Source organism: Vibrio paucivorans (assembly GCF_054053395.1).
In genome coordinates, this window is sequence record NZ_CM133230.1 from 115,343 (window position 1) to 230,685 (window position 115,343).

Here is a 115,343-nt window from a genome sequence, read left to right on the forward strand (position 1 = left end):
CAGGGCGTGGGTCACGGCCCGGTTTATCAAGTTCTTTAATGATGTCAGTGACGGTTGGAACACCAAAGCTTTCATTGGTGTAATCCACAGCATGCAGGCCGCGTAAGAATTCAGAGTTTCCAATCAGTGCTTTGATGTCTTTGCTGTTTTTCTCGGCGATGGCTTTCACTACTGGATAGGCTTCTGGGTGAACAGAAGAAGCATCCAGTGGATTTTTACCATCCATAATACGTAGGAAACCAGCACACTGTTCAAAGGCTTTTGGCCCAAGGCGAGCCACTTTTTTTAGTGCTGTACGGGCTTCAAATCGGCCATTATCGTTACGATACTCGACAATGTTCTGAGCCATAGTTGTGCTTAAACCTGCAACACGAGTGAGCAACGCTGCTGAGGCAGTATTCACATCCACACCTACTGCGTTTACACAGTCTTCAACCACCGCGTCCAGACGTTTGGCTAGCATCGCTTGGCTGACATCGTGTTGGTATTGACCCACACCGATCGATTTTGGATCGATTTTCACTAATTCAGCCAATGGGTCTTGCAGACGACGAGCAATCGACACGGCACCGCGCAGCGACACATCCATATTCGGGAATTCTTTCGCCGCCAATTCAGAGGCCGAGTACACCGACGCACCCGCTTCACTGACCATGATCTTTTGTACTTTGAGGTTGCCGCGCTTGATTAAATCGGCCACAAACGTATCGGTTTCTCGTGAGGCTGTACCGTTACCGATTGCAATCAGATCGACATTAAACTGGCGCACCAGTTGGTCAACCACTTGCATCGACTTATCGTATTGTTTCTGTGGTGGATGAGGATAGATGGTATCCGTTGCCAGCACTTTACCGGTTGAGTCCACGACAGCAATTTTAGAACCAGTACGTAGGCCTGGATCTAAGCCGAGTGTTGCGCGAGGGCCGGCTGGTGCAGCCATCAGTAAGTCTTTTAAATTGGTGGCGAACACTTCAATCGCTTCGATCTCAGCTCGCTCTTTCATTGCACCCATTAGCTCTGTTTCCATGTGCATGGAAACTTTAATACGCCATGCCCAGCTGATGACTTGTTTGCGCCATGCATCGGCTGGTGCACTACTGAGGTTAATACCGTAGTGGTCGGAGATAATGGTTTCACAGTAAGACTGACGCACACTTTCTTCCTGCTCTGGGTCAGCATTCATCGCTAAGGTTAGGAAGCCTTCATTGCGGCCACGCAACATAGCCAGTGCTCGGTGGGACGGCACTTTGCTGAGTGCTTCATTGTGCTCAAAGTAATCTTTGAATTTCTCGCCTTCGGTTTGCTTACCGTCGACAACACGTGCGACTAGCTCCGCATTGCGATTCAGGTGAGCACGGATTTTTTCTAGCAGATTCGCATCTTCAGCGATACGCTCCATGATGATCGCGCGAGCACCATCAAGTGCTGCTTTGGTGTCCGCAATGCCTTTATCGCTGCTGATGTATTGGTTTGCTTCTGCTTCTGGCTCGGTTTGCGGTTCATTCCATAGTTTATCAGCCAAAGGTTCTAAACCTGCTTCAATCGCGATTTGCCCTTTCGTACGACGTTTAGGCTTATACGGAAGATAAAGGTCTTCTAAGCGCGTTTTGCTGTCTGCTTGGTTGATTTCGCTTTCCAGTTCAGCGGTTAGTTTGCCTTGTTCGCCGATGGACTTGAGAATGGTTTGGCGACGTTCGTCGAGTTCTCTTAGGTAGGAGAGTCGTGAGTCTAGATTACGTAGCTGAGTATCGTCTAAACCACCAGTGACTTCTTTACGGTAGCGAGCAATAAATGGGACGGTGTTTCCGTCATCGATAAGGGTGACAGCAGCAGTAACTTGTTCAGTCTTAACATTCAGTTCCTGAGCAATCAGGCGACAGATAGCTTGGCTCATCCGTGTTTTCTCTTTATTTGTTTGATTGTAGGGAGATTCCCGTAAAGCGGACTTATGACGCTGTAGTGTTTGTATATATTGGGATTAAGGCGTTATTTTCCAATCTTTTTGCTACTCAGGTGTCAATTTTGCAGACAAAGTAAAAGATGAATGTGTACTTTGGTTAAAGTTATGTCAAAACTGTAACTAGTGTCAGAACTTATTGTTTTTTTTATGGACTGAAAGACGGTAAGGTTTACCGGAAGAATAAAACGGATGCATAGAATGAAAAAAATATCCTTGGCGTTAGCCATCTTGAGTACCTCCTTGTTTTCTCACTCGTCTTTGGCTGTTGAAATTCCTTTTACTACGCAGAGCCCAGCGTATGAGCTAGACGATAAATTGGTACTTGGCCGTCTTGAGAATGTGTACTTGCACGATGCGGAGGCGTTAAAAGGCGTTCCGTTTGTGGGCAAAATCGATACCGGTGCTGATAGCACTTCTATGCATGCGGAAAATATCCATGTTTCCAGTACCAATCCAGACTATAAAGACCTGAAAGATCACGACTTAATGGCTGCGATGGTGAAAGAAGTCGAGAAAAATAAAGAGCTCGACTATTTTGATTGGGACGGGGCCACGTTTGCACCCTTCAAAGCGACTGTCACCTTTACCGTTCAACACCCATATAGTGGTGAGCCTGTAGTGATCAAAGAACCACTGGAAAGGGTTGCGATGATCCGTAGCCGTACCAGCAGCACGCCACTGTTGCGCCCAACTGTGAAGATACCAATGAGCATCGCGGGGCTCCAAGTGAAAACCGATGTTAACCTAACCGATCGCAGCAATTTCTCGACGCCTGTGCTGATTGGTAAAACATTTTTGGCCGACAATGCGTGGGTGTTTGCGGGCTATGACTACTTGCAAGAGCAGCCAAAAGCCAAAGTGGTGGGTAAAAAAGAAACCGTCAGCATCAATGATATCCCGCTTAACGTCAGCTTCTCTTTGAAGAACAGCTACAGCATCTTGCACGCGAAGAATATCGATGTAGATACTAAGCGTGATGAAGTGAAGTTCGACATGGTTGGTAGTGACGGCAAGCAGAAAGAGATGACTTTGCCACTTGTACGCATGCTAAAAGTAAGTGGTCACAAACGCCCGTTGGTATATGTGCCAGTGCAGCTGGACAGTAAAACGACACAATATTGGTTGGTGTACCTAAAAGATCGTTCGGGTAGCAGTTCTCAGCTGCGTGTTGGTACCAACACAATCAGCGAGTCGTTCATGATCGACACTGGTGCTGAAAATCTTTTGGGTAAAGGTGCCAAGAGCTTCCTAAGTGTGGCCAAGTCGAACCAACCTTTAGTGGTCTCCCCACAAGAGAGCCTATCGCTGGATGGCTTTAAGTTAGATGCAGAACCATCATTTGCCGTCAAAACTCCACTACTCAAGGTGGCAAGCTTTGAGGTGACTGATAAGGGTAAAGATGAGTTCGTTGAGTACTTTTTGAGAAACTCGGACGGCGAACAGCAAAAAATTACTAAGAAGATTCAGAAAAACCTACGGGTAGGCGACACGGTTCGACCTGTGGTGCTAGGTCAGTTTGCTCTTGAAGGCGAAGTGCGTGAACAGGAATTTGCTATTGATGTGCTAGATAGCGATGAAAAACGTCCTTACTTCGTATTGGGGCAAAAAATGGTCAAAGATGGCGTCTTTGTAAATACTCGCGCTGATCACCTGCTGCAAGCTGATCCACTATTTAAAGCGGGTCATATCGAAATCGCTCAAGTCGAAGGTATGCGTTTCCCTGCGAAATTGGATACGGGTGCTGACGTAAGTTCAATGAATGCGGTCAACATCAAGCGTTTCAAGAAAGATGGCCAAGATATGGTGACATTTACGTATCAAAACAGCCAAGGTGACAAACAAGAGTTCACCAAGCCTGTGATCGATGTAATGCGCATTAAAGCGAAGAAAGGTGAAAAACCGAATATCCGCCCAGTGGTAGAAATGACGGTTAAGCTCGGAGATTTAGAGCGTCGCGTCAAAGTGAACCTTCAGGATCGTTCTCGCTTTGAATACAGCATGATTTTGGGTAAGAACTTCTTAAAACACGGTGCTGTCGTGAGTAGCGATGAAAACTACTTGTTAGGCAAAGACTAACAGCCGTAACACATTTAAAAATCCCCGCCTTAGCGGGGATTTTTTTATTGATAGCGAACTGAGTTAATAAACCACTCTTTTTCGCCTTCCGGTGTGCGCACCACAAACTCATCATCGACTTCTTTTTTCAATAGCGCCCGGGCCATTGGTGAATCGATCGAAATATAGCCCTTGGCATCACCATAAATTTCGTCTGGGCCCACGATACGAAATTGCATGATATCGCCGGCGTCATTTTCGATTTCTACCCAAGCACCGAAAAATACTTTCCCTTCTTGCTGTGGTGAGTAATCGACGACTTTCACCTGTTCCAAGCGCTTGCGCAGATAGCGGACACGGCGGTCGATTTCACGCAGCCTTTTTTTGTTGTACTGGTATTAGTTCTACTCTAAAGAACATACTAATAGCTGCAATTCTACTTCTAAACATCTGATATTAATCTGGCCTCTTCTATTAGTTGAGTCATTTGAAATAGTGAGAACCATCAACTATATACTAAGTAGTATGTTAAGAACTCCTTAGTATTTGAGGTTGTCTATGAAGTATGAAAAGCGATGGACGGGTTGGAGAGAGTTTCTAGAGAATACTCGCCGATTCTCCGATATTGATGATTGGGAATGTAAGAATAAACAGCAGTTTAAGCATTTACCTATAAGTATGACTGCCTATTACGACAAGAGTTGGTCTGGATGGCATGACTACTTAGAACAAGCGAAGAAATGAGCTTCGTTATAAAGCGTGGAGTGAGCTACATAGCTAGTACAGGCCGGCCTTCGTTTCGCTTTCCAGCGCTTTTTACTGAAAATGGTTTGCTGATTTCTCACTTGAGATTTTTGCATGAGAATCGCTATAAATCTCAGTCGTGGCTGGAGCGTAATACCTTCGCTGTAGAGCTTCTTTTGAAGTTTATAGAGCGCCAAGTATCCAACTTTTCATCGGCTACAGATTTACTCAGAGCCTTTGTTGAAGCATTACAGTTCGGAACTATTCAAGATGGGCAAGATGACTCTGGTTTGTTCTGGAACCCTCGAAGCAATGAAGACGTTAATGTTCTTCTTCGTCATATTACTCATTACTGCGACTACCTAGATACTATTCATGGTACTGATTTACCAAAGCTAAATCCTTTGAGAAAAGCCACTCACGCAGAAGAGCGCTTGCAATGGTGTGCTTACTATAGAAGACACCGGCGTTGTTTTCTTAATCACTTGACGAAACCATCAGTACAGCAGTTCTCATTAGTTAGAAAAATTCACGGGCCTGAGAGGCATTTTGTTGATATCGAAGCCGTCTACCGATTTCCAGAGGAGCGAATTGAAGACTTACTTATGCACGGGCTTGTTTCTGCCTCAGGGGAGCAGGATTATGGTAGTCAGTTAATCGTAATGTTGATGCATTTCGGTGGGTTAAGACTGTCAGAGTGCTTCCATATATATACCGATGATATATCGATAGATCCACAATCAGGTTCAGCTTTTATATCGGTTTTCCATCCTAGTGATGGAAAGTCTCCAGATGAACGTTTCAGTAAACGAAATGAATACCTGGTTAATAAATACCGTCTGATTCCACGGAACGAGTATTCGAGAAGCCATAGGCTCTACGCTGGCTGGAAAGGACCTTTGCTAACAAATCGCAATCTGTCCTTTGACGTCATGTTTTATCCGGCAAATAAAGCTGTTGAGTTTACTCTGTTACTACACAAATATCTTTCAGTCAGGCCCACCTCAGAATTTCCTTTCTTATTTGTTAACTCAAAGGGTAATCCTGAGAGTAAAAAGAACTTTCTTCAAAAATATAATAGAGCCATTAAACGAATTGGGCTAGAGCCCCACAAATCGCTAGGGACAACCCCACATGCTCATCGCCATTCCTACGGCTATAGATTAAGCCAAGAGGGTTTTTCTCAATTGGAAATTCAAAAAACGATGCACCATAAAAGTCCTGATAGTTGTTTGGTGTATTTAAAACCTTTGAATGAAGAAGTTCGATTAACTCTGAGGGAGCGACTGAATGAAGGGTAATAAATATGGAACGTTACAGGAGGCTTCGTTAGCAGCTAAATCCTTAGGCTTCAAATCCGCTAATCAGTATCAATATTCCTATAAGCAAGATCCTATGCTTCCCGCATCACCACAAATAACCTATAGAAAAGATTGGGATGGCTGGGGTAAGTTTTTGGGAGTTCCCGAGAGGGCTAGACACTACCCATCTATGTCTGAAGCAATGAAGGCGGTTGCACAGCTGGATATGTCGACACGTGGAGAGTACTACTTGCGCTACAAGGAAGATGTTCGCCTACCATCAAACCCAAATAGAACCTACAGTTCAGAGTGGAAAAACTGGTCACATTTTCTGGGTAAAGAACAAAAGGTTCTTTATTCTAGCTTACACAAGGCTCAAGAGAGTGCCCGAAAACTAAGAATCTTATTTGTTAGTGAATATCAACATCGTTACAAAGAAGATCCAAAGTTACCTGCAAATCCTGACAAGGTATATGCGAGTGATTGGATTAGTTGGCCCAACTTTCTTAGAGGTGAGGATGGTGAGATCTATAGCCAAATCAGGTATGCCTCTTCAGCAGCACAAAGGTTAGGAATCAAAAACAAATCTGATTATCGACTGCGCTATGTTCAGGACTCAAAGTTACCCCCTAATCCAGATAAGTATTATTCCACGGAATGGATGTCTTGGGAGCAATTTCTAAGCAAATATAAGAAAAAGTATTACGAGACTATCGAAAAGGCGTCTATGGCTGCGATAAAGCTTGGTATTAAAAGCATGGTAGAGTACAGGGCGCGCTATAGAGAAGACCAGTCATTACCCCCTAAGCCCCACGTTTTTTACTCCGAAAGCTGGACTAGTTGGCAAACGTTCCTCGGTCAGCCAATAAAGAAAAATTATAGTACTCTCAAGCAGGCTCGTCGTTCTGTATTAGAATTAGGCATCAAGTCGTCTAATGAATATCGATTCCGTTATAGAGAAGACCATTTATTGCCATCAAAACCTGAAAGAATATATGCCCATGAATGGCGAGGGTGGTGCTGGTTCCTTGGAAAACAAGTAAAGGACCTCTATCCAACATTAAGTGAAGCAATCAAGGCAGTAAAAGTACTTGGGATCAACTCATTTAATGAATATCAAGAGCGTTACCCAGAGGATAATAAACTTCCCACAAACCCTCATCGTTTTTACAAAGATGAGTGGATCAATTGGCCCAGTTTTTTTTCTAGAACTGAAAGGGCATTCTATTCAAACATAGACGCTGCACGTGCTTCAGTACAGGCATTAGGTATCACCACCGTAGTTGAGTATCGAGTTAGATATAAAGAAGACCCTTGTCTGCCGGCGATTCCGGATAGAACTTATGCAGCAGACTGGCGTGGTTGGTGGGACTACCTTCAACCGAAAAAAATTCGAGATCTAAAGTCATTTAAAGCATGGTGTCGTACGCTGAAAATAAAAAATTCTCTCGAATATAAAAAAGCGAGGAAAGTACACAGCAACCTACCCTCGAAGCCAGAAAAAACGATTCATGATTGGACAGATTGGTTTGATGCTTTGGATATCCCACGACCATATTCTTATAAGGAACTAGAAGCTTTAGTTAGAAAAAATGGCATCACTACTTTATCTGAGTACCGAGAATTCAGAACTTCATCCCAAGACCCTAGAGTGCCCGTCAAGCCAGAAGAGCAATACAAAGGAAAAGGTTGGACTAACACCTATGACTTTTGGGGAATTCCTCGCCCCTATCAAGTTAAATACTTTACTGATGAATGGTCATTGTGGGCGGAAAAGATAAAAGAGTTTCTCAAGTCTGCACGTGGTGGAGATACCAAAGCGAAAGACTTATGTGAATTTGTTCGTAAATACATTGAGCCGAATTCCTTCGAAACATGCCCTTTGGAGTTTCTAACACGCGGTTCGACAAACATTCAACCAATGCTCAATCTATTTGAACAAGTACCGTTGACACGCAGGAAAAAATGGGTCTTCTCAATCAATGAGTTCTTAGACTGGGTTATATCAAATTATCTGATTTTGGAAGACACTGAGACCGGAGAGGTTACTCACATTAAAGGGGCCAAAAATCCTTTTAGCCACATTAACTTTAATGGAGAGGTTGCACAAAATGTTGTCAATGAAACAAGTAAGATGGCCTTACCTTATCAATATGTAAAAGCGGGGCGTGAGTGGATATTTCCATTAGACTCGATAGAGAAAAAACTAAGCTATCGAGATTTGACTCATTTACATCAGTTTTCATCAGATTGGGTTCAGATAACCGACAGCTCTCTCCTAGATAAGAATGACCCTGACTGTGTATTTAAAGTTGAAAATGGAAAAACCTACCTATGGTTCCCCACATACTGGACTTATACATATTCATTGATGCAACTCCCTGCACGAGGTATACAGATCGTCTACTGTGACTCTGGTGAGGCTGACAAAGAACTCTCCGACTTCAAGAACGGTAAAGTCGTTTGGAAGAAAAATAGGACCAAATTGGCAGGCTTGACCAATAGGCAAAGTATGGTGAGTAAATCCGGTCAAGGAGAATTTGGAGTTCATTACACCTCTAACAAGACCAAATTTGATGGCTCAGGTTATACCATTCCTTTTATGCCGGTAGAACTGGCATATTGGTTGATAAAACTCAGAAAATGGCAACAAAAGTACAATCCGATTGAGGAACCGACGAAGTGGTTGGATTGTGAGCGTACCAACTTGAATGAGGTTCAGCTTAAGCAAAAAGGTGTTAATTGCTTTTTATTTAGGGAGTTTAAAGATATAGAGCCTGGATACTTCAGCGGACGCCTGGCAGATAGATTGGCTGCTGCACTGTTTTTCAGTGCCAAAAACGACGTCACTACGGCCACCTACCGTGGATTAAAATACAACGAGGTCATCAAAGAGCTAAAGAGTAGCGAAATAATACCGCTTTCTCACTTCAAATCTCCTTACACTCCCCACTCAATGCGGGTGAGCTTGATCAATGCATATGCCTATGAGTTTGGAATTCCTTTAGAAGTCATAATGAAGCTAGTCGGTCACTCCAGCATCCTCATGTCTATTTACTATATCAAGAGTGATAAAACAGGCGCTAACTTACGAGAGAAAATGGAGTTAGGAGAAAAAGAGGCGATGAACAAAGCAACACAAACGCTCAAATCGTTTGTGGAACAGCAGAGAATTGAAGAGGTTAAATCACAGCTAGTAGGGACATCTGTGGACCGAATCAATATACTCAGCAATGATAGACCTGCCTCCAGTTATCTATGGAAAGACTTTGGTATCTGCCCTGTTGGAGGTGCTTTTTGTTCAGAAGGTGGCTGCCCAGTAGCCACAAAAGCCAACATATATCACCCAGTACCAGCAGGTTATTTGGGGGAACAGAACTGTTTTCAGTGTCGATTCTTTATTACCGGCCCAGCTTTTTTGGTTGGACTTGCCGCCATGTTCAATGAAATAAGCCTCGCCGTAAACACGCAATCTATACGTTACACTTCGCTTGGGCAGAAGCTTGATGATATTGCAGAGAAGATAGATGTCATTGATCACCAACTTTACAAAATAAAAGCGGATTGCTTAGAGAAGTCGGCTTTAGAGTCTGATAGGCGTGAGTTAGTTGGAGAGCGTATGCATTTGAACTCGGAAATTGAAACACGAGCGAAGAAGCTAGATTTGTACCTCTCAGACATGAACGCGATTCACCGACATATTCATAATTGTCAAACTCTTATGCGTAACCCTAAAGAAAATACGGAGAATCACTATCAACTTATTGTTCCACATGAATTCACATTAGGTGTAGAGCTAGATGAAGTAAGCAATTTCCACCAACTATCAGAAGTGTGCTCGAACGCTGAGCTGTATCACAGTTGTAGTGATGATTTAGCAGTTACCAGACGCTCCCAAATGATAGACAAAATGATGGTCGAAAACGGTATTCAGCCGCAACTCTTCTTACTATCAGAAGAAGAACAGCTTGCAGTGGGCAATCAGTTAACAGAGCTAATGCTAACACGTTTGAAAGGCTGGGATAACGTCGATCGTCTCATGGATGGTAGCTTGACCCTAAAGGACTTATCGATAGATAACCAGTTCGACGAAAAGACGATTCGTGAATTGTTTGAGAAGTCGAAACCACTAAAAAGGATCGGTTAGCATGTCAGAAATTACTCCTGAGCAAGTATTGAGTCAGCTAAAAAAGAAAGCATCGTCTCGGGTACAGAACTCATTGGAGGCAGTGTTTACCATATGCAAGGAACAACAAGAGCGCGGATTGAACGACTTTAGTTACTCAACGATAGCTCGCCTCGGAAAAGGGCGAGGTGTTCCAGCTGCACAAAGCATCCGAAACAAAACGGGTGAATCGTACCGAACCTTAATAGCTAGCTTCAACTCTGCAACAAAAGACCAACTTAGGCCGGTACGAAATACCTCAAAAGGTAAGATGCACGCTTGGATAGATGAACTAGAAGATCCAGTAGTTAAACTTCAAGCTAATATTCTCTATGCTCAGAAAAAGGAGGCGGAACGACTACTCAATGAAGTAGTGCCTATTAATCAGGTGATTGAAGTGTTCGATAACGTCGATGTCTCTGTGGCGTCGATTAAACTCACTGAGCTCGAGCGCAGCGCATTGGAGTACCTAATTTCTAGTGAGTTTTTACGCAGACACCAATTGGAGCTTGGAAAAAATGGCAGTATAGTCTCGAGTGATACTCAAAAGTCTTTTTTTCCTGTTGCAACTTTAGACGCAATTAAAAAGGCGCTCCAAAACTTATAGATAACTTGGATTGTAGAAGTGAAAACAAAACTAATCACCAGAGAAGGTTATAACAAACTCAAAGCCGAGCATGACCATTTGTGGAATGAAAAGCGCCCAGAAATTACCAAAATCGTCACATGGGCAGCTAGTCTTGGCGATCGTTCAGAAAATGCTGATTACACCTTCAACAAGCGTTTACTTCGTCAAATAGACCGTCGTGTGCGCTTCCTTCGCAAGTTTCTCCCTGAAGTGGCCATCGTAGATTACTCGCCTCAACAAGAAGGAAAGGTCTTTTTCGGTGCTTGGGTTGAGATTGAGAATGAAGCTGGTGATGTGAAAACATTCAGAATTGTCGGTCCTGAAGAAATCTATGGAGACGCAAAAGACTACATCTCAATTGATTCACCAATGGCGAGAGCATTGTTGAAGAAGGAAGTGGATGACGAAGTCACGGTTCGCACACCTGAAGGTGACAAAGAATGGTTCGTTAATTCGATTAGCTACAACAAACCCTAATTATCTTCGGAACCGCTCAACGTACTGATAAGCTCTTGCCTCTCCTCTTCGCTCAATCTCGCAATCAAGCAAGCTAACTTGGCAGAGCTTTCTTCCTCACAAAAGAAATAGTTCAAAGGAACTCCTAGCTCCTCAGCAATGAGCTTTAGAGTCTGTATATCAGGAGCGTGTTTGCCTTTCTCATACTGATTCATTCTGGCACTCGCCGACCCTTCATCCATACCTATTTGCACCCCCAAGGCTTTCTGGGAGAGTTTGGCTTTTTTGCGTGCTTCTTTAAGTCGCGACGGGACTGGGCTAGTAAATGACATTTTCGGTTCATGTGTGAAAACCTACAGTAACTAAGATTTTCTTAGTTTTGTCGATTTCTGTATACTAAGCAATCCTTAGTTTTTAGTTCTGCATGAGTTGTAAATGAAACGTTCGACGAAAATCAGTGCGATTATGCACAAGTTATTGATTGAAAAAGGTATGGATGGTTTTTCGGTTATTGAACTACGCGACGCCTCTCTTTCTATGAGTGATCTTATGAAGGAGCCTGATGAGGCAAGAAAAAGACTCTACAGACAGATCCTTCGTTTTGTGAGAAACGGTTGGCTTCAAAGTGAAGGAGAAGGGCGCGATAAAAGATACTTTCAAACGGGGCTGTTTCGCTCTCTGAATGTGAAGCCCAAAGTAGGAAGAGAGAATGTAACCTCTCAAGTGAAAGCCTCTCCAGATTACTCGGTATTGCGCCATGAGCGAAACCAGTACAAAGCTGAGTTAGAGATTGTTCTGGGTGAGATCGACGAATATCAATCACTCAATCGTCGCTTCCCTGAGCTAGAACAGAGGCTCAACCCTATGTTGCAACAAGCGAGAGATCGCTCGGCACATCTATTTGGTAAAGTGAACGTACTCACCAACGTGATTAACTCCATCTCTTCGGATGTCACCGAATGTTGAGAACATGGCAACAAGAGTGCTCTGAAAGAGCGATACAAAACTACAAGAACGGGCAGCACCACTTTTTTTGCCAAGCTACTCCAGGGGCAGGGAAAACAGTATTGGCAGCAACTATTGCTTCCAGGTTGCTGAAGGATGACATGGTTGACCTTGTTTTGTGTTTTTCACCGTCGTTAACAGTATCAGATGGGATAAAAAGAACCTTTTCAGAGGCTCTCAATTGCACTTTTAATGGTGGTTTAGGCTCGATTGGACAGTCGCTAACTTACCAATCCATTCAGTTTCTCAGCGAAGAGTTTTGGCAGACACTGAGTAGTTATCGAGTGTTTGTTGTATTCGACGAGATACATCATTGCTCTGGTTCTGAACTTGAAAATGCGAACGTTTGGGGCCAGCAAGTACTTACGAAGATTCAAGGGCTCGCGACCTACACACTTGCTATGTCAGGGACTCCGTGGCGTTCAGATTCTCTACCCATAGTTATGTCCGAATATAGTGACCCCGAGGGTAAGCTTTTGGTTGATTACCAATACACTTTGAGGCAAGCGATCGTAGACAAGGTTTGTCGAGTTCCAAGGTTGGTTTTAATTGATAGTGAGCACCTTTCCGTGAGTAACGAAGATAAAGTGGAGTCGTTTTCTTCGATCTTAGAAATGCTCAAGCAGACCAAAACCTCATATCAAAGTGTTATACATAACCAAGATGCGATGGAGTATTTACTTGGGCTCGGCTGTAAGAAGCTTGCGGAAATTCGAACTCAATCACCCAATGCTGGAGGGTTAGTTGTAGCCTCTTCTGTTCAGCACGCTCAAACAATCCAAAAGATACTCTCTCAAAAGTACTCTCAATCTGTATCAATCGTTACTTATCGCCATGAAGACCCGTTAGCTGAAATAGAACGTTATCGTCAAAGCGAGGCTCAATGGATTGTTAGCGTTGGAATGATTAGCGAAGGCACGGATATTCCGCGCCTTCAGGTTTGCTGTCATATGAGCTCAGTCAAAACAGAATTGTATTTTAGACAAGTGCTTGGACGCATCCTTAGGGTAAATAGCACTATAAACCAACAAGCGTGGCTATACACTTTTGCAGAGCAAAGTTTGATTCAATTTTCTGAGCGGATTGAGCAAGATATTCCCGACTCTTGTATGTTTGCGAAAATAGAGAGCTTGATAGAGTTTGAGTCAGAATCTCAACATTCTGGCCTAACTGGTCATGGTCTCTTAGAAGAGCGAGAAGAAGTAAAATCAACGTTAGTTTGGAGTAGCGTTATCAGCACCGAACTTAACCCAGTAGGACCTCTTAGTGCACTCGATGAACTTAGATTGGGAGCTTTTAAGCAGCGCGTAATCTCAGCCTTTCTCGCCACTTCGTAGATTAAAAATGATCTATGCACTCTAGTTCAAGGGTCTGTTGCAAAGTTTGAGGATTTTGCCACGCTAATCAAAAACACCTAACGGATAAGCTGAATGTCAAATTTCAAAGGCCGCCATTTCACTCGTGATATCATTCTTTGGGCAGTGCGATGGTACTGCAAATACGGTATCAGCTACCGAGAGCTGGCTGAAATGTTGTCCGAGCGAGGTGTTTTCGTCAATCACACCACACTGTATCGCTGGATACAGCGCTATGCCCCAGAAATTGAAAGACGGTTGCGCTGGTGCTGGAAGCCAAGTTTGAGTACCAGCTGGCAGGTTGATGAGACCTATGTACGTGTAGGCGGCGCCTGGATGTACTTATATCGCGCCATCACCAAAGAAGCTCACACTGTCGATTTTTATCTCTCCCGCACTCGTAATCAAAAGGCAGCGAAGTGCTTTCTGGGCAAGGCCTTACGCAGTATCAAACCTCATAACCACCCGAAAACAATCAATACCGATAAAGACAGATCGTATGCACCGGCGTTAGCTGCCTTAAAGAAAATGGGAGTATGTGACGACGATACTGTCCAAAGGCAGGTCAAATATCTGAACAATCGCATAGAGTCGGATCATGGCAAGCTGAAACGACTTATCAACCCTGTTCGAGGGTTTCAATCCCTAAAAACAGCGTTTGCTACAATCCGGGGTTTTGAGGTGATGCGAATGTTCCGAAAGGGACAGTTTGATATGTGGTTATATGGGCGAGGCCCTTTGGCCGAAGTGCGTCTAATTGAAGAAGCTTTCACTGCTTAAGTCACTAGGAGACTGAAAAGTCAGACCTCCCGTAAACTTTGCAACAGACCCCATTTTTGCCCCCAAAGCTTGTTACGTTCGCATTGATGTCTATGGATATAGTCCATTGTTCTAGCCCTGTTCATAGGTACAGGGACAGTAAAAATTGAATACATAAACATTTAAGTAACTAGCAGTCGTATAAATAGAATCTATTTGTGTGTAGTCACTAAAGAAAATGACTATATTTCATTGAGTTAAACCTGCTCGTCTCATATCTTCTTTAGTGTAAAGTAACTGTACGGTATGAGGCAGAGGATCTCGGAGTCGCATAGGTAGCGTTATGTTCTAAGGAGTAAAAATGGGTTGGTTAGAAGATATTGGTAAATCATTACCAATAGAAAAAATTTATGATGACTTAGCTAGCGGAGCAGTAAGTGAAGTCGGTGATTTGGCTAAAAATACGGTAAAAGCAGCGAGATGTGTTCTTGCTCCTATTGATTACTTGGCAACTCAACAAGACCGTTTTCAACGTTATTTGCAACGTGTAAACGATAAGGTTCCGGAAGAACAGCAAGTTAATGCTCATCCACAGATTGCAGGTCCTGTCATGGGTAACCTCAAATACGTTGAGGAGGAGAGTGTTATTACGGAAATGTTTCTGAATCTTTTGGCTCGTGCTATCGACCAAGAGCGAGTAAACGAAGCACATCCAGCATTTGCCAATATCATCAGCCAGCTGTCACCAGATGAGGCTAAAATGTTGTATTACTTCGAAAGAAAGGAGTATGTGTTAAAACAAAGCTCTACGTTTTATCCTAGCTCTAATACCTTCGGTCCCAGAAATACTACTAGCAACGAGTTTCCTGTAGAACGTTTAATGTACCCTCAAAATTATTTTATGTACTTGGACCATTTACATAGCCTGAATCTTGCTGGAATGTGGCAGCGTGGTAACCAACAACCCACGTACTCAGGAGGGCAACAAAATGGTGTTGTGATTACTAGTGCTACTCAGCTGACTCCATTTGGTGAACTGTTCATTAAAGCCTGTATTCCTGAAGATATTGAAATTTACGAGAAATAAATAGTACGAACATAACAAACGTATAAGGTTTAAGATACTTTTTCTATTCTGAACAAAACGTTTTAGGGCAATACGCCTAAAACGTTTTGTCCAAAACCTTCATAGTTGGCACTTCGTAACTCAGAAGTGCCCCAAAAACATTTAGATTAAATACTCTACACAATTGAGAGGACGTGCGTTTACCCTACTAAAACTTATTCGATTGAGTTGATAACTGTTCATTCTCGTCATTAGGCGACATCTTGCAGCCTAACTTTCCGTCGTGTGCCATAACTTACTGATTATAAGTTGAGTCAATATGAAGATGTTGATTTTACCGAAAGATGAAAGACGACAATTTGTCGTCTAATAAGCGCTATCCCTCTCAATATATGGATTGAATTGTATATCGATACTTATCGGTATGATATTGTTATCTTTTTTATGTTTAAGGTACGAGAAATGGCATCAATGAATCGAAGTGAACGAGCTAAACATTACTTAGAGCGACTACTAACAGCACGAAATGTAGCTGTAGAGTTAGAGCTAATTGTTAATGAAATCAATAACTTGATTTACACGGAAAGCCGAGAGCCACTAAGTAAAGAAGATAAGCTTCTAATTATTGAGGAATTAGAACGTTTAGTCCGAGATTCACCATATCGTATAGATGAAAATACAGGGGTCGAACATTTTCAAAAAAGCACAACGGCGTCTGATAATAGCGACATACTAGATGTAATTAGTGCTATGAAGAAAAAGGTGGGTAAATGAATTTAGAATTTTCTGATTTTGTATCTGTTGTAAGTCTTTTGGTATCTATTGCCGCAGTTTTTTTTGCAAAAAAATCTAGCAAAGCAGCGCATGATATTGCTGAAAAAAACTTAAATCTTCAACATGGTATGGTTGAGTTGGAGATGAGGCAGGCGATTGAAAATGCAAAGTCTAAGGTCAATGAAATATCTGTCGTAATGGCTCCACTTGTTGCTAAAGAAGAAAAATCGAAGCTGAACGAAGAAGATGAGGGAACTCTTAAAATTTACCGAAAGAACTTAGATGCTGCTGTTCAAACACTGATGAATACTTACGATGATGCATGCTCAAAGTACATTGATGGAAAAGTCGATAAAGTTCGTTTCAAAAAAAATTACAAGTATGAAATACGTAACCTTTTAGAAAACAAAGACTTAAAAGAACATTTCGATCCTCTAACTTCAAGGTACAAACCTATTCTGAATGTATATACCGAATGGGAAAGTATGGAGTAAATAGGTATAACAAGCATCGAAGGTTTCAAGATACTTTTTCTAATCCAATTTTGGCACGTTAGAATTCATACTCTAACGTGCTTTTGTCCAATAGTACGTTACGCAGTTGGTCTAATCACTGTGATCACCAAGCGATTCTGTCACATCTTGGCAGTTGTGAATTGTGTTTTTATTGAAGTAAGAATAGTACATAGAAATAGTACTCATACTATTTCTAAATATTTATTTTATCAGTGCTTTAGTAACATTTAGTATGATTTTCATACTTCTAACCCCCAATCCGCATTCTCACTTCGGTCTCCAAGGCTGGCTGCCCAAGTGACTTTCTTGGTGACTTCCGGACGCTCTTCGCGCCAAAGAAAGTCCAATTCCTTCTTTAGTTTTTCATAACCTTCACGAGTAATTAGGTTTGTTTTCATATTCTTGACGTTATTCGATTGAATCTACTGCATACATTAGCTAAAAAGGTAATAAACGTTAACAATTCTTTGCGCCACTTTGCTTAGAACAGTGTTACATTTTGCGTGACCTAATTTTCTTTGGGTACAAGCTTATTAAATAGGTGGAACCATTACATGCAAGAAAACTACAAAATATTAGTGGTAGACGACGATGCACGTCTACGTGCGTTACTAGAGCGTTACTTATCAGAGCAAGGATTCCAAGTACGCAGTGTCGCTAACAGTGAGCAGATGGACCGCCTGTTAACACGTGAAAACTTTCACCTTATGGTGTTGGATTTGATGTTGCCTGGTGAAGATGGCTTGTCTATCTGTCGCCGCCTGCGTAACGCTAACAATATGCTGCCAATCCTTATGCTGACAGCCAAGGGCGATGAGATCGACCGTATTGTTGGCCTAGAAGTGGGTGCAGATGATTACCTACCAAAACCATTTAATCCACGTGAATTGCTTGCTCGTATTAAAGCGGTATTGCGTCGTCAAACGATTGAAGCCCCGGGAGCGCCAAGCTCTGAAGAATCAGTGGTTGAGTTTGGCGAGTTCCGCTTGAACTTAGGTACGCGTGAAATGTTCCGCGGTGATGAACCAATGCCACTGACTTCAGGTGAATTTGCGGTTCTGAAGTCTTTGGTGACCAATGCGCGTGAGCCGATGTCTCGCGATAAACTGATGAACATGGCTCGCGGACGCGAATACTCGGCTATGGAGCGTTCGATAGACGTTCAAATCTCGCGTTTGCGCCGAATGCTAGAGGTCGACCCAAGTAAACCTCGATACATCCAAACGGTTTGGGGGCTAGGCTACGTCTTTGTCCCAGACGGTAAAGAAGTTTAAGCTTTACTCTAAGCTCTCACATTGCTTCAATGTGGGAGCTTTTTTTACGATACTCCCTCCACCTCGTTAGGTCATTGCCATTCGTTAGGTTATTTCTATGCGCATTCGCAGTTCGTTTACTCAATCGATTCTAATATTTTTTACTTTGCTGATCGCCAGCCAAGTGTACTCATATTATGCGGTGTTTAATTACGCTCTGATGCCTAGCTTACAGCAGTTTAATCGCATCCTAGGTCATGAGATCAATCTGATGTTGGATGATTCTGTTGAGTTCCAAGAAGAGCTCGAGCTTGATGCGCCATCGCGTCGCAGAGTGCTAGAACAGCTTGGCGTGACCATCCACTCAGAAAGCAGCGAGATTGCCGATGAGTATTATCATGCGGTGACCATCGACCTGATGAGTGAAGAGATGACTCAAGAGTTAGGTGCACCAACCGATGTGAGGATGATGCTAGGCAGTGAAAGTTACATTCTTTGGATAAAAACAGAATCTCTACCTGGTTCGCTGATACGTATTCCACTCTCTGAGCTGCAAGAAGAAGACTTCGCCCCTCTGTTTCGTAATAGCTTGATTATGGCGCTATTGATTGTTGCAGGTGGTTGGCTATTCATTCGTTTGCAAAACAGACCTCTGATTGCGCTAGAGAAAGCCGCGAAAGGGGTAGGACGTGGTGAAATTCCCCCACCTTTGCCTGAAAAAGGGGCATCAGAAATTCGCTCCGTGACTCGTGCATTTAACCAGATGTCGAAAGGCATTCAGGAGCTCGAAGAAGACCGAGCATTGCTGATGGCTGGGATTAGCCACGATTTACGAACACCGCTGACCCGAATTCGTTTGGCTACAGAAATGATGTCTCCTGAAGACAGCTATTTAGCCGAGGGGATCATCAGTGATACTGAAGAGTGTAACGAAATCATCAGCCAGTTTATGGACTACCTAAAACCAGTCAATACACAGTCGTTTGAAGCGGTCGACCTCAACGATATTGCTAAAGATGTTGCCACGTCGGAAGGCGGTTACGAGATCCAAATTGAGACGGATCTGCAAGATAACATGAAGCCTGCTTTTGGTACGCCAATAGCGCTCAAGCGTGCCGTCAGCAACCTAGTGGTGAATGCAGTGCGTTATGGTGGTGGCTGGATTAAGATTTCGACAGGAACGACGGCTGACAATAAGTTGGCCTGGATTTGTGTGGAAGATAACGGCCCCGGTATCGAGCAAAGCCAAATTGCCAAACTGTTTGAACCCTTTACTCGTGGAGATACAGCGCGCGGAAGCGAAGGTACAGGGCTCGGACTCGCGATTGTGAAACGTATCGTCAGTCAGCACCATGGCTCGGTGGTGGTGAATAATCGCAGTGAAGGCGGTCTGAAGGCGCAGATAAGCTTCCCAACCAAATAATCTATGTAAAAAAGGGGCTCAATTGAGCCCCCTTTTTTTAAGGTTAAATACTAACCTACGCTTTGGAGTAGACATCTCTATCACCCAGCCAGCGGTCGATAATGGCAACGGCGTTTTGCGGATAGTTGTCGTGGATGTAGCGCGCAATACGCTGAACTTCTGGGATTAACCTTTGGTCACGCACCAAATCGGCAATCTTGAAATCCGCCAATCCAGTCTGTTTTGTGCCTAGTAACTCTCCGGGTCCTCTAATCTCTAGGTCTTTCTGTGCAATCACAAAACCATCATTGCTTTCGCGCAGAACGCTTAATCGCTTCTGTGCAGTCTTAGACAGAGGGGAGTGGTACAGCAGCACACAATGACTTGCGACACTGCCTCGGCCAACACGGCCTCGCAGCTGGTGGAGTTGAGCTAGCCCTAATCGTTCTGGGTTTTCGATGATCATTAAGCTTGAATTAGGTACATCAACGCCAACTTCAATCACTGTTGTCGCCACAAGTAAGTGCAGTTTGTTGTCTTTGAAGTCCTGCATGACTGCCTGTTTCTCAGCCGGTTTCATTCGGCCATGAACCAAACCGATTTTGACATCGGGTAGTGTGCGTTGCAGCTCTTCTGCTGTGTCGGCAGCGGCTTGTGCTTCAAGTACTTCTGATTCATCGATCAGTGTGCAGACCCAATAGGCTTGCTTTCCTTCGTTGAGGCAGGCATTACGCACTCGCTCGACAATATCATCCCGTTTAGTGTCGGGAATAGCGACCGTTTGGATAGGGGTTCTACCGGGTGGAAGTTCATCTATGATGGAGGTTTCTAAATCAGCATAAGCCGTCATCGCGAGTGTGCGTGGAATTGGGGTCGCGGTCATGATCAGCTGATGTGGGAAGCTGCCTTGTTTCACGCCTTTTTCTCTTAGCTCTAAGCGTTGATGTACACCAAACCGGTGCTGCTCATCAATGATGACTAAGGCCAAGTTTTGGAACTCGACGTGTTCTTGAAAGAGAGCGTGAGTGCCCACTACCATTTGCGCTTCACCGCTGGCGATGCGCGCCAGCTCGGTCTCTTTTGCTTTGCCTTTTAGTTTACCGGCTAACCACCCGACTTGAATGCCCATCGATTCGAACCAAGAGGCAAAGTTGATCGCGTGTTGTTCCGCTAGTAGCTCAGTGGGTGCCATAAGCGCGACTTGGTGGCCATGCTCAATGGCACGTACCGCCGCGAGTGCTGCAACTAGGGTTTTCCCAGAGCCTACGTCTCCCTGAACAAGGCGCATCATTGGGTGGGTTTTTTCCAAGTCCGCTTCAATTTCTTTCACCACGCGTGCCTGAGCGTTGGTCGGCTCAAACGGCAGCTGCTTGAGGAGTTGTTGCTTAAGTGAATCGACTGGCTTAAGGGGAGTGGCTGCATCTTGCTGACCTTTACTCCGTACCGACAGCATCGATAAGTTTTGCGCCAATAATTCTTCCATGATCAAGCGAACTTGCGCTGGGTGCTTCCCTTCATCAAACTCGTCGAGGTTGATGGTAGGCTGCGGGCGGTGAATGGTATGCAGTGCCTGCGCCAACGTAATTTGGTGATCGTATAGTCCGTTTGGAAGTAGCTCTTGCACTGCTGCTTTATCGAGCAAAGTTAGCGCTTGATCGGTGAGGTTACGTAAAGTGATCTGTCTAAGGCCGTCTGTGGTTGGGTAGACGGGGGTAAGGTTTTGTTCGATATCTGGGGTTTGGCGTGGAGCAAAAAACTTGTAATCAGGGTGAATGATTTCAAGTCCCATCCCACCTCGCTTAATCTCACCGTAAGCGTGTACTAACTTACCTTCAGCGAAGTTATTCTTAATCGCGGCAGTAAAATTAAAGAAACGCAGTGTCACGGTGCCGTTACCATCACTGATTTTAACCGCTAACATCTTTCGCTTGCCGAAGATGGTATCCACACTCATTACCTTGCCTTGCACTGCAGCCCACAGGCCAGCATGAAGTTTTGCAATAGGGTAGATTCGTGTGCGATCTTCATAGCGAAGGGGGAGGTGAAAGAGCAGATCTTGCACATTGTTTAGGCCGACTTTAGCCAGCTTTTCTGCCACTTTTGCACCAACACCAGACAGTGAAGTGAGCGGAATAGCGGAAAGCAGTTGAGACATAGCGAGGCTCTAAGTAAGTGGCTGAAATTAAGGTTAGTTAACCACCTGACTGTGTTTTTGTACAGGATAAATTACAACGCTTTGGTGAAGATAGAAGCCCTCCAAAGCGTTGTTCGTCGAAGCTAAGCTTTTTGCATCTCTTTCCACCATGCTTCTTCAGCAACAATTTGACCTTGGTCGTCTAATGGCGGATAAGGCAGTTTTTTGCGTTTGGCGACTTTAGCCAGCACAGGATGGCCGCGTTCAAACAAAATGCGATGAATGGTTTCGTCTGGTAGCGTGCTTTCTTCTCGCTGATACATTCCAGCCATTTCACGTTGACGTTGGGCTTCGTATAGGAGTACGGCGCTTGCAACAGAAACGTTTAATGATTGAACCATACCAATCATCGGGATGATGATGTCTTGGTCTGCCATCTCCAGAGCTTGCTTTGAAGCGCCAGTTTTTTCATTGCCAAGAATGATAGCGGTTGGCTTAGTGTAATCAATCTCGCGAAAATCGACGGCAGTGTCCGATAAGTTGGTGACCAGTACCTGCATGCCTTGAGATTTCAGCTCCCCAATGGCATCACCGATGGTGTCGTGTGTGTCAACTTCAACCCAGTTACGCGCACCCGCCGAGGTGTGGCTTAGCGTGCGCATTTCATTTGGCCAAACTGCATGGACTTTATGGATGCCTGTTGCATCTGCAGTACGGATAACCGCTGAAACGTTGTTAGGCTTGTGTACTTCTTCTAAGCACAGCGTTAAGTCTGTTTGACGAGATTTCAGCACTTGCTGAATACGTTGGTATCTTTCTAAATTCATAATGATATAAAAATGCGCTCCGAAAGAGCGCATTTATTTAATGTTTAACTAATCTAGTTCTTTCTGCGCCTAACTCTTAACGCATGCGGCATCACACGAATTTTCTTCATGATGCTAGCTAAGTGCACACGGTCTTTCGTCGTCAGTAGCACAGTCACGGTATACAGGCGACCATCACGCTCTTCGGTCGACAGGCCATGAATGTTAGAGCCCGTCTTAGAGATAACATTGGTTAGCTCAGCCAGTGCGCCTTGGTGGTTCTGCATGTCGACTTTCAGTTCGGTGATGAACTCTTGGTCGTAGTCGTTAGACCATTCTACAGCCATGTACTTGTCTGGTTCTTTTTGATAACCACGAACGTTTGGACAAGTTTCACGGTGTACTACTAAACCACGGCCTGGTGATACGTGAGCAATAATGTGATCATCCGGAATAGGGTGACAACAGTTAGCAAAGGTTAACAAGATGCCTTCCGCACCGCGGATTGGCAGTTTCTTCTTCGGCTTACCGTCGCTGCTTTCTACTTCGGTCAGTTCATCGGCATCACCTAGTAGGCGGCGCGCGATGACGATACTCATGAGCTCGCCTAAACCAATTTCAGCCAGTAGGTCTTCTACGCTATCGACTTTCAGGTCTGTGAGTACATGTTGCACATTGTCTTCACTGATGTCTGAAAGAGACAGCTCACCCAATGCATGGTTAAGCAGGCGGCGACCTAAGGTAATGGATTCTTCACGGCGCATGGTTTTCAGAACCTGACGGATCTTGGTGCGAGCACGTGAAGTCACCACATAGTTTAGCCACGCGGCATTCGGGCGAGCCCCCGGCGCACTAATGATCTCGATTGTCTGACCATTTTTCAGTGACTTGCTCAGTGGGTAAGGATTTCTGTCTACACGAGCACCAACACACATGTTGCCAACATCGGTATGAACGGCATAAGCGAAATCTACTGCTGTTGCACCAACTGGTAGCTCGACAATGCGACCCTTCGGTGTGAAGACGTAAATCTCATCGGGGAAGAGATCGGATTTAACGTTTTCAATGAATTCGAAGGAGTTACCAGCACTTTGCTGCAGCTCGAGTAGGCTTTGCATCCAGCGCTGAGCTTTAACCTGCGCTGTGGTGCCGGTGCGATCGCCATTGCCTTTGTATGACCAGTGCGCCGCGACACCTTTGTCTGCCATTTGGTCCATGTCTTCGGTACGGATTTGTACTTCAACAGGTACGCCATGTGGGCCAACCATTGAGGTGTGCAAAGATTGGTAGCCGTTCGCTTTTGGTACCGCAATGTAATCTTTCATGCGCCCCGGACGCGGCTTATACAAGCTATGAACTTGTCCAAGTACTCGATAACAGGTATCGGCGTCTTCAACGACGACACGGAAAGCGTAGATGTCCATGATGGTGTGGAAACGCTGCTCTTTGGTTTTCATCTTGTTATAGATGGAGAACAGGTTCTTTTCACGGCCTAAGACACGAGCTTTCAATCCAACATCTTCCAAGCGACCTTCAAGTTCGCTGTGGATACGTTGAATCATTTCTTTGCGGTTACCACGCGCAGCACGCACTACTTCTTTGAGTACGCGATAACGATTTGGGTAAAGTGCTTCAAAACCTAGCTCTTCAAGCTCGGTTTTAATGTTATGGATACCTAGGCGATGTGCCAAAGGAGAGTAGATTTCGAGCGTTTCACGAGCAATACGACGCTTTTTATCAGGGCGAAGTGCACCTAGCGTACGCATGTTGTGTGTGCGGTCGGCAAGCTTGATCAGAATGACGCGGATGTCTTGCACCATGGCAAGGACCATCTTACGGAAGTTCTCTGCTTGAGCCTCTTTGCGATCTCGAAATTTAAGCTTATCCAGCTTAGATACGCCATCCACTAATTCAGCAACAGTATTGCCAAACTTTTCTTCTAGGTCTTCTTTGGTGACGTCACAGTCTTCGATAACGTCGTGAAGGAGCGCTGCTTGAAGTGTTTCAATATCTAGGCGCATTTCGGCCAAGATACGAGCTACAGCAACAGGGTGGATGATATACGGTTCACCGCTTGAGCGGGTTTGCCCTTCATGGGCGTCTCTCGCTACCACATAAGATTGACGCAGAGCCTCAATTTGAGGCTCTGTTAGGTATTCTTGGGCAACGTCTTTGAGGCTATCGAATAGATACAAATTTTAGGCCCGGCTGGTTAGTCGTTCGAAAAACAACGTACTTATTACAGTGTGCTTCGAAAACAGCTGACGTCGAAAACGAGTTGTTATCGAGTGTGAGCGATGCTGCTTACTGCTACTAGCTCAGCTGCTTCTTGCTCTTGCTGTTCTTGACGTTCACGTGCGTCTAGAACTTCTTTAGTGATAAGGCCTTCTTCGATTTCGCGTAGAGCGATAACGGTTGGCTTATCGTTCTCTTCTGGCACTAGTGAATCTTTACCGCCAGTTTGCATTTGACGTGCGCGGCGTGCCGCAATTAGAACTAGGTCGAAACGGTTGCCAACTTTTTCAACAGCGTCTTGAACAGTTACGCGTGCCATAAGGACTCCAAATAATTAACTAAAATTTTGAATGACGAGAAAGTATACAACCTAAGTGCTTTATATTCTAGCTCTTAAGCTGCCACTTAACATTGCGGAATGGATTATTCCGCCAGTAGCGCTTTAAGCATGCCGTTATATTTAGCAGCTTGCTTATCCTGCTTCAATCTTTCTGCGCGAATGATTGCTTTAAAATCCATTAAAGCGGCATCGAAGTCATCGTTGACGATAACGTAATCGTACTCGCTGTAATGAGAAATCTCTGATTTTGCTTCTGCCATGCGTTTTGCAATAACAGCATCGCTATCTTGACCACGAGCGTTTAGGCGACGTTCCAACTCGCCATTTGATGGCGGTAGAATGAATACGCTGCGTGCCAAAGGCATCTGTTCACGGATCTGACGAGCACCTTGCCAGTCGATATCCAGAAATACATCGATCCCTTTGTCTAGGTTATCTTCAATCCAAACACGAGACGTACCGTAGTAGTTGCCGAAGACTTCAGCGTATTCAAGGAATTCGCCTTTTTCGATCAACTCTTCGAAGTGCTCTTTTTGCACAAAGTGGTAATGAACACCGTCTTGCTCGCCTGGGCGCATACCACGAGTAGTATGAGACACAGAGACTTTCATTGCGTAGGTCGGGTTAGTTTCTAGCATTGCTGAGATCAAGCTAGATTTTCCTGCGCCGCTCGGTGCAGATACGATGTATAGAGTACCTTTGCCCATCTGTTCTGTTCCACGTTTGGTTGGAGTGTAAGCCGAACTGTTGTACGACCTGACTTAAAGATAGCACTGACCATGAATATTCGACCAATTGGCGAAATTTAGGTCAGAAAAATGGAGGCGAAGAGTAGCATAACTCGACTATTTAGGACAACAAGATCGCATAGAGATCATGGTTTATTTATTGAGCGGGAAAGCCAGCGAAATTGATCTAAAACGAAAACGTTTGCTTTTTTGCGTTTTTCAGCAGTAAAGACGTTGAGTTTTTAGTCAATATCCTTACAATCCGCGCAAACGTTTAAATGCTGTATATGTCTAATGAAATGGATTAGATGTCTCTACTATCGAGCCTATCTCGATGACTACGGTTTTTTAGTGTGACGTCTCCTCTTATTAGGTACTCACAGCATGCATAACGTTTACTATTTATTTAAATTGTAAAGGTTTCATTGTGAGTCTCGATTCAACCCTTAAAGCCCAGAGAAGCTCTGGTGTACTGGACTCAGTGTTCAAAATCACTGAGCGTAAAACCACCCTTGGTACAGAACTCTATGCGGGTTTTATTACCTTTCTAGCGATGAGCTACATCTTGGCGGTTAACCCAGCTATTTTAGGCGACATCCCAGGTATGGACAGAGGCGCTGTCTTTACTGCAACAGCATTAGCGGCAGCAATCGCGACTCTGATTATGGGGATCTGGGGCAATTACCCAGTGATGTTAGCACCGGGCATGAGCATGAATGGATTCTTCAAAGGCATGCTACTAAGTGGTTCGGTTGCACTGGTATGGCATGAAGCACTGTTCGGTATTTTCTTATCGGGTGTGTTGTACCTGATTTTATCGATGACTAATATCCGTAAAGCGATGATTGAGTCGATTCCAGAAGATCTAAAATTAGCCATTACTGTCTCACTGGGTCTGTTTATCGCGTTTCTGGGTTTAAAAAATGCGGGGATCATTGTTTCTAACCCAATCATCCTAGTGAGCATGGGGAACATTTCTGATCCTCAAGTCATCATTGCTTACATCAGCATTTTTGTCGCACTGGGCTGTATGGTCCGCGACATTAAGCTAGCCACCTTTATTTCATTTGTGACAGCGATTGCGCTGACGATATTGGCTGATACCTTTATGGGCACCAGTAATGCGCCGCTGCCAGAACAGTTTGTCTCTGCGCCACCGAGTATGGCGGGTAGCTTCGGTGCAGTGTTTAACTTCTCGGGCTTAACGGCTGACAAGTTGTTTGATCTACTGTTTATCGTCATCATCTTTTTGATTGTCGATTTCTTTGATGGCTTAAGTACCATCGTTGGTGTTGGCCGTGACGCAGGCATCATTGATAAAGACGGTAAAGTACCGAACGCACGTTCTGCACTGGTAGCAGATGCCGGCGGTACCGTAATTGGTTCTGTGCTGGGTACAACTTCTATTACTGCGTTTTCTGAGTCGGGTATTGCCTCTTCGCAGGGGGCTAAAACTGGATTGGCTGCGGTGATGGTGTCGGGCTTATTCTTGCTGTCGCTATTCCTGTACCCACTATTCTCGATTTTCTCAGCTGCGATGGTGGCTCCAGCAATGGTAGTGGTCGGCATTTATATGATTGGCCGTTTGGGCCAAATCAGCTGGGAGCAAAAAGAGTCTCGCATTGCAGCGTTCTTTACCATTATGTTTACCGTGTTGAGCTTCTCGCCAGCTAACGGCATGGCAATGGGCTTCATTAGTTATGCGTTCACTATGGTTGTCGCGGGCAAAGGCAAGCAAGTTCACCCGGTTATTTACATATTGTCTGCAGTATTCCTAGCGTATCTGATCCTGCTTTAATGCTATAAGGGCTGTGTGATATCGATTATTGAGATTATTCACATAGCCCCTTTTATGCAACCTCGTGTAAACTCTTTCCTTAGTTGATTTCTTATTTGCGGAAAGAGGTTATGCCTTCCCATCTTCCTAAGTCTTTTAGTAAACCCTTTCTTAAAAGCTTCTACGTATTAGAAGCGGTGCTTCTGGTTGCCATTACGCTGGCCACGCTGTTTGCGATGGTGGAAGAATTTATTCATGTCTTCACGGAAAAGCGTGTTCTTCTCACCGATATTCTGCTGATGTTTATCTATCTCGAAGTTCTCGCGATGGTGAAGCAGTTTGTGATGAACGGTAAAATCCCAGTTCGATATCCAATCTACATTGCGATGATGGCGATTGCTCGTTACATCACACTGGGAATGAAAGAGTTAGATGCTGTGCTGGTCGTATGGTTATCCGTGGCAGCATTCATTCTTGCTGCGGCGACATTGCTGATCCGAGTTGGCCATCACTATTGGCCGTATATCGACAACCAAACTGCAGAAAAAGACGAGTAATCAAGGCATAGAGGGTAGGCGAGTAAATAAGTGTAAAGTCGCCTGCTCGATGATTGTCATTCCCCATTTCTGCCGCTATCTTTAGGCTTTCTATTTGACGTGATGAGGCTGTGTGATGCTAAGACGCTACACACCGACAATCTATTTGTTGCTCAGTGCACTGATAGCTACTTTGCTATTTAGTGTTGCTGTGCAAGCGAAAGTGCCTTCTCATCAGGTTTCGTCCTCTGGCTCGTCGATGATTGCAATCAGTTTGGATGGCTGCGGTACGGTGATGGATTCCGCATCTACTTCTGGCTGCTGCGATCCCGGTGGATCCTGCTTTGAAAAGCAGTGCTGCTCTCATGTTCAACTCTCAAATATTGCTCTAGTCGAAACGACAGTACGTTCATACAGTGCGCCTTTTCGTTACGCTCTAGTCGCCAGTATTCCCGTGAATTACTCTGATGCAGGGGTTCACTCTCTGTATCGACCTCCTATCGCATAACTCTTATTTCTCAGCGATTTTTCGCACCACGTTATTCACACAACACCTTTGTGTGCCTTTGATTTGAGTGTAAATAGGCTCGGCTTATTTACACCATCCTGTGATGGGAATAAGAATATGAATGTTGAAGTTTTTTTCGGTGCTGCTTACTGCGCCGACTCTTGTCTGCCTGTGTTTCCGGTGAATGGCCTATTTGGTAAGCAAGGAGGCGGTTATGTCGCATAAGTCTCTGACCGCCTTTTTATTTGTTTCGGTATGCCTGATTTGGGGAACCACATGGCTTGCAATGGAAATAGCCGTTGCGAGTATTCCGCCTATTTTTGCTACCGGCCTGCGTTTTTTGATTGCAGCACCATTGCTGGTGTTATTGGCGATAAAGCTAAAACAGCCTTTGCTGTTTCCCAAAGGGAAGCAATTTTGGATGTTTGTTGTCGCCATATTCTATTTTGCGATTCCGTTTACCTTGATGATTTGTGGTGAGCAGTACATATCTTCGGGGCTCGCTTCGATCATCTTCGCCAATATGCCGATTGCGGTAATGATTACATCTAGCTTGTTTTTAGAGTTACGGCTGAGCAAGCTGCAGCTCTCGGGGCTATTGATTGCGGTGTTGAGCTTGGTGCTTATCTTAGCGACAGAAATGACCTTGGGCGGTAAAGATTACTTGCTTGGCTCATTGGCGCTAGGCGGGGCGGTCGCAATTCATGCCGTGATGTATGTCTTTGTTGAAAAGTATTGCCGTGCCATTCCTGTACTGACTTATAACGCGATACCTAGTTTCATCGCTTCGATGTGCTTGCTGTTGGCTTCAGCATGGCTTGAGCAGCCAGAGGTTTCTGCTTTCTCCACAGATTCGATGGTAGCGGTAGCTTATCTGGGTTTATTCGCGAGTGTGGGTGGGATAGTGGCATACTTTAAACTTGGACAAGTGTCGACGCCGTTTACCGCCTCTATTTGTTTTCTATTCTTCCCACTGATTGCACTGAGCCTTTCAAGTTGGGTTGCAGGAAACAGCTTTTCGATGACATCTTTGCTATTGATGATGCCACTACTGCTCGGTATTTTGATAACCAAAGCGCAGCCGTCCTTTTGGCTTAAGCTTCGTTTTTGGCGCGTAAAACAAGCGCCAGTGCTGTGTGCTCAATGCGCGAAACGGCTTAGCGTCTAGTTAGGATGTAGAGATAAAAAAGCCCCGCTTTTTATGGCGGGGCTTTTATTTCAATTGAACTGATTATTCAATGTTTTGGATCTGCTCACGCATTTGTTCAATCAGAACCTTAAGTTCAACACCAGATGCTGTGATATCAGTGCTGATTGACTTAGAAGCTAGCGTGTTCGACTCACGGTTAAACTCTTGCATCATAAAGTCTAGGCGGCGGCCACACGCGCCACCTTTTTTCAAGATGTTGGTTGCTTCTTTTACGTGCGAGTCTAGGCGATCTAGCTCTTCCGCCACGTCAGATTTTTGCGCTAGTAGGATCAGCTCTTGCTCTACACGTGATGCATCAAGTTCAATTTTCGCTTCTTCAAACTTCGAGAATAGACGCTCACGTTGCCACTCTAAAATTTCAGGCATACGAGCACGCACTTTCACTACTTCTTCAGTGATTGCATCCAAACGCTGCACGATCAGCGCTTTCATGTTCTCACCTTCACGGCCACGCGCTTCAATAAACTCGCTTACGGCTTCATCGAATGCACCAAGTAGATCTTTGTTCACTGCATCCATATCCTGCTCAGACGTTTCCATTACGCCCGGCCAGCTCATTACTTGGAATGGATTTAGGCGGCTTTCTTCGCCGGTCATCTGCATTACTTGGTTTGCAGCACTAATGACTTGCTGTGCTAGATTTTCGTTGATGCTTAACTCGCCTTTTGCCGCTGGGTTCGCTTCAAAGCGCAGTGCACATTCAACTTTACCGCGTGCTAGACGTTTACGAAAACGCTCACGTAGCACTGGCTCTAGGCCTCGGAACTGCTCTGGCAGGCGGAAGTAGGTTTCAAGGTAGCGTTGGTTAACACTACGAATTTCCCATACCGCGCTGCCCCAATCGCCTTTCACTTCTTTACGTGCGTAGGCTGTCATACTGTAGATCATCGAATTTTCCTGTTTAATCATCTTTGAAAATAACGCGGGGCAATAGTAGCACAGATCCCAGACAGATAGCTTTGATGAGCAAACTTCGCTATAATCCTGCTCCAACCAAAAACGTCTCCCCCTTCATATAAGGTAGATGCCCATGCGTCCAAACGATCGCAAGGCGGACCAAGTTCGCCCAATCAAAATTACTCGTAACTACACAGCTTATGCAGAAGGTTCTGTATTGGTTGAATTCGGCAATACAAAAGTACTTTGTAATGCGACCGTTGAAGAGAACGTTCCACGTTGGCTAAAAGGTCAAGGTAAGGGCTGGGTAACGGCTGAATATGGCATGCTGCCACGTTCAACCCATTCACGTATGCGTCGTGAAGCGGCAAGTGGTAAGCAAGGTGGCCGTACGATGGAAATCCAACGCCTGATTGCTCGTAGCTTACGTGCTGTGGTTGATCTAGAAGCGATGGGCGAAATCATGGTGACAGTTGACTGTGATGTAATCCAAGCAGACGGCGGTACGCGTACTGCGTCTATCTCTGGTGCAAGTGTTGCGATGGCTGATGCTTTCCAACACTTAGTAGAGAAAGGCAAGCTAAAAGCGAACCCAATGAAAGGCCACGTAGCAGCTGTTTCTGTGGGCATTCTAGGTGAAGACATCTTATGTGACCTTGAGTACACAGAAGATTCAGCAGCAGATACCGATATGAACGTAGTGATGACCGAAGACGGTCGAATGATCGAAGTTCAAGGCACAGCAGAGGGCGAACCGTTCACCCACGCCGAGCTGATGAAGTTGCTGGAGTCGGCGACCAAAGGTATTACCGAGATCGTAGCGGCGCAGAAGGCGGCGTTAGAAAATTGATTTTATTAGATAGCTTCCCCTAAAAAGGAAGCTATTTTTTTATCAAGATTTAGCCGAGGCTAAGTTTTGAACTGTTTATAAACCGTCTAGAAAACTAGACCTTTTATTTAGAGAGAAAGTAATGAAAGCATACCAGCGTGAATTTATTGAGTTTGCACTAGAGAAAGAAGTCCTAAAATTTGGCGAGTTTACTTTAAAGTCTGGCCGTAAGAGCCCGTACTTCTTTAACGCTGGTCTTTTCAATACTGGTCGTGACTTAGCGCGTCTAGGTCGTTTCTACGCAGCAGCGCTAGCAGATTCTGGCATTGAGTTCGACGTACTATTTGGTCCTGCGTACAAAGGTATCCCAATCGCGACAACTACAGCAGTGGCATTAGCGGATCACCATGATGTGGATACGCCTTACTGTTTCAACCGTAAAGAAGCAAAAGATCACGGTGAAGGTGGCAACCTAGTAGGTAGCGCATTGGAAGGCCGCATTATGCTGGTGGACGATGTTATCACTGCGGGTACGGCAATTCGTGAGTCGATGGAAATTATCCAGGCAAATGGTGCAGATCTAGCTGGTGTTTTGGTTGCAATTGACCGCCAAGAAAAAGGTAAAGGTGAGCTGTCTGCAATCCAAGAAGTTGAGCGTGACTTTGGTTGTGCAATCATCTCCATTGTTAGCCTGACTGATCTAGTAACTTTCCTAGAAGAGAAAGGTACTGACGCTGAGCATCTAGAGGCAGTGAAGGCGTACCGAGCTCAATACGGTATTTAATCGGTTTCAATACCAAGAAATGCAAAAAGGGCTGATGTGTGCACATCAGCCCTTTTTACTTATTCAAGATCACTTGTATCGAATGCCTTTCTCGATATTTTCATCGGCCATAGTCTTGTAACGCTTGTGGAGCCACATCCATTGCTCTGGGGCGCGAAGGATGACTTCTTCAACGTAAGTATTCATATACTTAGCGGCAGCCAGCTCATCTTTTTGCGGGTAATCAGTTTCTATAGAACGATCGGCGATGATCTCGTAGAAGCCTTCATTGTTACGAAACCCAGAACCGGGAACAATGGCACACTTACTTGTGTACGCCAAGATGCTCGTACCTGTGGTTGTACATGCGTCTTCAACAGCAAAGAAAGGGACAAAGACAGATTTATTCCGACCGTAGTCATGGTCTGGTAAATAGAAAAGTCGTTCGCCCTTACGCATTACTTTGATCATCTTTTTCACGTCTTTACGGTCAATCAATTTATTCCCGTTGTGGGTTCGCCCCCAGTATTGGATGAAGTTGTACGCTGGGTTGTTATGCGGGCGAAAAGCACCGTATCCTGCAAGCCCCATAACCGCAAAGGCCCTTGCGGTTATTTCTAAGTTAAGTGCATGAACACAACACAATAGAACGCCTTTGCCATTGGCATCGTGTTCTCTTAAAACTTGTACATCTTTTTCGATGATACGCCGTTTAAACCGCCACGTTGGCCAGAACCAGGTTATCCCAGTTTCGATCAGCGCCATGCCTGTGTTACGGAAATTCTCGCTGACAATCTCGGCCACCTCTTGCGGTGATTTCTCTGGGAACGCGAGTTCGAGGTTACGAGTAGCGACATGGACTCGCTTTTTACCAAAGCGCATACCAATTTCGCCAAGTTTACGACCGATAAGCTGCAATACTCGATACGGCAGAATATTTACGATGAGTGCGAGCAAGCCAAACCCTAGCCATACTCCCCAGTTTTTAGGGTGTAGCAGGGACAGCTTGAATTCTGGTTGTTCGTAATGGTTCGATTTACTCATAATTACTGTATTTGAGCACTTAATAGCGCCCAGTATTCGTCAAAGTTGGCCGTTGGCTGGTATTTAAAGTCTGAGCGTACAAAGCGGTTTAAGCTGCCTTCTACTTGCCCTAATAGCTGTGCTGCTAAAATGGTTTCATCAACTGGGAATGACTTTCCTTCGCGTAATTTGCGTTCACGTAAGATCTGGCGTAGTTGAGTTTCAATACGTTCAAACAATTGATTAATACGTTCACGCAGTCGCTCGTTTTCAAACATTAAGGCATGTCCGGAAAGGATACGTGTTAGGCCTGGGTTACGCTCAGAGAACGCAAGGATAAGCTGCAGCACAAGGCGAATGCGGTTTAACGTATCTTTTTCATCATCAAGTATGCGATTAATGCGCGACATTAAAGATTCTTCGATGAACTCAATTAAGCCTTCAAACATACGCGCTTTACTAGGAAAGTGTCGATAAAGTGCTGCTTCAGAAACCCCTACTTGTTTAGCCAGTTTTGCCGTCGTGATGCGTGAGGCACCGTCATTGGACTCTAGCATTTCAGCCAGTGCTTGTAAGATCTCTTCACGACGATTTGATTTTCTTGTGCCGGCCATGGCCTCTTCCTTTTTATTACAACATATTGAATAGACAGGTTACTGTTCGCTAAGCGGCTAGTTTAACGAACAGTGATTCGACTGCGTAGTATTTAATAATAAATGATTGAAGTTGGTGCTATATACGGTCGTTTATATGCATCATTATTGCTTTTGCAAGCTCGTTTTTTGATGCCAAAGGTAACTCAAGTTCACCTTGTTTGTCGTAGATAGTAATCGCATTGCTATTACTGTTAAAGCCTTGTCCCTCAACAGAAACATCATTTGCACAGATCATATCAAGATTCTTTCTTGCTAATTTACCACGCGCATACCGCTCTACATCTTGCGTTTCTGCTGCGAAGCCAACTGTAAATGGTCGGTTTTTTTGTAAGCTAGCAACGGATGCGACGATATCTGGATTCTTCACCATACTGATCGTCATTTGATCACTCTCGTCGGTTTTTTTGATTTTTTGATCGGCGACGATCTCAGGGCGGTAGTCTGCCACGGCCGCGCAGCTGATAAATACATTATGGGATGTGGCGTAGTCGAGCACTGACTTGTGCATTTCTATCGCGCTCTCAACATTCGTTCGAGAAACACCATCTGGTGTTGGTAGCGAAACTGGGCCGCTCACGAGAGTTACGTGTGCGCCAAGCTGTTTAGCAGCTGCGGCGAGAGCAAAGCCCATTTTCCCAGAGCTATGGTTGGTGATGTAACGTACAGGGTCGAGTGCTTCTCGCGTCGGCCCTGCCGAGATAAGAATGGATTTTCCTTCCAGAGGTTTGTCTTGAAATACCTGTCTATCTTGGAAGAATTGTTCGCTCAGTTCAACCAACTGCATTGGCTCTAGCATTCTACCTGGGCCTATATCGCCACATGCTTGCTCGCCCGCTGCTGGCCCCCAAATGTGCATACCTCGGCGCTCTATAGTGGCGATGTTTTCTTGAGTCGCTGTATTTAGATACATCTGTTGGTTCATTGCAGGGGAAACGGCCACAGGAGCGTCGGTAGCTAGGATTAGGGTCGAAAGTAAGTCGTTGCCCATTCCGGCCGCCATACGAGCGATTAAGTCTGCCGTAGCCGGCGCCAACAGTACTAAATCGGCCCATTTGGCGAGCTCGATGTGCCCCATTGATGCTTCTGCAGCAGGGTCTAATAAACTGTCAGCAACTGGATGGCCTGATACGGCTTGCATGGTGAGTGGGGTGATAAACTCTTTGGCAGCATTGGTCATGACGACACGAACTTCAGCGCCGCGCTCAATCAATCGACGTGTTAGCTCTGCACATTTGTATGCGGCGATACCACCACTGATCCCTAATAGGATCTTTTTGCCCGCTAGTGTTTGCATGTTGTTATTCCTTCAAATCTCTGCGGCTAAGATAGCATGGAGGCGAATCGCGTTGCTAGTCAACACGCCTTGCGTCTGCTCAGCGCTAGCCAATAGTGTTAGACACATCAATTTCAACACCAAGCCAAGTCATTCGAAGCTCCCGCTTAACGAAATGAGTTTAGCCCGCAAACTTCATAGGCTTGCTGATGAGTTGAAAAGGAGTTCACCATGAGTATCAAGTCACTGCCTAATGAATCTATGCCTAGAGAAAAATTACTGAGTCATGGCCCTTCATCGCTGACTAACGCGGAGTTATTAGCGATATTTTTACGAACCGGTACTCAGGGGATGAATGTCATTGAGCTATCTGACCGTTTGATTAAAGAGTTTGGCTCACTGCGTGAGTTATTTTCATCAAGTAAGAAGGAGTTCTGTAGTCACAAAGGGCTTGGAGAGGCGAAGTATGTCCAGTTGCAGGCGGTGTTAGAAATGACGCAGCGCTATTTAGCTGAAACGCTACAGCGAGGAGATGCGTTGACTAGCCCGGAACATACCAAGCTTTATCTTTCGAGCATATTGCGTGATCGTCAAAGGGAAGCATTCTATATCCTGTTTTTAGATAACCAACATCGTGTGATTCAAGATGAGATCCTGTTTGAGGGAACGATAGACGCTGCCAGCGTTTACCCCAGAGAGGTTGTAAAGCGGGCACTTCATCATAACTCAGCCGCCCTTATTTTAGCGCATAATCACCCTTCAGGCGTTGCTGAGCCTAGCCAAGCTGATAGACGAATTACTCGTCGATTGAGTGATGCGCTGGCCTTAGTGGATATCCGGGTGCTGGATCACTTCGTTGTGGGTGATGGTGAAGTGGTTTCCTTTGCGGAACGTGGATGGATTTGAATCACATTTTGGCTTGTTAGTTGCTAAAAATCTGTTATCATCCCGCCACTAAAATTATCAACCTTATTCAGCTTTGATTGCTTGAGCTTTAATTTTTTAAAGAAAAGTAGCCCTGCTTAAAAAAAGATCACGAAAACCTGTAAAAAGGATCTGTTCGGGTCTTGAGCAATGCGTGTCAAGTTAGTATAATGCGCGACCTTTGATAGCCTTGTATGGACTTTCCATAACGGTTTTCGACCTCAACTTCTTATAGATTGCGAGGTTCGGCCACCAAGGTTGATATCGAGCTGAAACGATTTGGAGAAGACATTCATGTCCCGAGTATGCCAAGTAACTGGTAAGCGTCCAGTAACGGGTAACAACCGTTCACACGCACGAAATGCTACTAAGCGTCGTTTTCTGCCGAACCTACAAACTCATCGTTTCTGGGTAGAGAGCGAAAAACGTTTTGTTAAACTACGTCTAACTGCTAAAGGCATGCGTATCATTGATAAGAAAGGCATCGATGCTGTTCTTGTTGATATCCGTGCACGTGGCGAAAACGTTTAAGAGGAATTAAGCAATGGCTAAAGGCATTCGTGAGAAAATTCGTCTAGTATCTTCTGCAGGTACTGGTCACTTCTACACAACTGACAAGAACAAGCGTAACATGCCAGGCAAATTCGAGATCAAAAAGTTTGATCCTGTAGTTCGCCAACACGTTATGTACAAAGAAGCGAAAATCAAGTAATTGATTGAACTCTTTGAAGCTTCTTGTTTAGAGAAGATTGCGTAAAACCCAGCTTTCGAGCTGGGTTTTTTGTTTTTGGTCTCAGGCTACTTCTCGCTGCTTACACTTCAATCCTTTATACTGAACTTATGACAACGAAAATGTAAAGGTTCTGAATTATGCGAGTTTCTCCTGCCAGACGCCGCCGCTGGAACAACATTCTTATGCTGGCTGTGATAGCGTTTATCGCAGTGCTCAACCTGCCTACGATCATTAAAACCTACTTGGTCGAAGAACCTCAAAGTACATTCCCGTATCTTATTAACCCGAATGCCGAGTTACAGGCGCTGCATTTTAGTGACTGGTCGTTAGAGAAAAATCAAAATCGCTGGCGTATATCTAAGCCGAGTAATATTGCCCCTGAAGAACTGGCTGCCAGATGGCAATCGCTGGTTGGAACCGAAGTCGACGAGCGAACGCAACAGTCGTTAGGTGCTGCACTTAGAGAACCTAAAACGATAGAAGTGTGGTATGCCGATCTTGAAGAGCCTCAAAGGATCACGCTTTATCAAACCCCACAGTTCTGGTTGCTGAAGAACTGGCAAGACAAATGGATAGCGGTATCGGTCGATGCAAGTTATCTTATTCCCACCTTTTAGAGATGACATAGAGAAACACTGTGCCTGAGTTACCTGAAGTTGAAGTCAGTAGAATGGGGATCACGCCTCATTTGAAAGGTGAAACCATTGAGCGCTTTACGTTTAGAACCGCCAAGCTTCGTTGGGATATCCCTCAAGAGCTTAAATTACTTGAAGGGCAGGTGATTCGTGATATTTCAAGGCGTGCAAAGTATCTGATCATCGAAACCGATGCCGGTGATGCGATTGTTCATTTAGGTATGTCTGGCTCATTGAGAGTATTGGACGCCGACTTTCCGGCCGCTAAACACGATCATGTGGATCTTAAGCTTTCCAACGGTAAGGTACTACGTTACAACGATCCTCGTCGTTTTGGTGCCTGGTTGTGGAAAGCAAGTGAAGAGAGCCATAAAGTCTTAGAGAATATGGGGCCAGAGCCGTTAACCATAGAGTTCAATGCTGACTACATAGCCGAAAAAGCCAAAGGGAAACGTGTTGCGGTGAAGCAGTTCATTATGGACAACAAGGTCGTCGTTGGCGTCGGCAACATTTACGCCAATGAATCACTGTTTAGTGCGCGAATTCATCCTACGCGAGCAGCAGGTAAGCTCACCAACAAAGAATGGAAACTACTGGTAGAAGAAATAAAGCAAGTACTTGATACTGCGATCAAACAAGGTGGAACAACGTTAAAAGATTTCGCTCAAGCCGACGGAAAGCCTGGCTACTTTGCTCAAGAATTACAGGTGTATGGTAAGGCTGGAGAAGCCTGTCCAAGCTGTGGTCAAGAAATTGAAGAGCAGAAAATTGGCCAACGAAACACTTTCTTCTGCTCTAGTTGTCAGCTTTAGTGGCTATCCCTTCCACAATTTAGTCGGCTTATAATCGCTTCCGAGCAACTTTAAGTGATAGAAGTTCGTTGCAAGATTCAAAGTCATATTTTTGATTTTGTTGACGATCTTCATTGTCGCAACAAAGTAATCCTTCTTACCTTGACGTTTGCGATTACCAATAACGGAAGGTTTGTTCCCGCCCCATAGACCGGATTGGCACACTCCAAAGATCGGCTGTTTGTGGATCCAAGCATTACGCAGGAACACATCAACAGGGTAATCAAAAGTTTTGCTGTGTTCGATAAATGCTTTGGCTGTTTTCGGTGAGATTGCGTATCCTGTCATACACTGCGGGATTTTTAAGTATTTTACCAATCGCTGATCACCATAGGTACGGACTTGGTAAAACATATCGTGGTTATCTGCGTTTTCTATCCGAATGTATCCACAATCATCAATGTGCTTTTCGGTTATCTCTAGTGTTTTGGTAAACATGTCCGCATCGATGTCAAAATCGTCTTCAAAAATGATGATCGGCTCATCAAGCTCGACGCACTTTTCCCACATCAGATAATGACTGGCATAACAGCCTGCTTCTCCGATAGCACCAGGGCGCCCCATGTTGAGTAGAAAGGCTCTTTCTCTAAACCTCTCTAGGAGAGGGTGCGTATCTACTCTGGCATCGACACCTATGAAAAAATCTACTTTTACGTCAGCACGTTCAAGCACTTCTTCTGTTGTCTTCTGTCTGTCTTCGCAACCGTTGAGAGTTATGCAGTATGCTTTCATTTTATCGTTAAATTTGCTCAAAATTAGAGTGCTCAACTTATCTATTCAAGTGACATGTGTCAAAGGGGTAAATCTGATATAATTTAAGGTTAGATTTGACATTCTACCATAAACAGTATGTCAACGTTATTTTGATGAGTGTATTGTCAATGAAGTTATTCTACTACATAAAACACGCCATATTAGCGCTTACCCCTCGCTATGTATTTAAAAAAAAGCTGAAAAAGCTCGAGCAGCAATATAGTGATAGAGGTAGCTATATCCAAAGCCGCGTTGATTATTATGTGAAAGATCTAAATCAATTTGAAAGTAGTAGGTTGAGTACCACGATCAACGATTATAAACGTAAAGGGTTTACATCCTATTACTTTGATCTTAAAGAGTTTTTATATTATTTTCCTAAGCATTATAAGCTCAGTTACTACTTTGGCGATGAGACTCATATTGAGTCAATTCCAACTTTATTCAAAGCGCGCCCTATTGCTGGTAATAACAACAATTCAGTGTTGTTTAAACTCGATAAGCGCCGCCACTTTCGATTTGTTGATGATAAGTTGAGCTTTGCGGAAAAAGAAGATAAAGCAGTATTTAGAGGGGCGGTGACGCAGCCTCACCGTATTCGTTTTATGGAGCAAATGTTTGGACACCCACTGGTTGATGCTGGGCAGTCAAATCCTTCAGAAACAAATCCAGAATGGAAAAAGGAATTTATGTCCGTTGAGGAACAACTCAGATATAAGTTTTTGATTTGTTTAGAGGGCAATGATGTTGCTTCCAATCTAAAATGGGCGATGTCATCTAACTCGGTTGTTGTGACACCAAAGATGAAGTTTGAAACATGGTATATGGAAGGAACTTTACTGCCAGGAGTCCATTATATCGAAGTAAAAGATGATTGGTCGGATTTTGAACAAAAAATCCAACACTATCTAGCTAACCCTAAAGAAGCGGAGCAGATTGTTCGCAATGCACATGAGTATTTAGAGCCGTTTAAAGATGAATCACTTGAGCAGCTAGTATGTGTAAAAGCTCTCCAAAAATACTTTAGATTATCTGGGCAGTTTCATTAAGAGCAAAACAAAATGAAAATTTTAGTTATTGGCCCGTCATGGGTTGGAGACATGGTGATGTCTCAAGGTTTGTATATCGAACTAAAAAAGAAAAACCCAGAAGCTCAAATTGATGTATTGGCTCCGGCGTGGTGTAAACCCATTCTTGAGAGAATGCCACAAGTTAATCAGGCACTTGAGATGCCGCTAGGGCATGGGCAGTTTGGTTTAAAGTCTCGGTATCAAATCGGTCAATCACTTCGACGCACCGAATATGATGTTGCTTACGTGCTGCCCAATTCAGCAAAATCAGCTTTAATTCCTTTCTTTGCCAAAATTCCTAAGCGGATTGGTTGGAAAGGAGAAATGCGTTATGGGTTACTTAATGATATTCGAACCAACAAGAAATCTTTTCAATATATGTTGGAGCGGTATGTTGCTTTAGCACACTCAAAAACAAGCATGACAGGAAGTGGCTGCTTGGGTGAGTTATCAACGTTACCTTATCCAGCACTTAATGTACTGGAGTCAACTCAAACTGATGCGATGAGCCAATTCGGCCTTAACAAAGGTAGGCCTATTTTAGGTTTATGTCCGGGAGCAGAGTTTGGGCCGGCCAAACGTTGGCCTGATAATCACTTTGCTTATGTCGCTACGGAAATGATCCAAAAAGGCTATCAAGTATGGTTGTTCGGTTCTGCAAAAGATAAAGAAGTTACGACTCAAATTATCGAGCAGGTGCCTGAAGATAAGCAACAATACTGCTTTGATCTAGCTGGTGATACGAGCTTAATTCAAGCAATAGACTTGATTGGGGCGTGTAAGACTGTTGTAAGCAATGACTCTGGACTGATGCATGTGGCTGCAGCTGTTGGTTGTAATGTGGTTGCTGTTTATGGCTCCAGTTCCCCTAAATACACGCCACCGCTTACTAAAAAATTGGCCGTATTAAATACTGATATCGATTGTCGCCCTTGTTTTCAGCGGACTTGTCCAAAGCAGCATATGAACTGTTTAGTTGAACTGATGCCAGAAAGAGTAGTGTCAGCAATTGAAGGGTTTGATGCATTAAAAGTCGAGTAGGATGCATAGAATATGGCGACACTTATACGTTGGTGTTACACCATTGTTTTAGCGATGGTAAGTCCGCTACTACTGTTTGGACTCTATCGCTCAAAGCCAAACAAACCCAAATTTGGCAAACGCTGGAAAGAACATTTCGGCTTTGTTCCGCCTCTTCAGGCTCTGGGGAAAGAGGTGATATGGGTTCATGCAGTATCAGTAGGTGAAGTTCTAGCGGCTAAGAAGTTTGTTGCTTCCCTTCAAGATGCGTACCCAGATAAACAGTTGTTAGTGACTACAACCACAAGCACTGGTGCAGAACAAGTCTCTGCTTTTGAAGGAAACGTTCAACATCGCTATATGCCAATTGACTTTAGTTGGTGTGTTAACCGCTTTTTACGTGTTGTGACCCCTGAAGCGTTATTCATTATTGAGACAGAGATTTGGCCTAATACCATTCACTCTGTCGCTAAGTCTGGAGTCCCCATTACGCTTGTAAATGGACGATTGTCCGCAAAATCTGCGCGTAATTATGATCGATTAGCAATGCTGATGGCACCTACATTAAATAAGATGGATATGATCTTAGCAGTGCATGACGACGACAAGCAACGGTTTGAATCTCTTGGAGTAGCCAAGGGAAAGGTTATTTCTACGGGTTCTATCAAATACGATGTTAGTGTTGATAATCGTGTTCTGGACCAAGGAATTGAGCTTAGGTCAAACTTGGGATCTGACAGGAAAGTACTGATCGCTGCAAGTACTCATCAAGGAGAGGATGAACAGGTTTTATTAGCGTTTGAAAAGCTTAAGTCCAAGTTGCCAGAAGCCCTTCTTATTTTAGTCCCTAGACACCCAGAAAGATTCGATGATGTAGAAAAGCTGATTATTGATAGTGGTTTTTCTGTTTCGAGACGCTCTTCGGGAGAAACAACAAATAACAATGTTGATGTGTATCTGGGTGATACCATGGGCGAGCTAATGGTAATGCTTGCGGCAAGTGATCTTGTTTTTATGGGGGGGACTCTGCTGGGGAAAAAAGTAGGTGGGCACAACTATATAGAGCCAGCCTTACTGAAGAAATACTGCCTAACGGGACCAAGCTACTTTAACTTTGCCGATATTGCGAAGCAATTGATTGCAGCAAAAGCTCTTGAGGTAGTCGAAGATAGTAATGAGCTTTCTGAGCAAGCCTACAACTTTTTTGTGTCTCTCACTGGGAGAGAAGAGCTAGGCTCTAACGCATATGGTATAGTTCAAAAAAACCAAGGGGCACTGGGGCGAACGCTAGATGTCGCAACTTCAATGATTAATGAGACCAGAAAATGATCAAAACGTTTGTTATACATGTTAGTAAAGGTTATGAGGAGCGTCGGGAGCATATTGACCGCCATTTACCCTTGCATGGCATAACTGAGTATGAGTACATGCTACGTGGTGATATTGATGACCTCGGCGACGAAGTCATCGATGGTTTTTTTGGAGACGTGCTGCGCTTACCTGAAAAGTCATGCTTTTATAAGCACTACTTGGTTATGAAAGAAGTGGTTGAGAACGAAATACCTGAAGTGTTAGTGCTAGAAGATGATGTGATATTGGGCAGAGGCTTTATTTCTAAATTAGAGCAAGTCCAACAAGAGTTGGCGTTAGAAAAGTTCTACGTTGTGAATATTGAAGATGCTGCGACGTCAGTTCCTGTTAGTACAAGGAAAAAGGGTAAGCTGCTATATCAGAGTTCCGTAAATAAGTTGACGGGTGGTTTGGTGTATAACTTAGCATTCGCAAAAGCGATGGTAAGAAAGATGGAATCTATTGTTGTTGATGATCCTATTGATGCTTATATAGGTAATTTCAATAGGGAATTAGGATATAAGATATTTTGGTGTCAACCACCATTACTTTCTCAGGGAAGTAAGAAGGGGCTATTCTCTAGTGAGTTAAATGGCTCCAAAGCTGGGTTATATTACAGGGTAAGAAGTTCAATTAAGCATTTCTATAGAAGAAACATTCTAAGTAATCTAAGTCGAAAACAGAAAGATTTATTTTAGGAAGGGTTAGGTTTGAAGGTTAATACAATTATAAGAGGCTGCGTAATCGCTTTTCCATCCACAGCGTTTATAGGCCACTCAGCTATGGTTGTTATATTAGCTGTACTTCTTTTTTGTGGCTTGTGGGAATTAAGAAATAATAAAGAACTTATCCCTAAAAACAGCAAAATTATTGCTTTTTCATTTTTTGCGGCGTTTCTTCTTGCTATTCCTAATGTGATTCTTGATCAAGGGCGTTTGGCTGCATTAGATGCGCCGTCTAGATATTTGTTATGTGGGATCGTTTTACTCCTCATATCTAGGCAAAAGGTCAATATAGAAGACTATATCCACGGAGTGATGGTCGCGACGGTAATAGGGTTTATTGCTTATCCTCTTTACTTGGGGTATTACCTCGATCTACCAAGGTATCGAGGAGAACTACTGGGTGAAGAAGTCAATATTCTCTCGGTAGCATATTTTGCATTCATTAACTCATTAATACTTGCCTACTCTTCTTTATACCAGGCGAATAAAAATAATTGGCCTATAGCAAGTTTGTCTTTTCTACTTTCAATTCTGTCGTTCATCATAGGCTATATGTCTGGCTCTAAAGTGATGCTGCTGTGCTTACCGGTATTGCTCGTTTTATTTATCTTATTGGTTGGTAAGCTTCGCAAGAAATATGTTTTAGGTATCTTTAGCTTGGCTATTGTACTCGCGGTGGCATCCGTTAGTTCCATCATGAAGTCTGAGTTAGTTGAAAGAGCAGTACAGGATATTGAGCATATTGATGACTCAAAAATGACATCGACCAATCTAAGGTTAAACATGCTAAAAAGCGGGTGGTTGAGCTTTATAGAAAGCCCAATCTTCGGTCTAGGGTATGACAAACGATTGGAGTTTCAAAAAAGCTTGAATGAGCAAGGAGAAATTAAGTTAAGTAAAAAGTACTTAAAAGATGGTAAACACTCTATGCATAACGAGGTTGTTAATGCTTTAGCTAAAAAAGGTCTTATTGGACTAGTGTTAGTTCTTACCTTGTATTTTACGCCTTTGTGGTTGGCACTAAAGCAGAGCACCAGTAAAACAGCACAGAATGCGGGTGTAGTAATCATGTTTGTAGGTAGTTTTATCCTGATAGGCTTTACAGAAGCCCCTCTGATGGGAATAAGTACTTCGGTTTACTACGCTATTAATATTATTTTCTTAATACTGAGTTTTCCCCGGAACGATACGCAGAAAGCAGAGATTTCCAGTTAGCTTCAGAAAAACTTAAATGGTGCTTGAGGCGTTCTTTTTCAAAAGAGCGCTTCAGTCTTTTCAAGTTATCTTCTTCCCAGTTCCTCCCCCTTTGTTGTAGGTAGCACTTATCGAAATCTATGATCCATACCTTTCCTTTTTTGTCGATCATAATGTTATGGATGTTCAAGTCGGTATGATTGATTCGAGCATCATGCATCTTACGGACTTCACGGCCGATAGACGTTAGGCTTTCTATACTTAATGGCCCAGACTGTAAAATGGCTACCAAATCTTTCGCACCGGAAAGTAACTCAACCAAAATATCAGCTTGATAAGTTAGGGCACCTTTTTTTACTCTCGCCGCAATAGGTCTAGGAACATTGACACCACTTCGAATAAGAGAGTCAAGGACATGAATCTCTTGATAGGGTCTCGTTTGTTGTAAGTTAGAAAAGTAGTACTTGTCTTCAATCAATTTACCGAACAAGCCGCCACGGCGATAATGCCTCAGTGCAAAAGCAAGCTTCTCTCCTTGGACAAACCAGGTAGTCCCCCTACCTTTTGCGTAACCAAGAACTGCCTCCTGTTGTTTCCAAAACTCGATCGAAAAGGCCTGTTCTACACTTTCTGTTAAAAGAGCCGGGTCATACCAATAGGTTGTGTCTCCGATTTGTTTCTCTGTGAACATGAATCTCTGTCTCGTTTTGGGTTGTTTATGGCATACTAGGTTTAAGATTATATCAAATACTTACTGCAAATGAGCTATTCGAAAACTTACCAAAAGATTCTGGTTGTGGCGACCCATTGTATTGGTGATAGCCTACTGATCTCTGCTTTTACGCGTAGCTTAAGGGAAGCTTATCCGTCGGCTATTATAGATGTGCTTGTAAATGCTCGTGGTGAAATGGTGTTTGGAACCAACCCCGACATCAATGAACTGGTTGAAATACCCCAGCGGCCTAAATTGAATGACTACATCAAGGTATTAAAGCGTGGGCGCTATGATTTAGTTGTAAATGAAATGCTGAATGATAGGACGGCTATCTACAGTTTTCTTTTTGGGCGGAGTCGCTTAGGGGCGGTAGATGAATCTTTGCCAGGAGCCTGGCTAAAAAAGTTTATTTTTGATTTGCGAATTATTGAGCAAGACCGTTTTGAACATAAGATGAGCCGCGCTGCGCGAATGATGAGTAAGATAGGTGTCACGCTCGTGCCAGGGCTCATTTCTCCAGAGGAGCCTCTGCCTCATGTGGTTAGTTCAAGATTACCAGAGCAATATATTGTTATACATGCGCCTTCCTCGAATGAAATAAAACAATGGCCAGTAGAGTATTGGATTGAACTTATTCAAGACCTTTTGAAGCTCGGATATCAAATAGTATTAACTGGAGCTCCAGTACCAAGGGACGAGATGATCGTTAAAGAGATCTTGGACAAAATCCCCTCTTCATCAAATTTGCATTGTGTACTAGGGGAGTTATCTTTAGCGCAGACTTCAACACTACTTAAACATAGTATGGGCTTCGTTGGCCCTGATAGTGGGCCTGGTCATATGGCATCAGGTTATCCGATACCTATAGTCTCGATCATTAGTGTTGCACCAGCGAGTATGTGGGCTCCATGGCCTTATCGTCATCCTGTCGATGTCACCTCCAACTTGTATGATAATGGGCTGAAAAGCCAAGAAGTGGGTAACGTGCATTTGGTTCAATCGGAGCGCCGTTGTGTGCCATGCTATGCTAATAAATGCAAGATCAGTGATGACTTCTATTCTCCATGCCTACAAGATATTACCCCTGATGCTGTCGTCGGAGCTGTTAAGTCGATGATTCCTCTGCAAGAGAATAAATAAATGATTCCCGAACCACAAAATATCTGTGTATTGAGGCTTTCTGCGATAGGCGACGTTTGTCATGCGCTTTCTGTCGTGCAGCAGATTCAACGACGCTACCCAAGCTGTAATATCACTTGGATAATGGGAAGTATTGAAGCGCAATTATTAGGCGACCTTAAGGGGATCAATATTGTTGTCTTTGATAAAAAACGCGGATTTAAAGGGATGCAGGAGGTGTGGCAGCAGCTTCAAGGGCAGTGCTTTGATTACTTACTGCATATGCAGGTTGCACTGAGAGCAAGTTTGTTAACGCTAGGGATTAAAGCCAGAAAGCGAGTTGGATTTAGCTGGAGTAGAGCAAAAGAAGGCCAGTGGCTATTTACTAATGTTAAGTTGCCTGCAACTGGCGCCCCCCATGTCCTCGACAATTTCGCTCAGTTTGCCCTTTATTTGGATTGCCCGACTCAAGAGCCTAAATGGAGTATCCCTCTGGCCGAGAGTGATTACGCAATGCTGGAATTACTTGGGGGAAAACCCTACATTGTAATTAGTCCAGCAGCCAGTAAAGATGAACGCAATTGGCTTCCGGAGCGTTATGCGAGTATTGCCGATTATGCGGCGAAAAAAGGGTATCAAGTAGTGCTCTGTGGTGCCCCTACAGAGAGAGAGTATCGCCTAGCAGATAGCATCATAGGTTTTGCAAAGGCATCGATTCATAATTTAGTTGGGAAGACAAACCTCAAACAATTAACGGCTCTACTCTCAAAAGCAGAGGTTGTGATTGCTCCAGATTCAGGCCCTGCCCATATAGCGACGACGCAAGGCACGCCAGTTATTGGTCTCTATGCTCATAGTAATCCTCACCGAACTGGCCCTTATAACGGTTTGCCGTATGTGGCCTCTGTTTATGAGCAAATTGCAGAAGCTCAATATGGTAAAGCTGTGTCTGAATTACCTTGGGGTGCTAGGGTAAAAGGCGCTGATTTAATGTCGAACATTTCTGTCGAGTTAGTTAAGCAGCAATTCGATAAAGTATTGACTGCACCACAAGCTGAAAAGTCAGCGGTGCGATAAGAAACGGAATATATAGGATAGTTATGCGTATTGCCATTTACCCAGGCACTTTCGATCCAGTGACCAATGGTCATTACGACTTAGTAAAACGAGCAGCGAGTATGTTCGACCATCTTGTGATTGGTGTTGCAGAAAGCCCGAGTAAGAATACTTTGTTTTCTCTTGAGGAGCGAGTAGCACTGTTGAGAGAAACCTGCTCAGAGCTTAACAATGTGTCGGTAGATGGTTTTAGTGGTTTACTGGTTGATTTTGCAACAGAAAAGAAAGCGACAATATTGGTTCGCGGCTTGAGAACAACAATGGACTTTGAGTATGAGTTCGGTTTAACCACCATGTATCGTCGATTAAAGCCAGGGCTGGAAAGCTTGTTTCTGACCCCTTCAGAGGAATATGCGTTTTTGTCGTCAACGCTTGTTCGAGAAGTTGCGATTCATGGTGGTGAGGTAGAGCAATTTGTTCCCAAATGTGTTCACAGTGCGATTACCAAAAAGTTAGCGGCTAAATAGTAAAGAGAGTGCAATGAACATACTGATTTATACTCACGCGACTTTGCCTGTAGTGAACTATGGTGGCACTGAGCGTGTTATATGGGATCTGGTCTACGCTCTTCACCTGCAAGGTCATCAAGTAACGCTTCTTGCAGGAAAAGGAACGATTTGTGATTGGGCTAAGGTAATTGAGTATAACTCAGAGTTACCACTTGAAAATCAAATCCCTAGTGAGGTTGATGTTGTACATTTTCATGGGAATTTTGAGCCTATCTCACGTCCTTACGTGATGACTCAGCATGGAAATTCAAACGGGCCTATCGATCCAAACACAATTTTTGTCTCTTCACAGCACGCTCGCAATCACGGAGCGCAAGCTTATGTGCATAATGGCTTAAACTGGGATAACTACCTCAAGCCAAATCTAAACGCTGACCGACAGCGCTTTCACTTTTTAGGCAAGGCGGCATGGCGAGTTAAGAATGTTCAAGGGGCGATTGATGTAACCAAGCGCACTGGTGAGCAACTCGATGTTCTGGGTGGTCATCGCCTCAATTTCAAGATGGGTTTTCGCTTGACGTTAGATCGTCATGTTCGTTTCTTAGGGATGGTAGACGATACGATTAAGTCACAAGTGATGACCAAATCTAAGGGGTTAATCTTTCCTGTGACTTGGCACGAACCCTTTGGGCTTGCAATTACCGAGAGTCTTTACTTTGGCTGTCCTGTTTTCGGTACTCCTTATGGTTCACTGCCTGAACTTGTGAGTTGTGATGTTGGTTTTCTATCCAATAACCAATCTGAGTTGATTGAAGCGGTGGGCAGCTCTTCAAACTTTACTCCGACTATTTGCCACGAATATGCAAGAGACTTGTTTAATGCAGATGTGATGGCGAATGCGTATATTGCTATGTATGAGAAAGTGATTTCAGGCGAGGTTCTTAATCCTCACTTAGGTAAGATTATTACTGACTTTAAGCGCCTACCTTACATAAAGTAAGACCACGCATATGCGTGGTCTATCCATGACTAATAACCTATATAAGGGTCGTTACCATCTCTTCGTGTCTTGAGTAATTTGAGTATCCACATATATTGCTCTGGACGCGGATTAACAAATTGCTCAACCACTTCATTCATTACTCGAGCGTCTTTATGCTCATCGCCCGACAAATCCTCAATTGGTGCTTTAATCTCAATCTCATATTTGCCCGTTTCGATATTGTAACTCGCAAAAGTTGGAACAATTTTGGCGCGGCTCACTTTAGCCAACTTACCTAACCCTGGTAGTGTTGCTTTCTCTGTTGCAAAAAAATCAACGAAGACACTTTGTTCTGGGCCGTGGTCTTGGTCGGGGAGGTAATAACCTAAATAGCCATCTTTTACTGATTTAATAAACGGCTTAATACCACCACTTCGGTCATAAACTCTACCACCATATTGAACTCGCTGTTTATGCATCAGCCAATCGGTTAAAGGGTTTTTCTGGCTATTTGCCATTGCAGAAACTGGTAATCCTCGTGATGCCAGTAAGATTGCTGGGATATCAATACACCAAGAGTGCGGTACCATCAAAATAGCACTTTGATTATTGTCTCTTAGCGTGTGTAGGTGTTCAATTCCTTTTATCTCAGAATGCTTTTCAAGCCATTTTTTACTTCTAAGAGTAATGGCTGGAAAGCCGAGTAGAAATGCTCCGGCTGTCGTTAAGCATTTCTTTAGGATCGCTTCACGTTCTTGCTCCGACTTTTCTGGGAAGCAAAGCGATAAGTTGATGCGAGCCTTTTGTACAGAACCACGTTGCTTCTTAGCCATCTTTTTAGCGACGAACTGAGCAATAGTTACTCTAACCGAGTTTGGTAACAACGCTACTGGAAGACCAATAGCTAACCCTAGCCAAGTCCCCCAATGCTTTGGCGCTAAAAAACCTTGTTGGAACGTCGGATTGTATGCTTTGGGGTCATAGTCGTTACGTTGAATGCTCACAGAAAACCTTTAACTGACAGTAAAACTAAAAAAGCCAAAGGTAACGATAAACCTTTGGCTCACTTTCAGCAAATGTGAATTTAGTGATTAATGAGGTGCATGTATTCAGCAACACCTTCTGCGACAGTTTTGAACGAGTGATCGCAGCCGGCTGCACGAAGCTTCGTTAAGTCTGCTTGAGTAAACTCTTGGTAGGCACCTTTAAGGTGCTCTGGGAATGGGATAGTTTCTACTTCACCTTTGCCATGGAACTTAATCACGGCTTTAGCGACTTCTTCGAAAGATTCCGCATTGCCTGTACCTAGGTTAAAAATGCCTGATTGTCCGCTTTCCAAAAACGACAAGTTAACTGCTGCAACATCACCGACGTAAACGAAGTCTCGCTTGAACGTTTCACTTCCTGCGAATAGCTTTGGATTTTCGCCTGCATTCATCTGGTTGTTTAGATGGAAAGCAACTGACGCCATTGAACCTTTATGTTGCTCTCGTGGGCCGTAAACGTTGAAGTAGCGAAACCCCGTTATCTGAGATAGCTTCTCACCATGCTTTTCAGCGTCTTCCCAGATACGACGAACATAGTTGTCAAACTGCTGCTTAGAGTAACCGTAAACATTCAGAGCACCTTCGTACTCTTTTTCTTCAATGAAGGTATCGGTTTCACCATATGTCGCAGCGGAGGATGCGTAAAGGAACGGAATTTCACGCTCTAGACAATAGTGCAGTATTTCCTTTGAGTACTCGTAATTATTGAGCATCATGTATTTTCCATCCCACTCAGTGGTGGCTGAACAGGCGCCTTCATGGAAAATAGCTTCAATAGGGCCTAGCTCTTCACCAGCCATAATCTGTACAAGGAAGTCATCACGGTCCATGTAGTCTGTAATGTCTAAATCAACCAAATTCTGGAACTTTTTACCATTTTTTAGGTTGTCGACGACCAAAATGTCGTTAATGCCTTTTTTATTCAGTGCTTTAACGATGTTGCTGCCAATCATGCCAGCACCGCCAGTTACAATGATCATATGTATGCCCTAAATTGAGTTTCGTATGGGTTAAGTATATCGGTTCATTATGAGTCTTCCTAGGTGTTAACGAAAGAGATATGTTAATCGTGCTTAGACGGTTCTAACTAGAGATGAAAGTACAAAAAGTGCATGGTAAGTGGTTTTTCCTATCGTTCTACTTTATAATGAACTTTTGAGTTTTTTAAGCTAAATATAGTAATGTCAGCCAATCCTATGAACACTCACAACATCCAAAGGAACTTTGGACTTATTCATTACTTGAAACTTGCTGATTTACAAGCAAAGATGAAGTTAAAGTCTCAATCTAAAAAATTAATATTGAGCTATCTGTGGTGGGTGTTTGAGCCTCTTTTATTTGTTTCTATGTACTACCTTGTTTTTGAATTGCTCTTAAGTCGAGGTGGAGAGAATTTTTTGTCTTTTCTTATTATTGGTAAAGTAATTTATTTGTGGTTCTCTAAAAGTATTATTTCCACTTCGAAAGCTCTAATTCTAAATAAAAAAGTTATCAACCAATGTGATATGCCTAAATGGGTATTTCCTTTAGCTCATACAATTGAAACCTCATATAATACATTGATTTCATTTCTCGTTTTATTTTTGTTTTTGTGGATTAATGGGTTTATGCCTACGCTGAACTATATACATTTAATTCCATTGACAGCAATTACCTTATTACTCATTGGTAGTATCGGTTTTGTAGGGGCGTTACTTGTAGGGTTTGTTAGGGATTTCATGAATCTTATAAGAATAGGTATGACGGGCTTGATGTTCTTGTCAGGCGTATTTTGGGATGTTAATTCGATAGAAAATGAATCTATGAAAGAATTTATTTTGTTGTATAACCCTCTAGCGGTGGTGATAAACTCTTATCGAGATGTTTTAATGCATCAAAATGCCCCTGATTATAGTCAATTGATTCCATCGGTATTACTTAGTCTTATTTTGTTTCTATTATGTTTTACTATCTTCAAGAAGTGCAATAATAGTCTTTCTAGGTCATTGTTTTCATGAGTGATTATCTACTAAAAGTGCGAGATGTAAGTCTCGAATATCGTACTCGAACGGGATTGTTCAGTAGCTTTCGTCATAAGGCACTAGAAAACGTTAGTTTTGAAGTGGGCTATGGAGAGGTAGTTGGTGTTTTAGGTAGAAATGGGGCAGGGAAGTCGACATTACTTAAAATTCTAGCTGGTGTAATAGAGCCTGACTCCGGAAGCGTTTGGATGCCTCCTGAAACAACTCGTTCATTGCTCACTATCGGTTTAGGTTTCATTAGTGAACTATCCGGAAGAGATAATGCAATTCTCAGTTGCATGTTTAACGGTGTTTCTATGGAAGATGCTGAAAGAATTGTCGATGATATCAAGGAATTTTCAGAGTTAGGTGAATTTTTTGAACAACCTGTCAAAACTTACTCTTCAGGCATGCGTTCAAGGCTTGGTTTCGCTACTGGAGTCATTTCCGAGGTAGACTTACTGATGGTAGATGAAGCTTTATCTGTGGGAGATTCTTATTTTAAGAAAAAAGCAGAAAACTATATTTTGACCAAGATTGAAGGGGAAGATAAAAGTGTGCTTTTTGTTTCTCATAGTGCAAAGCAGATTCAAAGATTGTGTTCGCGTGTTATAGAGTTATAAACATCCATTATAATTGGGTGGGATTGTATAATATTTGTGGTTGTTTTTTCTGGAGAGTTATACCTTGAATTATGCGTTAATATTTGCAGGTGGTGTCGGTTCAAGAATGAACTACGGAGACATACCAAAGCAGTTTCTAACTATTGCCGGTAAATCAATAATTATACTAACTATTGAAGTCTTCGAGAAAAATGAGAACATTGATGGAATAATTGTTGTATGTAAAGAAGAGCATATAGAAAGATTAGAGGCTCAACTACAAGAACATAATATTTCGAAAATTATTGGGGTGATCCCCGGTGGTTCTACAGCTCAAGAATCGATACTATTTGGCTTGAGAGGACTTAAAGAGCATGATTCTCGAAACAATACAGTTCTAATACATGATGGTGTAAGGCCGATTATTGATGCGGATTTAATTAATCGAAACATTGACGCAGTCACTAAATTCGGTAGCTCCGTGACAACTGTACCTTGTAAGGAAACAATACTCTACCTTCAAGAGTCACCTCAGAATACTTATAATGCGTTAGACAGAAGTAAATGTGTTATTGCTAGAGCCCCACAATGCTACAAAATAAACGATGTACTACCGGTTGCAGAAAAGTCACATGCATCTAAATTGCATTTTATTGATACCTATTCATTAATGGAATATAGCGGTATAAGTGCTCATTTTGTTGAAGGTGAGCATTCAAATATTAAAATTACAACGCTGGATGATTACCTCATGGCAAAAAATTTGCTAGAGAAATCATTTTAATCTTCGCCAAAATGGAGTCTTAGAAAGCTCCATTAGATAGTAAGTAACTGAATTTAAAATCTATAAGAGAACACGTATGAAGAAAAAAGTTGGCCTAATTGGTCTATACAGTATCAAGAATATGGGAGATCCGCTGATTTGCGAAACTACGAGACATATTCTAGATGAAGAAAAAAACAATCTAGATATTGTTGAGGTTGATGCTGTTCCAAGAGGTAGAAAGGCATATCAAGGGCTTGATAGCATAAAGTATATCATTTCAGTACTGTTGATCAGATATGTTTATCCGCAGCTTTTTAAAGTCTTCAGTAGTTCAACACTAAGGTATTATGCAGAGACCTTTGCTTGGAGATTAAGAGTATATAAATATTACGAGCGTACTCTTGATGGCCTAGATGCCGTTATTTTTACTGGTGGTGGTTTCTTAAAGTTTAAAAATCAAGGCCTAAATTACTACGTCGAACAAATAGTTGAAATTTGTCAACGCAAGGGTATCCCCGTGATGTTTTGTGGTGTCGGAATTGAAGGGTTTGACCTAAATGATAAACGTTGTATTCAATTGAAGAAAACGCTAGCGAGTAGCTGTATTAAGTCTGTTACTACTAGAGATTTCATTGAAATTTTAGAGAATGACTACTTAAGAGACTCATCAGTACACAGAGCGCAAGTAGGTGATCCTGCTTTTTGGACTCCAGAATGCTACAACATATCTAAATCTATAGAATCCAATAACGTGATTGGAGTGAACGTTATTCGAGGTAATATCTATAAAGATTATGGGAATAACTTAAGTTATAATGAGTTGAAAGAACTTTATAAAGATCTGCTTAAAAAATTAGATGAAAAAGGAGCTAATTGGATTCTTTTTTCTAATGGTATGGAAGCTGATCAAGTGTTTGGAAAAGAAATACTTGTAGAGCTTGGCATGTCACATGAAGATAAGCTGCTCGGTGTTCCTAACTCTCCTAGAGAATTAGTAGAACTGGTCAACAGGTTTGACATTATTTTTGGTGCTAGGATGCATGCTTGTATATCTGCTTACTCTTTGGGCATACCAGTAGTAGGCTTGATCTGGAATGAAAAAACTTCTCGTTTTGCTGAATTAACCAAGCAGAGAGATATGTACTTTTCAGAAGAAGAGCTTGATGTAGATTTAATGGTATCTAAACTTATCTCAGCCGAAAAGCACAGCTATGATGCAGAGACTAGAGATGGCCTTAAAAAGAGTACTCAGAAAGAATTAGCACACTTTATTGATCTTATTTAACTAGTAAAGATCAGTCATGAAATGGGCATGTTAATATTATTAGCTTAATAGTAACAAGGCCCATTTTTATTTTATATTTCCGAAGGACTTATGATTAATTTTATTCTGAATTTATTACGCTATTCTCGAAAGATTGTTGGCGGGATAGCAGTTAATGTATGGGCTAGATTTATCAGAATTGAGTCAAATAAAGTCTTATTTAACTCTTTTCAGGGAGTATATTGTTGTAATCCTAGAGCGATATCAGACGAATTACTTAGGAACTTCCCCAAAGATGTAGAAATAATATGGGTTGTTCGGGATGATAAAAATAATGGTATTCCAGATGAGGTTAACACAGTCTTGATTGGCTCGTTTAGCTATTATTACCATTTAGCTTCATCTAAAATTATAGTTGAGAATACAATAGGGTTGCAAAGATCTCCATACAGAAAAAAACGTCTTCAAGTTGTTTATCAAACTTGGCATGGTTCGCTTGGAATAAAACGGCTAGATGGACCTATTGTCAATGGTATGAGGTGGAAAATCAGACGTTGGCTAGCAAAGAATGAGACAAATTATTGTATATCTAATAGTACATTTGAAACCAATGTCTTTCAGGGGGCATATTGGCCTGGTGTCAAAACTTTAACTTTCGGTCATGCTAGGAATGATCTCCTTTTTCCTCAGAATAAGAGTGTTGTGAAACATCGAGGAGACAGGATCAAAAAGAACCTAAATATAGAAGGCAAGCGTACTGTACTCATAGCACCTAGTCATTATGATGGTGAAAGCAATCCACTTCTTGATTACAATTTTCCAGCAATAGCTCAAGCATTTGGAGAGCGGTTTGGCGGAGAATGGGTAGTATTGTTCCGACTGCACCCAAGATATATCAATTCTGAACTGGATCGTTCGATCGACTCATCAAGTGATGTGGTAAATGTAACATCTGTATTTGACATGCAAGATTTATTATTTATTGCAGATTGCGGTATAACTGACTTCTCATCATGGATATTTGACTTTCTTCTCACTAACAAACCTGGATTTATTCTTCATCAAGACAAAGATTTTATTAACTATAAAAGAGGTTTGTACTTTCCATTTGAATCTACGCCATTTCCTATTAGCTCGAGTGTAAGTGAGTTGATTGAAAATGTACATAAATTTGATGAAGGAAGCTATAGAAATAAAACAGGTGAATTTTTAGAGGATAAAGGATGCATTGAAGATGGTGAAGCAAGTTCTAGAATCGCTAATCATATCATTAATCAGATGAGGTAATATTGATGATGAAGCACTATAATATTACTTATCCACTGCTCAAATTCTTCTTTGCAAAATTATTGATTCCTATTATTCAGGTGTTTGCATGGGTTTCAACACCATTAAGAAAAAGTAGACAGCAACCGGTTGCTTTGTTAGTTAGTTCTCGAACGAATTCTGTTTCATCCTCATATTCATCTCTTATCCCTGAACTTGAACGGCGTTCAGTGAAAATAGAGTTTCATTCAGTCAACTATTCAAATTTAGCCTTGCTAGACAAAATAAAGAAAATATATTTGTTTTTTTGTCAGTATAGAAATACTGATCTTGTTTTTTTGGATGATACTTTTTTACCTATTTCTTTTTCGTTCAAAATTCGTAAATTTTCTCCCGCATATATCGTTCAAATATGGCATAGCTGTGGTCTGTTCAAACAAACAGGGCTTGACGTGTGTAAGACGAATCTTAGTTATTATTTAGGCAAAGCTAATTACAAGAATTATGATTTAGTTTCTGTAAGCGCGGAAAGTTGTAGGAGAACCATCGCTGGTTTTATGGGAGTAGATCATAATCAAGTAAAGGCTCTAGGCTTAAGCCGAACCGATGATTATTTCAATACTCAGAGATGTGATGAAATTTCAGTCAGATTTTTTAAAGAGTATCCAAACGCCAAAAGTAGTAAGGTCATAGCTTATGCTCCAACTTATCGTGGGGAAGCGTTTAACGTAGATCCTAGCCCTATCCCCAGTGTGATTGATTTATTTTCTTCATTGGAAGGTGAATACACACCTTTTATCGCGCCTCACCCACATGAAGTTGTAAGTGATAATAAATTTGAGCTTGCTATGGATATATCTTCTATTTTACATTTGGTTGATATTTTGATTACGGATTATAGCTCATTAGCAATGGATTATATGGTGGCAAATCCTAGAGGCCGATTGATTCTCTATGTTCCAGATTATGAAAAATACTCTGAAGATGTAGGCTTTTATGTGGATATCCAAGATATAACGGATGAAATTGCTTATAACCACAAGCAATTAGAAGCTTTAATTAGGGCCAGTACAAGCGTTCAAGGATTTAGTTCATATAAAGGAAAGTATTTAAGCTGTTGCGACGGCGCTTCAACAGTCCGACTTTTAGACTATTTAAATCTTTAAAAGCATATCCTTTCTCTTCACGTTTATTGAGGTTGTATTCATGACGGGATTTAAGGGGAAGTATACACAGGTTTTTTTACCCGAGAGTGAAAGGCTAGGTGGAGATCGCGTCACTACTCAAGCTACTTATTTGAAATGTACAACTTAGGCTTGCGGAGAGCAGTGGATTTTGTTGCTGACACTGAATCTATGATAGAATTGTCCGGATGTTTAGTAGCTAGCAATAGGTTACAGGTTTGATTAAAGATTACAGTTACTTAGATTTAGCTGATTTAGCTACGGATGAGCAACATAAAGAATTTCTACTGAAAATGCTTGTCGAGTTTGACAGGTTTTGTGAAGAGCATGGGCTCACATATTACCTATCAGGAGGCACTCTATTAGGTGCTGTTAGGCACAAGGGTTTTATCCCTTGGGATGATGATATTGATGTGAATATGCCAAGGCCAGATTGTGAAAAGCTTATGGCACTATGTGGTGGAAAAATTGGCGATTATCAGTTGGCAGCCCCAAATCACACTCAGAATTATTACGCGTACCATTGGAAGCTTTACGATGAGAGCATTCTCGTAGCCAAACGTAAATCAGGTGGTATAGGGAACAAGGTATATCCTATCTTCTTGGATATTTTCCCGATTGACGGCTTACCGTCGACTGCAGAGGAGACCGACACGCACTATGACTCTATTATTGAGGTTAAGAATAAGGCGAATTTTGCAAGGGGCAAGCGCGTATATAAAGGGCGCAACCCGTTCAAGTTTGGTTTTAACTACCTCGTAAGAAAATTTTATCACACCCGAGGCGTAGCTCGCTATTTTGATCAAGTTATATCAATCGCGACTTCTATCCCGTACGAAGAATCAGAGCATGTTGGCGTCATGATGACGAACGTACATACCACAGAAGAAAGAGTTGTGAAGAGTGAATTTAGTCCCGTCATAAAGATGGAATTTGAAGGTAGGCTATTTTCTTGCCCTGCGGGGTATGACACATATTTAACACAGTTATATGGCCCTAACTATATGAGTTTACTCCCACCTCATCAGCGAGTCTCCAAACATGCACTAGTACCGTTCATAAAGAAATAGGTATAGGAAGAGTAAAGCGACATTTTGGTAGGTTAGAGTCAGAGTTTTATAGGGAAAAAGTCAACTACTCTACGTTTTATTATATTCATAATGTAGAGCGATTGGCTGAAATCGAACACCTGGTGAGGCTCTCGAGGTATGTACTCGATTTAGTTGACTTAGAACCCAAGTAAACGATATATGAGCCCAGATATGGGCACTAATAGAATTTTTAACATACGGTGATTTTGAATGAAGATTGCAATTTGCGGATTAATTAAGAGCGAGAATATTGGCGAGCTCTTTATCGCTAAAAGCTTGGAATACATAATCGAAAACGAGATTCGTGAAGTAGATCCAAGTATAAATATTGAATTTGTTAGAGTTGACCTGCTGGGTCGAAATGATGAGATTGTTGAGGCGACTGGATCTTTCGAAAAAAGACTAGCCAACTATTATAACTATAGTGCTGAAGGTATACGCACTGAAAAAGTTTTTCTTAACCTCAAGAAACGTGGCCACAATACCAAGAGTAAAGCATTACAGAACTTAATAGCACGAATTCGTCATTCTATCTGGACAAATGGCCAAAACTACAAGAAACGCTTGAATAGCTATTTTGAGCATAAATTACAAGGCGTGGACTTTATTGTTATCGATGGTGCGGGATTGTTAGAGTATAGCTATAACGAATATCACTGGCCTCTTTCGTTGATCAGTGAATATGCTGAAAATCATAACCTTAATGTTGTCTATAATTCGATCGGTAGGGCGGGTGCTTTCGATGAACGTGATTTTGGTAGCAAGGTTCTAAAAAAAGCATTGCAGTCTCCGTCTGTAAAATCTGTTTCTGCTCGAGATAATCCAATGGCAGTTCAAGCTTGTGCCGGTGGAAAGCATGAAGTCAAGCTTCTTGCTGATGCAGCGTTTTGGATGAAAGAAGCGTATCAAATCCCTTCTGATGTAAGTAACGGCAAGATTGGTATTGGCCTGATTCGAGGTAACTCTTTACAGGGTTATGGAGTGAACTTCGGAACAAAGCAATGGGTCAAGCTATTTAGTGGTATTGCGAATGAATTGAAAGCTCGAGGCTATAAGTTTGAATTTTTCACCAATGGTCTTCCTGCAGACACGAAACTTGGTCGAAAAGTTTTAAAGGCACTCGACCTGCCTGATGAATATCTTGTTGAACGCCCGCTAGGTGACGATGAGCTTGTTGATACTATCAATCAATATGATGGTATTGTGACTTGCCGTATGCACTCTTCTATCGCTGCTTTTACAATGAATGTGCCTTCAGTTATTTTATCTTGGAATGATAAAGTTGAAAAAATGATGGAGATCATTGGTTATCCTGAAAGGGCGATTAAGTATGAACAACTTGAAGCGAAATACATTGTTGATATGCTTGAAAGGTCTTTGAAGGAAGGTATTTCAGATGAAAAGCTGTTAGCTATGAAAGATAAAGCTCGAGAGAGTGTTCTAGATTATCTACCACTCATCTTAGATTGTAAAAAATAGTGTCATAAAAAGTATAAAGGATAGAAAATGAATATCGCATTACTGACGGCTGCGGGCGTTGGATCTCGTATGAAACAAGAGATTCCGAAACAATTTCTACATGTAAATAACAAACCTTTGATTGTATATACTTTGGAAAAATTTCAGAACCACCCAGGTATAGATAAGATACTGATTGTTACTCTTTCTTCTTGGGTCGATGTTGTTAAAGCATATGCAAAACAGTATGGAATCACTAAGCTTGAGTGGGTAGTTGAAGGTGGAGCGTCTGGTCAGGAATCAATTCTAAATGGTTTGTCAACGTTAAAAGATGGTGGTGTTTCGGCTGATGACACAGTGATGATTCATGATGGGAACCGCTGTAACGTATCCCCTGAACTCATTTCTGATAGCTTATCCGTATACAAAGAGAATGGCAGTGCTGTTGCTGCGATTCCATGTATTGAAGCAGTGTTCCGAAGCAATGATGAGGGTAGATCGTCCACCGTATCTATACCAAGAGAACAATTGTTCCGAACACAAACACCTCATACATACTCACTTGGTAAGCTCTTGTGGGCCCACGACGAAGCCAAAGAAAAAGCAATTGAAGATACAGCGGCATCTTGTGTGCTGATGCAAAAGCTTGGCGAAACAGTGTATTTTTCTAAAGGGCTTGAAGATAACCTTAAAATCACTACTTATGAAGACCTTGGAATATTTCAGTCTTTGCTTCTGGCACAAGCCAAATAAAAGGGTAATCCATGAGATATAGTGATAGTTATTGGAACGATGTGGGTAAAGCAGCAACGAGTATTCCAAGTTTAGATTCGTTGTCTAATAAAAGTATTCTTATTACTGGTGCCACAGGATTAGTGTGCTCTTCAGTTGTCGATTTGCTTTTGCATCTTAATCGCACTCAAAAAGCTAATATTAATATAATCATCGCTGGTCGCTCTAAACAGGGAGCTATGTATCGTTTTGAGGAATCTTTTGAAAAGGATGAGTTATCTTTTGTTCACTATGATGCTACCTCTTCTGAAGCGATATTGCTTGAGTCTAAGATAGATTATTTAATACATGGAGCAAGCAACGCAACTCCATCAGTATTCGCATCGCAGCCTGTAGAAACTATCCTAGCAAATGTTCTTGGTTTGGATGTGGTTCTTAAAACAGCTCTAATGGCTGAAGCCTCAAGAGTATTGTATGTCTCCTCTAGCGAGGTCTACGGTGCTAAGGATAGTAATGAACCATATTCAGAAACAGATTATGGGGTAGTTGATGTTCTAAACCAACGAGCAGCCTATCCTTTATCGAAACGAACTGGAGAGTCTCTCTGTATCGCTTACGGTCAACAATACGATCTCGATACTGTTATAGTTAGGCCGGGGCATATTTATGGACCTATAATCCAGAAGAGTGATAATCGTGCATCTGCTCAGTTTGCGAGAAAAGCAAAGCGAGGAGAAAGTATAGTGATGAAAAGTGCAGGTATGCAACTTCGCTCTTATTGTCATGCTTTGGACTGTGCTTCCGCTATGTTAGCTGTTTTAATTTCTGGTGAAAGAGGCAATGCTTATAATATTTCCAACTCCAACTCAATATGTACAATTAGCGAATTGGCAGCAGCAATAGCAAAAGAGGCAAAGGTAAGTGTTGTATATGAAAACCCTTCTGATACAGAGAAAGGTAGTTATAACCTTATGGAGAACTCTTCTTTGCGATCTCAAAAATTGGAAGCTTTAGGCTGGAGTCCTCTATTTAGCTTGGAGTCAGGCGTAAAGAATATGCTGGAAGAGCTTCAAGAATAGCAGCTGCTACAATTTTTCGGTTAGTTAACGTATGAGCAGTCGCCTAAGATATTCACTTAGGCGATTCTTTTTATGTAGTGCCTAGTTATAAGTGGGTACAGTTGCTTAATGTAATGTAAGTTTGATAAATATGATGAATGAAATCGTTAGTGTTATTATTCCTTGCTTTAATTCGGAAGATGTTATCGAAAAAAGTGTCAACTCCGTTCTAGAGCAGACATATCAGAATATTGAAGTTTTGATCGTGGATGATGGCTCTCAAGATAGTACACTAGACGTTCTCAAGAAATATGACGATCCTCGCCTTCATGTTTACTCTTTACCTAATAACACCGGTTCGCCAACAAAACCTCGAAATATTGGTATATCAAAAGCGACGGGCAAATATATTGCCTTTCTAGATAGCGATGATTTTTGGGAGCCAAATAAACTTGAAGTCCAACTAAAGTTTATGAGAGAGAATAAGTCCCCATTTTGTTGTACAAGCTATACTGTTATTGGATCAAATGGGCTTAACCATCGTCGACGTGTGCCAAAGTATTCTAGCTTTTCTGATACTCTCATACTTAATACTATTGGTTGCTCAACAGTCATTATTGAAAGAAGCTTAATATCAAGATATATGTTTTTAGATATAAGGCTAGAAGATTACAATCTTTGGTTAACAATTCTTCAAGATGGTTATTCAATTTTAGGCGTTGATGAATGTTTGACAAATTATGTTCAAAATGAGGGCTCTAGAAGTAAGTTTGATATGAAGCAGGCCAAGGCCTATGTTGATACATTTAGGCGTTTTGGTAAACCTAACCTGCTTAGTGCTTTGTTGCATTGTTGCCAGTATTTGTTACGCCGTTTGATTTGGGCGAAGCTATAAAAAGTGAAATTGGGTTATGTGTGTATGCCCAACGTAGTTCGTATCTTTCTGAATCGTATAATTAGGGCAGTGGCTATGCTTTTGGATATTAACGTGGATTTTAGGCTGAAGTAGACTTAAACCCTGTTGGAGCGTCTATTAAAATACGTTTAATACAAGCTTCATCAAAGTTATGGCAACATTGATCTAATTCATTGAGTAACAAACTCATATCTTCCCAGCTGAGCATTTCTTCTTTAGCCATCATGATTTTTTTGTGCCCACTTCCCTCTACATTGTCTCCTATGAGTAACTCTTCATAGAGTTTTTCTCCTGGCCTTAATCCCATGAATTTGATTTCAATGTCACCTTCCTCTGCTGTATTTTCGATATATTCTTGCATGCCCATTAAATGAATCATTCGCTTTGCTAGGTCTAGGATTTTAACAGGTTCACCCATGTCTAAAACAAATACTTGTCCATTGTGTCCCATCGTTCCTGCTTGAATAACTAATTGAGCTGCTTCAGGAATTAGCATGAAGTAACGAATTATATCTGGGTGGGTAACTGTTACGGGCCCTCCTGCTCTAATTTGTTTTTTAAATAGTGGCACTACTGAGCCAGATGAACCAAGTACATTGCCAAATCGAACCATGGTAAAAATAGTATTTTGTTGCTTATCAGCCAATGCTTGTAGAACTAGTTCGGCCATACGCTTGCTAGCACCCATTATGTTTGTTGGTCGTACTGCTTTGTCTGTAGAGATTAATGTGAAGTTTTTCACTCCAGCTGAGATAGCAGCATTGGCGCAAGCAAGTGTTCCAAATACGTTGTTTCTAATGCCTTCTATTACATTGTCTTCAACCAGTGGAACATGTTTATAGGCAGCCGCATGATACACTGTCTCTACGTCATGTGTTGCCATCAGCTTTGTAAGGCGATTTTCCTTTTGCACTGAGCCCAAGGCGGCGACAATTTTAGTATCAATATTTAGATTTGATACCATCATTCCTAATTCTTGGTCGATTTTGTATAAATTGTATTCATTAAGCTCGAAAAGGATAAGTGTTTTAGGTCGTTGAGTAATGATTTGTCTGCATAATTCAGACCCTATCGACCCGCCTGCTCCTGTTACCATGACACTTTTATTAGCAATGTTTTTTGAAAGAAGTTCTTTGTTAGGATCTACAGGAGCACGTCCGAGCAAATCTGCGACATCAAGATCTCTCACTTCGGTTGCTTCGGCTTTACCCGCAGCGATATCCTCAACCGATGGTACTGATTGAATCTCAATTGGCCAGTTAGAGAGCTTTTCAACCAGTCTTAGACGTTTGCCTTTATTGATATTGTTTATTGCCAGCAGCAACTTAACTGGTTGGTATAATGACTGGAGTTTTTCAAATTCGTTAGGGTGATATACTTTAATACCAAACATAATTTGCCCAGCTTTACTTCTGTCATCGTCAAGTAAAGCGACAGGATGATACTCGTCACCTTGGATTAGTGCGTAAGCTAAATCTCGACCAGTGGCTCCTGCACCATAAATGAAAACGTTAGGTTTTTGGCGCTTATAATAATGATAGTAAATAGTACGGATTAGAATCCTTGGACCACCCAGAGATAAGATCGCTAATCCTGCATAAATGAAGGGAACACTTCTAGGGATAAATGATTTAAAGAAAAAGCCGCTTACAGCTAAAGTTACCGCTGAGATAAATACCGCTAGGAAAATGTGCCCAATTGCCGGAAGCATCATATAGCGTAGAACAGCTCGATACATCCCCAGTTTTGCAAAGCAGTAAATGGTAATGAATAATGTGCTTACTAGGCTGGCTAACTCATCCGCACCAACTGAGAAAGAATAGGTGCCTAGCCTAAAAGCCACGGCTAGGTAAAGAGATACAATAACAGCAATAATGTCATAGAGAATGCTGATGATTCGCTTATTCTTGCGTTTGGCATTTAGTAGCTTTTGAATTGGTGTGAACATTTACTTTGCGTGTACCTATGCGGTTGATAAGAGAATAGCCTCTGAGGATGATTTTCGCCTGCAAGAAAAGTACCTAAGTGATTAGATGTTGCTTTTCGTTAGGTGTTGCAATGGCTTTAGTCGAAGTATTTTATGAATCTTTAGACCTATTAGCTAGTGTCTTCGGTGATAATATTGTTCTCTTTGCTCACGAATGTGATGTCTTTATGTTGGTGGTTGATAAATGTCCAAGCTAGGCTGGCGTATATACATAGATAATTTATTAGGGAAAGTCTGTGAAGTTATTAGTGACAGGTAGCTCAGGGTTTATTGGCTCGAGCGTTTGTACAACTGCAATTGAGCGTGGTTGGTCTGTAAAGGCCGTCGTTCGTCAAAGCCACCCTTCAATTCATCTGCCTAATATTTTTATCGCTGAGTGCTCTGAATCAATGGATTGGTCAGGAGCATTTAGTGGAGTGGATTGTGTCGTTCACTGTGCAGCAAGAGTTCATCAAATGAATGAAACCGCTCAAGAAGCAGAGGTGGGGTACAGGGATGTCAATGTCAATGGGACATTAAACCTGGCCCGTCAAGCTGTGATGGGCGGAGTGAAGAGATTCGTCTTTATTAGTTCTATCAAGGTTAATGGTGAGTTTACAGAGTTTGGTAGCACTTTCACTAATGAGGTACTCTCTCCACCAAAAGACCCTTATGGCTTAAGTAAATATCAAGCTGAAATCGGGTTAAAACAGATTGCTCGGGATACCGGCCTCGAGGTAGTAATTATTCGTCCACCTTTGGTCTATGGTCAAGGGGTGAAAGCTAATTTCCTGAACTTGATTAAGTTTGTTGAGAGAGGGTGGCAAGTGCCGTTTGGGGCAATTGATAACCGCAGAAGCCTAGTCTATTTGGATAACATAGTTGATCTAATATTGCTTTGTTGTGAGCACCCTCGCGCGATAGGTGAAACCTTTCTTGTATCTGACGGGCAGGATGTTTCGACCACTGATTTGATAAGGTTTACAGCTAAAGCTATGGGAAAGCGTCCACTTTTGATACCAATCCCAATGAGTTGGATGGTGTTTGCTGCAAAGGTTATTGGTAAACCTCAGATTTCACAGCGTATTTGTGGTAGTCTTCAGGTAGATATTTCCCACACGTGTCAAACTCTTAATTGGAGTCCACCAACCTCTATGGAGGAGGGAATAAATAAAACAATTGCAGCGTATTTAAATGAAAACGCTAGCTAGGTCATTGGAAGTGGTTTGTGATTCGTATTTTAGATCTGTTTTTTGCACTATTTGGACTGATACTGCTATGGCCTATACTGGTTATTGTCTGGATTTTAGGGTGGTTTGATACTGGCTCTCCCGTTTTTACACAAACACGGGTGGGATCGAAAAAAAAGCCATTCACTTTGATTAAATTCAGAACTATGCCTGTAGATACCAAGTCAGTTGCGACTCATCTAGTTGGTGCTACTTCAGTGACTAAGCTCGGTGGTTTCCTTAGGAAAACTAAGTTAGATGAACTGCCTCAGCTAATCAACGTGGTGAAAGGTGAGATGAGTTTGGTGGGGCCTAGGCCTTGCCTTTTCAATCAAACTGAACTGATTGAAGAGCGTGAGAAACGAGGCGTGTTTTCAGTACGTCCTGGTATTACCGGATTAGCGCAAGTTAATGAGATTGATATGTCGACGCCGGTTAAGTTAGCTGAGTGGGATCAGAAGATGATTGAAACACTTACGACTAAACTCTATTTCACATATATTTTTCAGACGGTTTTAGGGAAAGGTGCAGGAGATCGAGTATAGTGAAGTGGGTATCGCTTAGTACACTTACATATTCTTTTGAAAGGTACTGGAGCGTTAGTCTTTCTTCGATATTCTTCTTCTATTTTGCCACTAAGGTTTCGACCGATGCGGTCGCCTTGTTTGCTTACTATCAGGCTATCTTGGCTGTACTTTCGGTTTTCACTCTACAGTGCCTAGATCCTTTGATTCAACGTGAGCTGGCTGCAAGGCCGCATGCTACGGCGGAGATAATGGGTGGAACTCTGTTACTTAAGCTTGCTTCCCTTATTGTATTCCTTGCTATATTTAGTCTTATCTTAACCTTTACCAATGCTGAACAAATGGTGCTGTTGATAATTATGGGAACAGCCGTAGCCTTTGGTAGTTTCAAAGTTATATCTAGTACATTCATTGTGGCCGGGAAGCATGTGCACTATATGGTTCTAGGTATATTGGGTACCACCGCCGCTTTTGCGTATAAGCTGTTTATCTTACATTCCTCAGACGCTTTGACGCTATATGCAACCTTTTTTGTGGTCGATAGCTTTTCACTGTGTGTTCTATACTGGGGGGGAGCGAAATTTACCTCTAATATAGGATTTGTATACGATAAAAATTATATGCTCAACTTGTTTCGAGAAGGGCGCTTCCTTATTTTGTCGAGTTTTGTTCTACTTGTTTCAGCAAAAATAGATCAACTAATTGTTGGAACCTATGGTAACAGCGTCATGATGGCTAACTATGCAATCGCGGTAAAGTGTATAGGTTTTTTCGTACTTGCTAGTTCAGCGTTTAACTTAGGGTACGCTCAAAAGCTTAATAAGAATGCAGAGCAATATCAGCAATCAGTGAGAGCTCTTCTGTCTGAAACTTTTGTCTCTGGAACTATTATGATGCTATTAGGTGCCGTTGTTTCAGCGATGTTTTTGATTTACGTGTTTGGTGATAAATACCCTAATGCCTATCTATATGCGCTAGGTTTATCTCCTATTATCTTCTTCTCTTACTTTTTATCGTCAACGGGACGCATTTTGGTCGTCGAAGGCTTAACTAAGGTCGCCTTTAAAAGGAATTTGTATGCACTAACACTCAACGTCCTGCTAAGTCTTTGGCTAATGGAAATATTTGGTGTTTATGGAGTCATAGTTGCTTCAGTGCTTAGCCTTGCATTTAGTAGCGTATTATATCTGGTGATTAATCAGGAAGCTCGGCGTACTTTTAAAGGATTGCTGTATGACACTTGATGGAATGATTGCTAGGTTGGGAGTGAACAAATTTCTACCCTCTGGACAGGAAATGCCTAACGTCATATGTCGATTTGACACAGGGATTTCTTCTCTAAACTTGGGTGATGAAATTATTAATGGCAGCGCCGAAAAGCAACTCAGAAAGGTTTTCAGTACAGAACAGTTTTTTAATGTTTCGTCCCATAATGGAGTATCAGGCAAGTCCATTTATTTGGCGAACAATTGCCGATTGCGATTAGTGTGTGGCAGCAATCTACTAAGGAAAAACTTACTGCGCAGTGGGAACTGGAATATATCACCTTTGGATATCGCGAGATTAACACCGTTAACTCTTATGGGAGTTGGTTGGTTTCGTTACTCTTCCAGTCCTGATTTTCTCACGCAAGCTTTATATCGGCAGCTATTGTCCTCTTGCTACACACACTCTGTCCGGGATGAATATACAAAAACAAAGTTAGGCCTATGTGGGGTTACAAAGGTACTTAATACTGGGTGTCCTACTATTTGGCCTCTAAGTCCAGAGCATTGTCAGTCGATCCCACGACGAATAGCTGAGAGCGTAGTCTTTACGCTTACCGATTATTCCCCAAATATGGTGCGTGACCAAGCACTTATAGATGTATTGAAAGTGACTTACAAAGATATCTACTTTTGGCCACAAGGAAGTGGTGATCTTATCTATCTAACTCAGCTATCAACAGATGGGATCAAGATTTTACCTGCTAGTCTTGAAAGTTACGACGAACTATTAGCATCAGACATTGATGTCGAGTTTGTTGGCACTCGGTTACATGCCGGAATCAGAGCTTTGCAGCATCACCGAAGAACTCAAATAGTTGCGATAGATAACCGTGCCATTGAGAAGCACAAAGATTTTAATATTCCTATCATCTTGCCCAATCAGATAGGAAGTGAGATGAAAGCAGGGTTACGAGACCCAATGTCTACTGACATTAGGTTGCCTCAGAAGGATATAGATTTATGGCTAGGGCAATTTTAGTATGAATATACTTTACCTATGCCATGAATATCCTCCGTTGAAAAGTGGTGGGATAGGAACTTTCACTCAAGAACTCGCTGAAGCAATAGTATCGAAGAATCATCAAAATAAAGTGGTAGTTTATAGTTTGGTTGATGGTATTAGGTCACGAGTAGAGTATTTACAAAATGGTGTCCATATTATCCAAGAGCCTCGCTATCACGGTTTTGTGGGGTTTATTGCCAATAGGATAAAAAGCTATTTTTCTCTTTTAGAAATCATTAAAAGACATCAGATTGAACTGCTCGAAGTTCAAGATTTTCAAGGGCTTCTGGCATTTTACCCCTCTTTAGGCATACCACTAGTGACCCGTCTACATGGTTCTGTGACCTACTTTCAATCTTTGCTTGGTATAAGGCGTGGGAAAGACTATGTGTGGAGATGGCTTGAACAATCCCAATTGAAGAGGGCTTCAGATATTGTTTCGGTTAGCTGTTTTACTGCTCAAGAAACAAAGCGCTTGTTCTCCATCAAAAAGGAAATACCTGTTATTTATAATGGAGTTGCTATCAACTTTAGCTCTGTTGTGTGCAGTATTCAGGATCAGCCAAGGGTTTTCGCATACTCTGGTTCTCTCATCGGCAAGAAAGGCATTGAAGAGCTTATCGATGGCTGGATAGCGATTAGTCGGGAACATAAAAACATAGAGCTTTGGATTTTTGGCAAAGACATAGAGAACAGACGTCGAGAGCTAGAGCATAGGTTATCCAATAATGGTGTCACGACAGTCAAGTTTTTTGGCCACATACCAAAAGAAGAACTGTTGAGACATTATGCGAGTGTTGGTTATTGTATTTTTCCTAGCAAAGCTGAAGCTTTTGCTCTCGCACCAATGGAGAGTATGGCGATGAGAAAAGTGGTGCTATATACCGCTCAAACCAGTGCTAAAGAATTAATAGAAGATAACGTTGATGGAATATTGATCGATAAATGTACCCCTAAAGCAATTAAGGAAGCGATTGACTACGTACTTACAGAACCAGTAGACAAACTTAAAAAGATGGCGATATGCGGGCAGCAGAAGATTTTTCAGCAATTCTCTGTAGAGCAAAAAGTCGCAGAAAACATCAAGTTTTATAAGCGAGTGATACAGCGTTATGCTCCTTGAAGTCGCGATTTCTACGATCAATCAAGGCCTTTACAATATCCAGTTGCTAGATGGAGTTGAATATTTGATCGTCCATCAGGTAACAGACGGCAGGGAGCGTGAATATCAAAAGTTCATGGAACACTCTCTTCTGGGGTTTGATGTACGGTATATTCAGAGTGCGGAAAGTGGACTAAGTGTAAGTCGCAACTTAGCTCTTAATAGCAGCCAAGCGGATTACATCTGGATAATGGATGATGATACTCAGCTTAATCTGACGGCGATGAAAAGCATAAGAGCACTGCTTTTAAAGCATTTACCAGACATACTCACACTTGAACATAGCAAAGAGCCTCGTTTGTATGGAGAAGGCCTTTCTCCGATAACAGTCGTGAAGGCACATAACTATCTATCAGCACTATCTATTTCATCGATTGATATGATTGTAAGTAGTAAGCTGAAAAATAGGTTTGATGTAAACTTTGGGTTGGGAGCTCGTTACGTTTCTGGGGAAGAGTATATATTTTTGGTAGATGCGCTCAATGGAGGGGGAAAGGCTATTAAGAGTAAAGTGATAGGTAGTATTCATACAGACCTTTCCTCTGGCGCTTTTTTCTACCAGTCAGATTTAGGTATTGAAAGCAAGTTTGCGATGTTCGATAGAGCGCATACGCATTTGTCTTGGCTTTGGTCTTTGGCCTTTTTAGTTAAAAAATCGCTACTGTTATCAAAGCGCTCACGCTTAGGGGCTGCATTGTCGCTTTACCTAAAGCACTATAGGTTACCTCGGAGAAAGTAATTGCAGTTAGTATCTATTATCACCCCACATTTCAATAATTTAAGTTGTTTGAAAGAAACGCTAGAGTCGGTCGCTCGTCAAACGTATACCTGTTATGAACATATAGTAATTGATGATTGTTCTTCTGCAGTTGATTACAGGGAGCTTCAATCATTAGTGGATAGCTTTCCAAACACGACGTTAATTTGTCTTAGTGTTAACTCGGGCGCTGCAATAGCACGTAATAGAGGGATTCAACAAGCTAGAGGGAGATTTATCGCATTTGTTGATGCCGATGATCTTTGGGAGCCATCAAAACTAGCGAAACAACTCGAGGTAATGAATGCCGATAATCTCGATTTATGCTATTCCTCCTACCTTGTGGTAAACAGTAAAGGAGAAGCCTTGAGGTTTAGGCAAGCCCCTAGCCAGGTTAGTTATCACAGTCTGCTAAAGTGTAATGAAGTTGGGTGCTTGACGGCGATATATGACACCAAACGGTTAGGTAAAGTTTACATGCCTGAAATAAGGAAAAGGCAAGATCTCGCTCTTTGGCTTAAGTTGATGAAATTAGGAGCAAAAGCGGGGGGTATTACAGAATCGCTAGCGCGTTATAGAGTAGGAGAGCAATCTCTATCTTCGAATAAGTGTAAGGTTTTACCTTACCAGTGGGCTGTATACCGAGAGTGTGAAAAATTAAGTGTGAGTCGAGCTAGCTACTATTTTGCTTTCTACGCATGGAATGGTATCTCACGTCATTATTGGTAACTGGAAATAAGTACTACTCCCCTTTACGTAGCAAAATAATCTTTAGGGTTTTTATCGCGATATATACATCCAGCTCCAGAGACAAGTGTTTAATATAGTAAAGGTCGTAAGATAGTTTGTCTTTGGTGCTTTGAATAGAGTCGGTATAGCCTTGCTCTATCTGAGCCCAGCCGGTAATGCCAGGTTTTACAATATGGCGATAGTTGTAGAATGGTATTTCCTGCTGGTACTGCTCGACAAAAAATAGCTGCTCTGGACGTGGGCCGATGAGGGACATTTCATCTTTTAGTACATTAAGGAGTTGCGGTAGTTCATCTAACCTTGATTGACGTAACCAACGGCCCACCCAACTTATTCTTTGATGCTCAGATGTGGCAAATTTAGCTTCATCGCCTTCCTTGCTCTCCATTGTTCGAAACTTATAGATGATAAATCGAGAGGCGTTTCTTCCTACTCTTTCTTGTCGGTATAAGATTGATTCTGATGGAAGGTTGATCTTCACAATCGTCGCAGTTATTAGCAGTAGTGGCAAAATAATCGGCGCTAGACCGATAATCAGCAGCTTTTCGACTATTGAGCGAATTTTGAGGTAGCCAATATTAGGGGACAACACTTCAATCGTGTTCTGTGTTAAGTGTGTTGTTGACACCTTCTTGTCTAGTTTTTCCCTTAATAAGTGTGAGTGGTAGATTGGGATATTGCTTAGACTACAATCCGCCAAAAAATGCTCTTCTTCCCTCGTTAGTGGCTTGTGTAGGTTGACCAACACACCATGTCCGACTTCCTTTATTTGTGTGTCATGGCTTATCGGTTTTAAGTCTAAGCTTTCATATTGTTCAAACTGCTCAACGCAGACGTTGCTTAAGTAAAATAACTTAGCTTTCAAGCGACGGCTGTATAGGAAGCGAAAAATTGAAAACCAAAAGAAAGATAGCCCTAAACCGAGAATTAATGTGGTTCGAGAGTAATCTAGGCGCAGCATCGCTATGGCAACTAATACAATGCAGTAATTACTTAAGACTATAGGGAGAACTTGATAGCGCTGAGTGCTAAATACGCGCGGCCGAGCTGCTGGGGTAAACCACCCAATAGAAAAAAAGCAGAGAGTGATCGCACAAATACTATATAGGATAGAGTTTGGGAGCGATGGGTAAAAAGCTGCGGTCCATAAACCTATAATTAATAGGATGCACATCAATCCAATAGCATGTAGTTTGATTTGTCTATCGAGTTTCATTTGATTTGCACACTTTTAGTCAGTAACAATACGGTATCACACTCATCCAATTGGTTTCCACGTTAGTCTAAGTGCTAATTTGGGGGCTAACACATAAAGTAGAGGGTAAATCGTGAAAAGAATTGCTGTAGTGGGAGCTGGGTATGTCGGTCTATCTATCGCTTTATTACTAGATAAGCCCCACCAAGTTATTGTCTATGATTTTTCTACTAAAAAAGTTGGACAACTGAAGGCAAAACGCAGTCCATTTCAAGACCCTTTAGTGCAGAAATATTTGGATGACGCAACTCTTAGCTTCACTACTGATCCGGATACAGCGCTTTCTGATGCGGAGATTGTAATTGTAGCAACGCCTACGGATTACAATAATGAGGACTTTCAATTTGATACTTCCTCAATTGAACAGGTCGTTCAGCTGGTTAAGAGTGTTAACCAAGATGCTACGATTGTTATTAAATCCACGGTACCTGTTGGTTACACTCAAAGTCTAAACCTTGAATTTGAATGCAACAATATCCTTTTTTCCCCAGAGTTTTTGCGAGAAGGTTCCTCATTACAAGATAGTTTATTCCCTTCAAGGATAATCGTTGGTGACTTGGGGGAGGAAGGTGCATCGGTGGCGGAACTATTTGCTAGTGCATGTTTGCAAAAGCAGCCTACCATTCAATTAATGCCTTCTTCAGAGGCTGAAGCAGTAAAACTTTTTTCTAATACTTATTTAGCCATGAGAGTAGCGTTTTTTAATGAACTGGATACTTTTGCTGAACAAACTGGTTTAGATAGTAGAAAAATTATTAGTGGCGTAGGCGAAGACCCACGAATTGGTAATCACTATAATAACCCTTCTTTTGGATACGGTGGATATTGTCTGCCCAAAGACACTAAGCAGTTACTGTCAAATTACCGAGGTGTTCCTAACGATTTGATACAAGCTATCGTAAAGTCCAATACAACACGGAAAGATTTTATTGTTGAATCTGTTCTTGAGCTGAGCCCTGAAACGGTAGGGGTTTATCGTCTAATAATGAAATCGGACTCGGATAACTTTCGTTCTTCTTCAATGGTTGGAATTATTGAGCGCTTACTAGCCAAAGGGGTGTCGTTAGTGTTGTATGAGCCACTGCTCACTGAGTCGTTATGGTCAAATGTGAAATTGGTGAGTGATTTAGACGTCTTTAAGCAAAAAGCGGATGTGATTTTAGCTAATCGATCTTCAGAAGAGCTCGCTGATGTATGTGACAAGGTCTATAGTCGGGACTTATTTGGTAACGGCTAATCAAAAAGCGAGAGCTCTAAAACTCTCGCTTTTTGACTACAGAATCTGTTTTAGCACTCTATCTGCTTTCACTCGGGTGATTTTGCGAATCAACTTTTGTACTGAGTCTGGATAATCTTCCACTTTCTCAAGCTGACGATAGGTACAAATCAGCTGAGTATGTTGCAGGATATTTTCCACTTCTTTGTCGAATTGCTCAGTTAGGTGATGGTAATGATCTTGAATTAAAATCGCATTCTCTAAATCCAGTTTCCAAGCGCGTGGATTTAGGTTGTTGCCTGTAATCAACATGTAACGTTTATCTACCCAGATCCCTTTTAAATGGAAGCTATTATCGTCGTGCTTCCAAAGATTGATAGAAAGCTGACGGCTTGCAATGTTTGCTTCATTAGCTTTAGCAAATCGTCTTAAGTTCAACTCATATAGGTAAGGTAGCCCACCAATTGTTTTGAACTCTTCTTCTGGTGATATATAGAAATCGTTTGCCGTTTTATCTCCGACGACAATAGTGACTTTTACGCCACGTTTGAGCGCTTTCTTAACTTCTTTTGCCACACTTTTTGGAAAGTTGAAGTACGGGGTACAGATGAATATTTCATCTTTCGCTTGGGCGATTAACTGATTGATCCCTTGGTTCAGCTTATTACGACGTTTACCAATACCTACAATAGGTGTCACTGCGATTTGCTCTGGAGTAGCTTCTTCTGGGGCAAACTGATAGCTAGATTGAGCAAGAGATGCTCGAAGTTGTCGAATGTCGGCTTTGATTGCCTTAGTTGTGGGTTTGGAACTACAGGCCAGCTCATTGACTGCAGGGTGTGCGATCATTTCTTGACGGACGAAGTCCACCATTGAGTTAGCTAGGGTAGTGTGGTTTAGAACGTGGTAGCGGTCAAAACGATAACGTTCGTGGTAACTCAAATAAATGTTGTTAAGGCTAGCGCCACTGTAGATGACTTGGTCATCGACAATAAAGCCTTTTAGGTGAAGTACTCCAAATACCTCTTTGCCTCTAACAGGAACGCCATAGACAGGAACTTTATGTTCATATTTTTCGCAGAATCTTTTGTACATTGCTGCGTTGCCTTCAGAGCTTTCTGCTCCGATTAAGCCGCGCTGCGCTCTGTGCCAATCAACGCAAATGTTGATGTCTAGCCCAGGGTTGCGCTGTTTTGCTTCATAAAGTTCAGTAAGTATTTCTCTTCCTGCTTCGTCATCTTCCAAATAAAGAGCAACAAGATAGATTCGTTTGCTTGCTTCTCGAATCGCACTGATGATGCGTGTTCGAAAGTCTTGAGCAGAATAGAGCACTTCAAAGTTCTCTGGATTCATTGCAAGAGCAGGAAGCTGATCGAATGGGTTCCTATTGGCCATCATATCGGGCGTATAACCTCAGTAGTTAAGAAAACAAGGCATGCGAAAATTCGCGAACCACGGATATTAGCAAAATTAAGCATTCCTTTACCAGAAAAGCCGCAAGCTACGTCAATTATCTGGCTGAAAGTGCATCGGAATGAGACATCTACCACTTTTAAGGTAGCGTTCCATTAGCATTCTAAGCGAGTTGGGTAGTTGCTCAATCGATATACTTTTAAAGCCATGTTGTTGGTAGAACCCTTCCAAATGGCTATAGGCAAAGCAGTAGTCATGAGTTGTGAGTATTTGTTCACGGCAATATTGCATCAATTGATGTCCATAAGCTTTAGAGCGATGAGCAGGAGTAACGAGCATGCCTGTTAGTAAGCGACATTGCTCTATAGAGCGAAACCTAACCACAGTGACAAGTTCATGCCCAAGTCGCCCAGCAACAACGAGCTCGTCCTTTTTGGCTTTACTCGACGAGTAGTGAGTTCTGTATAGGCGGTTTACGAGCGGTACTTTTATGGGCTCCAAGATGCCGATCGTTAATTCACACATTCTCACTTTCCCCTGAATTGCGTTAGAATGAAGCCAGTTTAATTGACCCTACAATGCCCATGCAATCATATTCCAATATAGATCTAAGCCCTTATCACACGTTTGCAATTTCGCAAAAGTGTCGTGAGCTGGTGGAAGTAAACAATCTTGATGAGTTAATTCAGGTTTATCAATCAACCCATTGGCAGTCACTGCCTAAGTTAATTCTGGGGAAAGGTAGCAATGTTTTGTTTACCGAGGCATATGATGGGCTAGTAGTGGTGAATCGGATCCTAGGAAAAAAAGTCGTTGAAACTGATAGCGACTTCCATTTGCATATTGCAGCCGGAGAGGATTGGCCGTCATTGGTTCAGTGGAGCGTCGACAATGGCTATGCGGGGCTAGAAAACTTAGCTCTAATCCCAGGCTGTGCAGGGTCTGCACCCATTCAAAATATTGGCGCTTACGGGATTGAATTTCAACACGTGTGCGAATATGTCGATATTTTGTGCTTAGATACTCTGTCGCTTAAACGGCTATCGAGTGCAGAGTGTGAGTTTGGTTATCGAGACTCTATCTTCAAAAATAGTCTCTACCAGAAGGCTGTTGTGGTCGCAATAGGTTTAAAACTAAGCAAGCACTGGCAACCGAATATTGAGTATGGTCCTTTAACGTCATTTTCTAGAGAGACTGTAACGCCAAGTCAGATCTTTAAAAAAGTGAGTGATATTCGCAACCAAAAGTTACCTAACCCTGAAGTGACAGGGAACGCGGGGAGTTTTTTTAAGAACCCAGTAATTTCTGAGTCCCAATATGAGGAACTCAAGGTTCACTTCCCTGAAATGGTGGCCTATCCGGCAAAAGAGGGTGTTAAAGTCGCTGCTGGTTGGCTTATCGATCAGTGCGGCTTGAAAGGCTTTACGTTGGGAGGTGCTCAAGTTCACCCAAATCAAGCACTGGTCATAGTCAATAAGCAGGATGCATCTGCTGTAGATGTTGTGTCGTTGGCTGCCCATGTTTGCAAGAGTGTTGTCGATAAATATGGTATTGAGCTTGAACATGAAGTGCGTTTCATGGGAGCGTCATCAGAGACAAAATTACACACTATTTTGGAGAGCCAGCAGTGAAAGATCATACCGTAAAGCTATCCATTTTAAAGGTATTGTCGGCTGGTGGATTCCACTCGGGTGAAGGCCTAGGCGAAGCCTTGGGTATTTCTCGTGCGGCAATTAGCAAGCATATTAAAGGTATACAAGAGTGGGGCGTGGATATTTATCGTGTCCAAGGTAAAGGTTATCAACTGGCGCAGCCGATGCAATTACTCGATGCAACAGTAATTCAAAGTAGAGTGACACTACCCGTTGAGCTAATTCCTATTATCGACTCAACGAACCAGTACCTTTTAGATAGAGCGGACTCTTTAGAATCTGGCACTGTTTGTATTGCTGAGTATCAAGCTAAAGGGCGAGGAAGACGAGGTCGAGAGTGGGTTTCACCTTTCGGTTCTAACCTATACCTCTCTATGTATTGGCGATTAGATGCTGGTATGGCTGCAGCAATGGGACTCAGTTTAGTTGTCGGTGTTGCTATCGTCGAGGCACTCGAAAAATTGGGCGTCGATGGTGTGAAGTTAAAGTGGCCTAATGATCTTTACTATCAAGATAGAAAGCTAGCGGGCATCTTAGTGGAGATGTCTGGACAAGCGGGTGCAGCAGCCAACTTAGTTATCGGTATGGGTATGAACCTAAAAATGGCAGAAAACACCGTGGGTATCACTCAGCCTTGGTCAAGTCTTACGGAAGCTGTATGTGGTGAGGCGTTGGATCGTAATGAGCTTGCATCTATGTTGGTCAATACGCTACATACTGCTCTAACGGACTATGAGCTGCAGGGTATGAGTGGATTCGTTGAACGTTGGAATCGCCTCGATAACTTTATTGGCAGAAAGGTGAAATTGATTATGGGGCAGCGTGAAATTACCGGTGTTGCCCGAGGTATCAATGAGCAAGGGGCTGTTCTACTTGAAACAGAACACGGTTTAGAAAGCTATATCGGTGGCGAAATCAGTTTGCGCGGCAATGATTAATTATTGTAGGTTTAGCGCCAGTCGTCGGACCTCGGCTTGAAAGGAATGATATCTGCGGTTTGTGTTGGCTCTGTAGCTTCTCCCTCTAGAGCATTACGAAACTTAAAAACTTGCAACGACAGTTCTTGCATGAGTAGAACATTAGTTTGATTTGGGTTTTTACATTGACTAACCACTCGGTCAATATGACTTTGTTGAGCCCATAGTCGCTCTTGCATCTCGCTGGACGCAGACAAAATCATTTCTTCACACATATCTTTTTTAAGCTGCAAGAAAGCATCCGGGTGGTGTTCCGCCAATTCTACTAGCTCGTCAAATGTAGGCAGAGTTTGATTTAAAGGGGAAGAATTCATTGCGGGTGCCTCCACATTTGTTGATTAAATCATCAACACACTACTCTAAGCTTAAGCGAGGAAGTAGAGTTAGGTTTGAACGAAGTTCTCCGTTCTCAATAATGAGACGGTTAGCTCTGACTAAGTGGAAGGCTGGCTTTCTATTTTTCGGATGTTTTTATCACGGAGTATGTGCAGCGACGTTCACCTTGAATAATATGTTCTGTACGAGTTACGTCATATTCGTGACCGATAAGTGATTGGAATACATTGAGTTCAGATTGACATAAGCTCGGGCAACGAGTCGCAGCTTTGCATATAGGGCAGTGGTTTTCTGTTAGTATAAAGTCTTCCCCGTCTTGTTCCAGTTCAGCCATGTATCCTTCTTGCTGGCGCAAATGGACTAGCTTGGTCAGTTTTTCTTCGACAGTTTTACTGTCGGCGAGAGCATTAGCGTAGTGGTTTAGAGTTTGGCTTTCTCTTTCTGCTGCAACTTTAGCGACACCTTCTGAGCCAAATAGTGATTCAACAGCATCAATCACTTGAATGGTGAGCTCTCCGTGGCGATCAGCAAATTGCGCATGTCCTTTCTTGGTTAGCGACCAGTGGCGAGTCGGGCGGCCTACTTTGACCTTAACGTCATGAAACTCGAGAATTCCTTCATTTTCAAGTGTTTGAAGGTGCTGGCGCGCTCCCATTGTGGTAATGCCAAAGCTATCTGCAAGCTGTTTCGCTGTTACAGCACCATCTTTCTTGATGGTGTTTAATATCCGATCACTGGTTTTCATACCACTCCTCACTGTGTGCTTTTTTATTATGTCGGATGTGCTTAATAAAGCAAACGTATTACTTAATAGCTATCGAGCAATTTGAAAGAGGGCTTACGTCTAACGAAAACGTTGTGATTTAGCACGAGATTTTCTAATGTTCCTCACAAAATTTTTTTCTTCCCCCCTTGGAATGGCTAGCTTTGCCCCCCACATCTGTTTCACGAGGTAACTCACCAAATCTTTTGTTGAGTTCATTTATCAAATCATATGGAAATTTTCAGGAGAGACGACCGATGAACATTCGTCCATTACACGACCGAGTTATCGTAGAGCGCCAAGAAGTTGAATCTAAGTCAGCAGGTGGCATCGTTCTTACAGGTTCTGCTGCGGAAAAATCAACACGTGGTACGATTCTAGCTGTTGGCAAAGGCCGCATCCTAGAAAACGGTACTGTACAACCGCTGGACGTAAAAGTGGGTGATACTGTTATTTTTGCTGAAGGCTACGGCACTAAAACAGAAAAAATCGACGGCAAAGAAGTTCTGATCATGTCTGAAAACGACATCATGGCAATCGTTGAATAATTGATTCTGAATCACAACGAAAACGAAAATCGAATTTAGAAAGGAAATTAAACATGGCTGCTAAAGACGTTAAATTTGGTAATGACGCACGCGTAAAAATGCTAGAAGGTGTAAACGTTCTAGCTGACGCAGTAAAAGTAACACTAGGCCCTAAAGGTCGTAACGTAGTATTAGATAAATCATTTGGTGCACCAACTATCACTAAAGATGGTGTATCTGTTGCGCGCGAAATCGAGCTTGAAGACAAGTTCCAGAACATGGGCGCACAAATGGTTAAAGAAGTGGCTTCGCAAGCAAACGACGCAGCGGGTGACGGTACGACAACAGCAACAGTACTGGCTCAAGCTATCGTTAACGAAGGCCTAAAAGCAGTCGCTGCTGGCATGAACCCAATGGATCTTAAGCGCGGTATCGACAAAGCAGTAACAGCAGCGGTTGAAGAGCTAAAAGCACTTTCAGTTCCATGTGCAGACACGAAAGCTATCGCACAAGTCGGTACTATCTCGGCTAACTCAGACTCTACAGTCGGTAACATCATTGCTGAAGCGATGGAAAAAGTAGGTCGTGATGGCGTTATCACTGTTGAAGAAGGTCAAGCACTGCAAGACGAGTTAGACGTAGTGGAAGGTATGCAGTTCGACCGCGGTTACCTATCTCCTTACTTCATCAACAATCAAGAAGCAGGCAGCGTTGATCTAGAAAGTCCATTCATCCTTCTTATCGACAAGAAAGTATCAAACATTCGTGAACTTCTTCCGACTCTAGAAGCGGTTGCTAAGGCATCTCGTCCACTTCTAATCATCGCTGAAGATGTAGAAGGCGAAGCGCTTGCAACTCTAGTAGTGAACAACATGCGCGGTATCGTGAAAGTTGCTGCGGTTAAAGCGCCTGGTTTCGGTGACCGTCGTAAAGCAATGCTACAAGACATCGCTATCCTAACTGGCGGTACGGTTATCTCTGAAGAGATCGGTCTAGACCTTGAGAAAGTAACGCTAGAAGACCTAGGTCAAGCTAAGCGTGTAACCATCACTAAAGAAAACTCAACCATCATCGATGGTGCGGGTGAAGAAGCAATGATCCAAGGTCGTGTTGCTCAAATCCGTCAGCAAATCGAAGATGCAACTTCAGACTACGACAAAGAGAAACTACAAGAGCGCGTTGCTAAGCTAGCAGGCGGTGTTGCAGTAATCAAAGTTGGCGCTGCGACTGAAGTTGAAATGAAAGAGAAGAAAGACCGCGTAGAAGACGCACTTCACGCAACTCGCGCTGCAGTTGAAGAAGGTGTGGTTGCTGGTGGTGGTGTTGCACTTATCCGTGCTGCATCTAAGGTGGCTAACCTTGAAGGCGATAACGAAGAGCAAAATGTCGGTATTCGTGTTGCTCTACGTGCAATGGAAGCGCCTATTCGTCAAATCACTAAGAACGCAGGTGATGAAGAGTCAGTGGTTGCTAACAACGTTCGTGCTGGTGAAGGTAACTACGGTTACAACGCGGCAAGCGGTGAGTACGGCGATATGATCGATATGGGTATCCTAGATCCAACTAAAGTAACTCGCTCTGCACTACAGTTCGCTGCATCAGTTGCTGGCCTAATGATCACTACTGAAGCGATGGTAACAGACCTACCTCAGAAAGAAGCACCTGCAATGCCTGATATGGGCGGCATGGGCGGTATGGGTGGTATGGGCGGCATGATGTAATCTGCGCTAACTATCTAGGGTTTTAGAAACCTATAGTTTAAAAACGGGAGCTTAGGCTCCCGTTTTTTATTGTTTGCTGATGCCAAACTCGCAATGACCTACTGCTAAGTAACAATGGCTTATTTAACAGGCGTAGTTTGAACAAATATGAGTATGAGGCTCTCAGCGTACAAAAGATGATCTTCACTCCACTTTGTAGGTGTGCACTTTGTGATATTTTCGTAGGTTATTTATATCCGTTAGGTGTTTGGGTGTTTTTAAGCATTTGGTCACATATTGTGGTGTTTGTTCTTTCCTATGATGTTGCCCGACTGGGGAGCCGATGATGTCTATCGGCATACTCATATCAATTGGTAACTTGAACAAATGGAAGGGATTATGGAGTTCAAAATAAACACATTGGCAAGTGCGACAATGCCAATGCTGGTGACATCAATATTGATACTAAGCCATTCAAAAACATTGGCAAGTGAAGTGATTCAATCGGATCTGTATGTGCCAGCGGAAGATGAAGTGGTGGTTTATTACAATAGAAACACGAGCGATGAAGGTGAGTACCAGGGCTGGGGCATGCATCTGTGGAACGGAGAAGGATGTACCAGCACCGATCTTGAGGTTATGGGGATAAGTAGCTCTGGAACCAGTTGGGATCAACCTTATCTTGCTGATGGCTTTAACCCTACTTATGGCGCATTCTACATTTTCAAAGTTGATCAGCAAGCGAGTGACCCTCATACGTGCATGAATTTTATTTTGCACAAAGGTGATGAAAAAGCATTTGGTAGCGCTAATCATAAAGTTGCTCTCACACAGTTGGATAAACACCGTAGTGTGTTTGGCTTCCATGGCTCCAGCCAGCTTTATTATGAACCGACCTCTGAACGTCCAATTGCAATTGATGGTCAAAAAGCCCATTGGTTAGATGAACAGACGATTGCTTGGGAAGCTGCTGCAACCGCTGCTCGAGTAGAACTTCGCTCGTCACCAAGAAACCGCATTAAGCTGGATGAAGAAAAAAATCAAATCATTGGTGGTATGCCTGTAGAGTTGTCGATCACCGGTGAATTGAATGATGAGCTCCAGCAACGTTTCCCTCACTTAAGCGGCTTAACCGCGACTCAAATTGACGTAAAGCGACACAAACTTACGCGCATCTTGAAAAGCCAAATCGTGCTAGTTGCCTATGACGACCAAGACAAAGTACTTGCGGCCACAGAAGTGCAGAAAGCGGGAGTATTAGACGATGTTTACGTCAACGAACAAGCGGGCAACGCCATTTCTGAACAGCTTGGGACTATTGTAAATGGGAGCAAGACAGACTTTAGACTTTGGGCACCAACGGCACAAAAAGTAACGCTGCATATCTACAACAAAAACAAAAGACCAATTAAAAGCCTCCCTATGTGGGAAAACCGACGTAACGGTATTTGGGAGCTAGATGGCTTAAGAGGTGTTGTCGGGAAATACTATCGCTATGAAGTGAGAGTGTACCATCCCACGACACAGCAAGTAGAAACGGTCATGGTGACAGACCCATATTCTCTGAGCGTATCTACCAACTCGATGTACTCTCAGGTGGTGGATCTTGATAGTAATAAACTCAAGCCCCGTGGTTGGGATCATTATCAAAGGCCTGAAACACCGTTGGCAGACGATGGCCAGTATTTAGATGAATACCATGTGCTTTATGAGTCGCACTTGAGAGACTTTAGCTACAGTGACACATTAGGAAGCCCGCAACTTAACGGGAAATACTTAGCGCTGACCGAGCAAGAACGTGAATCTGTCAGTCATTTAAAAGCTCTGCAAGAGGCTGGGTTAACAACACTACATATTTTGCCAGCGTTTGATATTGCCACCATCAACGAAGCGGAAACCATTGATATTCATGACACGGTTGGGGAGCTGTGTGCGGTCAGAGCTAGCGCTGTGGTCTGCGGGGAAGAAGATGCTAGTCAAACGTTAGAAGAGGTGCTTCAAGGTTATGATCCCACTACTGGCCAAGCTCAAAGGTTAATGAATGATTTGCGAGATCTAGACAGCTTTAACTGGGGCTATGATCCGTTTCATTACACGGTACCTGAAGGCAGCTATGCAACCAATACGGAAGGGACAACGCGTATCAAAGAGTTTCGTGAAATGGTGAAAGCGACACATGAAATGGACCTTAAGCTGATTATGGATGTGGTTTACAACCACACTAACGCGTCAGGTGTGAATGAAAAATCAGTGTTGGATAAAATTGTTCCAGGGTATTACCACCGCCTCAATACCAATACTGGCGGAGTCGAAACTTCGACGTGCTGCGATAACACCGCAACCGAAAATCGTATGATGGGAAAATTGATGATCGATTCTCTGGTTACGTGGGCAAAAGACTATCACGTCGATGGTTTTCGATTTGATTTAATGGGCCATCAACCGAAAGAGCTAATGGTAGAAGCTCTGGAAGAGGTGCGTAAGGTTCGTCCTGATATCTTGTTCTATGGGGAAGGTTGGGATTTTGGTGAGGTATCCAACAACGCTCGCTTTACACAAGCCACCCAGTTAAATATGGCGGGGACTCGGATAGGGACTTTCTCTGACCGCTTGCGTGATGCCGTTCGTGGGGGAAGCCCGTTCGATGGAGATGGTACAGGTTTAAGGAAAAACCAAGGCTTTGCCAATGCAGCTTATCCAAATGAGCGCCGTGACATGACTGAGCAAGAAGCGCAGGATTTACTGCACAATCAAGACTTAGTACGTCTGGGCATGGCAGGTAACTTAGCCGATTTCATTTTGGTTGATTACAAAGGTGAGACTAAAAACGGTAAAGGTATCGACTATAACGGGGCTCCTGCTGGCTATACAGAATACCCTTCAGAAAATATTTCCTACGTTTCAAAACATGATAACCAAACGTTTTGGGACAACAATGCCTATAAAACGGCAACGGGCGTTAGCTCTGAAGAGCGTGCTCGTATGCAATCCATCGGATTATCCACAGTTATGCTCGGGCAGGGCATTCCGTTTATCCATATGGGATCTGAGTTGCTACGTTCCAAATCAATGCAGCGAGACTCCTATGACTCTGGCGACTGGTTTAATCGCGTGAAGTTCAATGGCGATGATAACAATTGGAATGTCGGTTTACCGCGCGAAGATAAAGATGGAGCGAATTGGTCGCTGATATCAGAGATAATTGCGGACAGTACTAATGAGCCGAACACACAGGATATCGAGTTAACCAAACGACAATTCCTGGAGTTGCTTGAGATCCGAAGCGCTAGTGATTTGTTCCGCTTGAACTCAAAACAACAGGTGATGAAGCGAGTTGATTTTCATAATGTCGGTCCTGCTCAAACTCAAGGCTTGATCGTAATGTCGATCGATGACGGTATCTATGCGGGTACTGATCTGGATTCGAATTACGACGCGATTGTCGTAATAATCAATGCGACTCCAGAAACTCAAGTGTTTGAAGTCGAGGGTTCATCTGGTTTCCAGCTACATGATGTGCAGGCAGATTCGGCTGACAGTTTAGTTCGTAGCGCTTCGTTTGCAGATAGCTCATTTACCGTTCCTCCATTAACCACCGCAGTATTTGTTCAACCACAAGTCGGTTCGCAGGGGAGTGGTTTACCAGTGACAGAAAAAGACCAAGACTTACCACCATTTGGTTCGTCAACGGTCTATATCGCTGGGGGATTCGGGCAAGCATTTTGGGACCCCGCAGGTATTGAGGTGCCTTATACGACAGCGGGAGTTTACAGCGTGAGGTTGGGGTTGAGTGAGGAAACTAGTTACAAGTTTACGCTTGGTGATTGGGGGAGTGAGATGAGCTGTGGCGGTGATAACTGCCCGTCTAATTTCACAGAAATTGGTATGTATGAATTCGCGCTCGATGCCAATGATACGAAAAACCCAATTGTTTTAGACGCGAGACTGGTTGAAAGCTATGAGGGTAAAGAATGGTATATTCCAGGTACGCTTTCAGGAAGCTGGGATCATTCGGATGAACGCCGAATGTTTCAAGGTGATCAGGCTGGTCAAGTTGAGTTTGTCACGGCTGAATTAACAGCGGGTAATCAATATGAATTTAAGTTTACGTGTGGCAATTGGGGACAGTGTGAACATGGGGCTGTGAATGTCATCGAAGCGGAAGGATCATTGCCGATTACTAATGCCAGCGGCAACATTGGCTTTACACCGGATGTCACCACAACGTATTTGGTTGAGTTTGACTTTCTTCGTAAGCACGTGACTATTAGTCAGCAATAAGTGGCAGTAGCCGTGTCATCCACTAAAGCGCCACTCTTTTGAGTGGCGCTTTTTTTATTCAAGCTGGTGGACTAGTGTTCTGTTTCAATTTCTTGCACACTGGTTCTATTCGTACAACTTAAGGATGAGAAATGCAGGTTAAAAAGCTGAAATACAAGCAGGGAATAGCTGAGTTATTGATATCGGATTGGCATACCGAAAGAGGGCAACACTGGGGGATTTTTTCATCTCATAGCCAATGTTCAGCTTTAATTGTTCGTATGCTCAGTGGAGAGTTACAACCAACCTCCGGGGATATTTCTGGGTTACCTGAACGCATCGCATGCGTCTCTTTAGAGTTACAACAAAGCTTGCTTGAAGAGCAATTGGCGAAAGATGAAACCGACTTTCAAGATAGCATCGACTACGGTTCGACCGTCGAACAACTGATTTTGGAGATGGGGTGTACCGAATCTGAACTTAATGACGTCATCGAAAAGACAGATCTCAATACCTTACGTCAGCGTCACTTTAAGCAGCTATCGACAGGCGAAACAAGGCGAGTCATGTTAGCGCGAGCATTAGTGACTAAGCCGCAATTGCTGATACTTGATGAACCCTATGCAGGTTTGGACGTTGCCTATAGAGCCGCTCTGAGCGAGTTACTTAATCTCTGCGCTCAGCAAATGCAATTGTTGGTCATTACTTCACGCGAAGATGAGTTGCCTTCATGCATCAATCACGTAGCCTTGTTTGATCACCGCTCTCTCACGCAACAGATGACTCTTGAAGAGTGGCATAACCACCCGATAAAACAGCATATTCAGAAGCTGTCTCAGCAAAAAGGTGGCAGTGTCTTTGAGCTATTAGAGTCTTATCATCAGCAGCAAGATGTTCCGAACCCACTCATTGATATGCGTAACGTAAAAGTGGAATACCTCGATGGTTTGATATTTAAAGATCTAACCTGGCAAGTATTACAAGGCCAGCATTGGCAAGTTAGAGGCCCTAATGGTTGCGGTAAAAGTACGTTACTGGGCTTAATTATGGGTGACCATCCGCAGTGTTACTGTAATGACATTACAGTGTTGGGGATGAAACGTGGCAGTGGCGAAAGTATATGGGATGTGAAACGTCAGATAGGTATCGTATCTTCCGCCTTACACCTGCAATATCGAGTAGGCTGCAGCGCACTCGATGTTTTACTGTCGGGATTTTTTGATTCGATTGGATTGTATGAACAACCGAGTAAAAAACAGATCCAACAAGCTCAGCACTGGTTAGATGCGTTAGAGATGCGATCGTTAGAAAGGGAAAGCTTCCGCGCTTTGGATTATGGGCAGCAGCGCTTATTGCTCATCGGCCGTGCTTTGATTAAACAGCCAGCATTGTTGATTCTAGATGAGCCTTATCAGGGCTTGGACTTTATCAATCGAAAGTTGGTCCACTGTGCATTGAACCGTATTGCACAAGCGAATCTAAGCCAGCTACTCTATGTTACTCACTATCAAGAAGATGCCTTGGGAGCGATAGATAACTTCGTTGATTTCGTTCCAGACACAGAAGGGCACCGCATTGAAATAAGCGCTCGCTAACAAACAAAAAGGCTTCATACGAAGCCTTTTTTAATCTCTATGAGTGACTTAAAGGATGTGGTTACGCTCTTCTGGATCCTTGCGCTCTAGGTAGTGAATCGACTTAATACGGCGAATGGTACGGCAACGTCCACGGATCAGTAGCGTTTCGGTAGTGGCAATGTTTCCTTGGCGAGTGATGCCTTCCAGTAGGTCGCCTTTGGTGATTCCTGTTGCTGAGAATACCACGTTGTCGCTGCGAGCCATGTCTTCCATTTTTAGCACGATACCAGCCGTTACGCCCATTTCTTCACAACGCTTAAGCTCTGCAGCGCCGTAGATACGGTTTTCTTCGCTGTCGCCTTTGACTTCATGACGAGGAAGTAAGCGGCCGTGCATATCGCCATCGAGTGCGCGGATAACGGCAGCTGAGACTACGCCTTCAGGTGCACCGCCAATGCAGTACATAACGTCTACTTCGCTGTCTGGCATACAGGTTAGAATTGACGCTGCTACGTCACCATCTGGCACAGCAAAGACTCGAACGCCCATTGCTTGCATTTCAGCGATGACTTCATCATGGCGAGGCTTGGCTAAAGTAGTCACCACTAGAGTGTCGAGTGACTTACCGAGTGCTTTCGCGATGTTTTCTAAGTTCTCTTTGAGTGGCTTGTTTAAGTCGATGCAGCCTTTTGCTCCTGGGCCAACAACCAGCTTCTCCATGTACATATCCGGTGCTTTTAGAAAGCTACCTTTCTCACCAGCAGCAAGCACTGCAAGTGCGTTTGATTGCCCCATAGCAGTCATTCGAGTGCCTTCGATTGGATCGACAGCAATATCGACGGCATCGCCACCAACGCCTACTGATTCACCGATGTATAGCATAGGTGCGTCATCGATCTCACCTTCACCAATTACGATCTCGCCATCAATTTCAGTTTTGTTTAACAAGCTACGCATTACTTCGACTGCAGCATTGTCCGCGGCGTTCTTATCGCCTCGTCCTAGCCATTTGTAGCCTGCTAATGCAGCGCCTTCTGTAACACGTGAAAATGCCATTGCTAAATCGCGTTTCATGGTGACTCCAATCTAAAAAAGGGAAGGGGAATTTTTCGGCGCGATTTTATCACATCGAAAAGGAAACGTTTGCCTTTTCGTTTAATCGAGATCAATCTCAATCAAATTAGCCATGAATTCGACAGTGAGGCTTTGCTAAGTCAAGTGTTTGTCAATATACGGCGTTTTTTTAGGCAAATGACGCACATTATCGAATATAGGGCGTGTTTCTCATCGAACTGCTGAGTAGAATGGAGGCAAGGGTCCAACTCAACCGAACAACATGAAAGGTAGGCTAAGATGTCTTTTGAAGTACTAGAACAGCTAGAAGCAAAAATTCAAACCGCAGTAGATACAATTGCACTTCTACAAATGGAAGTGGAAGAGCTAAAAGAAGAGAAAGAGCAACTAGCGAGTGAAGCGAACGAGCTTAAAGCAAACCGTGAAGAGCTAGAGCAAAAAGCGCAACAAATGCAGCAAGAACATGCGGCTTGGCAAGAGCGCATCCGTAACCTACTGGGTAAAATGGACGAAGTTGAATAAGAAAACTTTCGTACCACTTCATTGTAAAAACAATGAACGCCAGACACAAAAAAGCCAACATTATGTTGGCTTTTTTGTGTCTGGGATTTGAGATAGAGTGCTTACGCTTGTGGGCGAACACCTAGGGTGTGGCATAAAGCGTAAGTCATTTCTGCGCGGTTAAGTGTATAGAAGTGGAAGTCTTTCACTCCTTCACGGCTTAGAATACGCACCATGTCGATTGCTTGGCTCGCCCCAACGAGTTGACGAGTTGTCGGGTCGTCATCTAGGCCCTCAAACTGTTTTGCCATCCAACCCGGCACTTTTACATTGTTTTGTGCGGCAAAGCGAGAAGCTTGCTTGAAGTTTGAAACCGGTAGAATCCCTGGAACAATCTCAACGTCGATTCCCGCAGCAACACAGCGGTCACGGAAGCGAAGGTAGCTTTCTACGTCAAAGAAGAACTGAGTGATGGCACGGTTAGCACCAGCATCCACTTTACGCTTCAGGTTAAGCAGATCGGATTGTGCGCTTTTTGCTTCAGGGTGTACTTCTGGAAATGCGGCTACCGATATATCAAAGTCATGACGAGCTTTGAGTAGCTTAACAAGATCAGAAGCGTACATCTCTGGAGCACCGCCACCCGGTGGAATATCACCACGTAGCGCTACAATATTTTTAATGCCGTTGTTCCAGTAATCGTCTGCGATTTGAATCAGTTCTTCACGAGAAGCATCAATACACGTTAAGTGCGGTGCAGCAACGAGACCTGTTTGGTCTTTAATTTCTTTAATAATGGAGTGAGTACGATCGCGCTCACCGGAGTTCGCACCATAGGTGACAGACACAAATTTTGGCTGAAGCGTTTTTAAACGATGAACGGAGTTCCATAGTGTTTCTTCCATCTTTTCGCTGCTTGGCGGAAAGAACTCGAACGAAACATTGATGTTGTCAGAAAGCTCTGCAACGTTCTGGTTTAAAGCGTCGATATGACCTGCGTGTGTGTAACCCATCTTACTCTCCCTGTGGCAATCTCAACCACAAACAAATATCTCAAATCCTTAAATTGACGTTTAGACGTCTATATGTCCACAGGATGTATTGAATACGATTTAATGTCAACAGTGTGACTATGAATTTTCTTCATGTTTAAGATGAGGAAGTTTCAATATAGCAAGGTGAGTAAAATGAAGATATATATAGAAGAAGTGAGGCTGGCGATAAGCCAGCCTCAGTGCCAAAGAAAGAAGTCTTATGACATGACGGAAAATTAGATAAGACTTGAGAGCAGATTCAAATCAGATTGAATTGCACCCGCGGTGACTTCCTGGCCTGCGCCTGGGCCGCGAATGACTAATGGGTTATCTTTGTACCACTTGCTTTCAATGGCGAAGATGTTGTCGCAAGGAAGTAAGTTAGCCAGAGCGTGCTCTTTAGAAAGCGCTTCAACGCCAACGGTTGCTTGACCATTCTTTTCCAGTCTTGCTACGTAACGCAGTACTTTGTCTTCACGCTGAGCTTTTTCTAGCCGTTCCGCTAGGCGCTCGCTGAGGATTTGGCTTTTATCTAAGAAATCGTCGAGAGACAACTGAGCCAGCTCTTCCGGCACCAGAGATTCCACCTTCACGTTTTCTGGCTCAATATCCAACCCTGATTCGCGGGCAAGGATAACCAATTTACGCATGACGTCTGAGCCGTCGAGATCTGCACGCGGGTCTGGCTCGGTTAAACCTTGTTGCCATGCAAGGTCAACCAGTTCAGAGAACGGGACGCTGCCATCATATTGCTGGAACAACCAAGATAATGTGCCAGAAAAGATGCCAGAAAGCGCCGTGATTTCATCACCACTTTCACGTAAGTCACGTACAGTATGATTGATAGGTAAACCTGCACCTACTGTCGCATTGTAGAACCAATGGCGATTAATCTTGCTGAAAGCATCTTGTACTTGATGGTAATACGCGCTTGCTGCTGAGCCAGCGACTTTATTCGCTGAAATTAAGAGCATGCCTTGCGAAGCAATATCTAGGTATTGCTCGGCTAGTGCTTTACTCGCTGTCACATCGAGTACGATAAGATCGTCAAAGCCTTGAGTTGCTCCCAGACGTTCAATCCACTCATTCCCATTGTGCGCAATGGCTTCATCATCGAATCGCTCGGCGACGGTATTCGCATTAATACCATTTGAATCGTACCAGTAAGTCTGGCTGTCGATAACCGCAACCAGTTCAAAGTTCATTCCACGGCGCTTTTCCAGCTCCGTTTTCTGCTCAGCAAACAGTGATAACCAACTGGAGCCAATATTACCTTTGCCACACAACGCGATGGCAACGCGTTTTTGAGCTTGGAATAACTGGCTATGGATAGCTGTCACTAGGGGGGATACAGGAGTGGTACGCAGAACAGCGACTAGGCTCAAGCCAGAAAGAGATTCAGAGATGAACTCTACCGGTGATGCCTTCAGCTGCTGGTAGAAACCGTAACAGTGGTTTGGGTTTTTAATTACGCCAGCCCCAACAGCGGCGATTAATGAGTAACCTTCTTTTAGCTTAATCTCAGCTTCGATTGCAGCATCTTGCAGATGGCTCAAAGCGCCGCTCGCGATTTCGCTGGTGTAGGCTAAGCGCAAAGTAAATTGATCCGGTTGCGCTTCGTACGCCAGAGGTTCAAGTTGAGCGCGTTTAAGGCTTTGCAACACATCAGATTCAATGCGTTCAAAGTCGTGACCATGGTCGAAAGTCAGTTGAATCAGTAAAACTTCATCTAAAGAGGTGATGATTTTTGCGCCACGACCGGAAGCGAGTACACGCTCTATACGAGTAGAACCCGATTCAGGTTGGTAGCTACAGCGTAGGTTGAGATCCATGGCACTTTGAGCAACGGGCTGAAGTGTGCGGCTGTGAAGAACAGGTGCCGCCAAACGCGCCAGTTCACTGGCTTCATCAAGACGCAATAGCGGCAGTAGGCAAGCATCGTTAACGACGCGAGGATCTGCGCTGTATACTCCTGCTACATCACTCCAGATAGTGACCTGAGACGCTTCTGCCAGTGCTCCAATTACTGTCGCTGAATAGTCTGAGCCATTACGTCCAAGTAGAACGGTATTACCTTGGCTGTCTTGGGCCATAAAGCCAGTGATAATCACGCGGTGGTGCGCGTGTTGTGCTAGCACCTCTTTCATTAGTGGGTAAGATGTACCACGTTCTACTTCAGGCTGCGTACCTGCTTCAGCCCGCAAAAATGCACGTGCATCCTGAGCGACCGCTTGTAAATCGTGTTCACACAACAATGCGGCGAGCAGTCGGGAAGACCAAACTTCACCATGACCGAGTATGGCGGCTTTTTCGGCTTCGGAAAGCGGTGCGACGAGTTCGCCTAACGTGCTGAATTCGTCATTGAGCTGAGCTAATAGGGCTTGTTTCGCGTCACCCGATATCAGGCTCTCGATGAGTTCTGTTTGGAACTGACGAAGCGTTTGAAGGGCTTCGTGTGCGATGCGGCCATCTTTGTGTAGCCCTTCCACAAACTCGATTAGACGGTTAGTGGTTTTTCCTGCCGCAGAGACCACCACTAAATCTTCACTATTGGAGTACTCTTTTAAGATATTTACCACGCGTAGGTAGCATTCAGGGTCAGCTAAGCTACTGCCACCAAATTTATGAAGTTGACGTTGAACAGTCATTCCCTAGGCACCTCGCTTAGCCGTTTTTTCAAATGCTTGAGTAAGGTCATCGATAAGGTCCTGCGCATCTTCTAAGCCAACCGATAAACGTAGTAATTGTTGAGAGACTCCTGCTTCAGCCAAAGCCTCTTCACCCATCGCGCGGTGCGTCATTGATGCAGGGTGGCAGATCAGGCTTTCTACGCCACCGAGAGATTCCGCTAACGAAAACAGTTCGAGTTCGCCAACAAAATATTTCAGTTCTTCAAATGAACCAGCAAACTCAAAACTCAGCATAGAGCCGAAACCAGATTGCTGCTTTTTCGCAATCTCATGGCCTGGGTGTTCTGGAAGGCTAGGGTGATAGATTGCTCCAACTAGTGGCTCCGACTGTAAGTACGTCAGAATCTCACGAGAGCTTTCTTCATGAACTTTCATTCGAGCGCCGAGCGTGCGAATGCCACGCAGTGTCATGTAGCTATCAAATGGTGTGCCGGTTGCACCAATGCAGTTGCCCCACCAAGCAAGCTCTTCTGCGTGTTCTTCTGTTTTCGTGATCACTACACCACCAATGACGTCTGAGTGACCATTAATGTATTTGGTTGTCGAGTGAATAACGAAGTCTGCGCCCAGCTCTAAAGGCTTTTGGAACACAGGTGTCAAAAAGGTATTGTCGACAGCGACGAGTGCACCAACTTGCTTTGCTTTTTGGCAAGTTTGGGCAATATCAATCACTCGAACCAGAGGGTTAGAAGGGGTTTCTAGCAGGATAAGCTTTGGCTTTTGTGCCAGAGCTGCGTCGAATGCAGCAGGGTCTGACTGGTCGACAAACTGTACTTTAAAGTCGCCTTTTTGAGCTCTGGTGTTGAACAGACGGTAAGTGCCACCATAACAATCGTGAGGTGCGATAATCAGATCATCAGGGCCAAGGAAAGCAGACACCCACAAGTTAAGCGCTGATGTGCCACAATTGGTCACAACGGCGCCTTTACCATTTTCTAGCTCAAATAAAGCGGTTTCAAGTAAGCCACGATTTGGGTTGCCAGAGCGGGTGTAGTCGTATTTTGGCACTTCACCAAATGCTGGGAATCCGTAGTTGGTCGAAAGGTAAATAGGTGGCACAACAGCGTGATGCTGAGTGTCTGATTCGATTCCTGTACGTACTGCAATAGTGGCTGGCTTACGGGTGCTCATAGATACTTCCTTTGTGACAATAGCTATCTCGTGGTGACTTATGATTTGGAATGAGCTATACCTAGGGTTTGTTGGTATTAACAACGATTGCTAAGAATCATTCCTTCTAGTTTATTCCACACTTTACTTATCAATTTTTGAGACGTCAACACTTCTAGACGTCTATATGTCTTTGCTTATAGACTTAAATCCCGCTAAAATCGCGCTTTAGAATTTTATAACAGACAAAATTGAGTAAAGGTGCGCAATGGCAGACTGGAATGGCGAATACATTAGCCCATACGCGGAGCATGGAAAAAAGAGTGAGCAAGTAAAGAAGATCACGGTTTCCATTCCACTGAAAGTTTTAAAAGTATTAACAGACGAGCGTACGCGCCGCCAGATTAATAACTTACGCCACGCGACGAATAGCGAACTATTGTGTGAAGCGTTCTTACACGCTTATACAGGTCAACCATTACCGACAGATGAAGACTTGCGAAAAGATCGCCCTGACGATATTCCAGCTGAAGTGAAAAAGCTGATGACAGAGATGGGGATTGAGTTCGAAGCGTACGACGAAGAATAATAGCAGCAACAACCCAGCACCTTGTTTTTCGCTGCGAACTCTGTCTATTGATGAAAATAAAAAACCGCTGATTCAATCAGCGGTTTTTTTGTTCCTTTTTGACAGGAAGGAGAGGCTGAAACTAGCCTTCCATATAACCTGAAGGCATTTCGATTCGAGCAACGCCTGAATCTACAGCTGCTTGCGCGACGGCTTTAGCAACACGTGGCAGTAAGCGAGGATCCATTGGTTTAGGAATAATGTAGCCTTTGCCAAATTCTAGCGATTCAACACCTGCAGCACTCAATACTTCTGCTGGTACTTCTTCTTTTGCAAGTTGGCGAATCGCTTCAACAGCTGCCAGTTTCATCTCATCATTAATTTCGCTAGCACGAACGTCTAGGGCACCACGGAAAATAAATGGGAAGCACAGTACGTTGTTTACTTGGTTCGGGTAGTCACTACGGCCTGTACCCATAATTAGGTCATCGCGGACTTCGTGCGCAAGCTCAGGTTTGATTTCTGGATCTGGGTTTGAACATGCAAATACGATTGGCTTATCGGCCATCAGCTTCAATGCTTCTGCTGGTAATAAGTTCGGGCCCGATACACCTAAGAACAGGTCAGCACCTTCGATAACATCTTCTAGCGTGCGCTTATCGGTGTTGTTGGCGAACAGCAGTTTGTACTCGTTCAAGTCGTCGCGACGTGTGTGGATAACACCTTTACGGTCGAGCATGTAGATCTTCTCGCGCATCGCGCCACATTTAATAAGAAGTTCCATACACGCAACAGCAGCAGCACCAGCGCCAAGACATACGATAGTCGCTTCTTCTAGCTTTTTACCTTGCAGCTCAATAGCATTCAGCATACCCGCAGCCGTTACGATTGCCGTGCCGTGTTGGTCGTCGTGGAAGACAGGAACGTCACAACGCTCGATTAGGCGGCGTTCGATTTCAAAACAGTCCGGTGCTTTGATGTCTTCTAAGTTAATGCCACCAAACGTATCAGCAATGTTAGCAACGGTATCAACGAATTCATCAATGGTGCGGTGCTTCACTTCAATATCAATCGAGTCTAGGCCAGCAAAGCGTTTAAATAGTAGCGCTTTACCTTCCATAACTGGTTTTGAAGCAATTGGACCTAAGTTACCTAAACCAAGAATCGCCGTACCATTTGAGATTACAGCAACCATGTTGCCTTTTGAGGTGTACTTGTAAACGTTATCAACGTTTTGCGCGATTTCACGGACGGGTTCAGCCACACCAGGACTGTATGCCAGAGCCAGATCTTCTGCTGAGTTAGCCGTTTTAGTGACTTCTACAGAGATTTTCCCTGGCGTTGGGTAGGCATGGTAATCAAGAGCTTGCTGGCGAAATTGTTCTTCTGCGGTTAGTTCTTGTGGCGCAGTGTCTTGACGGTTGTCATCTGGCATAGGTGTAGGTACTCATTTTTATATTGGGGGAAAGAGGAAAATTTATTCTAATTGATGTAAGTCAACCTGCATAGATAGGAATGCGACTCACGTCATCAAAAAACAGCAAATGACTGCTGATAAGACCAGATAGCAGTGAACTTGATAGGCACAAGAGGTGGGATTGTTGGATTTAACTTCTTTTTAACAAAAATTCGAGATTAATATCTTTACGTAAAGGTAATTTTATTAGGAAAGCTAATTCACTAAGAGCAAAAAAACAAAAAAGGACGCCGTGGCGTCCTTTTTCAGTTCTATGTAGAAAGAATTACTTCTTGCTAGATAGAGCACCGAAACGCTTGTTGAAGCGATCAACACGGCCGCCAGTATCTACGATACGTTGCTTACCAGTGTAGAACGGGTGACATTTGTCACATACGTCTAGGTGGATTGAATCTTTGTCTAGAGTTGAGTTGAACTCAAAAGAGTTGCCGCAAGAACAAGTTGCTTTTACAGCTTTGTATTCTGGGTGGATTCCAGCTTTCATGGGATAACCTCAAATTGGGCCGTGTCGCCATCCGATTCTAAGCCGGACACCACACGTAGTTAATAAAATAGTCAGTGTACCGCTGTATCTTCTTTACGAACTTAAAAGTCATAAGAACAGAAACTAGCCATAGCACTAAGGCGCAGTATAGTAATGAATCCAAAGCGGCGGATCAACAGGTTTGCTAATTATTTCGCCACTTTTTCTCCGCGCCATTGGCTTACGGTCAATTCGCTACGGATTACCGGTTTATACTGCGGGGACTTGGCGGTAGACTGTGATTTGTTACTGTATTTGATACTGCGAAGGTTATGCGCCCATCTATTGCTCGTGTTGCTCTGCCTGTCCCACTGGATAAGCAATTCGATTATCTGATCCCAAATCACTTGTTTCCTATCATTGGCGGGCGTGTATCTGTCCCTTTCGGGCGTCAAACGCTAGTCGGTATTGTGATTCAATTGGTGAACGAATCAGACTTCCCTCGCGAGCAACTTAAGCCGATCAAACAGGTGCTGGATGCTCAGCCTGTCTGGCCTGAATCCTTGTATTCGTTACTCCATTGGTGCAGCACTTTCTACCAATACCCACTCGGGGATACTCTGTGCAACGCAATGCCAAGTGCACTGCGTAAAGGAAAAGCAGCTGATTTCACCACGCTGGTGGAGTGGCAGATGACACCGGCTGGCAAAGACCAACTGATGCAGGGGTTTGGCCGCGCAGTCAAGCAAGCCAAAGTGATGAGCATGCTAGAAAGTGGCTCTGTTCCTCACCAAGAGTTTATCGATCAAGAAGTGAGCTCATCAGTGCTTAAAACACTGCAAGAGAAAGGCTGGATTGAATCGATAGATAAAAAGCCAAGCTTTGCCCCCTGGCCTAAAGAAATAGAGGCAATCACAGACAAACCTAAGCTTAATGAAGAGCAGGCGATAGCGATCGCGACGGTAAATAGTAATCCTGGTTTTGGTTGCTATCTATTGGAAGGGGTGACGGGCTCCGGTAAGACGGAAGTGTATTTAAACCTCATTAAGCCAGTGCTGGAAAAGAACAAGCAAGCTCTGATCCTAGTGCCTGAAATTGGTTTGACCCCACAAACAATCAATCGCTTCAAAAAACGGTTCGATGTACCGGTTGAAGTCATTCACTCTGGTTTAAATGATACTGAGCGGCTCAATGCTTGGCTTGCCGCTCGGGACAAAATTGCAGGGATTGTCATCGGCACTCGTTCTGCATTGCTGACACCATTTTCAGATCTGGGCATCATCATTGTTGATGAAGAGCATGATGCTTCTTACAAGCAGCAAGATAGCCTACGTTATCACGCGCGAGATGTTGCAGTGATGCGTGCAAATAAAGAAAAGATTCCTGTTGTACTTGGTTCAGCGACACCGGCTTTGGAGACGCTGCATAATGCTCTAACAGGAAAGTACCATCACCTCACTTTAACTCAACGCGCCGGTGTAGCCGTACCGACGACCAATAAAGTTTTGGATGTCAAAGGCTTGTACTTAGAAAGCGGCTTGTCTGCCCCTCTTATTGCAGAAATGCGGAAGCACTTAGGGGCGGGAAATCAGGTGATGCTATTTCTCAACCGAAGAGGTTTCTCGCCAGCCTTGATGTGCCATGAGTGTGGCTGGATCGCAGAGTGTCAGCGCTGCGATGCGTACTACACTTTCCATCAATACAGTAATGAGATCCGCTGTCACCATTGTGGTTCTCAGCGCCCGGTTATTCACCAGTGTCAGGGATGTGGTTCAACGCACCTCGTTACTGTGGGGGTAGGGACTGAGCAGTTGGAAACGCAACTGGCAGAGCTTTTTCCTGAGTACAAAACCATTCGTATCGATAGAGATAGCACACGTAGAAAGGGCAGCTTGGAAACGGCGCTAGAGTCGATTCGCAAAGGTGACTACCAAATTCTGATTGGGACACAAATGCTGGCTAAAGGCCATCACTTCCCTGATGTTACTTTGGTTGGTTTGCTGGATGTTGATGGCTCTCTTTATAGCAGTGATTTCCGCGCTTCAGAAAGGTTGGCACAGTTGTTCATTCAAGTTGCTGGGCGAGCGGGTAGAGCCAGCAAGCCGGGTGAAGTGATTCTGCAGACTCACCATCCAGAACACAGCTTATTGCAGGCGTTATTGCATAAAAGCTATCGTCATTTTGCACAGACGGCTTTGCAGGAACGTAAGCTGGCGATGCTGCCGCCATACACATTTTTGACTCTATTTCGCGCCGAAGCGAATGATCCCGCATTGGTTGAGGAGTTTTTGCGCCAAGTCCGTCATACATTAGAAGCCCATCCATTGTTTGATGATACCTGCATGGTACTTGGGCCAGCGCCTGCGCCTTTAGCCAAACGCGCAGGTAAGTCGCGTTGGCAATTGTTGCTGCAGACACAAACGCGTTCTCTGATGCAAAAGCTGCTAACCAGCGCCAAACCTGCCATTAATTTGCTTCCTGCTGCAAAGAAAGTCCGCTGGACATTGGATATTGAACCGCAAGATCTGAGTTAATATTCGTTCCTGCGTCGTTTTTAGTCACGCAAACGGTTGGCTTTTGCAGCTAAACCGTTTTATTGTGATGCACTTCACGGTTGCTATGCAAAAAATGTTAATCCCACCGTAACTTTCTGTTTGGAAATGAATAAACTAACAGAGTAAATTGAATGCATAATAAGAATGAATTGAAATTCATCTATCCGCGAAACTAATTTCACAATAATTATTATGTAGATTGTCTGCATACGAAGGAATAGAAGAGGGTAAATTTATATGGCGACAATGAAGGATGTTGCCCAGCTCGCAGGAGTCTCAACAGCGACAGTGTCTAGGGCGCTCATGAATCCGGAAAAAGTATCTTCGTCGACTCGAAAGCGTGTCGAAGATGCAGTATTAGAAGCTGGCTACTCACCAAACTCGTTGGCGCGCAATCTGCGCCGTAATGAATCCAAAACCATTGTTGCTATCGTCCCTGATATCTGTGACCCTTATTTCACCGAAATCATTCGTGGTATTGAAGATGCTGCGATGGAGCATGGTTACTTAGTATTGCTGGGTGACAGCGGCCAACAGAAACGCCGTGAGTCTTCTTTTGTCAATCTCGTGTTTACCAAGCAAGCAGATGGGATGCTATTGCTGGGCACGGATTTACCATTTGATGTGAGCAAGCCAGAACAGAAAAACCTACCACCTATGGTAATGGCGTGTGAGTTCGCGCCAGAACTGGAGCTGCCAACCGTACACATCGATAACCTGACTTCGGCATTTGAAGCCGTAAACTATCTGACTCAAATGGGCCATAAGCGTGTCGCACAGATCTCTGGGCCAGAGCATGCCGCGCTGTGTCAATTCCGTCAGCAAGGCTATCAGCAAGCGCTGCGTCGTGCGGGTATCACTATGAATCCGACTTATTGCACCAGTGGTGACTTCTCATTTGAATCTGGAGCGAAAGCCGTCCGTGCACTGCTAGCGCTTCCTGAGCCTCCAACGGCTATTTTCTGTCACAACGACACGATGGCAATTGGTGCGATCCAAGAAGCGAAGAAGTTAGGCTTGCGCGTGCCACAAGATCTTTCTGTTGTCGGCTTTGACGATATCCAGTTCGCCCAGTACTGCGATCCGCCGTTAACTACTATTTCGCAGCCTCGTTATGAGATTGGCCGACAAGCGATGCTGATGATGCTAGAGCTATTACGCGGGCACGATGTGCGTGCTGGCTCTCGATTGCTTGAAACCGAGTTGGTCGTGCGCCAAAGTGCTGCGCCACCGAGAGTGGTCTAAATCCGTTACCTATTCGAAACAGCGCATTTTAATGCGCTGTTTTTATTTGTTGGCTCAGAGTACCAATTCATACTGTTTGTCGGTGTCTTCAAGTGACTTAAACAACAAACTGCATTACCATGAAGGCTGACTTTTTTATTTCGATATATCGTTGTGGCAAATAAAGATTATGTAAGGCGTGGCAGAGGAACCGCGAGAAAACCAGCAAAGAAAAAAGCTCCTCGTCGTAAGCCATGGCGCAGTGGTCTCATTGCGTTGCTCCTATTGGGTGGGTTTGGATATGGGTTGTACTTGTTAAGTAATGATCCTGAGCCGCCAGCACCTGTAGTGGAAACTAAACCGAAACTAAAGCCAGCGAAAGTGATCCCACCTCCACCAGAAGAAAAATGGGATTACGTGGAAACTTTGCCAAGTCGCGAAGTGGAAGTGGAAGCGAAAGAACAGGTTGTATCTGAAGTTCCATACATCATGCAGTGTGGTGCCTACAAAACTTCAGAACAAGCAGAAGCGCGCAAATTGGATATTGCATTCCAAGGCATAAAAAGTGAAGTTCGTAAGAAAGATGGCAGCAGCTGGTACCGTGTGGTGCTAGGGCCATACAAATTTAAGCGTGATGCAGAGCGAGATAAGCACAAACTGCAGCGTGCGAAAATTGAACCTTGCGCAATCTGGAAAGACGCACAGTAGCAAACGAAGACGAGCCTTAGGGCTCGTTTTTTTTATGCGTTTGAATGTGGCGCTGAACTCAAGCACCGCAATTTTTAAGACCAGACAATATCACGACTTGAAGACATTCGACTCCGCCACGAATTAGCACGCCTTGTTCCCCTTGAATTTCCATTTTCCTAACCTCATATATCTGATATCTACAAGATTAAAACCAATCAGATGAGGCCCTACACGTGACTACCATAGTATCTGTACGTCGAAATAATAAAGTTGTCATTGCGGGTGATGGACAAGTATCCCTAGGTAATACCGTAATGAAAGGGAACGCACGTAAAGTTCGTCGCCTATATAACAACAAAGTACTGGCAGGTTTTGCTGGTGGTACCGCAGACGCCTTCACTTTGTTTGAAAAGTTTGAGAGCAAGCTGCAAATGCACCAAGGCCATCTAACGAAGGCCGCAGTCGAGCTCGCGAAAGATTGGCGTAGTGACCGAGCGCTACGTAAGCTTGAAGCGCTATTAGCCGTAGCCGATGAAACGGCATCACTGATCATCACGGGTAACGGTGACGTAGTTCAGCCAGAGAACGATCTGATTGCGATTGGTTCGGGCGGTAACTTTGCTCAAGCTGCGGCAACGGCACTGCTTGAAAATACTGAATTAGATGCACGTGAAGTCGCAGAGAAATCACTGAAAATTGCCGGTGATATCTGTGTGTTCACTAACCATCACCACACTATCGAAGAACTAGAAATCCCAGCGACTCAAGCCGAGTAAACACGCTGAATAAACAAAGATAGTGCTAATAGAATTTAAGGAAATTGATTATGTCTGAAATGACGCCTCGCGAAATTGTTCATGAACTTAACCGCCATATCATTGGTCAAGAAAATGCTAAGCGTTCAGTAGCGATTGCGCTACGTAACCGCTGGCGCCGTATGCAGCTTGAAGAAAGCTTACGGGTTGAAGTAACGCCAAAGAACATCCTAATGATTGGTCCTACTGGTGTGGGTAAAACCGAAATTGCCCGTCGCCTTGCTAAGCTAGCAAACGCGCCTTTCATTAAGGTAGAAGCGACTAAGTTCACCGAGGTGGGTTACGTAGGTAAGGAAGTGGAAACCATCATTCGTGACTTAACCGACGTTGCGATTAAGATGACTCACCAGCAAGCGATGGAGAAAGTAAAATTCCGTGCGGAAGAACAAGCAGAAGAGCGCATTCTAGATGCCTTGCTACCGCCAGCGCGTGATGCTTGGGGCCAAAACGAGCAGCAAGACGAAAGTGCATCGAATACTCGTCAGATTTTCCGTAAGAAGCTACGCGAAGGTAAACTAGACGACAAAGAGATCGAAATTGATGTCGCTGCACCGCAAATGGGTGTCGAGATCATGGCTCCTCCGGGTATGGAAGAGATGACGAACCAGCTACAAGGGATGTTCCAAAACCTTGCTGGTGATACGAAGAAAAAGCGTAAGCTGAAGATCAAAGACGCATTTAAAGCTCTAACGGAAGAAGAAGCCGCGAAGCTTGTCAATCAAGAAGAGCTGAAAGAGAGTGCGATCTTCAACGTTGAAAACAACGGTATCGTGTTCATCGATGAAATAGACAAGATCTGTAAGCGTGGTGAGAGCTCTGGCCCAGACGTGTCTCGTGAGGGTGTTCAACGTGACCTGCTTCCTTTGATTGAAGGCAGTACGGTATCGACGAAACACGGCATGGTGAAAACGGACCATATCCTGTTTGTGGCATCAGGTGCTTTCCAGGTTGCGAAACCTTCAGATTTAATCCCAGAATTGCAGGGCCGTCTGCCTATCCGAGTGGAGCTAGAAGCACTTTCAAGTAACGACTTTAAGCGTATTCTGACTGAACCTAAAGCGTCTTTGACTGAGCAATACGTTGCGCTGATGAAGACAGAAGAAGTGGATATTGAGTTTACTGAAGAAGGTATCACTCAGATCGCAGAAGCTGCATGGACGGTCAATGAAACGACAGAAAATATTGGTGCTCGCCGCTTACACACGGTAATGGAGCGCTTGATGGATGAAATTTCGTTTGAAGCAACGGATAAATCAGGCTCTAAACTGACCATTGATGCTGAGTATGTGAAAGCGAAATTGGGCGATACTATTGAAGATGAAGATCTAAGTCGCTTCATACTTTAATCTCTAGACTTAATGAGTTGAAAAAGCCGACCGTCGGGTCGGTTTTTTTGTACGTTGGTAAAAGTCGCGACAGTTCGCACTATTCTATTTATGTCATATTTTTGCCCCTCATGATGTGTGATGCTAAGGCTTGGAATAGCAACCATTCTTAGCAAGGAAGCAATATGTCGAACACGCAGCACCATCCTCTGAATGACTATATCGAGTATCCAGTTGAAGAAATGTCGAGTCGCTCTTTACAAAACTACCTTGATATTAAGCGTCGCCACTCTATCCGAAGCTTTTCCGATAGGCCTGTACCCAAAGAAATTATAGAAAACTGTATTAGAGCCGCGGGGACAGCACCAAGTGGGGCCAATCATCAGCCTTGGCACTTTGTTGCGATTAATAATTCACAAGTGAAGAGTAAAATTCGTCAGTCGGCCGAAGAGTTGGAACAATCTTTCTATCAAGGCCGTGCTGGGCAGGAGTGGCTGGATGCACTAAAGCCATTGGGAACCAATGCTAATAAGCCATATTTAGAAAAAGCACCTTGGCTCATAGCAGTGTTTTTACAAAAGAAAGGTGGAGTGAGCAATGATGGGGCGCAAACCAACTACTATGTGCACGAGTCTGTCGGGATTGCGACTGGGTTTCTCTTACAAGCCTTACACAATGCTGGGTTAGGAACGCTGACTCATACTCCCAAACCAATGAGCTTTCTGAGTAAGATTTGTGGTCGTGATAACGATACTGACAGGCCGTATATGTTGATCGTCACGGGCTACCCTGAAGTGGATGCAACGGTACCAGAACATGCTATCAACAAAAAATCATTGGATGATATAGCTACCTTCATCGAGTGATGTTCAGGCAATAAAAAAGCTGGCTTTAAGCCAGCTTTTTCGTTTTTGACATCTTTAACTAGAAAAGCATAAAGATGAACACAACTGCGAGTGCTGAAATCAAAAATGCAAACGCGTAGCAGGCCACTTTACCTGCGATACCCGCGTGGATTTTTAGATCATGCATACCATGGTGTACACGGTGCATCGCGTGCCACATTGGCAATGCAAGCGTCGCAATAATGAATAATGCTCCAATGATGCTGGTAGCAAAATCGACCACGCGGTCATAGCTCAATGCTTCAGGGCTAATCACCCCCAGTGGAGCTAAAATACCAAGTACCAAGACCGTAATAGGTGTAATCATCGCAAACCAAGTACCGCCAGCGCCAAATAGGCCCCACCAGATAGGCTCGTCTGAACGTTTAGGTGCTCTATCTACAGAGAAGTTAGGTTTCATAGTTAGCGCTCCTTTACACCACGACTAGGACAACAAGCGAGATAAACGCAACCGCTGCCCATTGAGTTAATACAATGATTTTCTTGTCGACAGGTTTACCTTTCAAGCGAATCGGCATTACCTGCGGCATCATGCTAAAGAACGTTTGAGCGTGTAGCAGGCTTCCCGCCAGCGCGACGATGTTAATCGCAATCACAACTGGGTTAGCCATAAAGCCTAACCAAGTTTGCCATGCTTCAGGCCCTTTCACCAATGACCCTAATCCAAAGGTTAGGAAAATGGTGAAGAGTATCAACGGTAGGACGGTTGCTTCACGCAACATGTAGAAACGGTAAAACGGATGATCTTTCCACCAAGTACGTTTTACTTCACGAACGTAAGGTTTACGATTACTCATTTCTATGCCTCCTTCGCTGGTGTGCCATCAGGCTTTAGCATTGCGATTACAAAGTCCATCGATGACTCGACTTTACCTTGGTTAACCGCCGCTGCTGGATCAACACTCTTAGGGCAGACCTCAGAACAGTAGCCAACGAAAGTACAGCCCCAAGCGCCATTTTCGCCATTGATCAGTGCCATACGCTCTGCCTTGCCGTTGTCACGGCTATCTAGGTTGTAACGGTGAGCTAGAGTCAACGCTGCTGGGCCGATAAACTCAGGATTCAAACCAAACTGAGGGCATGCCGCGTAGCACAGACCACAGTTGATACAGCCAGCAAACTGCTTGTACTTCGCCATTTGCTCTGGTGTTTGAATGTTCGTCCCGTCTTCTGGTTTACGGTCGTTACCAATGATGTATGGCTTAATTGCTTCAAGACGCTCAATAAATGGCGTCATATCGACAATCAAGTCTTTCTCAATTGGGAAGTTGGCCAGTGGCTCGATCTTCACGCCATTTGGGTAGTCACGTAAGAAGCTTTTACATGCCAGCTTAGGTACGCCATTGACCATAATGCCGCAAGAACCACAAATCGCCATGCGGCAAGACCAGCGATAAGACAGGTCTTTATCTAGGTTATCTTTGATGTAACCAATAGCGTCAAGCACAGACATGGTCTCATCAAACGGCACTTCGAAGGTTTGTAGATGTGGTTCTGCGTCTTTTTCTGGGTCATAACGCAGAATGTCGACTTTTTGGATACGATTGGCTGACATTATGCTTGCTCCTCTGCGTTCTTCTGGGCCGCTTTGGCTGCTTCTTCTGCTGCCGCTTTCTCTGCTGCTTCACCGTACAAACGTGCTTTAGGTTGTGACTTAGTGATGGTCACACCGCTGTAGTCGATGCTTGGTGAGGCATCTGGCTGATAGAATGCCAATGAGTGCTTGAGGAAGTTTTGGTCGTCACGTTCAGTGCAACCATCGTCTAGGCGTTGGTGAGCACCACGAGATTCTTTACGTAAAATCGCAGAGTGAACCATAGCTTCGGCGACTTCAAGACCGTAGCCAACTTCGATGGCGTAGAGTAGGTCAGTATTAAATACTTTGCCTTTGTCTTTTACGCTAATGCGCTTGTAGCGTTCTTTCAGCTCAGTGATCTTATCGATGGTAGCTTGCATCAGATCTTCTTGACGGTAAATACCACAACCCGCTTCCATGGTGTGACCCATTTCAGTACGGATGTCCGCCCAGTTTTCATCACCTTCTTGATTCATTAGCGCTGCAATGCGCTCTTCAACCGCTTTGACTTGTTTCGCGATAGAGTCTTCGTTCCAGCCTTTGAACTCGGCTGCACGTTTCACCGCTTGCTCACCAGCCACGCGGCCAAATACCACGAATTCAGCCAGAGAGTTAGAACCTAATCGGTTTGCACCGTGTAGACCAACAGACGCACACTCACCGACCGCAAATAGGCCTTTAATGCGAGTTTCACATTCACCGTTGGTTTCAATGCCACCCATGGTGTAGTGAACAGTAGGGCGAATTGGAATCGGCTCTTTCGCTGGGTCGACGTTCACGTAAGCTTTGGCAAGTTCACAGATGAACGGTAAACGCTCTTGTAGGTACTCTTCACCAAGGTGGCGAAGGTCAAGGTGTACCACATCACCGAGAGGGTGCTTGATGGTGTTGCCTTTTTGCTGTTCGTGCCAGAACGCTTGAGAAACTTTATCTCGAGGACCAAGTTCCATGTATTTGTTTTTCGGCTGGCCAACAGGGGTCTCTGGGCCCATACCGTAGTCTTGTAGGTAACGGTAGCCATTCTTATTGACGATGATACCGCCTTCACCACGACACCCTTCGGTCATCAATATACCAGTACCAGGTAGGCCTGTTGGGTGGTATTGAACAAACTCCATATCGCGCAGTGGAACACCGTGGCGATAAGCCATTGCCATACCATCACCCGTTACGATACCGCCGTTAGTATTACAATGGTAAACGCGGCCTGCGCCACCGGTTGCTAATACAACAGATTTGGCTTTAATTGTGACTAACTCACCTTCAGACATATGAATGGCAATCAAGCCTTGCACTTCACCGTCTTCTACCAACAAATCCACGACAAAGTATTCGTCAAATCGTTTAATTTGCTCGTACTTCATGGACGTTTGGAACAGGGTGTGAAGCATGTGGAAGCCGGTTTTATCCGCTGCAAACCATGTACGCTCTACTTTCATACCACCGAAGCGGCGTACGTTTACTTCACCATTTTCTTTGCGACTCCATGGGCAACCCCATTGCTCCATTTGGATCATTTCGCGAGTCGCGTTTTCAACAAAATATTCAACAACGTCCTGTTCACATAGCCAATCACCACCACCAACAGTGTCGTTGAAGTGGTTATCTAGACTGTCTTCATCCTTGATAACTGCTGCTGAGCCACCCTCTGCTGCGACTGTGTGAGAGCGCATTGGATAAACTTTAGAAATCAGAGCAACTTCTAAATCAGGGTTTGCTTCAGCTGCTGCAATAGCAGTTCGAAGACCAGCGCCGCCTGCGCCGATGACTGCGATATCTGTGGTAAGAATTTGCACAGTTATCCTCCAGTGTGTGATTGCGGATGAATCCGCTTGTTGTAGTGAGTTAGGGCAAGCTGCCCCAAAAGTGGTATAGCCAGTGTAGAAGAGGTTGTTACGAGAAAAATTGATGTATTTAGGTTTTTTCTCCGGAAATGCATACAAGAGCATAAAAAATATAGCTTATGTGACTGCTATCACGGCAATGAATTCGGTCTAACTATCTATTGGTGTTTCATGTGTTAATCGCTTGTTGAGTATGATTTTTGTTATCAATGTTCAAGTGATGAAAAAGATAGAAAACTTTACTGTAGTGCGTTATTTGCTCACTTCAATCCAGTAGCGTCTAACCGCTTGCAAATTGGGTTAAAGGTGGTAATTTCTCGGCAATTCACTACCGATACATAGCATGATTGAGGCTCACCTGATGCAATCTTCCTGGCAACCTACCGCTACCATTCAACAGCTTAAGCAGCGCGCTGAAACCTTGAAGCTGATTCGCCATTTCTTTGAGTTGCGTAACGTACTGGAAGTAGACACCCCTGCGATGAGTCATGCCACTGTGACTGATGTGCACTTGCACACCTTTCAAACCGAGTTTGTTGGCCCCGGCTATGCTGGAGGGCAAAGTTTATACCTAATGACCAGTCCGGAATTTCACATGAAACGCCTGCTTGCTGCGGGGAGCGGCTGTATTTACCAGATCTGCAAAGCATTCCGAAATGAAGAGAACGGTCGCTACCACAATCCAGAATTTACTATGTTGGAGTGGTATCGAGTTGGTTTTAATCATCATGATTTAATGGACGAAATGGATGAGTTGCTTCAGCTAGTACTAAAAAGTGAAGCAGCAGAGAGAATAACGTATCAAAACGCTTTCATTAGTGTATTAGACACTTGTCCACTAGAGGCTGACATGGGTGAACTAAAGAAAGTGGCAGCAAAGCTTGGTTTAAGTGATATCGCAGAGCCCGAGCAAGATAGGGACACCTTATTACAGCTACTTTTTAGTATCGGCATAGAGCCAGAAATAGGGCAATCCAAGCCAGTATTTGTGTATGATTTTCCTGCTTCTCAAGCGGCGCTGGCAAAGATCAACGAGCGTGACAACCGTGTAGCCGATCGCTTCGAGGTGTATTTTAAAGGTATAGAGCTCGCTAACGGATTCCATGAACTGGATAACCCTGTGGAGCAGCTTTCCCGCTTTGAACAAGATAATGCACTACGTGTGAAAATGGGTTTAAAACCTCAGCCAATTGATCACAATCTCATTGACGCATTAAAAGCAGGGCTACCAGAGTGTGCTGGCGTTGCGCTAGGTATTGATCGCTTGATCATGCTAGCTCTAGGTTGTGAGCATATCGATGATGTCACGGCGTTTCCTTTTCCTAGGGCTTAACCCACTAGTTGACCTATTTACTGAAATAATAGTTATGTTATGTTATGTTAATTTTCTTGTCTGGATGGACCGTTTGTGAACGATCATGGTTAACGGATTGAAGTGTATTGATGCCTGAATATTTTCCTGCTTATTTCGTCTTAATTGCGTTCAGTTTGACTGTGATTGGTCTTATTAAGTTTCAATCTCGTCCTGAGCGTGTGTTCGGGGTGTTATTGCTGGTTTTGGTTGCAACGGGAATGGTCGACAACGATCAGGTAGTCGCCAGTTTCGCAAATCAAGGTGTGCTAACGCTGGTACTACTTATGGTTTGTTCTTTAGCATTAGAGAAAACAAAATTGCTGCGTAAGGTTGCCAGTTATGTTGTTCGTCCGAGTTATCGTCGATCTTGGCTAAATCTTTTCGCCTTCAGTACTCTATCCTCTGCTGTTTTGAACAATACTGCAGTTGTCTCAGCGATGTTAGCTCCGATCCGTGCTAATCCGCATCATCCTGCTAGTAAACTGCTAATTCCCTTATCTTACTCGGCCATCTTAGGTGGAACACTTACTCTGGTTGGTACGTCGACCAACCTTATCGTTAACTCGATGGTGGTGGAGTCGGGTCTACCGAGTATTAGCTTTTTTGATTTCACGTTAGTGGGGAGTTTGTTGGTATTGGGCTGTGGAGCGGTTTTGTTTATTTGTTGCCGTTGGTTACCGGAACGTGTAGAGCAATATAAGACGGTAGCGGACTACTTTATCGATACCAAGGTTATGAGCGGCTCAACCTTAATTGGCCGAAGTGTCGAAGAAAATGGCTTGCGCCATTTAGAGTCTCTCTTTTTGGTAGAGATTCAACGTAAAGGTGCATTGATCTCTCCGGTGACCCCAGCAGAAGTTCTGCAAAAAGGCGACAGATTACTTTTTAGTGGTGATGTAAAAAAATCACGCTATTGAATCAGTTTTCAGGCCTGAAGTCGTTTGCTAATGAAAATGGCCTGCCACTCGATAACCTGTCTGAAGTTATCGTGAGGCCAGAAAGTGTACTGGTGGGGAAATCGTTAAAGCGCACTGGCTTCCGTGCCCTTTTTGATGCCGCAGTTGTGGCTATTAAGAGAGATGGTGAGCCGATATCAGGCAAGTTGGGAGAGGTGGTGCTGAAGCCGGGTGATAACCTCGTACTAGCAGTTGGTAAAGATTTCAAATCACGACACAACCTCGGTAAAAACTTCTTTTTTGTTAGCGGAGTAGAAACAGAGGCAACTCTGAGTGATAAACAAGAAGCTTTTGCTGTTTTAGGCTTTATTACTTCAATAGCACTTTCAGCACTAGGTGTTGTTTCTCTGTTCAAAAGTTTATTGCTGTTTCTTGGTGTGTTGTTGTTTTCAAAGATATTGAAACCCAATGAAGTGTTGCAGCGATTACCCACCCAAATTTGGCTTATTATCTCATCGGCTTTGTTACTTTCATATGCGCTATCTAATAGCCAAGCTACTTCGTTGCTCGATTCTATTATTTTAGGCAACCAAGACATGTTTAGTCCTCTTATTGGGTTGTGTATTGTCTATATCGCAACGTGGTGGCTAACTGAACTTGTTACCAATAACGCTGCAGCGGCATTAATGTTTCCTATAGCGATGGGGTTAGCAGATAGCCTGAATGTGGAACCTATGGCTTATATCATGGTGGTGGCATTTGGTGCGAGCGCTAGTTTTTTAAGCCCTTATGGGTACCAAACCAACTTAATGGTTTTCAACGCAGGGCGTTATAAGATTGCTGATTTCTTGAAAGTGGGTTTTCCAGTAAGCGTGGCTTATGGCGTAATTACCATTTTAAGTATCTCGCATTTATATAATGTTTGATTTTCATTAGTTACATATATGTAACGAGATTTGAAACTAAAAGAGCATTTTCGTAAGCAGTTTAGTAAACTGCTTCACAATTGAACAAATGGAAGATGGAAATGAAGATTTCACCGGAACGTATGACTCACTTAAAGCAGTTAGAAGCTGAGTCCATTCATATTATGCGCGAAGTCGCGGCAGAGTTTGATAACCCAGTAATGCTTTACTCAGTGGGTAAAGATTCTTCAGTAATGCTTCACCTTGCAAAGAAAGCATTTGCACCAGGTATTCCTCCATTTCCGCTAATGCACGTTGATACAACGTGGAAGTTTAAGGAAATGATTGAGTTCCGTGATTACATGGCAAAGAAACTGGGTATGAAGTTGATTGTTCATCAAAACCCAGAAGGGCTAGCGATGAACATTAGCCCATTTGTACATGGTAGCTCGAAACATACCGACATCATGAAGATGCAAGGCTTGAAGCAAGCTTTAGATAAGCATGGTTTTGATGCTGCATTTGGTGGTGCTCGCCGTGACGAAGAAAAATCTCGTGCTAAAGAGCGCGTATACTCATTCCGTGATGAGCATCATCGTTGGGACCCGAAAAACCAACGCCCTGAGCTATGGAATATCTACAACGGTAAGGTCAACAAAGGCGAAAGTATTCGAGTATTCCCGCTGTCTAACTGGACAGAGCTGGATATCTGGCAATACATCTACCTAGAAAGCATTGAAATCCCAAGCTTGTACCTGTCTGCTAAGCGCCCTGTTGTGGAACGTGATGGTATGTTGATCATGGTTGATGATGAGCGTATGGAGCTTGAAGAAGGTGAAGTTGTTCAAGAAAAAATGGTTCGTTTTCGTACCCTTGGTTGTTACCCATTAACAGGCGCCGTTGAGTCTGAAGCGACCACATTGCCAGAAATCATCCAAGAAATGCTGCTGACTACCACATCAGAACGCCAGGGCCGTGCAATAGACCATGATAGTGCGGGCTCGATGGAGAAGAAGAAGCGCGAAGGTTACTTCTAATGAACGTGCCTTACGAGCGAAAAGAAAACGAATCGGTCAGCGATGATGTTGTGTGGCACAACACTACAGTGACTCATCAGGATAGAATTCAACTTAAAAAGCAGCAGCCAGTGATTTTATGGTTTACCGGCCTAAGTGGTTCAGGTAAATCGACAGTAGCGAATGCTGTAGAAAGCAAATTACTTAGCCTTGGCAAGCACAGTTACTTGTTAGATGGTGACAATGTTCGTCACGGCCTAAACAAGGATTTAGGCTTTAGTGACGCCGATCGTGTTGAAAACATTCGTCGTATTGGTGAAGTCGCCAAGTTGTTTGTAGATTCTGGTGCTATTGTTCTCACTGCGTTTATTTCTCCTTTTATTTCAGATAGACAGCAAGTACGTGACTTGTTGGATGACTCACAGTTTTTGGAAGTCTTTATCGATACTCCAATAGAAGTGTGTGAGTCGCGTGATCCTAAAGGTTTATACAAGAAAGCGCGCGCAGGTGAGATTAAGAACTTTACTGGTATTGATTCGGAGTATCAGGCTCCAGTAAATCCAGAAATTCATGTAAAAACGGCGGATTGCACAGTGGAAGAGTGTGCAGAATTGGTAGTTCGTACGTTGCAAGATAAAGAATATATTTAAGGAATAATACGATGTCTCATAGTTCTGAGCTAATCGCGCAAGATATTGAAGCGTATCTAAAAGTTCATGAAAACAAAGACCTTCTTCGTTTTTTAACCTGTGGTAATGTTGATGACGGCAAATCGACACTGATCGGTCGTCTTCTATTTGATAGTAAGCTTATTTATGAAGATCAGATGGCTGCTATCGAAAAGGACTCTCAAAAATTCAATACCACTGATGAAGAGTTTGATCTTGCCTTATTGGTTGATGGCCTACAGTCGGAGCGTGAGCAAGGTATTACTATCGATGTTGCTTACCGCTACTTCTCGACCGACAAGCGTAAGTTTATCATTGCCGACACTCCAGGGCATGAGCAGTACACTCGTAACATGGTAACGGGTGCCTCGACTTGTGATCTTGCTATCGTGATGGTGGATGCTCGTCACGGTATTCAAACTCAAACTCGCCGTCATAGTTACATTTGTAGCCTGTTAGGTATTAAGCACATTATCGTTGCTATCAACAAAATGGATTTGATGGATTACAGCCAAGATGTGTATCAAAAGATCAAATCTGATTATCGTGAAATGGCTGAAAACTTCGATATCGACGACATTCGTTTTGTACCCATTTCGGCACTGAAAGGCGACAACGTAGTAACACCAAGTGAGCAAATGGATTGGTATCCAGGTGCAACGTTGATGAAGCTGTTAGAAACGGTAAAAATTGACCAAGATAAAAATCTTGAACATATGCGTTTCCCTATCCAGTATGTGAACCGTCCAAATTTAAACTTCCGTGGTTTCTGCGGTACGCTAGCATCTGGTCTCGTTCAAGTTGGCGATGAAGTCACGGCTTTACCATCTGGTAAAACATCTGTGGTGAAGAGCATCTATACTCATGATGGTGAACTGAAACAGGCTCAGCCAGGGCAGGCAATTACTCTGACCTTGGAAGATGAAATTGATGTGTCGCGCGGTGATATGCTAGTTCATACTGGGCATGAACCAACGGTGACGAGTAAGCTAGATGCTCACATTGTATGGATGGACGATACGCCGCTTCGCACTCATAAAGAGTATATTTTCAAATTTGCCACTAAGTCCTGTACGGGTAAAGTTTCTGAACTGAAACACAAAGTGGATGTGAATACGCTCAAAGAGCATGCTGAAGGCAGCGAAACGTTAGATCTTAACGAGATTGCTCTTACTAACGTATTTTTGACAGACAAAGTTGCGGTTGATGAGTATCGTGCTCTGCCTCAAACGGGCTCGTTTATCGTTATTGATCGCTACTCAAACGTTACGGTTGGTGCTGGTATGGTCAGCTCAACTTCTGTGGCAAATGAGCAGGGTGCTCAGCGAGAATATTCATCAGCTGAAAAAGAACTTAATGCGTATATTCGTAAGCATTACCCTGAATGGGGTTGCCAAGAATTATAACATCATTGACAATCATTGAATCTTATTTGGGTTTAGTGGTTGTATTGTGTTTTTGATGTAACTACTCGGTAGCCTATAGCTTACACCCCTTATCCTCGCTATACTCCTTGTCTGAATTTATTGAGCCCACAAGCTTTAAGGCTTGTGGGTCTTAGCGGAACGTATTAACGATAAACATTGCAAGAGCACAAGATATGCAAGAGTACATTGAGTTTTTCCAACAGAATATGATCCTATCTTTGGTATGGGTTGGTCTTTTTATCGCTCTAATTATGAGCATTGTTAAGTCGTCTACAGCGGCATATAAAGAAATTACAGCGTCTGAAACTACGCTATTGATGAACCGTGAAAACGGTGTAGTAGTGGATATCCGCTCGAAAGATGAATTCAAAAAGGGTCACATTACCGATGCGGTTCACATTTTGCCTTCAGATATTAAAGCGAATAACTTGGGTAGCCTTGAAAACCACAAATCAGACCCAATCATCGTTGTATGTAAAACAGGTCAAACTGCTCAAGAGAGCGCTAACCTATTAGCGAAAGCTGGCTTTGAAAAAGTAAACCTACTGAAAAACGGTTTGGTTGCTTGGAATGAAGCTAATCTACCTCTGGTTCGCGGTAAGAAGTAATTCTTTCGCCAACGCTTTGCCTAAAAAGGCAGCGCTTAACTGAGAGAGATGTGACGCTTTGCACGTAATAGCGGTTTAACCTAGTCAAGGTATGATCTCTCGGTTAGGCTCAAGGCAGATTTAGTAAACAGAATTTAAGGATTTAACAATGGCTGAAGCAGCACCACAACAAGAAGCACAAAACTTCGCAATTCAACGTATCTTCCTAAAAGACGTTTCTTTCGAAGCGCCTAATTCACCAACAATGTTCCAAAAAGAGTGGAACCCTGATGTTAAGCTAGACCTTGACACTCAAAGCCGTGAGCTAGGTGAAGGTACATACGAAGTCGTTCTTCGTTTGACTGTGACAGTGAAGAATGCAGAAGAGACTGCTTTCCTATGTGAAGTTCAACAAGGTGGTATTTTCACTGCAGATAAAATGGAAGCAGGCCAACTGGCTCATTGTCTAGGTGCATTCTGCCCTAACATTCTATTCCCATACGCACGTGAAACTATTTCAAGCCTAGTTGTTAAAGGTACGTTCCCTCAACTAAACCTTGCGCCAGTAAACTTTGATGCATTGTTTATGAACTACCTACAGCAGCAAGCAGCTCAAGGTGAAGGCCAAGCTGAAGCGTAATTTGGACACAGTCCTAGGCGCTATTCGTTGGCGTTACTACTAGTAAATAAAATGCACAAAGCATCTTCATTACGGTGCGATGTGCATTTTTTGTTTTTATCTTTATGATTAGTTATCGGGCGGAACAATGACACAATCCAATCAACCTCATGCACAAAACGCTGACAGTGTTTACGGAAAAGAAGTCACAATGTCGGTAATCGGTGCAGGTTCTTACGGCACTTCCCTAGCGATTTCTTTGGCTCGTAATGGTGCGAATGTTGTTCTATGGGGACATGAGCCAGGGCATATGAGCAAATTAGAAGCTGACCGTGCTAACCACGAGTTTCTGCCAGGCATCGACTTTCCAGAATCGTTGATTATTGAATCAGATCTAGCCAAAGCTGTGTCTGCGAGCCGTGATTTGCTGGTGGTAGTGCCAAGCCATGTATTTGGTATTGTATTGAATAGCTTGAAGCCTCATCTTCGAGAAGATACCCGCATCTGCTGGGCGACCAAAGGTCTCGAGCCGGAAACTGGTCGCTTGCTTAAAGAAGTGGCTCATGATGCTATTGGTGAAGGTTATTCACTTGCAGTACTTTCGGGACCAACATTTGCCAAAGAATTAGCGATGGGCATGCCCACTGCGATTTCTGTTGCCTCTCCAGATGCTGAATTCGTTTCTGATCTACAAGAGAAAATTCACTGTAGCAAAACTTTCCGTGTCTACGCCAATAATGACTTTATTGGTATGCAATTGGGCGGCGCAGTGAAAAACGTCATCGCAATCGGCGCCGGTATGTCGGATGGTATTGGTTTTGGTGCTAATGCTCGAACTGCGTTAATCACCCGTGGGTTAGCTGAAATGACACGTTTAGGCGCGGCTTTAGGTGCCGAACCTGAAACTTTTATGGGGATGGCTGGCCTAGGTGATCTAGTTTTAACCTGTACTGACAATCAGTCGCGTAACCGCCGCTTTGGTTTGGCGCTTGGCCAAGGTAAAGATGTCGATACTGCTCAAGAAGAGATTGGCCAAGTGGTTGAAGGGTATCGCAATACCAAAGAAGTGTGGCTGCTGGCTGATCGTATGGGTGTGGAAATGCCAATCGTCGAGCAAATCTATCAAGTGTTGTATCAAGGAAAAGACGCCCGTTTAGCGGCGCAAGATCTATTGGCTCGTGACAAAAAGTCTGAAGGCAAGTAGATTGGGAAGTGCGCGAGTCAACTTAGTTATGTCAGGCTCGCGATTAGGGAAGAATAAATGAAACATTGCGAAAAACAGAAAGTATGGAAAGCGATTGTTCGTGAGGCGAGAGAGCAATCTGAACAAGAGCCAATGTTGGCGAGCTTTTACCATGCGACCATCATCAAGCACGATAGTTTAGCCGCAGCGCTCAGCTATATTTTGGCGAACAAACTGAAGACCGCTTCAATGCCAGCTATGGCGGTGAGAGAAGTTGTTGAAGAAGCGTTTGCCGCAGATCCATCTATTACCGAATCTGCTGCTTGTGAT

Annotated in this window: 106 protein-coding genes, 3 pseudogenes and 1 riboswitch (2 of these 110 running past the window's edge); of the genes and pseudogenes, 76 read left to right on the top strand and 33 right to left on the bottom strand. The window is 43.5% G+C overall.

Annotated elements, in window-relative coordinates; all coding sequences use genetic code 11:
- Positions 1–1,894, bottom strand: partial view of a Tex family protein gene (locus tag ACXABW_RS00535; RefSeq protein ID WP_457523475.1) — the 5' portion only. It extends 434 nt beyond the left edge of the window; the window shows 1,894 of its 2,328 coding nt (coding positions 1–1,894); it begins with the start codon at positions 1,892–1,894; its stop codon lies beyond the left edge, outside the window.
- Positions 1,895–2,158: 264 nt separating this feature from the next.
- Here ACXABW_RS00535 and ACXABW_RS00540 point away from each other — a divergent pair, with 264 nt between their 5' ends.
- On the top strand, positions 2,159–4,036 hold the full coding sequence (locus ACXABW_RS00540; protein ID WP_457523477.1) for an ATP-dependent zinc protease family protein: 1,878 nt from the start codon (positions 2,159–2,161) through the stop codon (positions 4,034–4,036).
- 44 nt (positions 4,037–4,080) lie between these two features.
- Here the strand turns inward: ACXABW_RS00540 and greB (ACXABW_RS00545) are convergent.
- Positions 4,081–4,413, bottom strand: a pseudogene (gene greB / locus ACXABW_RS00545) (transcription elongation factor GreB); the annotation flags it as partial.
- 160 nt (positions 4,414–4,573) lie between these two features.
- On the opposite strand from greB (ACXABW_RS00545), the gene ACXABW_RS00550 reads away from it, so the two are divergent.
- The 5 genes from ACXABW_RS00550 to greB (ACXABW_RS00570) are packed head-to-tail and all read left to right on the top strand — an operon-like array spanning position 4,574 to position 11,330.
- Positions 4,574–4,759 carry a hypothetical protein gene (locus ACXABW_RS00550; RefSeq protein WP_457523479.1) on the top strand — a complete coding sequence of 62 codons (186 nt, stop codon included), beginning with the start codon at positions 4,574–4,576 and terminating at the stop codon, positions 4,757–4,759.
- Positions 4,756–6,060, top strand: coding sequence for a gamma-mobile-trio recombinase GmtY (gmtY, locus tag ACXABW_RS00555; protein ID WP_457523480.1), 1,305 nt, complete (start codon positions 4,756–4,758; stop codon positions 6,058–6,060). The genes ACXABW_RS00550 and gmtY overlap by 4 nt, the downstream gene beginning before the upstream one ends.
- Positions 6,050–10,207, top strand: a complete 4,158-nt coding sequence (gene gmtZ / locus ACXABW_RS00560) for a gamma-mobile-trio integrase GmtZ (protein ID WP_457523482.1) — start codon at positions 6,050–6,052, stop codon at positions 10,205–10,207. Before gmtY ends, gmtZ begins: the two co-directional genes overlap by 11 nt.
- Position 10,208: 1 nt before the next feature.
- Entirely contained in the window at positions 10,209–10,832 is a 624-nt protein-coding gene (gene gmtX, locus ACXABW_RS00565; protein ID WP_457523484.1) for a gamma-mobile-trio protein GmtX, read from the top strand.
- 18 nt (positions 10,833–10,850) lie between these two features.
- Entirely contained in the window at positions 10,851–11,330 is a 480-nt protein-coding gene (greB, locus tag ACXABW_RS00570; RefSeq protein ID WP_457523486.1) for a transcription elongation factor GreB, read from the top strand.
- Here greB (ACXABW_RS00570) and ACXABW_RS00575 read toward each other — a convergent pair.
- Positions 11,327–11,641: a helix-turn-helix domain-containing protein gene (locus tag ACXABW_RS00575; RefSeq protein WP_457523487.1), complete on the bottom strand. Its 315-nt coding sequence runs from the start codon at positions 11,639–11,641 to the stop codon at positions 11,327–11,329. The genes greB (ACXABW_RS00570) and ACXABW_RS00575 overlap by 4 nt on opposite strands.
- A 103-nt stretch (positions 11,642–11,744) precedes the next feature.
- On the opposite strand from ACXABW_RS00575, the gene ACXABW_RS00580 reads away from it, so the two are divergent.
- From ACXABW_RS00580 to ACXABW_RS00605, 6 genes are all read left to right on the top strand, one after another.
- Positions 11,745–12,275, top strand: a complete 531-nt coding sequence (locus ACXABW_RS00580; RefSeq protein WP_457523489.1) for a hypothetical protein — start codon at positions 11,745–11,747, stop codon at positions 12,273–12,275.
- On the top strand, positions 12,269–13,651 hold the full coding sequence (locus ACXABW_RS00585) for a DEAD/DEAH box helicase (RefSeq protein ID WP_457523491.1): 1,383 nt from the start codon (positions 12,269–12,271) through the stop codon (positions 13,649–13,651). The genes ACXABW_RS00580 and ACXABW_RS00585 overlap by 7 nt, the downstream gene beginning before the upstream one ends.
- 93 nt (positions 13,652–13,744) lie before the next feature.
- A complete protein-coding gene (locus tag ACXABW_RS00590; RefSeq protein WP_457523493.1) occupies positions 13,745–14,449 on the top strand; it encodes an IS6 family transposase in 705 nt (234 codons plus the stop codon).
- A gap of 340 nt (positions 14,450–14,789) precedes the next feature.
- Positions 14,790–15,515: a DUF4393 domain-containing protein gene (locus ACXABW_RS00595; protein WP_457523494.1), complete on the top strand. Its 726-nt coding sequence runs from the start codon at positions 14,790–14,792 to the stop codon at positions 15,513–15,515.
- Between the two features lie 441 nt (positions 15,516–15,956).
- Positions 15,957–16,268 (top strand): hypothetical protein, encoded by a 312-nt coding sequence (locus ACXABW_RS00600; RefSeq protein ID WP_457523496.1) that lies wholly within the window; start codon positions 15,957–15,959, stop codon positions 16,266–16,268.
- A complete protein-coding gene (locus ACXABW_RS00605; RefSeq protein ID WP_457523497.1) occupies positions 16,265–16,762 on the top strand; it encodes a hypothetical protein in 498 nt (165 codons plus the stop codon). The genes ACXABW_RS00600 and ACXABW_RS00605 overlap by 4 nt, the downstream gene beginning before the upstream one ends.
- Before the next feature lie 275 nt (positions 16,763–17,037).
- On the opposite strand, the pseudogene ACXABW_RS00610 reads toward ACXABW_RS00605, so the two are convergent.
- A pseudogene (locus ACXABW_RS00610) lies at positions 17,038–17,181 on the bottom strand (transcription elongation factor GreB); the annotation flags it as partial.
- A 156-nt stretch (positions 17,182–17,337) separates the two neighbouring features.
- On the opposite strand from ACXABW_RS00610, the gene ompR reads away from it, so the two are divergent.
- Complete coding sequence (gene ompR / locus ACXABW_RS00615) at positions 17,338–18,057, top strand: osmolarity response regulator transcription factor OmpR (protein WP_252028987.1); 720 nt, start codon at positions 17,338–17,340, stop codon at positions 18,055–18,057.
- 97 nt (positions 18,058–18,154) lie between these two features.
- Positions 18,155–19,459 carry a two-component system sensor histidine kinase EnvZ gene (envZ, locus tag ACXABW_RS00620; RefSeq protein ID WP_252028988.1) on the top strand — a complete coding sequence of 435 codons (1,305 nt, stop codon included), beginning with the start codon at positions 18,155–18,157 and terminating at the stop codon, positions 19,457–19,459.
- 55 nt (positions 19,460–19,514) lie between these two features.
- Here the strand turns inward: envZ and recG are convergent, their stop codons facing one another.
- The 5 genes from recG to gmk form a co-directional block, all read right to left on the bottom strand.
- Complete coding sequence (gene recG, locus ACXABW_RS00625; protein ID WP_457523500.1) at positions 19,515–21,593, bottom strand: ATP-dependent DNA helicase RecG; 2,079 nt, start codon at positions 21,591–21,593, stop codon at positions 19,515–19,517.
- A gap of 122 nt (positions 21,594–21,715) precedes the next feature.
- Positions 21,716–22,399 (bottom strand): tRNA (guanosine(18)-2'-O)-methyltransferase TrmH, encoded by a 684-nt coding sequence (gene trmH / locus ACXABW_RS00630; RefSeq protein WP_457523502.1) that lies wholly within the window; start codon positions 22,397–22,399, stop codon positions 21,716–21,718.
- Positions 22,400–22,452: 53 nt separating this feature from the next.
- A complete protein-coding gene (gene spoT / locus ACXABW_RS00635) occupies positions 22,453–24,573 on the bottom strand; it encodes a bifunctional GTP diphosphokinase/guanosine-3',5'-bis pyrophosphate 3'-pyrophosphohydrolase (protein ID WP_457523503.1) in 2,121 nt (706 codons plus the stop codon).
- 86 nt (positions 24,574–24,659) lie between these two features.
- Complete coding sequence (rpoZ, locus tag ACXABW_RS00640) at positions 24,660–24,932, bottom strand: DNA-directed RNA polymerase subunit omega (protein ID WP_457523505.1); 273 nt, start codon at positions 24,930–24,932, stop codon at positions 24,660–24,662.
- 104 nt (positions 24,933–25,036) lie between these two features.
- The gene (gene gmk / locus ACXABW_RS00645; RefSeq protein ID WP_252028993.1) at positions 25,037–25,660 is read right to left on the bottom strand and encodes a guanylate kinase; all 624 of its coding nucleotides are present in this window, start codon (positions 25,658–25,660) and stop codon (positions 25,037–25,039) included.
- Between the two features lie 282 nt (positions 25,661–25,942).
- Positions 25,943–26,042, top strand: a riboswitch (purine riboswitch).
- 66 nt (positions 26,043–26,108) lie between these two features.
- Between gmk and ACXABW_RS00650 the strand changes: the two genes are divergently transcribed.
- The 4 genes from ACXABW_RS00650 (at position 26,109) to ACXABW_RS00665 (ending at position 29,670) form a co-directional block, all read left to right on the top strand.
- Entirely contained in the window at positions 26,109–27,479 is a 1,371-nt protein-coding gene (locus tag ACXABW_RS00650) for an NCS2 family permease (protein ID WP_457523507.1), read from the top strand.
- Positions 27,480–27,589: 110 nt separating this feature from the next.
- A complete protein-coding gene (locus ACXABW_RS00655; RefSeq protein ID WP_252028995.1) occupies positions 27,590–28,015 on the top strand; it encodes a phosphate-starvation-inducible protein PsiE in 426 nt (141 codons plus the stop codon).
- Between the two features lie 115 nt (positions 28,016–28,130).
- Positions 28,131–28,502 (top strand): hypothetical protein, encoded by a 372-nt coding sequence (locus ACXABW_RS00660; protein WP_457523510.1) that lies wholly within the window; start codon positions 28,131–28,133, stop codon positions 28,500–28,502.
- Positions 28,503–28,716: 214 nt separating this feature from the next.
- Positions 28,717–29,670: a DMT family transporter gene (locus ACXABW_RS00665; protein ID WP_457523512.1), complete on the top strand. Its 954-nt coding sequence runs from the start codon at positions 28,717–28,719 to the stop codon at positions 29,668–29,670.
- 63 nt (positions 29,671–29,733) lie between these two features.
- Here the strand turns inward: ACXABW_RS00665 and ACXABW_RS00670 are convergent, their stop codons facing one another.
- Positions 29,734–30,600 carry a YicC/YloC family endoribonuclease gene (locus ACXABW_RS00670; protein WP_457523513.1) on the bottom strand — a complete coding sequence of 289 codons (867 nt, stop codon included), beginning with the start codon at positions 30,598–30,600 and terminating at the stop codon, positions 29,734–29,736.
- Positions 30,601–30,742: 142 nt separating this feature from the next.
- On the opposite strand from ACXABW_RS00670, the gene rph reads away from it, so the two are divergent.
- Both rph and pyrE read left to right on the top strand, forming a co-directional pair.
- Entirely contained in the window at positions 30,743–31,459 is a 717-nt protein-coding gene (rph, locus tag ACXABW_RS00675; RefSeq protein WP_004410877.1) for a ribonuclease PH, read from the top strand.
- A gap of 121 nt (positions 31,460–31,580) precedes the next feature.
- A complete protein-coding gene (pyrE, locus tag ACXABW_RS00680; RefSeq protein WP_252028999.1) occupies positions 31,581–32,222 on the top strand; it encodes an orotate phosphoribosyltransferase in 642 nt (213 codons plus the stop codon).
- Between the two features lie 69 nt (positions 32,223–32,291).
- On the opposite strand, the gene ACXABW_RS00685 is transcribed toward pyrE, so the two are convergent.
- The 3 genes from ACXABW_RS00685 to coaBC form a co-directional block, all read right to left on the bottom strand.
- Positions 32,292–33,245 (bottom strand): Kdo(2)-lipid IV(A) acyltransferase, encoded by a 954-nt coding sequence (locus ACXABW_RS00685; RefSeq protein WP_457523515.1) that lies wholly within the window; start codon positions 33,243–33,245, stop codon positions 32,292–32,294.
- 2 nt (positions 33,246–33,247) lie between these two features.
- A complete protein-coding gene (gene slmA / locus ACXABW_RS00690; RefSeq protein WP_252029001.1) occupies positions 33,248–33,838 on the bottom strand; it encodes a nucleoid occlusion factor SlmA in 591 nt (196 codons plus the stop codon).
- A 118-nt stretch (positions 33,839–33,956) separates the two neighbouring features.
- Entirely contained in the window at positions 33,957–35,174 is a 1,218-nt protein-coding gene (coaBC, locus tag ACXABW_RS00695; RefSeq protein ID WP_457523516.1) for a bifunctional phosphopantothenoylcysteine decarboxylase/phosphopantothenate--cysteine ligase CoaBC, read from the bottom strand.
- 210 nt (positions 35,175–35,384) lie between these two features.
- Here coaBC and radC point away from each other — a divergent pair, with 210 nt between their 5' ends.
- From radC to mutM, 5 genes are all read left to right on the top strand, one after another.
- A complete protein-coding gene (gene radC / locus ACXABW_RS00700; protein WP_252029003.1) occupies positions 35,385–36,059 on the top strand; it encodes a RadC family protein in 675 nt (224 codons plus the stop codon).
- A gap of 312 nt (positions 36,060–36,371) precedes the next feature.
- Complete coding sequence (rpmB, locus tag ACXABW_RS00705; protein WP_004728407.1) at positions 36,372–36,608, top strand: 50S ribosomal protein L28; 237 nt, start codon at positions 36,372–36,374, stop codon at positions 36,606–36,608.
- A 13-nt stretch (positions 36,609–36,621) separates the two neighbouring features.
- Complete coding sequence (gene rpmG, locus ACXABW_RS00710; RefSeq protein WP_002535344.1) at positions 36,622–36,789, top strand: 50S ribosomal protein L33; 168 nt, start codon at positions 36,622–36,624, stop codon at positions 36,787–36,789.
- A 158-nt stretch (positions 36,790–36,947) separates the two neighbouring features.
- A complete protein-coding gene (locus ACXABW_RS00715) occupies positions 36,948–37,427 on the top strand; it encodes a hypothetical protein (protein WP_252029004.1) in 480 nt (159 codons plus the stop codon).
- A 20-nt stretch (positions 37,428–37,447) separates the two neighbouring features.
- Positions 37,448–38,257 (top strand): bifunctional DNA-formamidopyrimidine glycosylase/DNA-(apurinic or apyrimidinic site) lyase, encoded by an 810-nt coding sequence (gene mutM, locus ACXABW_RS00720; RefSeq protein ID WP_457523517.1) that lies wholly within the window; start codon positions 37,448–37,450, stop codon positions 38,255–38,257.
- Positions 38,258–38,260: 3 nt separating this feature from the next.
- On the opposite strand, the gene ACXABW_RS00725 is transcribed toward mutM, so the two are convergent.
- Complete coding sequence (locus ACXABW_RS00725) at positions 38,261–39,028, bottom strand: glycosyltransferase family 25 protein (RefSeq protein WP_457524926.1); 768 nt, start codon at positions 39,026–39,028, stop codon at positions 38,261–38,263.
- A gap of 149 nt (positions 39,029–39,177) precedes the next feature.
- On the opposite strand from ACXABW_RS00725, the gene ACXABW_RS00730 reads away from it, so the two are divergent.
- From ACXABW_RS00730 to ACXABW_RS00750, 5 genes are read left to right on the top strand one after another with little or no spacing between them, the layout of a single operon-like run.
- Entirely contained in the window at positions 39,178–40,098 is a 921-nt protein-coding gene (locus ACXABW_RS00730) for a glycosyl transferase family 90 (protein WP_457523519.1), read from the top strand.
- 12 nt (positions 40,099–40,110) lie between these two features.
- On the top strand, positions 40,111–41,160 hold the full coding sequence (gene waaF / locus ACXABW_RS00735; protein WP_457523520.1) for a lipopolysaccharide heptosyltransferase II: 1,050 nt from the start codon (positions 40,111–40,113) through the stop codon (positions 41,158–41,160).
- Positions 41,161–41,172: 12 nt separating this feature from the next.
- The gene (gene waaA, locus ACXABW_RS00740) at positions 41,173–42,468 is read left to right on the top strand and encodes a lipid IV(A) 3-deoxy-D-manno-octulosonic acid transferase (protein WP_457523522.1); all 1,296 of its coding nucleotides are present in this window, start codon (positions 41,173–41,175) and stop codon (positions 42,466–42,468) included.
- Positions 42,465–43,187, top strand: coding sequence for a glycosyltransferase family 25 protein (locus ACXABW_RS00745; protein WP_457523523.1), 723 nt, complete (start codon positions 42,465–42,467; stop codon positions 43,185–43,187). The genes waaA and ACXABW_RS00745 overlap by 4 nt, the downstream gene beginning before the upstream one ends.
- Positions 43,188–43,199: 12 nt before the next feature.
- The gene (locus ACXABW_RS00750; RefSeq protein WP_457523524.1) at positions 43,200–44,429 is read left to right on the top strand and encodes an O-antigen ligase family protein; all 1,230 of its coding nucleotides are present in this window, start codon (positions 43,200–43,202) and stop codon (positions 44,427–44,429) included.
- Here ACXABW_RS00750 and ACXABW_RS00755 read toward each other — a convergent pair.
- Positions 44,368–45,099 carry a 3-deoxy-D-manno-octulosonic acid kinase gene (locus ACXABW_RS00755; protein ID WP_457523525.1) on the bottom strand — a complete coding sequence of 244 codons (732 nt, stop codon included), beginning with the start codon at positions 45,097–45,099 and terminating at the stop codon, positions 44,368–44,370. The genes ACXABW_RS00750 and ACXABW_RS00755 overlap by 62 nt on opposite strands.
- A gap of 69 nt (positions 45,100–45,168) precedes the next feature.
- On the opposite strand from ACXABW_RS00755, the gene ACXABW_RS00760 reads away from it, so the two are divergent.
- Genes ACXABW_RS00760 through ACXABW_RS00775 form a run of 4 tightly spaced genes read left to right on the top strand, consistent with a single transcriptional unit; the run spans position 45,169 to position 48,807 of the window.
- The gene (locus ACXABW_RS00760) at positions 45,169–46,263 is read left to right on the top strand and encodes a glycosyltransferase family 9 protein (RefSeq protein ID WP_457523527.1); all 1,095 of its coding nucleotides are present in this window, start codon (positions 45,169–45,171) and stop codon (positions 46,261–46,263) included.
- Positions 46,264–47,319 carry a glycosyltransferase family 9 protein gene (locus ACXABW_RS00765; RefSeq protein ID WP_457523528.1) on the top strand — a complete coding sequence of 352 codons (1,056 nt, stop codon included), beginning with the start codon at positions 46,264–46,266 and terminating at the stop codon, positions 47,317–47,319.
- Between the two features lie 23 nt (positions 47,320–47,342).
- The gene (coaD, locus tag ACXABW_RS00770; protein ID WP_457523529.1) at positions 47,343–47,825 is read left to right on the top strand and encodes a pantetheine-phosphate adenylyltransferase; all 483 of its coding nucleotides are present in this window, start codon (positions 47,343–47,345) and stop codon (positions 47,823–47,825) included.
- A 13-nt stretch (positions 47,826–47,838) separates the two neighbouring features.
- Positions 47,839–48,807, top strand: a complete 969-nt coding sequence (locus ACXABW_RS00775; RefSeq protein WP_457523530.1) for a glycosyltransferase — start codon at positions 47,839–47,841, stop codon at positions 48,805–48,807.
- A gap of 29 nt (positions 48,808–48,836) precedes the next feature.
- Here the strand turns inward: ACXABW_RS00775 and lpxM are convergent, their stop codons facing one another.
- Together lpxM and rfaD are read right to left on the bottom strand one after the other, a co-directional pair.
- The gene (lpxM, locus tag ACXABW_RS00780) at positions 48,837–49,793 is read right to left on the bottom strand and encodes a lauroyl-Kdo(2)-lipid IV(A) myristoyltransferase (protein WP_457523532.1); all 957 of its coding nucleotides are present in this window, start codon (positions 49,791–49,793) and stop codon (positions 48,837–48,839) included.
- A gap of 80 nt (positions 49,794–49,873) precedes the next feature.
- Positions 49,874–50,815, bottom strand: a complete 942-nt coding sequence (rfaD, locus tag ACXABW_RS00785; protein ID WP_457523534.1) for an ADP-glyceromanno-heptose 6-epimerase — start codon at positions 50,813–50,815, stop codon at positions 49,874–49,876.
- 201 nt (positions 50,816–51,016) lie between these two features.
- On the opposite strand from rfaD, the gene ACXABW_RS00790 reads away from it, so the two are divergent.
- From ACXABW_RS00790 to ACXABW_RS00840, 11 genes are all read left to right on the top strand, one after another.
- Positions 51,017–51,832, top strand: a complete 816-nt coding sequence (locus ACXABW_RS00790; protein WP_457523535.1) for an ABC transporter permease — start codon at positions 51,017–51,019, stop codon at positions 51,830–51,832.
- The gene (locus ACXABW_RS00795) at positions 51,829–52,458 is read left to right on the top strand and encodes an ABC transporter ATP-binding protein (RefSeq protein ID WP_457523537.1); all 630 of its coding nucleotides are present in this window, start codon (positions 51,829–51,831) and stop codon (positions 52,456–52,458) included. The genes ACXABW_RS00790 and ACXABW_RS00795 overlap by 4 nt, the downstream gene beginning before the upstream one ends.
- Positions 52,459–52,522: 64 nt before the next feature.
- Positions 52,523–53,221, top strand: a complete 699-nt coding sequence (locus tag ACXABW_RS00800) for an IspD/TarI family cytidylyltransferase (protein ID WP_457523539.1) — start codon at positions 52,523–52,525, stop codon at positions 53,219–53,221.
- Between the two features lie 76 nt (positions 53,222–53,297).
- The gene (locus ACXABW_RS00805) at positions 53,298–54,488 is read left to right on the top strand and encodes a polysaccharide pyruvyl transferase family protein (RefSeq protein ID WP_457523540.1); all 1,191 of its coding nucleotides are present in this window, start codon (positions 53,298–53,300) and stop codon (positions 54,486–54,488) included.
- A 90-nt stretch (positions 54,489–54,578) separates the two neighbouring features.
- Positions 54,579–55,754 (top strand): CDP-glycerol glycerophosphotransferase family protein, encoded by a 1,176-nt coding sequence (locus ACXABW_RS00810; RefSeq protein WP_457523541.1) that lies wholly within the window; start codon positions 54,579–54,581, stop codon positions 55,752–55,754.
- A gap of 5 nt (positions 55,755–55,759) precedes the next feature.
- On the top strand, positions 55,760–56,899 hold the full coding sequence (locus ACXABW_RS00815) for a CDP-glycerol glycerophosphotransferase family protein (protein WP_457523542.1): 1,140 nt from the start codon (positions 55,760–55,762) through the stop codon (positions 56,897–56,899).
- A 236-nt stretch (positions 56,900–57,135) separates the two neighbouring features.
- Positions 57,136–57,987, top strand: coding sequence for a LicD family protein (locus ACXABW_RS00820; protein ID WP_457523543.1), 852 nt, complete (start codon positions 57,136–57,138; stop codon positions 57,985–57,987).
- A gap of 231 nt (positions 57,988–58,218) precedes the next feature.
- Positions 58,219–59,487 carry a polysaccharide pyruvyl transferase family protein gene (locus ACXABW_RS00825; protein ID WP_457523545.1) on the top strand — a complete coding sequence of 423 codons (1,269 nt, stop codon included), beginning with the start codon at positions 58,219–58,221 and terminating at the stop codon, positions 59,485–59,487.
- A gap of 27 nt (positions 59,488–59,514) precedes the next feature.
- Entirely contained in the window at positions 59,515–60,219 is a 705-nt protein-coding gene (locus ACXABW_RS00830; RefSeq protein WP_457523546.1) for an IspD/TarI family cytidylyltransferase, read from the top strand.
- Positions 60,220–60,230: 11 nt separating this feature from the next.
- Positions 60,231–61,277 (top strand): NAD-dependent epimerase/dehydratase family protein, encoded by a 1,047-nt coding sequence (locus ACXABW_RS00835; protein WP_457523548.1) that lies wholly within the window; start codon positions 60,231–60,233, stop codon positions 61,275–61,277.
- Between the two features lie 130 nt (positions 61,278–61,407).
- Positions 61,408–62,151, top strand: a complete 744-nt coding sequence (locus ACXABW_RS00840; RefSeq protein ID WP_457523549.1) for a glycosyltransferase family 2 protein — start codon at positions 61,408–61,410, stop codon at positions 62,149–62,151.
- Positions 62,152–62,251: 100 nt separating this feature from the next.
- Here ACXABW_RS00840 and ACXABW_RS00845 read toward each other — a convergent pair whose 3' ends face one another.
- A complete protein-coding gene (locus ACXABW_RS00845; RefSeq protein WP_457523550.1) occupies positions 62,252–64,120 on the bottom strand; it encodes a polysaccharide biosynthesis protein in 1,869 nt (622 codons plus the stop codon).
- 275 nt (positions 64,121–64,395) lie between these two features.
- Between ACXABW_RS00845 and ACXABW_RS00850 the strand changes: the two genes are divergently transcribed.
- The 7 genes from ACXABW_RS00850 to ACXABW_RS00880 are packed head-to-tail and all read left to right on the top strand — an operon-like array spanning position 64,396 to position 70,810.
- Positions 64,396–65,349: a UDP-glucose 4-epimerase family protein gene (locus tag ACXABW_RS00850; protein ID WP_457523552.1), complete on the top strand. Its 954-nt coding sequence runs from the start codon at positions 64,396–64,398 to the stop codon at positions 65,347–65,349.
- A 17-nt stretch (positions 65,350–65,366) separates the two neighbouring features.
- Positions 65,367–65,912 carry a sugar transferase gene (locus tag ACXABW_RS00855; protein ID WP_457523554.1) on the top strand — a complete coding sequence of 182 codons (546 nt, stop codon included), beginning with the start codon at positions 65,367–65,369 and terminating at the stop codon, positions 65,910–65,912.
- Positions 65,912–67,135: a hypothetical protein gene (locus ACXABW_RS00860; protein ID WP_457523556.1), complete on the top strand. Its 1,224-nt coding sequence runs from the start codon at positions 65,912–65,914 to the stop codon at positions 67,133–67,135. The genes ACXABW_RS00855 and ACXABW_RS00860 overlap by 1 nt, the downstream gene beginning before the upstream one ends.
- Complete coding sequence (locus ACXABW_RS00865) at positions 67,125–68,138, top strand: polysaccharide pyruvyl transferase family protein (RefSeq protein ID WP_457523558.1); 1,014 nt, start codon at positions 67,125–67,127, stop codon at positions 68,136–68,138. Before ACXABW_RS00860 ends, ACXABW_RS00865 begins: the two co-directional genes overlap by 11 nt.
- 1 nt (position 68,139) lies before the next feature.
- The gene (locus ACXABW_RS00870; protein WP_457523559.1) at positions 68,140–69,285 is read left to right on the top strand and encodes a glycosyltransferase family 4 protein; all 1,146 of its coding nucleotides are present in this window, start codon (positions 68,140–68,142) and stop codon (positions 69,283–69,285) included.
- Complete coding sequence (locus tag ACXABW_RS00875; RefSeq protein WP_457523560.1) at positions 69,275–70,063, top strand: glycosyltransferase; 789 nt, start codon at positions 69,275–69,277, stop codon at positions 70,061–70,063. The genes ACXABW_RS00870 and ACXABW_RS00875 overlap by 11 nt, the downstream gene beginning before the upstream one ends.
- The gene (locus tag ACXABW_RS00880; protein WP_457523562.1) at positions 70,064–70,810 is read left to right on the top strand and encodes a glycosyltransferase family 2 protein; all 747 of its coding nucleotides are present in this window, start codon (positions 70,064–70,066) and stop codon (positions 70,808–70,810) included.
- A gap of 13 nt (positions 70,811–70,823) precedes the next feature.
- Here the strand turns inward: ACXABW_RS00880 and ACXABW_RS00885 are convergent, their stop codons facing one another.
- Complete coding sequence (locus ACXABW_RS00885) at positions 70,824–71,792, bottom strand: sugar transferase (RefSeq protein WP_457523563.1); 969 nt, start codon at positions 71,790–71,792, stop codon at positions 70,824–70,826.
- Between the two features lie 367 nt (positions 71,793–72,159).
- Here ACXABW_RS00885 and ACXABW_RS00890 point away from each other — a divergent pair, with 367 nt between their 5' ends.
- On the top strand, positions 72,160–73,323 hold the full coding sequence (locus tag ACXABW_RS00890; RefSeq protein ID WP_457523565.1) for a nucleotide sugar dehydrogenase: 1,164 nt from the start codon (positions 72,160–72,162) through the stop codon (positions 73,321–73,323).
- 36 nt (positions 73,324–73,359) lie between these two features.
- On the opposite strand, the gene pssA is transcribed toward ACXABW_RS00890, so the two are convergent.
- Both pssA and ACXABW_RS00900 read right to left on the bottom strand, forming a co-directional pair.
- Positions 73,360–74,700 carry a CDP-diacylglycerol--serine O-phosphatidyltransferase gene (gene pssA, locus ACXABW_RS00895; protein ID WP_457523566.1) on the bottom strand — a complete coding sequence of 447 codons (1,341 nt, stop codon included), beginning with the start codon at positions 74,698–74,700 and terminating at the stop codon, positions 73,360–73,362.
- A gap of 108 nt (positions 74,701–74,808) precedes the next feature.
- Complete coding sequence (locus ACXABW_RS00900) at positions 74,809–75,240, bottom strand: GNAT family N-acetyltransferase (RefSeq protein ID WP_457523567.1); 432 nt, start codon at positions 75,238–75,240, stop codon at positions 74,809–74,811.
- Positions 75,241–75,299: 59 nt separating this feature from the next.
- On the opposite strand from ACXABW_RS00900, the gene murB reads away from it, so the two are divergent.
- Together murB and birA are read left to right on the top strand one after the other, a co-directional pair.
- On the top strand, positions 75,300–76,346 hold the full coding sequence (gene murB, locus ACXABW_RS00905; RefSeq protein ID WP_457524927.1) for a UDP-N-acetylmuramate dehydrogenase: 1,047 nt from the start codon (positions 75,300–75,302) through the stop codon (positions 76,344–76,346).
- Positions 76,343–77,305: a bifunctional biotin--[acetyl-CoA-carboxylase] ligase/biotin operon repressor BirA gene (birA, locus tag ACXABW_RS00910; protein ID WP_457523569.1), complete on the top strand. Its 963-nt coding sequence runs from the start codon at positions 76,343–76,345 to the stop codon at positions 77,303–77,305. Before murB ends, birA begins: the two co-directional genes overlap by 4 nt.
- 11 nt (positions 77,306–77,316) lie before the next feature.
- On the opposite strand, the gene ACXABW_RS00915 is transcribed toward birA, so the two are convergent.
- Positions 77,317–77,658 carry a DUF3135 domain-containing protein gene (locus tag ACXABW_RS00915; RefSeq protein ID WP_457523570.1) on the bottom strand — a complete coding sequence of 114 codons (342 nt, stop codon included), beginning with the start codon at positions 77,656–77,658 and terminating at the stop codon, positions 77,317–77,319.
- A gap of 140 nt (positions 77,659–77,798) precedes the next feature.
- A complete protein-coding gene (locus ACXABW_RS00920) occupies positions 77,799–78,425 on the bottom strand; it encodes a helix-turn-helix transcriptional regulator (RefSeq protein WP_457523572.1) in 627 nt (208 codons plus the stop codon).
- Between the two features lie 275 nt (positions 78,426–78,700).
- Between ACXABW_RS00920 and ACXABW_RS00925 the strand changes: the two genes are divergently transcribed.
- The 4 genes from ACXABW_RS00925 to ACXABW_RS00940 all read left to right on the top strand — a co-directional run bounded on the left by ACXABW_RS00925 (position 78,701) and on the right by ACXABW_RS00940 (position 86,525).
- Positions 78,701–78,991, top strand: coding sequence for a co-chaperone GroES (locus ACXABW_RS00925; RefSeq protein WP_252029035.1), 291 nt, complete (start codon positions 78,701–78,703; stop codon positions 78,989–78,991).
- 53 nt (positions 78,992–79,044) lie between these two features.
- On the top strand, positions 79,045–80,691 hold the full coding sequence (groL, locus tag ACXABW_RS00930) for a chaperonin GroEL (RefSeq protein ID WP_252029036.1): 1,647 nt from the start codon (positions 79,045–79,047) through the stop codon (positions 80,689–80,691).
- Positions 80,692–81,069: 378 nt separating this feature from the next.
- On the top strand, positions 81,070–84,951 hold the full coding sequence (gene pulA, locus ACXABW_RS00935) for a pullulanase-type alpha-1,6-glucosidase (protein ID WP_457523573.1): 3,882 nt from the start codon (positions 81,070–81,072) through the stop codon (positions 84,949–84,951).
- Positions 84,952–85,082: 131 nt separating this feature from the next.
- The gene (locus tag ACXABW_RS00940) at positions 85,083–86,525 is read left to right on the top strand and encodes an ATP-binding cassette domain-containing protein (RefSeq protein ID WP_457523574.1); all 1,443 of its coding nucleotides are present in this window, start codon (positions 85,083–85,085) and stop codon (positions 86,523–86,525) included.
- Between the two features lie 48 nt (positions 86,526–86,573).
- Here ACXABW_RS00940 and glpX read toward each other — a convergent pair whose 3' ends face one another.
- Positions 86,574–87,581, bottom strand: a complete 1,008-nt coding sequence (gene glpX, locus ACXABW_RS00945) for a class II fructose-bisphosphatase (RefSeq protein ID WP_457523576.1) — start codon at positions 87,579–87,581, stop codon at positions 86,574–86,576.
- 279 nt (positions 87,582–87,860) lie between these two features.
- Between glpX and zapB the strand changes: the two genes are divergently transcribed.
- Positions 87,861–88,103 (top strand): cell division protein ZapB, encoded by a 243-nt coding sequence (zapB, locus tag ACXABW_RS00950; RefSeq protein ID WP_252029041.1) that lies wholly within the window; start codon positions 87,861–87,863, stop codon positions 88,101–88,103.
- Between the two features lie 101 nt (positions 88,104–88,204).
- On the opposite strand, the gene metF is transcribed toward zapB, so the two are convergent.
- The 3 genes from metF to ACXABW_RS00965 all read right to left on the bottom strand — a co-directional run bounded on the left by metF (position 88,205) and on the right by ACXABW_RS00965 (position 92,937).
- Positions 88,205–89,095: a methylenetetrahydrofolate reductase gene (metF, locus tag ACXABW_RS00955; protein WP_252029042.1), complete on the bottom strand. Its 891-nt coding sequence runs from the start codon at positions 89,093–89,095 to the stop codon at positions 88,205–88,207.
- A gap of 257 nt (positions 89,096–89,352) precedes the next feature.
- Positions 89,353–91,764: a bifunctional aspartate kinase/homoserine dehydrogenase II gene (locus ACXABW_RS00960; RefSeq protein WP_457523579.1), complete on the bottom strand. Its 2,412-nt coding sequence runs from the start codon at positions 91,762–91,764 to the stop codon at positions 89,353–89,355.
- 3 nt (positions 91,765–91,767) lie between these two features.
- Positions 91,768–92,937: an O-succinylhomoserine (thiol)-lyase gene (locus tag ACXABW_RS00965; protein ID WP_457523581.1), complete on the bottom strand. Its 1,170-nt coding sequence runs from the start codon at positions 92,935–92,937 to the stop codon at positions 91,768–91,770.
- A 247-nt stretch (positions 92,938–93,184) separates the two neighbouring features.
- Between ACXABW_RS00965 and metJ the strand changes: the two genes are divergently transcribed.
- A complete protein-coding gene (gene metJ / locus ACXABW_RS00970) occupies positions 93,185–93,505 on the top strand; it encodes a met regulon transcriptional regulator MetJ (RefSeq protein ID WP_006963343.1) in 321 nt (106 codons plus the stop codon).
- Between the two features lie 121 nt (positions 93,506–93,626).
- On the opposite strand, the gene ACXABW_RS00975 is transcribed toward metJ, so the two are convergent.
- Together ACXABW_RS00975 and rpmE are read right to left on the bottom strand one after the other, a co-directional pair.
- On the bottom strand, positions 93,627–94,919 hold the full coding sequence (locus tag ACXABW_RS00975) for a malic enzyme-like NAD(P)-binding protein (protein WP_457523582.1): 1,293 nt from the start codon (positions 94,917–94,919) through the stop codon (positions 93,627–93,629).
- Between the two features lie 307 nt (positions 94,920–95,226).
- On the bottom strand, positions 95,227–95,445 hold the full coding sequence (gene rpmE, locus ACXABW_RS00980) for a 50S ribosomal protein L31 (RefSeq protein ID WP_176286715.1): 219 nt from the start codon (positions 95,443–95,445) through the stop codon (positions 95,227–95,229).
- Between the two features lie 311 nt (positions 95,446–95,756).
- Between rpmE and priA the strand changes: the two genes are divergently transcribed.
- From priA to ACXABW_RS01010, 6 genes are all read left to right on the top strand, one after another.
- On the top strand, positions 95,757–97,958 hold the full coding sequence (gene priA, locus ACXABW_RS00985; protein WP_457523584.1) for a primosomal protein N': 2,202 nt from the start codon (positions 95,757–95,759) through the stop codon (positions 97,956–97,958).
- 258 nt (positions 97,959–98,216) lie between these two features.
- Positions 98,217–99,224 carry a DNA-binding transcriptional regulator CytR gene (gene cytR / locus ACXABW_RS00990; protein ID WP_252029047.1) on the top strand — a complete coding sequence of 336 codons (1,008 nt, stop codon included), beginning with the start codon at positions 98,217–98,219 and terminating at the stop codon, positions 99,222–99,224.
- A gap of 153 nt (positions 99,225–99,377) precedes the next feature.
- Positions 99,378–99,911 carry an SPOR domain-containing protein gene (locus ACXABW_RS00995; RefSeq protein WP_457523586.1) on the top strand — a complete coding sequence of 178 codons (534 nt, stop codon included), beginning with the start codon at positions 99,378–99,380 and terminating at the stop codon, positions 99,909–99,911.
- A 215-nt stretch (positions 99,912–100,126) separates the two neighbouring features.
- Positions 100,127–100,669, top strand: a complete 543-nt coding sequence (gene hslV / locus ACXABW_RS01000; protein WP_049842976.1) for an ATP-dependent protease subunit HslV — start codon at positions 100,127–100,129, stop codon at positions 100,667–100,669.
- 50 nt (positions 100,670–100,719) lie between these two features.
- Complete coding sequence (gene hslU / locus ACXABW_RS01005) at positions 100,720–102,054, top strand: HslU--HslV peptidase ATPase subunit (RefSeq protein WP_457523588.1); 1,335 nt, start codon at positions 100,720–100,722, stop codon at positions 102,052–102,054.
- A 164-nt stretch (positions 102,055–102,218) separates the two neighbouring features.
- Complete coding sequence (locus tag ACXABW_RS01010) at positions 102,219–102,899, top strand: nitroreductase family protein (RefSeq protein WP_265686514.1); 681 nt, start codon at positions 102,219–102,221, stop codon at positions 102,897–102,899.
- Positions 102,900–102,957: 58 nt separating this feature from the next.
- Here ACXABW_RS01010 and frdD read toward each other — a convergent pair whose 3' ends face one another.
- Genes frdD through frdA form a run of 4 tightly spaced genes read right to left on the bottom strand, consistent with a single transcriptional unit; the run spans position 102,958 to position 106,310 of the window.
- Entirely contained in the window at positions 102,958–103,338 is a 381-nt protein-coding gene (gene frdD / locus ACXABW_RS01015; protein WP_265686515.1) for a fumarate reductase subunit FrdD, read from the bottom strand.
- A 13-nt stretch (positions 103,339–103,351) separates the two neighbouring features.
- Positions 103,352–103,735 carry a fumarate reductase subunit FrdC gene (gene frdC, locus ACXABW_RS01020; protein WP_252029052.1) on the bottom strand — a complete coding sequence of 128 codons (384 nt, stop codon included), beginning with the start codon at positions 103,733–103,735 and terminating at the stop codon, positions 103,352–103,354.
- Positions 103,736–103,737: 2 nt separating this feature from the next.
- A complete protein-coding gene (locus tag ACXABW_RS01025) occupies positions 103,738–104,493 on the bottom strand; it encodes a succinate dehydrogenase/fumarate reductase iron-sulfur subunit (protein ID WP_457523590.1) in 756 nt (251 codons plus the stop codon).
- Positions 104,493–106,310: a fumarate reductase (quinol) flavoprotein subunit gene (gene frdA, locus ACXABW_RS01030; protein WP_457523592.1), complete on the bottom strand. Its 1,818-nt coding sequence runs from the start codon at positions 106,308–106,310 to the stop codon at positions 104,493–104,495. Before frdA ends, ACXABW_RS01025 begins: the two co-directional genes overlap by 1 nt.
- 409 nt (positions 106,311–106,719) lie before the next feature.
- Between frdA and epmA the strand changes: the two genes are divergently transcribed.
- The 9 genes and pseudogenes from epmA to cysE form a co-directional block, all read left to right on the top strand.
- The gene (gene epmA, locus ACXABW_RS01035) at positions 106,720–107,691 is read left to right on the top strand and encodes an elongation factor P--(R)-beta-lysine ligase (RefSeq protein WP_457523594.1); all 972 of its coding nucleotides are present in this window, start codon (positions 106,720–106,722) and stop codon (positions 107,689–107,691) included.
- A 110-nt stretch (positions 107,692–107,801) separates the two neighbouring features.
- Positions 107,802–109,534: pseudogene (locus tag ACXABW_RS01040) on the top strand (SLC13 family permease).
- A gap of 101 nt (positions 109,535–109,635) precedes the next feature.
- Complete coding sequence (gene cysD, locus ACXABW_RS01045; protein ID WP_457523596.1) at positions 109,636–110,550, top strand: sulfate adenylyltransferase subunit CysD; 915 nt, start codon at positions 109,636–109,638, stop codon at positions 110,548–110,550.
- Complete coding sequence (cysC, locus tag ACXABW_RS01050) at positions 110,550–111,179, top strand: adenylyl-sulfate kinase (RefSeq protein WP_457523598.1); 630 nt, start codon at positions 110,550–110,552, stop codon at positions 111,177–111,179. The genes cysD and cysC overlap by 1 nt, the downstream gene beginning before the upstream one ends.
- An 11-nt stretch (positions 111,180–111,190) precedes the next feature.
- Positions 111,191–112,603: a sulfate adenylyltransferase subunit CysN gene (gene cysN, locus ACXABW_RS01055; protein ID WP_457523600.1), complete on the top strand. Its 1,413-nt coding sequence runs from the start codon at positions 111,191–111,193 to the stop codon at positions 112,601–112,603.
- Between the two features lie 194 nt (positions 112,604–112,797).
- Positions 112,798–113,232, top strand: coding sequence for a rhodanese-like domain-containing protein (locus ACXABW_RS01060; protein WP_252029084.1), 435 nt, complete (start codon positions 112,798–112,800; stop codon positions 113,230–113,232).
- Positions 113,233–113,380: 148 nt separating this feature from the next.
- Entirely contained in the window at positions 113,381–113,851 is a 471-nt protein-coding gene (gene secB / locus ACXABW_RS01065; RefSeq protein WP_252029085.1) for a protein-export chaperone SecB, read from the top strand.
- Positions 113,852–113,978: 127 nt separating this feature from the next.
- Positions 113,979–115,034, top strand: coding sequence for an NAD(P)H-dependent glycerol-3-phosphate dehydrogenase (gpsA, locus tag ACXABW_RS01070; RefSeq protein WP_457523602.1), 1,056 nt, complete (start codon positions 113,979–113,981; stop codon positions 115,032–115,034).
- Positions 115,035–115,091: 57 nt separating this feature from the next.
- Positions 115,092–115,343, top strand: partial view of a serine O-acetyltransferase gene (gene cysE, locus ACXABW_RS01075; protein ID WP_252029087.1) — the start only. Its footprint extends 570 nt past the window's final position; the window shows 252 of its 822 coding nt (coding positions 1–252); its start codon is at positions 115,092–115,094; its stop codon lies beyond the right edge, outside the window.

What these genes read in the sequence shown, in the direction of transcription:
- gpsA (WP_457523602.1), top strand. Translation starts at nt 113,979, where the DNA reads ATGACACAATCCAATCAACCTCATGCACAAAACGCTGACAGTGTTTAC.
- ACXABW_RS00865 (WP_457523558.1), top strand. Translation starts at nt 67,125, where the DNA reads ATGACACTTGATGGAATGATTGCTAGGTTGGGAGTGAACAAATTTCTA.
- gmtY (WP_457523480.1), top strand. Translation starts at nt 4,756, where the DNA reads ATGAGCTTCGTTATAAAGCGTGGAGTGAGCTACATAGCTAGTACAGGC.
- ACXABW_RS00585 (WP_457523491.1), top strand. Translation starts at nt 12,269, where the DNA reads ATGTTGAGAACATGGCAACAAGAGTGCTCTGAAAGAGCGATACAAAAC.
- ACXABW_RS01010 (WP_265686514.1), top strand. Translation starts at nt 102,219, where the DNA reads ATGTCGAACACGCAGCACCATCCTCTGAATGACTATATCGAGTATCCA.
- frdD (WP_265686515.1), bottom strand. Translation starts at nt 103,338, where the DNA reads ATGAAACCTAACTTCTCTGTAGATAGAGCACCTAAACGTTCAGACGAG.
- trmH (WP_457523502.1), bottom strand. Translation starts at nt 22,399, where the DNA reads ATGAATTTAGAAAGATACCAACGTATTCAGCAAGTGCTGAAATCTCGT.
- ACXABW_RS00900 (WP_457523567.1), bottom strand. Translation starts at nt 75,240, where the DNA reads ATGTGTGAATTAACGATCGGCATCTTGGAGCCCATAAAAGTACCGCTC.
- ACXABW_RS00685 (WP_457523515.1), bottom strand. Translation starts at nt 33,245, where the DNA reads ATGAGTAAATCGAACCATTACGAACAACCAGAATTCAAGCTGTCCCTG.
- ACXABW_RS00965 (WP_457523581.1), bottom strand. Translation starts at nt 92,937, where the DNA reads ATGAGCACCCGTAAGCCAGCCACTATTGCAGTACGTACAGGAATCGAA.
- ACXABW_RS00580 (WP_457523489.1), top strand. Translation starts at nt 11,745, where the DNA reads ATGAAACGTTCGACGAAAATCAGTGCGATTATGCACAAGTTATTGATT.
- slmA (WP_252029001.1), bottom strand. Translation starts at nt 33,838, where the DNA reads ATGGCCGGCACAAGAAAATCAAATCGTCGTGAAGAGATCTTACAAGCA.
- radC (WP_252029003.1), top strand. Translation starts at nt 35,385, where the DNA reads ATGAGTATCAAGTCACTGCCTAATGAATCTATGCCTAGAGAAAAATTA.
- ACXABW_RS01025 (WP_457523590.1), bottom strand. Translation starts at nt 104,493, where the DNA reads ATGTCAGCCAATCGTATCCAAAAAGTCGACATTCTGCGTTATGACCCA.
- ACXABW_RS00870 (WP_457523559.1), top strand. Translation starts at nt 68,140, where the DNA reads ATGAATATACTTTACCTATGCCATGAATATCCTCCGTTGAAAAGTGGT.
- ACXABW_RS00805 (WP_457523540.1), top strand. Translation starts at nt 53,298, where the DNA reads ATGAAGAAAAAAGTTGGCCTAATTGGTCTATACAGTATCAAGAATATG.
- pulA (WP_457523573.1), top strand. Translation starts at nt 81,070, where the DNA reads ATGGAGTTCAAAATAAACACATTGGCAAGTGCGACAATGCCAATGCTG.
- ACXABW_RS00845 (WP_457523550.1), bottom strand. Translation starts at nt 64,120, where the DNA reads ATGTTCACACCAATTCAAAAGCTACTAAATGCCAAACGCAAGAATAAG.
- ACXABW_RS00755 (WP_457523525.1), bottom strand. Translation starts at nt 45,099, where the DNA reads ATGTTCACAGAGAAACAAATCGGAGACACAACCTATTGGTATGACCCG.
- rfaD (WP_457523534.1), bottom strand. Translation starts at nt 50,815, where the DNA reads ATGATCATTGTAACTGGCGGTGCTGGCATGATTGGCAGCAACATCGTT.
- ACXABW_RS00790 (WP_457523535.1), top strand. Translation starts at nt 51,017, where the DNA reads ATGTCAGCCAATCCTATGAACACTCACAACATCCAAAGGAACTTTGGA.
- ACXABW_RS00725 (WP_457524926.1), bottom strand. Translation starts at nt 39,028, where the DNA reads ATGAAAGCATACTGCATAACTCTCAACGGTTGCGAAGACAGACAGAAG.
- envZ (WP_252028988.1), top strand. Translation starts at nt 18,155, where the DNA reads ATGCGCATTCGCAGTTCGTTTACTCAATCGATTCTAATATTTTTTACT.
- metJ (WP_006963343.1), top strand. Translation starts at nt 93,185, where the DNA reads ATGGCAGACTGGAATGGCGAATACATTAGCCCATACGCGGAGCATGGA.
- rpmG (WP_002535344.1), top strand. Translation starts at nt 36,622, where the DNA reads ATGGCTAAAGGCATTCGTGAGAAAATTCGTCTAGTATCTTCTGCAGGT.
- ACXABW_RS00715 (WP_252029004.1), top strand. Translation starts at nt 36,948, where the DNA reads ATGCGAGTTTCTCCTGCCAGACGCCGCCGCTGGAACAACATTCTTATG.
- epmA (WP_457523594.1), top strand. Translation starts at nt 106,720, where the DNA reads ATGCAATCTTCCTGGCAACCTACCGCTACCATTCAACAGCTTAAGCAG.
- ACXABW_RS00840 (WP_457523549.1), top strand. Translation starts at nt 61,408, where the DNA reads ATGATGAATGAAATCGTTAGTGTTATTATTCCTTGCTTTAATTCGGAA.
- ACXABW_RS00775 (WP_457523530.1), top strand. Translation starts at nt 47,839, where the DNA reads ATGAACATACTGATTTATACTCACGCGACTTTGCCTGTAGTGAACTAT.
- priA (WP_457523584.1), top strand. Translation starts at nt 95,757, where the DNA reads ATGCGCCCATCTATTGCTCGTGTTGCTCTGCCTGTCCCACTGGATAAG.
- ACXABW_RS00575 (WP_457523487.1), bottom strand. Translation starts at nt 11,641, where the DNA reads ATGTCATTTACTAGCCCAGTCCCGTCGCGACTTAAAGAAGCACGCAAA.
- hslU (WP_457523588.1), top strand. Translation starts at nt 100,720, where the DNA reads ATGTCTGAAATGACGCCTCGCGAAATTGTTCATGAACTTAACCGCCAT.
- pssA (WP_457523566.1), bottom strand. Translation starts at nt 74,700, where the DNA reads ATGATGGCCAATAGGAACCCATTCGATCAGCTTCCTGCTCTTGCAATG.
- cysN (WP_457523600.1), top strand. Translation starts at nt 111,191, where the DNA reads ATGTCTCATAGTTCTGAGCTAATCGCGCAAGATATTGAAGCGTATCTA.
- ACXABW_RS00600 (WP_457523496.1), top strand. Translation starts at nt 15,957, where the DNA reads ATGGCATCAATGAATCGAAGTGAACGAGCTAAACATTACTTAGAGCGA.
- cysD (WP_457523596.1), top strand. Translation starts at nt 109,636, where the DNA reads ATGAAGATTTCACCGGAACGTATGACTCACTTAAAGCAGTTAGAAGCT.
- ACXABW_RS01060 (WP_252029084.1), top strand. Translation starts at nt 112,798, where the DNA reads ATGCAAGAGTACATTGAGTTTTTCCAACAGAATATGATCCTATCTTTG.
- waaA (WP_457523522.1), top strand. Translation starts at nt 41,173, where the DNA reads ATGGCGACACTTATACGTTGGTGTTACACCATTGTTTTAGCGATGGTA.
- ACXABW_RS00605 (WP_457523497.1), top strand. Translation starts at nt 16,265, where the DNA reads ATGAATTTAGAATTTTCTGATTTTGTATCTGTTGTAAGTCTTTTGGTA.
- ACXABW_RS00825 (WP_457523545.1), top strand. Translation starts at nt 58,219, where the DNA reads ATGAAGATTGCAATTTGCGGATTAATTAAGAGCGAGAATATTGGCGAG.
- ACXABW_RS00915 (WP_457523570.1), bottom strand. Translation starts at nt 77,658, where the DNA reads ATGAATTCTTCCCCTTTAAATCAAACTCTGCCTACATTTGACGAGCTA.
- ACXABW_RS00540 (WP_457523477.1), top strand. Translation starts at nt 2,159, where the DNA reads ATGAAAAAAATATCCTTGGCGTTAGCCATCTTGAGTACCTCCTTGTTT.
- rpmE (WP_176286715.1), bottom strand. Translation starts at nt 95,445, where the DNA reads ATGAAAGCTGGAATCCACCCAGAATACAAAGCTGTAAAAGCAACTTGT.
- gmtX (WP_457523484.1), top strand. Translation starts at nt 10,209, where the DNA reads ATGTCAGAAATTACTCCTGAGCAAGTATTGAGTCAGCTAAAAAAGAAA.
- ACXABW_RS00765 (WP_457523528.1), top strand. Translation starts at nt 46,264, where the DNA reads ATGATTCCCGAACCACAAAATATCTGTGTATTGAGGCTTTCTGCGATA.
- secB (WP_252029085.1), top strand. Translation starts at nt 113,381, where the DNA reads ATGGCTGAAGCAGCACCACAACAAGAAGCACAAAACTTCGCAATTCAA.
- rph (WP_004410877.1), top strand. Translation starts at nt 30,743, where the DNA reads ATGCGTCCAAACGATCGCAAGGCGGACCAAGTTCGCCCAATCAAAATT.
- ACXABW_RS00760 (WP_457523527.1), top strand. Translation starts at nt 45,169, where the DNA reads ATGAGCTATTCGAAAACTTACCAAAAGATTCTGGTTGTGGCGACCCAT.
- pyrE (WP_252028999.1), top strand. Translation starts at nt 31,581, where the DNA reads ATGAAAGCATACCAGCGTGAATTTATTGAGTTTGCACTAGAGAAAGAA.
- coaBC (WP_457523516.1), bottom strand. Translation starts at nt 35,174, where the DNA reads ATGCAAACACTAGCGGGCAAAAAGATCCTATTAGGGATCAGTGGTGGT.
- ACXABW_RS00795 (WP_457523537.1), top strand. Translation starts at nt 51,829, where the DNA reads ATGAGTGATTATCTACTAAAAGTGCGAGATGTAAGTCTCGAATATCGT.
- ACXABW_RS00960 (WP_457523579.1), bottom strand. Translation starts at nt 91,764, where the DNA reads ATGACTGTTCAACGTCAACTTCATAAATTTGGTGGCAGTAGCTTAGCT.
- ACXABW_RS00875 (WP_457523560.1), top strand. Translation starts at nt 69,275, where the DNA reads ATGCTCCTTGAAGTCGCGATTTCTACGATCAATCAAGGCCTTTACAAT.
- ACXABW_RS00975 (WP_457523582.1), bottom strand. Translation starts at nt 94,919, where the DNA reads ATGCCAGATGACAACCGTCAAGACACTGCGCCACAAGAACTAACCGCA.
- coaD (WP_457523529.1), top strand. Translation starts at nt 47,343, where the DNA reads ATGCGTATTGCCATTTACCCAGGCACTTTCGATCCAGTGACCAATGGT.
- ACXABW_RS00815 (WP_457523542.1), top strand. Translation starts at nt 55,760, where the DNA reads ATGATGAAGCACTATAATATTACTTATCCACTGCTCAAATTCTTCTTT.
- glpX (WP_457523576.1), bottom strand. Translation starts at nt 87,581, where the DNA reads ATGAAACGCGATTTAGCAATGGCATTTTCACGTGTTACAGAAGGCGCT.
- ACXABW_RS00660 (WP_457523510.1), top strand. Translation starts at nt 28,131, where the DNA reads ATGCTAAGACGCTACACACCGACAATCTATTTGTTGCTCAGTGCACTG.
- ACXABW_RS00810 (WP_457523541.1), top strand. Translation starts at nt 54,579, where the DNA reads ATGATTAATTTTATTCTGAATTTATTACGCTATTCTCGAAAGATTGTT.
- ACXABW_RS00595 (WP_457523494.1), top strand. Translation starts at nt 14,790, where the DNA reads ATGGGTTGGTTAGAAGATATTGGTAAATCATTACCAATAGAAAAAATT.
- ACXABW_RS00665 (WP_457523512.1), top strand. Translation starts at nt 28,717, where the DNA reads ATGTCGCATAAGTCTCTGACCGCCTTTTTATTTGTTTCGGTATGCCTG.
- cysC (WP_457523598.1), top strand. Translation starts at nt 110,550, where the DNA reads ATGAACGTGCCTTACGAGCGAAAAGAAAACGAATCGGTCAGCGATGAT.
- ACXABW_RS00885 (WP_457523563.1), bottom strand. Translation starts at nt 71,792, where the DNA reads ATGCTGCGCCTAGATTACTCTCGAACCACATTAATTCTCGGTTTAGGG.
- zapB (WP_252029041.1), top strand. Translation starts at nt 87,861, where the DNA reads ATGTCTTTTGAAGTACTAGAACAGCTAGAAGCAAAAATTCAAACCGCA.
- ompR (WP_252028987.1), top strand. Translation starts at nt 17,338, where the DNA reads ATGCAAGAAAACTACAAAATATTAGTGGTAGACGACGATGCACGTCTA.
- ACXABW_RS00670 (WP_457523513.1), bottom strand. Translation starts at nt 30,600, where the DNA reads ATGATCTACAGTATGACAGCCTACGCACGTAAAGAAGTGAAAGGCGAT.
- waaF (WP_457523520.1), top strand. Translation starts at nt 40,111, where the DNA reads ATGAAAATTTTAGTTATTGGCCCGTCATGGGTTGGAGACATGGTGATG.
- metF (WP_252029042.1), bottom strand. Translation starts at nt 89,095, where the DNA reads ATGGGTTACACACACGCAGGTCATATCGACGCTTTAAACCAGAACGTT.
- ACXABW_RS00925 (WP_252029035.1), top strand. Translation starts at nt 78,701, where the DNA reads ATGAACATTCGTCCATTACACGACCGAGTTATCGTAGAGCGCCAAGAA.
- rpoZ (WP_457523505.1), bottom strand. Translation starts at nt 24,932, where the DNA reads ATGGCACGCGTAACTGTTCAAGACGCTGTTGAAAAAGTTGGCAACCGT.
- ACXABW_RS00550 (WP_457523479.1), top strand. Translation starts at nt 4,574, where the DNA reads ATGAAGTATGAAAAGCGATGGACGGGTTGGAGAGAGTTTCTAGAGAAT.
- ACXABW_RS00835 (WP_457523548.1), top strand. Translation starts at nt 60,231, where the DNA reads ATGAGATATAGTGATAGTTATTGGAACGATGTGGGTAAAGCAGCAACG.
- murB (WP_457524927.1), top strand. Translation starts at nt 75,300, where the DNA reads ATGCAATCATATTCCAATATAGATCTAAGCCCTTATCACACGTTTGCA.
- cytR (WP_252029047.1), top strand. Translation starts at nt 98,217, where the DNA reads ATGGCGACAATGAAGGATGTTGCCCAGCTCGCAGGAGTCTCAACAGCG.
- gmtZ (WP_457523482.1), top strand. Translation starts at nt 6,050, where the DNA reads ATGAAGGGTAATAAATATGGAACGTTACAGGAGGCTTCGTTAGCAGCT.
- frdC (WP_252029052.1), bottom strand. Translation starts at nt 103,735, where the DNA reads ATGAGTAATCGTAAACCTTACGTTCGTGAAGTAAAACGTACTTGGTGG.
- ACXABW_RS00655 (WP_252028995.1), top strand. Translation starts at nt 27,590, where the DNA reads ATGCCTTCCCATCTTCCTAAGTCTTTTAGTAAACCCTTTCTTAAAAGC.
- ACXABW_RS00920 (WP_457523572.1), bottom strand. Translation starts at nt 78,425, where the DNA reads ATGAAAACCAGTGATCGGATATTAAACACCATCAAGAAAGATGGTGCT.
- rpmB (WP_004728407.1), top strand. Translation starts at nt 36,372, where the DNA reads ATGTCCCGAGTATGCCAAGTAACTGGTAAGCGTCCAGTAACGGGTAAC.
- ACXABW_RS00830 (WP_457523546.1), top strand. Translation starts at nt 59,515, where the DNA reads ATGAATATCGCATTACTGACGGCTGCGGGCGTTGGATCTCGTATGAAA.
- ACXABW_RS00590 (WP_457523493.1), top strand. Translation starts at nt 13,745, where the DNA reads ATGTCAAATTTCAAAGGCCGCCATTTCACTCGTGATATCATTCTTTGG.
- ACXABW_RS00940 (WP_457523574.1), top strand. Translation starts at nt 85,083, where the DNA reads ATGCAGGTTAAAAAGCTGAAATACAAGCAGGGAATAGCTGAGTTATTG.
- ACXABW_RS00730 (WP_457523519.1), top strand. Translation starts at nt 39,178, where the DNA reads ATGAAGTTATTCTACTACATAAAACACGCCATATTAGCGCTTACCCCT.
- recG (WP_457523500.1), bottom strand. Translation starts at nt 21,593, where the DNA reads ATGTCTCAACTGCTTTCCGCTATTCCGCTCACTTCACTGTCTGGTGTT.
- groL (WP_252029036.1), top strand. Translation starts at nt 79,045, where the DNA reads ATGGCTGCTAAAGACGTTAAATTTGGTAATGACGCACGCGTAAAAATG.
- ACXABW_RS00745 (WP_457523523.1), top strand. Translation starts at nt 42,465, where the DNA reads ATGATCAAAACGTTTGTTATACATGTTAGTAAAGGTTATGAGGAGCGT.
- gmk (WP_252028993.1), bottom strand. Translation starts at nt 25,660, where the DNA reads ATGGGCAAAGGTACTCTATACATCGTATCTGCACCGAGCGGCGCAGGA.